97 protein-coding genes (2 of these 97 running past the window's edge) are annotated in these 115,343 nt (G+C 67.8%); 46 read left to right on the top strand and 51 right to left on the bottom strand.

The features are described 5' to 3' along the window. Both WS96_RS25555 and WS96_RS25550 read right to left on the bottom strand, forming a co-directional pair. Positions 1-141, bottom strand: the beginning of a protein-coding gene (locus WS96_RS25555; RefSeq protein WP_179949035.1) for a LysE family translocator. Its footprint begins 492 nt before the window's first position; the window shows 141 of its 633 coding nt (coding positions 1-141); its start codon is at positions 139-141; the stop codon falls past the left edge of the window. A 118-nt stretch (positions 142-259) separates the two neighbouring features. Next, positions 260-1,156: a LysR family transcriptional regulator gene (locus WS96_RS25550; RefSeq protein WP_059836326.1), complete on the bottom strand. Its 897-nt coding sequence runs from the start codon at positions 1,154-1,156 to the stop codon at positions 260-262. 620 nt (positions 1,157-1,776) lie between these two features. Here WS96_RS25550 and WS96_RS25545 point away from each other — a divergent pair. Together WS96_RS25545 and WS96_RS25540 are read left to right on the top strand one after the other, a co-directional pair. Next, positions 1,777-2,034 (top strand): hypothetical protein, encoded by a 258-nt coding sequence (locus WS96_RS25545; RefSeq protein WP_059836324.1) that lies wholly within the window; start codon positions 1,777-1,779, stop codon positions 2,032-2,034. A gap of 282 nt (positions 2,035-2,316) precedes the next feature. Beyond that, on the top strand, positions 2,317-2,616 hold the full coding sequence (locus tag WS96_RS25540; protein ID WP_059822320.1) for a DUF4148 domain-containing protein: 300 nt from the start codon (positions 2,317-2,319) through the stop codon (positions 2,614-2,616). A gap of 87 nt (positions 2,617-2,703) precedes the next feature. On the opposite strand, the gene WS96_RS25535 is transcribed toward WS96_RS25540, so the two are convergent. The 3 genes from WS96_RS25535 to WS96_RS25525 all read right to left on the bottom strand — a co-directional run bounded on the left by WS96_RS25535 (position 2,704) and on the right by WS96_RS25525 (position 6,500). Next, complete coding sequence (locus WS96_RS25535; RefSeq protein ID WP_059836323.1) at positions 2,704-4,476, bottom strand: GGDEF domain-containing protein; 1,773 nt, start codon at positions 4,474-4,476, stop codon at positions 2,704-2,706. After that, positions 4,473-5,603, bottom strand: a complete 1,131-nt coding sequence (locus WS96_RS25530) for an ABC transporter substrate-binding protein (RefSeq protein ID WP_034204740.1) — start codon at positions 5,601-5,603, stop codon at positions 4,473-4,475. The genes WS96_RS25535 and WS96_RS25530 overlap by 4 nt, the downstream gene beginning before the upstream one ends. A gap of 174 nt (positions 5,604-5,777) precedes the next feature. Continuing rightward, on the bottom strand, positions 5,778-6,500 hold the full coding sequence (locus tag WS96_RS25525) for a FadR/GntR family transcriptional regulator (RefSeq protein ID WP_059784995.1): 723 nt from the start codon (positions 6,498-6,500) through the stop codon (positions 5,778-5,780). Positions 6,501-6,767: 267 nt separating this feature from the next. Between WS96_RS25525 and uxuA the strand changes: the two genes are divergently transcribed. The 3 genes from uxuA to WS96_RS25510 all read left to right on the top strand — a co-directional run bounded on the left by uxuA (position 6,768) and on the right by WS96_RS25510 (position 9,908). After that, positions 6,768-7,829, top strand: coding sequence for a mannonate dehydratase (gene uxuA, locus WS96_RS25520; RefSeq protein WP_179949982.1), 1,062 nt, complete (start codon positions 6,768-6,770; stop codon positions 7,827-7,829). A gap of 72 nt (positions 7,830-7,901) precedes the next feature. Next, positions 7,902-9,212, top strand: coding sequence for an MFS transporter (locus WS96_RS25515; RefSeq protein WP_059836321.1), 1,311 nt, complete (start codon positions 7,902-7,904; stop codon positions 9,210-9,212). 306 nt (positions 9,213-9,518) lie between these two features. Then, entirely contained in the window at positions 9,519-9,908 is a 390-nt protein-coding gene (locus WS96_RS25510; protein WP_059836319.1) for a hypothetical protein, read from the top strand. A gap of 243 nt (positions 9,909-10,151) precedes the next feature. Here the strand turns inward: WS96_RS25510 and WS96_RS25505 are convergent, their stop codons facing one another. From WS96_RS25505 to WS96_RS25490, 4 genes are all read right to left on the bottom strand, one after another. Further along, a complete protein-coding gene (locus WS96_RS25505) occupies positions 10,152-11,432 on the bottom strand; it encodes a virulence factor family protein (RefSeq protein ID WP_059836317.1) in 1,281 nt (426 codons plus the stop codon). Continuing rightward, the gene (gene mprF / locus WS96_RS25500) at positions 11,429-14,023 is read right to left on the bottom strand and encodes a bifunctional lysylphosphatidylglycerol flippase/synthetase MprF (RefSeq protein WP_034204736.1); all 2,595 of its coding nucleotides are present in this window, start codon (positions 14,021-14,023) and stop codon (positions 11,429-11,431) included. The genes WS96_RS25505 and mprF overlap by 4 nt, the downstream gene beginning before the upstream one ends. Before the next feature lie 414 nt (positions 14,024-14,437). Further along, the gene (locus WS96_RS25495; protein WP_059836315.1) at positions 14,438-14,872 is read right to left on the bottom strand and encodes a hypothetical protein; all 435 of its coding nucleotides are present in this window, start codon (positions 14,870-14,872) and stop codon (positions 14,438-14,440) included. Between the two features lie 81 nt (positions 14,873-14,953). After that, positions 14,954-15,868 carry a LysR family transcriptional regulator gene (locus tag WS96_RS25490; RefSeq protein WP_059836313.1) on the bottom strand — a complete coding sequence of 305 codons (915 nt, stop codon included), beginning with the start codon at positions 15,866-15,868 and terminating at the stop codon, positions 14,954-14,956. 107 nt (positions 15,869-15,975) lie between these two features. On the opposite strand from WS96_RS25490, the gene WS96_RS25485 reads away from it, so the two are divergent. Together WS96_RS25485 and WS96_RS25480 are read left to right on the top strand one after the other, a co-directional pair. Next, complete coding sequence (locus WS96_RS25485; protein ID WP_059836311.1) at positions 15,976-16,416, top strand: GlcG/HbpS family heme-binding protein; 441 nt, start codon at positions 15,976-15,978, stop codon at positions 16,414-16,416. Between the two features lie 4 nt (positions 16,417-16,420). Next, positions 16,421-17,197, top strand: a complete 777-nt coding sequence (locus WS96_RS25480) for an SDR family oxidoreductase (protein WP_059836309.1) — start codon at positions 16,421-16,423, stop codon at positions 17,195-17,197. A 178-nt stretch (positions 17,198-17,375) separates the two neighbouring features. Here the strand turns inward: WS96_RS25480 and WS96_RS25475 are convergent, their stop codons facing one another. From WS96_RS25475 to WS96_RS25460, 4 genes are read right to left on the bottom strand one after another with little or no spacing between them, the layout of a single operon-like run. Further along, positions 17,376-21,563 carry a bifunctional nitrate reductase/sulfite reductase flavoprotein subunit alpha gene (locus tag WS96_RS25475; protein ID WP_059836307.1) on the bottom strand — a complete coding sequence of 1,396 codons (4,188 nt, stop codon included), beginning with the start codon at positions 21,561-21,563 and terminating at the stop codon, positions 17,376-17,378. 16 nt (positions 21,564-21,579) lie between these two features. Then, positions 21,580-21,924 (bottom strand): nitrite reductase small subunit NirD, encoded by a 345-nt coding sequence (nirD, locus tag WS96_RS25470; RefSeq protein WP_059836305.1) that lies wholly within the window; start codon positions 21,922-21,924, stop codon positions 21,580-21,582. Positions 21,925-21,962: 38 nt separating this feature from the next. Next, positions 21,963-24,521, bottom strand: a complete 2,559-nt coding sequence (gene nirB / locus WS96_RS25465) for a nitrite reductase large subunit NirB (RefSeq protein ID WP_059836303.1) — start codon at positions 24,519-24,521, stop codon at positions 21,963-21,965. 21 nt (positions 24,522-24,542) lie between these two features. Then, complete coding sequence (locus tag WS96_RS25460) at positions 24,543-25,868, bottom strand: MFS transporter (RefSeq protein ID WP_059836301.1); 1,326 nt, start codon at positions 25,866-25,868, stop codon at positions 24,543-24,545. 661 nt (positions 25,869-26,529) lie between these two features. On the opposite strand from WS96_RS25460, the gene cobA reads away from it, so the two are divergent. The 6 genes from cobA to WS96_RS25430 all read left to right on the top strand — a co-directional run bounded on the left by cobA (position 26,530) and on the right by WS96_RS25430 (position 31,626). After that, complete coding sequence (cobA, locus tag WS96_RS25455) at positions 26,530-27,291, top strand: uroporphyrinogen-III C-methyltransferase (RefSeq protein WP_059836299.1); 762 nt, start codon at positions 26,530-26,532, stop codon at positions 27,289-27,291. Positions 27,292-27,411: 120 nt separating this feature from the next. Continuing rightward, a complete protein-coding gene (locus WS96_RS25450; RefSeq protein ID WP_034204726.1) occupies positions 27,412-28,008 on the top strand; it encodes an ANTAR domain-containing response regulator in 597 nt (198 codons plus the stop codon). Between the two features lie 5 nt (positions 28,009-28,013). After that, positions 28,014-29,066: a CmpA/NrtA family ABC transporter substrate-binding protein gene (locus tag WS96_RS25445; protein ID WP_059836297.1), complete on the top strand. Its 1,053-nt coding sequence runs from the start codon at positions 28,014-28,016 to the stop codon at positions 29,064-29,066. A gap of 121 nt (positions 29,067-29,187) precedes the next feature. Then, the gene (locus WS96_RS25440) at positions 29,188-29,787 is read left to right on the top strand and encodes a uracil-DNA glycosylase family protein (protein WP_059783362.1); all 600 of its coding nucleotides are present in this window, start codon (positions 29,188-29,190) and stop codon (positions 29,785-29,787) included. An 80-nt stretch (positions 29,788-29,867) separates the two neighbouring features. After that, positions 29,868-30,809 (top strand): helix-turn-helix transcriptional regulator, encoded by a 942-nt coding sequence (locus tag WS96_RS25435; RefSeq protein WP_059789561.1) that lies wholly within the window; start codon positions 29,868-29,870, stop codon positions 30,807-30,809. Between the two features lie 118 nt (positions 30,810-30,927). Further along, positions 30,928-31,626, top strand: a complete 699-nt coding sequence (locus WS96_RS25430; RefSeq protein ID WP_034204722.1) for a fumarylacetoacetate hydrolase family protein — start codon at positions 30,928-30,930, stop codon at positions 31,624-31,626. 55 nt (positions 31,627-31,681) lie between these two features. Here the strand turns inward: WS96_RS25430 and WS96_RS25425 are convergent, their stop codons facing one another. From WS96_RS25425 to pdxR, 7 genes are all read right to left on the bottom strand, one after another. Then, positions 31,682-32,221, bottom strand: a complete 540-nt coding sequence (locus tag WS96_RS25425; RefSeq protein WP_059836505.1) for a DUF4303 domain-containing protein — start codon at positions 32,219-32,221, stop codon at positions 31,682-31,684. A gap of 126 nt (positions 32,222-32,347) precedes the next feature. After that, positions 32,348-33,559: an MFS transporter gene (locus WS96_RS25420; protein ID WP_059836295.1), complete on the bottom strand. Its 1,212-nt coding sequence runs from the start codon at positions 33,557-33,559 to the stop codon at positions 32,348-32,350. 228 nt (positions 33,560-33,787) lie between these two features. Continuing rightward, a complete protein-coding gene (locus tag WS96_RS25415) occupies positions 33,788-35,374 on the bottom strand; it encodes a trypsin-like peptidase domain-containing protein (RefSeq protein WP_059836293.1) in 1,587 nt (528 codons plus the stop codon). A 310-nt stretch (positions 35,375-35,684) separates the two neighbouring features. Next, complete coding sequence (locus tag WS96_RS25410) at positions 35,685-36,590, bottom strand: hypothetical protein (protein ID WP_059836291.1); 906 nt, start codon at positions 36,588-36,590, stop codon at positions 35,685-35,687. Positions 36,591-36,640: 50 nt separating this feature from the next. Further along, a complete protein-coding gene (locus WS96_RS25405) occupies positions 36,641-37,480 on the bottom strand; it encodes a CPBP family intramembrane glutamic endopeptidase (RefSeq protein WP_059836289.1) in 840 nt (279 codons plus the stop codon). Between the two features lie 366 nt (positions 37,481-37,846). After that, complete coding sequence (locus WS96_RS25400) at positions 37,847-38,254, bottom strand: hypothetical protein (protein WP_257128060.1); 408 nt, start codon at positions 38,252-38,254, stop codon at positions 37,847-37,849. 39 nt (positions 38,255-38,293) lie between these two features. Continuing rightward, the gene (gene pdxR, locus WS96_RS25395; RefSeq protein ID WP_059836287.1) at positions 38,294-39,772 is read right to left on the bottom strand and encodes a MocR-like pyridoxine biosynthesis transcription factor PdxR; all 1,479 of its coding nucleotides are present in this window, start codon (positions 39,770-39,772) and stop codon (positions 38,294-38,296) included. 174 nt (positions 39,773-39,946) lie between these two features. Here pdxR and WS96_RS25390 point away from each other — a divergent pair, with 174 nt between their 5' ends. Beyond that, positions 39,947-41,149, top strand: a complete 1,203-nt coding sequence (locus WS96_RS25390) for a GNAT family N-acetyltransferase (RefSeq protein ID WP_059836285.1) — start codon at positions 39,947-39,949, stop codon at positions 41,147-41,149. Positions 41,150-41,172: 23 nt separating this feature from the next. Here the strand turns inward: WS96_RS25390 and WS96_RS25385 are convergent, their stop codons facing one another. Both WS96_RS25385 and WS96_RS25380 read right to left on the bottom strand, forming a co-directional pair. Beyond that, positions 41,173-41,661, bottom strand: coding sequence for a DUF3331 domain-containing protein (locus WS96_RS25385; RefSeq protein ID WP_059836283.1), 489 nt, complete (start codon positions 41,659-41,661; stop codon positions 41,173-41,175). Between the two features lie 44 nt (positions 41,662-41,705). Then, entirely contained in the window at positions 41,706-42,917 is a 1,212-nt protein-coding gene (locus WS96_RS25380; protein WP_059836502.1) for an MFS transporter, read from the bottom strand. Between the two features lie 207 nt (positions 42,918-43,124). Here WS96_RS25380 and WS96_RS25375 point away from each other — a divergent pair, with 207 nt between their 5' ends. The 4 genes from WS96_RS25375 to WS96_RS25360 all read left to right on the top strand — a co-directional run bounded on the left by WS96_RS25375 (position 43,125) and on the right by WS96_RS25360 (position 47,191). Next, positions 43,125-43,865 carry a GNAT family N-acetyltransferase gene (locus WS96_RS25375; protein WP_059836500.1) on the top strand — a complete coding sequence of 247 codons (741 nt, stop codon included), beginning with the start codon at positions 43,125-43,127 and terminating at the stop codon, positions 43,863-43,865. Positions 43,866-44,222: 357 nt separating this feature from the next. Then, positions 44,223-45,287 (top strand): 2,3-butanediol dehydrogenase, encoded by a 1,065-nt coding sequence (locus WS96_RS25370; protein WP_059836282.1) that lies wholly within the window; start codon positions 44,223-44,225, stop codon positions 45,285-45,287. A gap of 295 nt (positions 45,288-45,582) precedes the next feature. Next, complete coding sequence (locus WS96_RS25365) at positions 45,583-46,239, top strand: VC0807 family protein (RefSeq protein WP_059784977.1); 657 nt, start codon at positions 45,583-45,585, stop codon at positions 46,237-46,239. Between the two features lie 85 nt (positions 46,240-46,324). Next, complete coding sequence (locus tag WS96_RS25360) at positions 46,325-47,191, top strand: CPBP family intramembrane glutamic endopeptidase (RefSeq protein ID WP_059836498.1); 867 nt, start codon at positions 46,325-46,327, stop codon at positions 47,189-47,191. Between the two features lie 25 nt (positions 47,192-47,216). Here WS96_RS25360 and WS96_RS25355 read toward each other — a convergent pair whose 3' ends face one another. The 5 genes from WS96_RS25355 to WS96_RS25335 all read right to left on the bottom strand — a co-directional run bounded on the left by WS96_RS25355 (position 47,217) and on the right by WS96_RS25335 (position 52,935). Next, positions 47,217-48,197, bottom strand: a complete 981-nt coding sequence (locus WS96_RS25355; protein ID WP_059836279.1) for an aldo/keto reductase — start codon at positions 48,195-48,197, stop codon at positions 47,217-47,219. Positions 48,198-48,350: 153 nt separating this feature from the next. Then, positions 48,351-49,022 carry a MarC family protein gene (locus WS96_RS25350; protein ID WP_059836277.1) on the bottom strand — a complete coding sequence of 224 codons (672 nt, stop codon included), beginning with the start codon at positions 49,020-49,022 and terminating at the stop codon, positions 48,351-48,353. 137 nt (positions 49,023-49,159) lie between these two features. Beyond that, positions 49,160-49,960 carry an enoyl-CoA hydratase-related protein gene (locus WS96_RS25345; RefSeq protein ID WP_059836275.1) on the bottom strand — a complete coding sequence of 267 codons (801 nt, stop codon included), beginning with the start codon at positions 49,958-49,960 and terminating at the stop codon, positions 49,160-49,162. A 40-nt stretch (positions 49,961-50,000) separates the two neighbouring features. Then, the gene (paaK, locus tag WS96_RS25340; protein ID WP_059836273.1) at positions 50,001-51,323 is read right to left on the bottom strand and encodes a phenylacetate--CoA ligase PaaK; all 1,323 of its coding nucleotides are present in this window, start codon (positions 51,321-51,323) and stop codon (positions 50,001-50,003) included. 55 nt (positions 51,324-51,378) lie between these two features. Beyond that, positions 51,379-52,935, bottom strand: coding sequence for a 3-hydroxyacyl-CoA dehydrogenase (locus WS96_RS25335; protein WP_059836271.1), 1,557 nt, complete (start codon positions 52,933-52,935; stop codon positions 51,379-51,381). 541 nt (positions 52,936-53,476) lie between these two features. Here WS96_RS25335 and WS96_RS25330 point away from each other — a divergent pair. Continuing rightward, entirely contained in the window at positions 53,477-54,565 is a 1,089-nt protein-coding gene (locus tag WS96_RS25330) for a calcium:proton antiporter (protein WP_034204707.1), read from the top strand. 196 nt (positions 54,566-54,761) lie between these two features. Here the strand turns inward: WS96_RS25330 and WS96_RS25325 are convergent, their stop codons facing one another. After that, complete coding sequence (locus WS96_RS25325) at positions 54,762-55,670, bottom strand: LysR substrate-binding domain-containing protein (protein ID WP_059836269.1); 909 nt, start codon at positions 55,668-55,670, stop codon at positions 54,762-54,764. A 113-nt stretch (positions 55,671-55,783) separates the two neighbouring features. On the opposite strand from WS96_RS25325, the gene WS96_RS25320 reads away from it, so the two are divergent. After that, positions 55,784-56,722, top strand: a complete 939-nt coding sequence (locus WS96_RS25320; protein WP_059836267.1) for a 2-hydroxyacid dehydrogenase — start codon at positions 55,784-55,786, stop codon at positions 56,720-56,722. A gap of 64 nt (positions 56,723-56,786) precedes the next feature. Beyond that, positions 56,787-58,151, top strand: a complete 1,365-nt coding sequence (locus WS96_RS25315; RefSeq protein ID WP_059836265.1) for an MFS transporter — start codon at positions 56,787-56,789, stop codon at positions 58,149-58,151. Between the two features lie 25 nt (positions 58,152-58,176). Here the strand turns inward: WS96_RS25315 and WS96_RS25310 are convergent, their stop codons facing one another. Continuing rightward, positions 58,177-59,145 carry a LysR family transcriptional regulator gene (locus WS96_RS25310; protein ID WP_034204704.1) on the bottom strand — a complete coding sequence of 323 codons (969 nt, stop codon included), beginning with the start codon at positions 59,143-59,145 and terminating at the stop codon, positions 58,177-58,179. A gap of 360 nt (positions 59,146-59,505) precedes the next feature. On the opposite strand from WS96_RS25310, the gene WS96_RS25305 reads away from it, so the two are divergent. The 4 genes from WS96_RS25305 (at position 59,506) to WS96_RS25290 (ending at position 63,840) form a co-directional block, all read left to right on the top strand. After that, complete coding sequence (locus WS96_RS25305; RefSeq protein WP_059836263.1) at positions 59,506-60,678, top strand: HPP family protein; 1,173 nt, start codon at positions 59,506-59,508, stop codon at positions 60,676-60,678. A gap of 123 nt (positions 60,679-60,801) precedes the next feature. Next, positions 60,802-61,215, top strand: coding sequence for a MarR family winged helix-turn-helix transcriptional regulator (locus WS96_RS25300; protein ID WP_059836261.1), 414 nt, complete (start codon positions 60,802-60,804; stop codon positions 61,213-61,215). Between the two features lie 20 nt (positions 61,216-61,235). After that, on the top strand, positions 61,236-63,023 hold the full coding sequence (locus tag WS96_RS25295) for a chloride channel protein (protein ID WP_059836259.1): 1,788 nt from the start codon (positions 61,236-61,238) through the stop codon (positions 63,021-63,023). A gap of 484 nt (positions 63,024-63,507) precedes the next feature. Then, positions 63,508-63,840: a hypothetical protein gene (locus tag WS96_RS25290; protein WP_052100110.1), complete on the top strand. Its 333-nt coding sequence runs from the start codon at positions 63,508-63,510 to the stop codon at positions 63,838-63,840. Positions 63,841-63,938: 98 nt separating this feature from the next. Here the strand turns inward: WS96_RS25290 and ppnP are convergent, their stop codons facing one another. Together ppnP and WS96_RS25280 are read right to left on the bottom strand one after the other, a co-directional pair. After that, positions 63,939-64,259 (bottom strand): pyrimidine/purine nucleoside phosphorylase, encoded by a 321-nt coding sequence (gene ppnP / locus WS96_RS25285; protein ID WP_006478890.1) that lies wholly within the window; start codon positions 64,257-64,259, stop codon positions 63,939-63,941. A 186-nt stretch (positions 64,260-64,445) separates the two neighbouring features. Further along, a complete protein-coding gene (locus tag WS96_RS25280) occupies positions 64,446-65,348 on the bottom strand; it encodes a LysR substrate-binding domain-containing protein (RefSeq protein WP_059783326.1) in 903 nt (300 codons plus the stop codon). 182 nt (positions 65,349-65,530) lie between these two features. Here WS96_RS25280 and WS96_RS25275 point away from each other — a divergent pair, with 182 nt between their 5' ends. The 3 genes from WS96_RS25275 (at position 65,531) to WS96_RS25265 (ending at position 68,862) form a co-directional block, all read left to right on the top strand. Beyond that, positions 65,531-66,715, top strand: coding sequence for a M20 aminoacylase family protein (locus tag WS96_RS25275; protein WP_059836258.1), 1,185 nt, complete (start codon positions 65,531-65,533; stop codon positions 66,713-66,715). 44 nt (positions 66,716-66,759) lie between these two features. Then, on the top strand, positions 66,760-68,079 hold the full coding sequence (locus WS96_RS25270; protein ID WP_059836256.1) for an MFS transporter: 1,320 nt from the start codon (positions 66,760-66,762) through the stop codon (positions 68,077-68,079). 240 nt (positions 68,080-68,319) lie between these two features. After that, on the top strand, positions 68,320-68,862 hold the full coding sequence (locus WS96_RS25265; protein ID WP_059836254.1) for a cysteine hydrolase family protein: 543 nt from the start codon (positions 68,320-68,322) through the stop codon (positions 68,860-68,862). A 207-nt stretch (positions 68,863-69,069) separates the two neighbouring features. Here WS96_RS25265 and WS96_RS33885 read toward each other — a convergent pair whose 3' ends face one another. Beyond that, positions 69,070-69,420: a hypothetical protein gene (locus WS96_RS33885; RefSeq protein ID WP_156443696.1), complete on the bottom strand. Its 351-nt coding sequence runs from the start codon at positions 69,418-69,420 to the stop codon at positions 69,070-69,072. Here WS96_RS33885 and WS96_RS33880 point away from each other — a divergent pair. Beyond that, the gene (locus WS96_RS33880) at positions 69,419-69,565 is read left to right on the top strand and encodes a hypothetical protein (RefSeq protein WP_156443695.1); all 147 of its coding nucleotides are present in this window, start codon (positions 69,419-69,421) and stop codon (positions 69,563-69,565) included. The two genes, WS96_RS33885 and WS96_RS33880, sit on opposite strands and share 2 nt — an antisense overlap. A gap of 2 nt (positions 69,566-69,567) precedes the next feature. Here WS96_RS33880 and WS96_RS25260 read toward each other — a convergent pair whose 3' ends face one another. The 9 genes from WS96_RS25260 to WS96_RS25225 all read right to left on the bottom strand — a co-directional run bounded on the left by WS96_RS25260 (position 69,568) and on the right by WS96_RS25225 (position 81,885). Beyond that, positions 69,568-69,819 carry a PAAR domain-containing protein gene (locus WS96_RS25260; protein ID WP_059836252.1) on the bottom strand — a complete coding sequence of 84 codons (252 nt, stop codon included), beginning with the start codon at positions 69,817-69,819 and terminating at the stop codon, positions 69,568-69,570. Between the two features lie 2 nt (positions 69,820-69,821). Further along, on the bottom strand, positions 69,822-70,673 hold the full coding sequence (locus WS96_RS33875; RefSeq protein WP_156443694.1) for a lysozyme inhibitor LprI family protein: 852 nt from the start codon (positions 70,671-70,673) through the stop codon (positions 69,822-69,824). 25 nt (positions 70,674-70,698) lie between these two features. After that, a complete protein-coding gene (locus WS96_RS25255; protein WP_059836251.1) occupies positions 70,699-73,572 on the bottom strand; it encodes a glycoside hydrolase family protein in 2,874 nt (957 codons plus the stop codon). Between the two features lie 61 nt (positions 73,573-73,633). Beyond that, entirely contained in the window at positions 73,634-76,138 is a 2,505-nt protein-coding gene (locus tag WS96_RS25250) for a type VI secretion system Vgr family protein (protein ID WP_059836249.1), read from the bottom strand. A gap of 577 nt (positions 76,139-76,715) precedes the next feature. Beyond that, positions 76,716-77,822 (bottom strand): porin, encoded by a 1,107-nt coding sequence (locus tag WS96_RS25245; RefSeq protein ID WP_034204697.1) that lies wholly within the window; start codon positions 77,820-77,822, stop codon positions 76,716-76,718. A 63-nt stretch (positions 77,823-77,885) separates the two neighbouring features. Further along, entirely contained in the window at positions 77,886-78,305 is a 420-nt protein-coding gene (locus WS96_RS25240; RefSeq protein WP_059783321.1) for a DoxX family protein, read from the bottom strand. A 174-nt stretch (positions 78,306-78,479) separates the two neighbouring features. Continuing rightward, positions 78,480-79,757, bottom strand: a complete 1,278-nt coding sequence (locus tag WS96_RS25235) for a cytochrome c (protein ID WP_059836247.1) — start codon at positions 79,755-79,757, stop codon at positions 78,480-78,482. A gap of 2 nt (positions 79,758-79,759) precedes the next feature. Beyond that, on the bottom strand, positions 79,760-81,379 hold the full coding sequence (locus tag WS96_RS25230) for a GMC family oxidoreductase (RefSeq protein ID WP_034204694.1): 1,620 nt from the start codon (positions 81,377-81,379) through the stop codon (positions 79,760-79,762). Continuing rightward, on the bottom strand, positions 81,379-81,885 hold the full coding sequence (locus tag WS96_RS25225; protein WP_034204693.1) for a sugar dehydrogenase complex small subunit: 507 nt from the start codon (positions 81,883-81,885) through the stop codon (positions 81,379-81,381). The genes WS96_RS25230 and WS96_RS25225 overlap by 1 nt, the downstream gene beginning before the upstream one ends. 304 nt (positions 81,886-82,189) lie before the next feature. On the opposite strand from WS96_RS25225, the gene WS96_RS25220 reads away from it, so the two are divergent. From WS96_RS25220 to WS96_RS25210, 3 genes are all read left to right on the top strand, one after another. Continuing rightward, on the top strand, positions 82,190-88,234 hold the full coding sequence (locus WS96_RS25220) for an alpha-2-macroglobulin family protein (RefSeq protein WP_059836246.1): 6,045 nt from the start codon (positions 82,190-82,192) through the stop codon (positions 88,232-88,234). A gap of 10 nt (positions 88,235-88,244) precedes the next feature. Next, a complete protein-coding gene (gene pbpC, locus WS96_RS25215) occupies positions 88,245-90,500 on the top strand; it encodes a penicillin-binding protein 1C (RefSeq protein WP_059836243.1) in 2,256 nt (751 codons plus the stop codon). Between the two features lie 122 nt (positions 90,501-90,622). Beyond that, positions 90,623-91,312, top strand: coding sequence for a hypothetical protein (locus WS96_RS25210; protein WP_059836241.1), 690 nt, complete (start codon positions 90,623-90,625; stop codon positions 91,310-91,312). Positions 91,313-91,356: 44 nt separating this feature from the next. Here the strand turns inward: WS96_RS25210 and WS96_RS25205 are convergent, their stop codons facing one another. Together WS96_RS25205 and WS96_RS25200 are read right to left on the bottom strand one after the other, a co-directional pair. Further along, complete coding sequence (locus tag WS96_RS25205) at positions 91,357-91,878, bottom strand: GNAT family N-acetyltransferase (RefSeq protein WP_059836239.1); 522 nt, start codon at positions 91,876-91,878, stop codon at positions 91,357-91,359. Between the two features lie 21 nt (positions 91,879-91,899). Then, on the bottom strand, positions 91,900-93,147 hold the full coding sequence (locus WS96_RS25200) for a multidrug effflux MFS transporter (protein WP_034204688.1): 1,248 nt from the start codon (positions 93,145-93,147) through the stop codon (positions 91,900-91,902). Between the two features lie 296 nt (positions 93,148-93,443). Here WS96_RS25200 and WS96_RS25195 point away from each other — a divergent pair, with 296 nt between their 5' ends. The 3 genes from WS96_RS25195 to WS96_RS25185 all read left to right on the top strand — a co-directional run bounded on the left by WS96_RS25195 (position 93,444) and on the right by WS96_RS25185 (position 95,927). Continuing rightward, positions 93,444-93,977, top strand: a complete 534-nt coding sequence (locus tag WS96_RS25195; protein WP_059836238.1) for a hypothetical protein — start codon at positions 93,444-93,446, stop codon at positions 93,975-93,977. 329 nt (positions 93,978-94,306) lie between these two features. Beyond that, positions 94,307-95,167, top strand: a complete 861-nt coding sequence (locus WS96_RS25190; RefSeq protein WP_059836236.1) for an urea carboxylase-associated family protein — start codon at positions 94,307-94,309, stop codon at positions 95,165-95,167. Between the two features lie 85 nt (positions 95,168-95,252). Then, positions 95,253-95,927: a GntR family transcriptional regulator gene (locus WS96_RS25185; RefSeq protein WP_059836234.1), complete on the top strand. Its 675-nt coding sequence runs from the start codon at positions 95,253-95,255 to the stop codon at positions 95,925-95,927. Between the two features lie 78 nt (positions 95,928-96,005). Here WS96_RS25185 and WS96_RS25180 read toward each other — a convergent pair whose 3' ends face one another. From WS96_RS25180 to WS96_RS25165, 4 genes are all read right to left on the bottom strand, one after another. After that, positions 96,006-96,404: an ectoine synthase gene (locus WS96_RS25180; protein WP_059836233.1), complete on the bottom strand. Its 399-nt coding sequence runs from the start codon at positions 96,402-96,404 to the stop codon at positions 96,006-96,008. Positions 96,405-96,465: 61 nt separating this feature from the next. After that, positions 96,466-97,806 (bottom strand): amidase family protein, encoded by a 1,341-nt coding sequence (locus WS96_RS25175; RefSeq protein WP_059836497.1) that lies wholly within the window; start codon positions 97,804-97,806, stop codon positions 96,466-96,468. A gap of 23 nt (positions 97,807-97,829) precedes the next feature. Beyond that, the gene (locus WS96_RS25170) at positions 97,830-99,341 is read right to left on the bottom strand and encodes an amino acid ABC transporter permease/ATP-binding protein (RefSeq protein WP_059836231.1); all 1,512 of its coding nucleotides are present in this window, start codon (positions 99,339-99,341) and stop codon (positions 97,830-97,832) included. A gap of 77 nt (positions 99,342-99,418) precedes the next feature. Beyond that, on the bottom strand, positions 99,419-100,261 hold the full coding sequence (locus WS96_RS25165) for an ABC transporter substrate-binding protein (RefSeq protein WP_059836229.1): 843 nt from the start codon (positions 100,259-100,261) through the stop codon (positions 99,419-99,421). Between WS96_RS25165 and WS96_RS33870 the strand changes: the two genes are divergently transcribed. Further along, positions 100,260-100,397 (top strand): hypothetical protein, encoded by a 138-nt coding sequence (locus WS96_RS33870; RefSeq protein WP_156443693.1) that lies wholly within the window; start codon positions 100,260-100,262, stop codon positions 100,395-100,397. The genes WS96_RS25165 and WS96_RS33870 overlap by 2 nt on opposite strands. A 308-nt stretch (positions 100,398-100,705) precedes the next feature. On the opposite strand, the gene WS96_RS25160 is transcribed toward WS96_RS33870, so the two are convergent. Beyond that, positions 100,706-101,602, bottom strand: a complete 897-nt coding sequence (locus tag WS96_RS25160; protein ID WP_059836227.1) for a glutamate/aspartate ABC transporter substrate-binding protein — start codon at positions 101,600-101,602, stop codon at positions 100,706-100,708. 421 nt (positions 101,603-102,023) lie between these two features. Between WS96_RS25160 and WS96_RS25155 the strand changes: the two genes are divergently transcribed. The 3 genes from WS96_RS25155 (at position 102,024) to mgtA (ending at position 107,184) form a co-directional block, all read left to right on the top strand. After that, the gene (locus tag WS96_RS25155) at positions 102,024-103,682 is read left to right on the top strand and encodes a S8 family peptidase (protein ID WP_059836225.1); all 1,659 of its coding nucleotides are present in this window, start codon (positions 102,024-102,026) and stop codon (positions 103,680-103,682) included. A 521-nt stretch (positions 103,683-104,203) separates the two neighbouring features. Continuing rightward, on the top strand, positions 104,204-104,371 hold the full coding sequence (locus tag WS96_RS34140; protein WP_179949033.1) for a hypothetical protein: 168 nt from the start codon (positions 104,204-104,206) through the stop codon (positions 104,369-104,371). 47 nt (positions 104,372-104,418) lie between these two features. Continuing rightward, positions 104,419-107,184, top strand: a complete 2,766-nt coding sequence (gene mgtA / locus WS96_RS25150) for a magnesium-translocating P-type ATPase (protein WP_082720365.1) — start codon at positions 104,419-104,421, stop codon at positions 107,182-107,184. Positions 107,185-107,293: 109 nt separating this feature from the next. Here mgtA and WS96_RS25145 read toward each other — a convergent pair whose 3' ends face one another. Together WS96_RS25145 and WS96_RS25140 are read right to left on the bottom strand one after the other, a co-directional pair. Further along, positions 107,294-107,578, bottom strand: a complete 285-nt coding sequence (locus tag WS96_RS25145) for a transcriptional regulator (protein WP_082720364.1) — start codon at positions 107,576-107,578, stop codon at positions 107,294-107,296. 72 nt (positions 107,579-107,650) lie between these two features. Continuing rightward, positions 107,651-108,526: a LysR family transcriptional regulator gene (locus WS96_RS25140; protein WP_034204685.1), complete on the bottom strand. Its 876-nt coding sequence runs from the start codon at positions 108,524-108,526 to the stop codon at positions 107,651-107,653. Positions 108,527-108,577: 51 nt separating this feature from the next. Here WS96_RS25140 and WS96_RS25135 point away from each other — a divergent pair, with 51 nt between their 5' ends. The 7 genes from WS96_RS25135 to WS96_RS25105 all read left to right on the top strand — a co-directional run bounded on the left by WS96_RS25135 (position 108,578) and on the right by WS96_RS25105 (position 114,736). After that, on the top strand, positions 108,578-108,856 hold the full coding sequence (locus WS96_RS25135) for a hypothetical protein (RefSeq protein WP_059836222.1): 279 nt from the start codon (positions 108,578-108,580) through the stop codon (positions 108,854-108,856). 196 nt (positions 108,857-109,052) lie between these two features. After that, the gene (locus WS96_RS25130) at positions 109,053-110,135 is read left to right on the top strand and encodes a serine hydrolase (RefSeq protein WP_059836220.1); all 1,083 of its coding nucleotides are present in this window, start codon (positions 109,053-109,055) and stop codon (positions 110,133-110,135) included. Positions 110,136-110,179: 44 nt separating this feature from the next. Continuing rightward, positions 110,180-110,413, top strand: coding sequence for a DUF7661 family protein (locus WS96_RS25125; RefSeq protein ID WP_059836218.1), 234 nt, complete (start codon positions 110,180-110,182; stop codon positions 110,411-110,413). 95 nt (positions 110,414-110,508) lie between these two features. Further along, complete coding sequence (locus WS96_RS25120; protein ID WP_059836216.1) at positions 110,509-110,964, top strand: MarR family winged helix-turn-helix transcriptional regulator; 456 nt, start codon at positions 110,509-110,511, stop codon at positions 110,962-110,964. 65 nt (positions 110,965-111,029) lie between these two features. Next, positions 111,030-111,593 (top strand): isochorismatase family cysteine hydrolase, encoded by a 564-nt coding sequence (locus WS96_RS25115; protein ID WP_059836214.1) that lies wholly within the window; start codon positions 111,030-111,032, stop codon positions 111,591-111,593. Next, on the top strand, positions 111,590-113,047 hold the full coding sequence (locus WS96_RS25110; RefSeq protein ID WP_059783289.1) for a DHA2 family efflux MFS transporter permease subunit: 1,458 nt from the start codon (positions 111,590-111,592) through the stop codon (positions 113,045-113,047). Before WS96_RS25115 ends, WS96_RS25110 begins: the two co-directional genes overlap by 4 nt. 447 nt (positions 113,048-113,494) lie before the next feature. After that, complete coding sequence (locus WS96_RS25105; RefSeq protein WP_059836212.1) at positions 113,495-114,736, top strand: mechanosensitive ion channel family protein; 1,242 nt, start codon at positions 113,495-113,497, stop codon at positions 114,734-114,736. A gap of 58 nt (positions 114,737-114,794) precedes the next feature. On the opposite strand, the gene WS96_RS25100 is transcribed toward WS96_RS25105, so the two are convergent. Then, a protein-coding gene (locus WS96_RS25100; RefSeq protein ID WP_059789594.1) for an aminotransferase-like domain-containing protein crosses the window boundary here: on the bottom strand, positions 114,795-115,343 show its end. The gene runs 873 nt beyond the window's last position; the window shows 549 of its 1,422 coding nt (coding positions 874-1,422); the start codon falls outside the window, past its right edge; the stop codon is at positions 114,795-114,797.

The raw sequence follows: 115,343 nt of genomic DNA, 5'->3' as shown, positions 1-115,343 counted from the left end.
GACGCCGCCGAGCGACACCAGCCCGGCACGGCGGCCCTGGCAGATCGAGCGCGACACCAGATAGATCATGTTCGGTCCGGGCGTCAGCACCATGCCGAGCGACACGAGTCCGAACGCAACGAGGGTGGGCAAGGCCGGCACGGCACACTCCTTCATGGCAACGACAACGAGGTTCGAGCAATATATTGCATCCCGGCATTCGTCGGCATGAATAAACTGCAAGCGGCCCATGAGCGCCGTTCATCGTGCGCGCCGGTCGCTATCTGCCCTTTTTCGCGCGGGTCCGAACCGCCTTTTCCGCCTTCGCACATTGCGCGTCGACAAGCCGCACGAACGCGTCGGTAACCGCGTTGCCGGCGGTATTCCACGCCAATCGCACGGAGCGATGCAGCCGCGGAGACAGTGCCAGCACGCGGCCGCCGAACGGCGTGTACGTGAGCGTGATGCGCGGCACGATCGATACGCCCATGCCGGCTTCCGCCATCGACAGGATCGTGCGCATCTCGACCACGTTGAATGCGGCCCGAAGCGGTACGCCGCCGCGCGCGAAGTAATCCGCGATCACCGGCCCGCATCCCGCCTTCGAGAAAATGAATGGCGCCGCGGCCAACTGCCTGGCCGACACGCTCTTGCGGCCAACGAACCTGTCGTCGGCCGCTACCGCGACGAAATCCTCGTCGAGCAGCGGCAGGTTGTGCGCGAACGTCTTCGTGCCGGCGACCACGCCGACGTCGGCCGTCCCGTCGTCGATCCACCCTTCGACTTCGCTGTCCGTCCCTTCGAGCAGCACCGCCGAGACGCCCGGGTGCATCTCCTTCAACGCCTCGAGCGCGGGAACGACGAACGCCAGCGACACGCTCGGCAGCGACGCGACCACCAGCTTCCCTTCGAGTTTGCCGCGCGACAGGCTGAACTGCTGGCGCAGCATCTGTGCTTCCCGCACCACGCTCTGGACATACGGCCACAGGCGTTCGCCGGCCGCCGTCAGGACGACCGGCTGCCGGTCGCGCCACAGCAGCTTGACCTGCGTGATGTCCTCCAGCTCCGTCAGCGCGTGGCTGATCGCGGATTGACTGCGGCTGAGCCGGTCTGCCGCGGCCGTCAGCGAACCGAGTTCGACCACGGCGGCCAGCGCCTGCAACTGGGCGAGCGTCATCGGGTTTCCTTGTTCGGGGGTTGTATGTCGTACATGAAGCGACCGATCGACTTGAATTATATTGAACCGATGCGACGGTCACGCAGCCGACACGCGTACCTCGCCACGCACGCGGCGGATGCCCCGTGCGCCGCTCGGGTACGACGGATGATCGAACCGCCGGCATGCTGCATGCGACCGATCGCGCATGCGTTCTGAAAGCTGCAACGCGTAGTATTCGCAGACCCGGCGTATCGCCCCCCACCGACGGCACGGACGATACGGGACCGGTTTTGCTTCACGTACGCCGATGTCGACGTCGGCGTTGCCATGTCTACAAAGGCACGAAATGGAAACTTATGTGTTGCTGGGCTGCGGATTGGGCGTGGGCCTGTTGATCGCGATCTGGGGTATCTGGTCGCTCCGATGACGCGCGCCGGCTCCGCCCGCGCGCAAGGAATCCGTATGGAGAGGGACGGAAAACCTTAGTTGTCCGTAAACCATTCCGGCCCACTTGATTCGTAGTCCGATTCAGTCTGCCGGCGCCTGTGCTCCGAGCCGCCGGTGCCTCTGCCGCCCGGCGCACGATACGTTCGGCGCCCAGCCCTGCTCCATTCCCGAAGACGGGTTAGACTAGCCGAATGGAACAATGCCGTTATTGTCAGAGAATCCGGGATGAATGGGATTGCCATGGCGACGAATGCCGTCGGGCGATCGCCAAGGCGCTGCGCCGGCAGCGCGCGGGCCTGCCGATGGTCCCCGATCGCATCCGCAACGAGCTGCCGTCCGGCGCGCCGACCCAGCAGGTGATCGCCGTCCTGTCGCGCCAGCGCCTGCGCGCGCGCCGCGGCAACGAGGAACGCCGCGAGCGCAAGGAAATCGACGACGACGGGGCCTGAGCACCCCTGACGCGATCCCGCCGCGAGACATTCGCCGGCCCTGCGCAGCCGGGTGCGTGCCCGTGCGCCCGTGCACGACATCCCGCCCCTTTCCCGCCATTGCCTCCCATCCCCGCAATACAGCATGGGGACGGTACATGTTTGCCTCGAAATTATTACTCCCAGCGCAACGATCTTTCACTCAAACTCACGTTTACCCTAGGTGAGCCGGCGCCTACGATGTAATCAACCGCTGACGACATGGTGTCGAACGCGGAAAGCCAATAAACATCGGAGGTCATCATGAAATCGCTCGTTTCCGCAGTCGCCGCCGCCGTCGCGCTGTCCGCCTCGTTCGGCGCATTCGCGCAAAGCACCGTGACCCGCGCCCAGGTGCGCAACGAACTGGTCCAGCTCGAAAACGCCGGTTACAAGCCCAGCCAGTCGAGCCCGTACTACCCGGCCGACATCCAGGCCGCGCAGGCCCGCGTGCACGGCACCGACAACAGCGGCTTCGGTTCGCAACCGGCCGCGGCCGTCGAGAGCGGCGCACCGGCCGTCCGGGCACAGAACCCGCGCGACTCGGTCTACTTCGGCCACTAAGCGTGCCGCTGCGCGCCCCGCGCGTGCAGTCCGCATCGAAGACGAGCCCGTCCAGCGACGGGCTCGTCTTGCGTTCCGACGCGCCGTTCAGCGGCTGCCGCCCGACGCGACGCGGCCACTCTCGTCGGGCACGCCGCCGCGGACCAGATCCTGATAGCGCACGCACACGCACTGCGCGGACGCCTTCGCCGCGTACATCGCCGCGTCGGCCTTGACGAGCAACTCCTCGGCCGACGCGCCATCCGCGGGAAACTCGCTGACGCCGATGCTCGCGCCGACGGCCATGCGTCCTTCGTCGAACTCCAGCTCCTCGGCCATCACGATCTGGATGCGCGTCGCGACATCGCCGATCACCGCCGGCGAACGCACGTCCGAAATCAGCACGATGAATTCGTCACCGCCGAGCCGGGCCACCATGTCGCCGCCGCGCAGCACGTGGCTCAACCGCTTCGCGACCGTGACGAGCGTGCGGTCGCCGGCCGAGTGCCCGTGCTGGTCGTTGATCTGCTTGAAGCGGTCGAGATCGACGAACATCACCGCCAGCCCCTCGCCCACCGCGGCCGCATGCCGGATCGCGGCATCGAGATGCTCCATGAACAGCAGGCGATTCGGCAGGCCGGTCAGCGGGTCGTGACCGGCGAGGTGCGTCAGCTCCAGTTGCTTCGCGCGCAACATCGCCATCTGCGTGCGAATCTCGACGCGCATGCTGTCGAAACAGCGCGCGAGCACGCCGATCTCGTCGGCCCGCGCAACGGGCAGCCGTTCGGCCGCCGGATCGTCGAACACGTGCGTCGCGGCGCGCGCGAGCGTCTGCAGCGGCCGCGTGATCGCACGCGCGAACAGGATCGCGAGGATCACCGCCAGCACGCTCGATACGAGCACCATCCGGACGATCCGTCCGCCCAGCATGCCGGCCGGCGCGAGCACGTCCGCCAGCGGGCGGGCCATCCCGAGCACGACGAAGCGGTTGCCCTCGTCGTGCCCGAACGGCGTGCGCACGAACGCGAACATCTGTCCCGGCGCCTCGTCGGGCTGAGCGAGCCCATTGAGCGTCACGCTCGTGCGCTCGCTGTCGAACAGCGCGCGCGTGCCGGCGAAGCGGTCCTGCATCAGCACACGCCGGCCGCGATCGAAGCCGAACGTCTGCTGCGGATCGGGATGCACGAGAAAATCGCCCCATTCGTTCGCGAGATAGACCCCATAGTCGTCCGGCAGATCGCGTTCGAGGCGATCGAACACCCGAGAAAGCTCGACGTCGACGACGAGTGCCCCGACCGTCCGACCCGATGCGTCGGTCACCGGCGTCCCCACGCGCAGGATCGGCAGGCCTTCGGCCGCATGCGATCCCGTCTCGTGATTGATCGCGATCGGCGACAGGTAGATATGGCCCGGCGCCGTCGCGAGCGTATCGAATACATAGGAGAACTGCCCTTTCTCCTGAAACACGCTTTCGGGTAGCACGACGATGCCGCGCGCATCGCGATCGAGGCGAATGCGCTCGATCCCGAAATGCCCGCTCGCGATCAGGCGGATCTGCAGGTATTCCGCGTGATTTCTCATGAAGCTGTAATACACCTGCTCGAGCCGCGTGCGCCGCGCGGCGTCGGGATGGTCGTCGCCCGCGACGAACGCGGACGACGGCAACTGCGCGAGCACGAGCGCATCGTCGGCAACGTCGGCGAGCGCGGTCGCGAAGCGCTGCCCGAGCAGTTGCGTCGACATCAGCAGGCTGTGCTGCGCCTCCTGCACGAGCATCGCACGGTTGGCGCGATACGCGTAGTAGCCGGTCGTGCCGGACGCGATCACGCCGATGCACGCGAACAGCACCGACAGCTTCGACGTGAGCCCGAGCCGGATCATTTTCCGAACCGCTCCGGCCGATCGCCCGACACGATGCGGCTCCACAGCGACTCGCGGCGCGCGATGTCCTCCACGGGCTGAAGCCACACGAGATGCTGATGCCCGGTATCCAGGCCGTGCGGCGGCTCGAGCGTGTTCGCGAGCCCCTGACGCTCGGTCAGCAGCGCGCCGATCGCCGGTTCGAGCATGTAGTTGATCCACGCGAATGCAAGCTCGGGACGGAGCGCGCCGCGCGTGACGGCCCAGCAATCGAGCCACGCGAGTGCGCCTTCGTCCGGGATCACGTAGCCGACGTCCGCGCCGGCGCGACGCAACTGCTCGACCTGCTGCGTGCCGTAGTTGCCGAACATCAGCGCCGCGCGATGCTGGACGAATAGCGCGGTCGCTTCTTCGGGAAGCGTGTAGTACGTCAGCAGGTTGCGGCGCAGGTCGATCAGCTTGCGGGCCACGACGAGCGTCTGGGCGGGCGACAGGTGGAACGGATCGGGATAGCCGAGCGCCAGCGCCGTGAACGAAAAATTGTGCTGCGCGCTGTTGAAGTCGAGCACCTTGCCGCGATAGCGCGGATTCCACAACTCGCGCATCGAGTGCGGCGCGGCCGGCACCTGCTTGCGGTCGTAGATCAGCCCCATCGACGAATACGTGAACGGGATCGCGTAGGATGCGCCGTCCTGCACGAGCCCGCCAATCGTCGCGAGCTGCTGGAAATTCGGCAATTGCCGCCGCCGGTTCGGGATCCGCGACAGGTCGATCGGCGCGAGCAGATGTTCGTGCGCATAGCGCTGGATCTCGGCCGTGTTCGCGGCGAGCACGTCGTACGGCGGCGGCGAAGCGCCGTGCATCCGCGTCCACAGCGCTTCGTCGGAATCGACCTGCGTCACCTCGACCCGCACGTGAAACTGCGCCTCGAAAGCGCTGACGATATCGCTGTCCGCGTAACCGGGCCAGGCCAGCACGCGCAGCACGTTGTCGTTGACGGTTTCGGGAGAGGCGGCGAAGGCTGGCAGAGCGCGTGCGAGCAAGCCCAGCGTGAATACGACGAGCAGCGTACGCACGGCGCCGCGGGCGCGTGTGCGTACGCCGATTCCCCTGATCAATCGCCCCCCGCGTGGATCGCCCGGCTGCATTCGACTGTCCTTTTTCGAGTCGATGCGATATCCCGCAACGAGACCATAAAACGCATGGTCACGCAATCGGAACAAGCCGCACATCGCGCATTTTCCTCGGGCATCACGGTGGAATGCGACCCAATTACGTCGGCCGGGTCGGGCCGCGAATACGCGAATACGCGACAACGACCGTCAGCGCCAGGCCTGCGTGAATTCGGCGATCACGCGCGACAGGTGGGCGCGCATCGCGTCGCGCGCCCCGTCCGCGTCGCGCGCCATGATCGCCGCGAAGATTCGCTGGTGATCTTCCTGCGACGCCTCGCGCAGCGCGGTCGAGTGAAAGTGCTCCTCGATCTTGTCCCACAGCGGATCGCTGCGCGCGCAGTCCCACATCGCCGTGACCATGTGCAGCAGCACCGTATTGCCGGTGGATTCCGCGATTCGCAGGTGAAACTGGCGATCGGCCGCGTCGTAGGCGGCCTTGTCGCTCATCTGCTCGCGCATCGTCGTCAACGAGAAAAACAGGCGGTCGAGATCGGCATCCTTGCGTTCGGTCGCCGCGAGCGCCGCGACTTCCGCCTCGATCAGCCCGCGCGCGCGCAGCGTCTCGATCGGCCCCGGCCCGCGCGGCACGTCGAACGTCACCGGCCGCGCGGCATCGGCCGCCGACACGTAGATGCCCGAGCCGATCCGCACCTCGACGATCCCCTGCACTTCGAGCGCGATGATCGCCTCGCGCACCTGCGTGCGGCTCACGCCGAATTGGTCGGCCAGGCTGCGCTCCGACGGCAGTCGTGCGCCGGCCTCGAACGCGCCGGCGGCCACCATCGCGTGAATCTGCCGCGCAAGGCCGATATAGGAGCGGTCCGCGGCATCGGTGTCGCGGCTGGCTGACAGGGTGGAAAGATCGGTCATCGAAAGGCTCGCAACGGGCTGGCCGGCACCGCTGCGGCGCCGGATCGCCAAAATGGTACACCAATTTGGTTCGAAGCCGGTTCGGCCCGTCGGCCAGATCGACCAGTCGTGTCCCTGAACGTCACGGCGACCGTCATCCGGCCGGACAACTGGTAAACCACTATCCCGCACAACTGGCATACCAATCATAATCCGCACACCGACGCCGGGCCGGCACGCCGCCGCCCCGTCGTCCACCGCATGAACCGCCAGCCAGGAGCCGCTCCAGTGAAGATGTCTTTCCGTTGGTACGGCGAGTCCGATCCGGTCTCGCTGCAATACATCCGCCAGATCCCCGGCGTCACGCATATCGTGTCCGCGATCTACGACGAACCGGTGGGCGAGGTCTGGCCCGTGCACAAGATCGACGCGCTGAAGGCGACGATCGAGCGCGCCGGCCTGCAGTTCGACGTCGTCGAATCGGTGCCCGTGCACGAGGACATCAAGCTCGGCAAGCCGACCCGCGACCGCCTGATCGACCACTACCGGCAGACCATCCGCCATCTCGGCGCGGCCGGCATCCGCGTCGTCTGCTACAACTTCATGCCCGTGTTCGACTGGACGCGCACCGAGCTGTCGAAGACGCTCGACGACGGATCGACCTGCCTCGCGTTCAGCACCGACGCGGTCGACCGGATCGATCCGAACGACGGCATCGCGCTGCCCGGCTGGGATTCGAGCTACCGGCCCGAACAGTTGCAGGCGCTGCTCGCCGAGTACCGCGACGTCGACGAGAACGCGCTGTGGGCCAATCTCGAGTACTTCCTGAAGGCGATCGTTCCGGTCGCCGAGGAAGCCGGCGTGAAGATGGCGATCCATCCCGACGATCCGCCGCGCCCGATCTTCGGGCTGCCGCGCATCGTGAAGAACCGCGACGATCTCGCGCGGATCGTGCGCATCGTCGACTCGCCCGCGAACGGGCTGACGCTGTGCTCGGGCTCGCTCGGCGCGGGCCCCGAGAACGATGTCGAAGCGCTCGTGCGCGAATTCGGCGCGATGGGCCGGATCCACTTCGCGCACATCCGCAACGTGAAGGTCGACACGAACGGCGATTTCGAGGAAACCGCGCACCTGTCGAGCTGCGGCTCGCTCGACATCGCCGCGATCGTGAAGGCGTATCACGACACCGGCTTCACCGGCTACGTGCGCCCCGACCACGGCCGCATGATCTGGGGCGAGACCGGCAAGCCCGGCTATGGCCTCTACGATCGCGCGCTCGGCGCGGTCTACCTGAACGGCCTGTGGGAAGCATTGGCGAAGTTCGACCGCGCGCCGCACGCGTCGCGGTAATTCGCCCTTCGAGGCGGCCGGCGCAGCGGATCGCCGGTCGCCCGCCACGATATTCCGCACGGAGACACCTGCATGCCACGCATCCGATGGGCCATGATCCTGATGTGCTTCCTGGCCAACGTCATCAACTTCATCGACCGCGCGAACCTCGCGATCGCCGCGCCCAGCATCCGCGCCGACCTCGGCCTCGACGCGGTCGGCATGGGGCTCGTGCTGAGCGCGTTCTTCTGGACCTATGCGTTCCTGCAATTGCCGGCCGGCTGGTTCATCGACAAGGTCGGCGTGCGCGTGAGCCTCGCGCTGGCCGTCGGCTGGTGGTCGGTGTTCACGGTCGCGACGGGCGCCGCGCGCGGCCTCGCGCAGCTCGTCGGCGTGCGGCTGATGCTCGGCGTCGGCGAAGCGGCCGCGATCCCATCGTTCGCGAAGGTCGCGTTCAACTGGTTTCCGCGCAGCGAGCGCGGTCTGGCCAGCAGCATCTTCGACAGCGGCTCGCGCGTCGGCTCCGCGCTGTCGCTGCCGCTCGTCGCGTGGCTGATCTCGATCGTCGGCTGGCGCGGGTCGTTCGTGATCACGGGCGGGATCGGCATCGCGTGGGCGCTGGCATGGTGGTTCGTCTATCGCGACCCGGAACGCTATCGCGCGATCGCACCGGACGCCGTCGATGCGCTGCTCGCGCAACGCGGCGCCCCGACGGTTGCGGCCGCAACCGACGGCCCGAAGGTGTCATGGCTCGACCTGTTCCGCTACCGCACCGTGTGGGGCATGATGATCGGCCTGTTCTGCCTGAACTTCGCGATCTACTTCTTCATCACGTGGTTCCCGAGCTACCTGTTGCAGTCGCGCGGCTTCTCGCTCGCGTCGCTCGGCACGTGGGGCATGCTGCCCGCGCTGCTCGCGATTCCCGGCGGCTGGCTCGGCGGCTACGTGTCGGACAGCCTGTTCCGCCGCGGCTGGAGCGCCACCGCCGCGCGCAAGACCTGCCTCGTGCTCGGCATGCTGCTGTCGTCGTCGATCGCGCTGTCCGCGTTCGTCGAAAACGTGTGGGCCTGCCTCGCCCTGTTCGCGCTCGCGTATGCCAGCCTGTCGTTCGCCGGCGCCAACGTGTGGACGCTCGTCGGCGAAGTCGCGCCGACGCCTGCGCACGTCGCATCGCTCGGCGGCATCCAGAACTTCGCGGGCAATCTCGCCGGGATCTTCATCACGACCTTCACCGGCGTGATGCTGTCGATCACGAAAGGCTCGTTCGTCGTGCCGCTCGCGGTGGCCGGTGCGCTGTGCGTGGTCGGCGCGCTGTCGTACCTGTTCGTCGTCGGCAAGGTCGAGCCGTTGCCGCCGCTGCGGCGCGGCGGCAGCGAGAGAAATGTCGAGCCGAACGCGGCCTGACGCAGCGGGACGGCGCGGCCGAAACACCCACGCTTTCCCTTTCGGTCGCGCGTCGGACAATGAGCCGCGCTCGCCGTTTTCGGCCTCGCACGGCTTCGAGCGCGGCGTGCGCGTAAACCTCGGCCAGCCGTGGAGTCGCGACATCGAACGCGCGATCCGCGTGCTCGGCGGACCGGTCGCGCCACCGTCGGTCCGCAAGGCCGGACGAATCGCACGACGCGCGCGCTGCGCTGGCTGCGTCACGGCCATGCAGCCGATCGGCGCACGGGTTACATTGCAACTCCTGCCGCCCTTTCGCGATTGCCCATGAGCCCACTGCCTTACCTCGATCACGACGCGCTGCTGACACTGGCGGCCGAAGCGGCGCACGTCACGCAGCCGTGCACGTGCACGAAGACCTCGCTCGCCGGCTGGACGACCCTGCCGCTGTCGCTGCCGGACACGCAACTGATCGAAGTGGCGACGCTCGCGCCGCCGGGCGACGCGGAGCCGACCTACGCGGAACATCATCCGGCCGGCACGCGCTATGCATCGGACGACGCGCCGATCGCGCCGCGTCATTTCCCGTACAACCGCTGCACCGTCAGCCGCTGCCGCGCGTGCGGCCGCCTGTTCCTGCGCTACCAGGAAGGCGGCGGCTACTTCGTCGACCAGCGCATCCGCGCGCTCGATCCGGCGCTCGTCGTCGACGCGTGACCGCGGGACGTACGGGGTTTTCGAGCGCGCGGCCCGTGCGCGGCGAGGCCACCGATCTCGCGACCGCACGCCGGCAGCTCGACCTATTTCCGGGCTTGCGTCAGCACGATACGAGAACGGTCATGCCGCCGCAGGACGCGGCAGCACAGGCCGCAAAATGAAACGGGCGGCTCGCTGGCCGCCCGTACGATGAACCGGAAGCAAACCGGCCGACGCCCGCCGTCACGCGGGCGCCGCCGGCGTTCAGTGCGCCGCTGCCGGCTTGCCGAACGCGCCGAGGATCTTCTTCTCGAGCGCGATGTAATCGCGGCCGAAGTGGTGATCGCCCTGCGTCTTGATCACGTCGGCGCCCGTGTTCGCGAGTGCGGGGCACATCGTGTCCGTCTCTTCCGCGCCATAGAAGCACTGCACGAGTTGCGGCGGCACCTTCGCGATTTCCGGCGCGACCTTCAGCGCCTTGTCGCTCGCGGGCATGCCGAGCCACCCCGTCACGCGGATCTGGAAATCGGCCGACGGCGCGAAGCCGAGCAGCGACATCACCGCGACCTTGTCGCGCAGGTCCGCCGGCAGCCGGTTGTACGCGAACGGCATCACGTCGGCGCCGAACGAATAGCCGACCAGCGCCACGCGGCTCGCATGCCAGCGCGCCATGTAGGTGCGCATCACGCGGGCAAGATCGCGACTCACCTGTGCGGGCGGCTTCTCGCTCCAGAAATAGCGCAGGCTGTCGATGCCGACCACCGACACGCCGTCGCGCTGCAGCGCCTCGGCGATCGTCTTGTCGAGATCGCGCCAGCCGCCGTCGCCCGAGATCACGATCGCGAGCCGGTCGCTGCCGCCCTTGGCCGGCAGCTCGACGAGCGGCAGATCCGACACGTCGAGCTCGTCGCTGCTGCTGGTGTCGCGCAAGTGCGACGTGACGAGCGACACGAGCTTGGTCGAGTCGCCCGCGGCGGCCGTTTCGACGAAACCCGGCATCGCGCGGCGCACGATCGTCGGATCGGGCGGACACGGCTTGAAGCGCGGATCGAGCTTCGCGGCCGGCCCGACCGCGACGACGCCGGCGATCGTATTCTCCGGCGCCATCGACAGAATCTGCTTGGCGATCGCGCCGCCCTGGCCCACGCCCGCGACGATCGGCGTGAAATAGCGCGACGATTGCGCGAGACGTTCGAGCTGATGGCTGACCGCCTCGGCGTCGCCGTCGAGGTGATGGCAGACCTCCTGCTTCGCGGCGAGATTCGCCGCGTAACGCCCCGAATCGACGCCGACCGTCATCGCACCGGCTTGCGCGAGCGCGTCGGCCGCCTGCTGATCGGCGGCCTGCCAGCCGGCCCCACGCGAGAACAGCACGACGAACCCGCGCAGCGGCCCGCTCGGCCTGGTCACGGTCACGGGCCCGTAGCGGCCGCCGGACACGGTTTCGGCTTTCGCGGCGGCCGGCTGCGCGGCGCACGCGGCGCCGGCCAGCATCATTCCCGCGCAGGCGGCTGCCGCCCGCGCGATTACCTTCTTCAACATCATGAACGCCGACCTCCAGCCAGCAATGACAGATCCGCAAGCGTGACGAACACGCCGACCGAGCCCGAGGCCGCGAGATAACGCGGCTCCCAGTGCGGTTCGAACTTGCTCTTGAAAGCGCGCAAGCCGCGGAAGTTGTAGAAGCGGCCGCCGAAGCGCCAGACCATCAGGCCGAGCCGGTGGAACGGCGACGGCATCTTCGCCGCCCCCATCCCCGAGAACGGCGCGATGCCCAGGCTCAGCTTGCGGAACCCCGCTTCCTTCAGATGCAGCGCGAGCTGCGTAAACAGATACTCCATCGCGTACGGCGACGCGTCCGGCAGATGGCGCATCACGCCGACCGTCGCCTCGGTGTTGAGATCGGTCGTCATGAACGTGACGAACGCGATCGGCTTGTCGGCCTGCCGCACCAGCATCACCGACTGCGTCGCGAGATAGCCGTCGTGGAACGCCGCCACCGAGAAACTCTTCTCGCGCGCATCGCGACTGTCGAGCCAGCCGTCGGAGATGTCGCGCAGCGCCGGCAGCGCGGCCGGCACGTCGCCCGGCGCGATCACCTCGACCGTCAGCGCGTCCTTGTCGCCCCGGCGCAGCGCGTAGCGCAGGTGCGATCGGTTCGATCCTTTCAGATCGAACTGATCGAGCGCGATGTGCGCTTCCTCGCCCAGCTTCATCAGCGTGAGCCCTGCGTCGAGATACAGCGGCAACGCGTTCGCGCGCACCTGGTAGAACGCCGCGCGGCCGCTGTGCGCGTGCGCGAGCGCGATGAACTTGCTGATCAGCGCCGGCCACTCTTCACGCGGCCCGACCGGATCGTGCAGCGCGGCCCACGTGCGGCCGTTCTTCGCGTACATCAGGAACGCGCGGCGCGACTCGGAGAACAGGAACGACTTGTCGCCCATCAGCGCGAGACCCGCATCGCTGCACTCCTGCGCGCGGATGATCTGCTCCGCGTCGACCAGGTCCTGCTCCGCGGGCTTCACGAAACGTCCGGGCGCCGGGCGCAGCAATTGCCACAGCGCGAACAGCGCGACGAACACGCCGGCCGCGAGCGTCGCGCGCAGCGCCCGCGGCGCGCGCGCATCGAACGAGAAATGCGACCACAACTCGCGCGTGTACGGCACGTCGCGGAACGCGAAGAACAGCACCCACACGGCCAGCATCAGCACCATCGCCACCGACACGAACCAGCTGACGGTGAAGCGCTCGGCGAGCAGCGAAGAATGACGGTTGAACCGGCGCCGGCTGACGAGCAGCAGCACGAGCAGCGTGCCGAGCACGCCGGCCTCGACGAACGCGAGGCCCTTGGCCAGCGACAGCGCGAGGCTCGCGAGCGTCAACGCGAAGGTCATCCACCAGGCGCCGTCGAGCCGGCGCAGCAGCCCGCGCGCGACGAACAGCAGCGCGACGCCGAGCACGCTGCAGATCACCTGCGAGCCTTCGAGCACCCACAGCGGCACGATGTGGCGCAGGATCGCGATTCGATGCCAGAACGCGGGCGTCGCGCTCGAGATCACCAGCATCCCGCCGACCGCGAACGTCACGAGGCTCAGGAACACCGGCGCCAGTTGCGACACGCGCACGGCCTGCCGCGTCACGAGCCGGCGCCGCAGCGCGCGGCCCTCGAAACCGGCGAGCAGGCCCGCCGACAGCACGAGCGGCACGCCGAAATAGATCGCGCGATACGCGATCAGCGCGGCGACCATCGCGTGCGCGGGCACTTCGCGACCGAGCGTGAAGACCATCGCCGCTTCGAACACGCCGATCCCGCCCGGCGTATGGCCGATCATCCCGAGCAGCAACGCGGCCGCGTAAACGGTGATGAAGGTCGGGAAGCCGACCGGTGCAGCCGGCAGCAACACCCACAGCGTCAGGCCCGCGGCAACGACGTCGAGCACCGCATAGACGACCTGCGCGACGAGATCGCGCCGCGCCGGCACGTCGAACGACAGCCATTTGAAGCGCGTGACGACCGGGCGCGCGGTGTTGCCGCACAGCACGACCAGCGCGGCGAGCACGACCAGCAGGGCAGCGCCCGTCCACGTGAGCACGCCGGGCGCGACGTGCAGCATCGCGGCGAGCGCCTCCGGCACGCAGACCATGCCGACCGCCGTCATCAGCACCATCGCGAGCGCCAGCGTGCCGCTCGTGAATACCGTCATCCGGCCGATCTGGGCGGGCGTGACACCCGACACGCCGTACACGCGCGCGCGCACCGCGCCGCCCGTCAGCGCGCCGAAGCCGGTCGCGTTGCCGAGCGCGGAACCGGCAATCGCGCCGATCCACAGCGCGACGCGCGGCACCCTGGCCGCGACATAGCGCAGGCCGACCGCATCGCGGGCGACGAGCGCGAGATAGCTGAGGGCCGTCGCGGCCAGCGACGCGCCCCACTCGCGGACGGACATGTGACGCAACTGGCGGATCACCGACCGGTAGTCGACGGATTCCGACAGGTGCTGGAAAACCACGATCAGCAGCAGGCCGATGCCGAGCGCGAGCAGCGGCGACAGCACGCGCTCGTTGCGGATCAGCGCCCGGGCACGGGCGATCACCGCCGCGGCGCGACCGGGCGAACCAGAGTGGCGGGAAGACATAACGTGTTCAGTGGTGGTGCATAGCGTGTCGCGGCGCGGGTTGGCCGGGCGGCGACGTATCTGTTGTTCTGCGTGGGCGGCCGGCCGAATACGGCCTCGTGGCGCTTGGATCAGAACTTACGAGTATACGGAATTAATATTACAGAATCTTTCACGTCGACTTTGTGCGGATTTGTGGTGTCTCGCACAGCAAGACGCACCGAGAAACAGGGCATCCGACGAACGCAAGGTGCGCATCATACCGGGAACCGGGGCGGTTTTTTCATCGGACGAATGACTTCTCGTCCATTTGGGAGGAATCTGCCCGACCGACTCCGGCCGGCGAGGACGAAAGCGTCGCGCCGCGACGCTTCAGCGGAATGGGGGCAGATTGATTCGGACGTGCGCATCCGCGCGGAAACGTCCTGGCCTCCGTTACTTCGCCCGCTCATGCTCTCCCAAGCCGATCGCCTTGTAGTCGTAAGTCGGATAGAACTCCGTCCGGTACACGCCCCAGGCCGTATCCTCGAGCACGCGATTGACCTCGCGCAGCCGCGACGCCGGCAGCCGCAGCACGACGATCTGCCCGATCCCCATCGTCACGGTCCAGCTCACCACCTCGACGCCCGGCGGCGGAAATGCCTTGTAGAAGCCCTGCTTCGCGAGCTGCGCATTCAGCTCCGCGAGCGGGCGCGATTCGTCGTGCTTCAGAAAGACGGTCAGCAGGACCGCGTTGTCGGGCGTCGCGACCGCCGAACCGGCCGGCACCGTCGACGTCTGGCCGATGGCTGGTGCACCGGAAAGCGCGGCGACCGCCAACGCGGCGGCAATCACGAGCGTCCGAATCGGAACATGCGGGAATACGGTCATTGCGCGACTCCATGGCTTCGTGGCTGGAGCCGCCATCATGCACCGCCGGATCGATCGCTGCAGCGAGCCGCGCCGATGCGATTACGCCGCGTCGCCGGCCGCGCGTTCGCGCAGCACGTCGATGAACGCCCGCAGCTTGGCCGGCACGTGCTTGCGATTCACGTAATACAGCCACATCGGCGGCAACGTGCGGCATGCGCCGGGCAGCACCTCGACGAGCGTGCCGTCGTGCAGGTCCTGCTCGATCCGCTCGCGCATGAACGCGAACGCAATGCCGACGCCCGCGCGCGCCGCATCGATCACCGCATCGTCGTCGTTCGTCACGAACACGCCGTCCGGATCGAGATCGACGTCGCGTTGCCCGTCGCGCAGCAGCCATTTATGCAAACGGCCGCTTTCCGAGAAACGGAAACGAACGCACGCATGACGCTCGAGCTGCGCGATCGACGCCGGCGCACCGTAGCGCGCCAGATAAGCGGGCGACGCGACCAGCGCACACGTCAGCGCAGGCGCGATCCGCACGCCGATCATGCCCGGCTGCAGCCGGTCGGCGAGGCGGATCCCCGCGTCGAAGCCGTCCTTTGCGATGTCGACGAGTTCGTTCTCGTAGCGAATTTCGAGCCGGACTTTCGGGTAGCGTTCGCGGAACGTGGCGAGCACGGGCGCGATCACGCGCAAGCGCGCGAGCGGCAGCGCGGTCACGCGCAACAGCCCGTTCGGCTCGCTGCGCGCGTCCTTCAGTTCGTCGCGAGCCTGCATGACCTGCCGGTACGCAGGCTCGGTCTGCTGCCGGTAGCGCTGACCGGCTTCCGTGAGGCTCACGCCGCGCGTGCTCCGGTTGAACAGCTTCACGTTCAGCTCGCCCTCGAGCTGCCCGATCGCGAGGCTGACGGCAGCCGGCGTCAGGCCCAGCGCGGCGGCGGCGCGCGTGAAGTTGCCGGCCGTCGCGACGGTCATGAACACGTGCAGCCCGGCCATTGGATCGCGTCGGCTCATCGTCTGTCCATCATTAGAAAAACTTGAAACTGCTTCGAGCGGAATACGGATTCTCCCATATACCGTCGCTGCCTACACTGGCGCTGTCGTCCCCATCGGAGCCTCGCATGACCCCGCCCACCGCCGCCCTGCCCCTCGCCGCCGCCCGCCGCACGATCGACGCTGCGCTCGCCCATGCCGCGTCGCTGCAGGTGGCCGGCGTCGCGATCGCCGTCGTCGACGCCGGCGCCAACCTGCTCGCATTCGCGCGCACCGACGACTGTTTTCTCGGCGCGATCGACCTCGCGCAGCGCAAGGCGCTGACGGCGATCCGCTTTCGCGCGCCGACCGCGTCGCTGGGCGCGATGTCCGGCGTGGACGGGTCGTTGCGCGGCATCGAGCACAGTCACGGCGGGCTCGTCACGTTCGGCGGCGGGGAGCCGCTCATCGACGGCGACTGGCGCTGCGTCGGCGCAGTCGGCGTGTCGGGCGGCAGCGTCGAACAAGATGAAGCGATCGCGCGAGCCTGCAGCGATCATTTCCTGGCATCACTCACCCTCAAGGAGTAAGCACATGGCACGCAAACGCATCCTCATCACCGGCGCGGGGTCGGGCTTCGGCCTCGAAGTCGCGCTACGGCTCGCCGAGCGCGGCCACGACGTGACGGCCGGCGTCCGCGCCGCCGCCGAGATCGACGTCGTGACGAGCGCCGCCGCGCAACGCGGCGCCGCGCTGCGCGTCGTCAAGCTCGACGTCACGTCCGCATACGACCGCTCCCGCGCGGCCGATCTCGACATCGACGTGCTCGTCAACAACGCGGGCGTCGGCGAAGCCGGCGCGCTCGTCGACCTGCCGATCGAGATCGTGCGCGAACTGTTCGACGTCAACGTGCTCGGGCCGCTCGAGCTCACGCAACAGGTCGCGCGCGGGATGCTCGCGCGCCGGCACGGCAAGATCGTGTTCGTGTCGTCGATTGCCGGGTTGATCACCGGTCCGTTCACGGGTGCGTACTGTGCGTCGAAACATGCGGTCGAATCGATCGCCGAGGCGATGCACGCCGAACTGGCGCCGCACGGCATCCGCGTCGCGGTCGTGAACCCGGGCCCGTACCGCACGGGTTTCAACGACCGGATGATGGAAACGACGCGGCGCTGGCACGATCCGGCCGTGCATACCGTGACGCCGGAAAAGCTGACCTTCCCGCTCGAACAGCACGACCCGGAGGAAATGATCGCGAAGATGGTCGACGTGATCGACAGTGACGGCGGCGCGTTCCGCAACCTGCTGCCGGCCTCGTCGAAAGCGTTCGTGCGCGCCGAGCAGGCGCATGCGTGGGATCGCCAGCAGTAATGCAAAACGGCGGCGGCAGGCGGTTCACGCAGAGGCGCCCCGCCAGCCGCCAGCCACGCGACGCTACGCGCAGCGTTCGCCATCGACGGCCGGCGACGGTCCGGGCCGCCGGCGGCCGGCCAGTCGCCGCGCGGAGCTCGCGTGCAGGCGCGGCGGCATCAAGTCGCCCTGCCCGCGTTCAATACACGTCCCGCATATAGCGCCGCGCCTTCGAAAGCCGCGCGACGTAGTCGTTCGCGGCTTCGTCCGACATGCCGCCGTGCTCGGCGACGACCGCCTTCAGCGCGGTATCGACGTCCTTGGCCATCCGCGCGGCGTCGCCGCACACGTAGAAGTGCGCGCCTTCCTCCAGCCAGGCGAACAGCTCGGCGCCGTGCTCGCGCATCCGGTCCTGCACGTAGATCTTGTCGGCCTGGTCGCGCGAGAACGCGAGATCGAGCCGCGTGAGGAACCCGCTGTCGTGCATCGCGCCCAGCTCGTCGCCGTAGTAGAAGTCGGTCTGCGCGTGCTGCTCGCCGAAGAACAGCCAGTTGCGCCCGCGCGCGCCGCGCGCCCGCCGCTCGTGCAGGAAGCCGCGGAACGGCGCGACGCCGGTGCCCGGGCCGACCATCACGATCGGCACGTCGCCGTTCACCGGCGGCCGGAAATGCGCGGACTTCTGCACGAACACGGGCACGCGGCCGTCGTCCGCGCGATCGGCGAGGAACGTCGACGCGACGCCTTTGCGCGCGCGCCGGCCGTTGTGATAGCGCACGGCCGACACGGTCAGGTGAATCTCGCCCTCGTGCGCGCTCGGGCTCGACGCGATCGAATAGAGGCGCGGCTGCATGCGCTTGAGCATGCCGACCAGCTCCGCCGCCGACAGCTCGACCGGGTATTCGTGCAGCACGTCCGCCAGTTGCTGCCCCCACAGCCATTGCTTGAGGTCGGCCTTGCGATCGTCGCCGAGCAGCGACTTCAGCGCGCCGTTCGCGCTGTGCGACGCGATGAAGGCCAGCGTGTCCGGATGCGGGCGCGTGATGTCGAAGTGGCGCGCGAGCGCATCGCCGAGCCGGATATCGCCGATGCCCGCCACCGACACGGGCGCGTCGGCCTTCAGCGCGGTGACGGACAGCAATTCCTCGACCAGTTCCGGACAGTTGGTGGGCCATACGCCGAGCGCGTCGCCGGTTTCGTATTCGAGGTTCGCGCCCTGGGTCGACAGCGACACGTAGCGCGTGTCCTTCGCGGCGCCCGGCCGGTTCAGCCGCAGGTTCGCGACGAGCTTCGACGGCGCCGGATGCGCCTTCGTCGGCAGCAGCCCCGACGGGCTCATCGCGCCGGACGGCACCGCGTGCAACGCGGCATCTGCCTCCTTGATCCGCGCGACGACGCGCTCGAGCCACCGGTCGGCATCGTGCTGGAATTCGACGTCGCAATCGACGCGCGCACACAGGCGCGCCGCGCCGAGCTCCGCGAGCCGCGCGTCGAGCCGACGGCCGTGGCCGCAGAACTGGTCGTAGTTGCGGTCGCCGAACGCGAGCACCGCGAAATGCACGCCGTCGAGGCGCGCGGCGCTGCCGGCCTGCAGCGCGTCCCAGAACTCGCTGCCGTTGTCGGGCGCATCGCCGTCGCCGAACGTGCTGGTCATCAGCAGCACGTATTGCGCGCCGGCCAGCGACGTGACCGGATAGTCGGACATGCACGCAGTGCGGATCTCGAAGCCCGCGTTCATCAGCTTCGTCGCGTAATCCTCGGTCAACGATTCGATGTTGCCGGTCTGCGATGCCCACAGCAGCACGACCTTCGGGCGCGGGCGCACGATGCGCACGCCGCCGGACGCGGCGGCGTCGGCCGGCAGCGCGGGCGCCGCCGCGCTCTGCGCACCGGCAGGCAGCGAGCGGCTGAACAGGCCCGCGAGCATGCCGTCGAGCCAGAATCGCACGGGCGGCGTCAACGGCGCGCCGGCCGGCAGCACCGGCACGCCGCCCTCGCGGCGGCCGGCGCTCGCCTTCAACCCGCTGACGAGGCCGGCCACGTACAGGCGCTCCGCGTCGGTCAGCGGCGGCGGCGCGAGATCGGCGACGCCGAGCGCGGCCGCGAAAGTGTCGATGTCTGCCATGTCGGATTCCTGTGAAGCCGCGGCCTGCGCCATCGCCGGCGCGGGCCGCGCGTCGTCGGCGCATGTATCGGGTTGCGCGGTGTCGTCGGCGGCGGACGCGAACGCGTCGGCCTCGACGCGCCGCAGCGCGACCGCGCAGTATTTCAGTTCGGGCTGCTGCGATTCCGGGTCGATCGCGTCGTTCGTCACCGCGTTGATGCACAGGTCGTCGCCGTATACGTCGTTCCAGTGCATCGGCGCGAAGCAGTTGCCGCGCCGCACGCGCTCGGTCACGACGGCCGGCAGCACCGCGCGGCCCCGCGCCGAACGGATCTCGACGCTGTCCTTCGCGGCGATGCCGAGCGCGCCGGCATCGTCCGGGTGCAGTTCGACGAACGGACGCGGGTTGAGCTTGTTCAGCATCGCGACCTTGCCCGTCTTCGTCATCGTGTGCCACTGATGCTGCAGCCGCCCGGTGTTCAGCACGATCGGAAACGTGTCGTCGGGCAGCTCGGCCGGATCGACGTGCGGCCGCGCGAAGAAACGCGCCTTGCCCGACGGCGTCGGGAACGCGATGCGCGGGGCGTCGCTGCCGTCGGCCGCCGTGCGCAGCGGCTGGCTCACGCCGTCGTTCAGGTAGCGGATCGGATGCCGCTCGCGCGCGGCGCCCGGTGCGACGGGCCACTGCACGGGCCCGTCGCGCAGCGCCGCGTGGCTCGCGCCGCGCAGGTCGTAGCCGGTCGCCGGATTCGAGAAACGGACGATCTCGTCGAACACGTCGGCCGCCGACGCATAGTTGAACGCATCGCCGAAACCCATCTCGCGTGCGACTTCCGCGACGATGCGCCAGTCGGGCAGCGCGTCGCCGGGCGGCGCGACCGCCGCGCGCATCAGCGTCATGTTGCGCTCGGAGTTGATCATCACGCCGTCGCCTTCGGCCCACAGCGCGCCGGGCAGCAGGATGTCCGCGTAGCGGTTGGTCTCGGTGTCGAGGAACGCATCCTGCGCGATCACGAGCTCCGCCGCCTGCAGCCCGGCGATCACGTTGCGCCGGTTCGGCACGGTCGCGACCGGGTTCGTGCAGACGATCCAGCATGCCTTGACGTCGCCGGCCGCCATCCGCGCGAACAGGTCGACCGTGCCCTTGCCCGTGTCCTTGCGCAGCGTGCCGGCCGGCACGCGCCACAGGTTCTCGACGAAGCGGCGATCGTCGTCGGATGCCACCGAGCGCTGGCCGGGCAACCCCGGCCCCATGTAGCCCATCTCGCGCCCGCCCATCGCGTTCGGCTGGCCGGTGAGCGAGAACGGCCCGCTGCCCGGGCGGCAGATCTTGCCGGTCGCGAGATGCAGGTTGCAGATCGCATTGGTGTTCCACACGCCGTGCGTGCTCTGGTTGAGCCCCATCGTCCAGCAGCTCGTCCATTCCTGCGCGTCGCCGATCCATTGCGCGGCCGTGCGAATGTCGGCTTCGGCCAGCCCCGTGATCTCGGCGACGCGCTCGGGCGGGTAGTCGGCGAGGAACGCGGGCATCGCGTCCCAGCCTTCGGTGCAGGCAGCGATGAACGCGGCGTCGGTGCGGCCGTTCGCATGCAGCAGATGCAGGAGCCCGTTGGTCAGCGCGAGATCGGTGCCCGGCCGGATCTGCAGGAACAGGTCGGCCTTGTCGGCGGTCGCGGTGCGGCGCGGGTCGACCACGATCAGCTTCGCGCCGGCCTTCACGCGATCCATCATTCGCAGGAACAGGATCGGGTGACAGTCGGCCATGTTCGCGCCGATCACGAAGAACAGGTTCGCGCGGTCGAAATCCTGGTACGACCCGGGCGGGCCGTCCGCGCCGAGCGACTGCTTGTAGCCGGTGCTCGCGCTCGCCATGCACAGGCGCGAGTTCGACTCGATGTTGTTGGTGCCGACGAAGCCCTTCGCGAGCTTGTTCACGAGGTATTGCGCCTCGATCGACATCTGCCCCGACACGTAGAACGACAGCGCGTCGGGCCCGTGCGTATCGAGCACCGCGCGCAGCCGCCGTGCAGTCTCGGCGATCGCGTCGCGCACCGGCAGCGGCACGAGGTCGTCCTCGCGCGCGCGCCGCACGAACGCGCGGTCGAGCCGCCCCGAGCGACGCAGCGCGACGTGCGCCGACGAACCCTTCGTGCACAGCCGCCCGAAGTTGGTGGGATGGTCGGCGTCGCCGGACACCTTGACGACTTCGCCCTCCTCGACGTGCAGCACCATCCCGCAGCCGACGCCGCAGTACGGGCACACGCTCTTGACGGGGGTGGCGGTCATGCGTGCTCCGGGGCGCTCAGGCCGCGATCCACACGAAGCCGTCCTCGACCCGCGACGGATACGCGTTCACCGACCGCTCGGGCGCTTCCAGGCATTCGCCGGTACGCAGGTCGAAGTGCTGCTTGTACAGCGGCGACGCGACCACGATGCGCTCGCCGAGACTGCCGATCAGCCCGCGCGACATCACGGCGGCCTGCGACACCGGATCGACGTTGTCGATCGCGAACACGCCGCCGTCGGGATGCGCGACGTGAAACACCGCGACCTGCTCGCCGTTGACGAGCGCGCACACGCCGGTGTTCGGCACGATGTCGTCGAGCGGGCACACGCGGGTCCAGGACAGCGGAAGACGATCGTTCATGATGGGCTCCTTGAAAAAGACGCTGGTGTCGGCGAGGGTCAAACGGTGGCAGGTTCGGCGACGACGGGGATCGACACGGGCTTGCCGCCCGCGCGTTCGCCGGGCGTCGCGGGCCGGATCTGGCCGCGCGTCTCGACGAATTCGATGGTCGTGTCCGGCGCGTCGCTATTCACGAAGTGGCGGAAGCGCTTGCGCGTTTCCGGATCGGTGACGGCCCGCTTCCACTCGCACTCGTAGGTGTCGATCACGTGCTGCATGTCGGCTTCGAGTTCGGCCGCGATCGAGAGCGTGTCGTGCACGACGACGTCGATCAGGTAGTCGAGGCCGCCTTCGAGGTTGTCGCGCCACACGCTGGTGCGTTGCAGGCGGTCGGCCGTGCGCACGTAGAACATCAGGAAGCGGTCGATGTAGCGGATCAGCGTGTCACGATCGAGATCGGCCGCGAGCAGTTCCGCGTGGCGCGGCTTCATCCCGCCGTTGCCGCACACGTACAGGTTCCAGCCCTTCTCGGTCGCGATGACGCCGACGTCCTTGCCCTGCGCTTCCGCGCACTCGCGCGTGCAGCCGGACACGCCGAACTTGATCTTGTGCGGCGCGCGCAGCCCCTTGTAGCGATTCTCCAGATCGATCGCGAGGCCGACCGAATCGTCGACGCCGTAGCGGCACCACGTCGAGCCGACGCACGATTTCACGGTACGCAGCGCCTTGCCGTACGCGTGCCCCGATTCGAAGCCGGCCGCGATCAGTTCCTCCCAGATCGACGGCAGCTGCTCGACGCGCGCACCGAACAGGTCGACGCGCTGGCCGCCGGTGATCTTCGTGTAGAGGCCGTATTTCTTCGCGACCTGGCCGACCGCGATCAGCCCTTCGGGCGTGACTTCGCCGCCCGGCATCCGCGGCACGACCGAATAGGTGCCGTCGCGCTGGATGTTCGCGAGGTAGTAGTCGTTCGAATCCTGCAGCCCGGCATGCTCCTTCTTCAGCACGAACTCGTTGAAGCACGATGCGAGGATCCCGGCGACGGCCGGCTTGCACACGTCGCAGCCGAGCCCGCGGCCGTGCTTGCGCAGCAGTTCGTCGAACGTCGTGATGCGCTCGACGCGGATCAGGTGGAACAGTTCCTGGCGCGAATGCGCGAAGTGCTCGCACAGATGGTTGTTGACCGCGAGGCCCTGCTTCTTCATCTCGGCCTTCATGATCTGCGTGACGAGCGGCACGCAGCCGCCGCACGACGTGCCGGCGCCCGTGCACGCCTTCAGCGCGCCGAGGCTCGTCGCGCCGTCGGCCACGGCCGCGCAGATCTGCGACTTCGACACGTTGTTGCACGAGCAGATCTGCGCGGCCGCGGGCAGCGCGTCGACGCCGACCGCCGGCTTCGCCGCGCCGTCCGACGACGGCAGGATCAGGAATTCCGGAGACTCGGGCAACTCGATGCGGTTCAGCATCATCTGCAGCAGCGTGCCGTACTCGGCTGCATCGCCGACCATCACCGCGCCGTGCAGGAACTTGCCGCAGTCGGACACCACGAGCTTCTTGTAGACCTGGCGGCGCTCGTCCGCATACTGGTAGGTGCGGCTGCCGGCCGTCGTGCCGTGCGCGTCGCCGATGCTCGCGACGTCGACGCCCATCAGCTTCAGCTTGGTGCTCATGTCGGCGCCCGCGAACGCGGCGGCCGCGCCGCCGAGCTGTTTCGCGACCACGCGCGCCATGTCGTAGCCGGGTGCGACGAGGCCGTACACCGTGCCGTTCCAGGCCGCGCATTCGCCGATCGCGTAGATGTCGGCATCGCTCGTGCGGCACGCGTCGTCGATCGCGACGCCGCCGCGCGGGCCGATATCGAGCCCGCACGCGCGGGCCAGTTCGTCGCGCGCGCGGATGCCGGCCGAGAACACGATCATGTCGGTGTCGAGATGCGTGCCGTCGGCGAACGCCATCCGGTGCGCGCCTTCGTCCCCGTCGACGATTTCGAGCGTGTTCTTGCCGGTATGCACGGTCACGCCGAGCGCCTCGATCTTCGCGCGCAGCATCCGGCCGCCGCCGTCGTCGACCTGCACGGCCATCAGGCGCGGCGCGAATTCGACCACGTGCGTGTCGAGCCCCATGTCGCGCAGCGCCTTCGCGCATTCGAGGCCGAGCAGCCCGCCACCGATCACGACGCCGCGCTTCGCGTGCGCGCCGCACGCCTGCATCGCTTCGAGATCCTCGATCGTCCGGTACACGAAGCAGCCCGCGCGATCGCGGCCCGGCACCGGCGGCACGAACGGACGCGAGCCCGTGGCGAGCACCAGTTTGTCGTACGCGAGCGTGTCGCCCGATACGAGCGTGACCGTATGCGCGGCACGGTCGATCGACGCGACTTGCGCGTTCACGCGCAGGTCGAACTGCGGATGGCGCTCGAAGAAGCCGGGTTCGACGAGCGACAGGTCGTCCGCCGACTTGCCCGCGAAGAATTCCGACAGGTGCACGCGATCGTAGGCCGGGCGCGGTTCCTCGCCGAGCACGGTGACCTGCAGCGTGCCTGCCGTGCCGGCTTGCGCCGCGATGCATTCGAGGAGCTTGTGGCCGACCATGCCGTGGCCGATGACGATGAGTTTCATGATGACGGTTCCTTCGGTCGATCAGTTCGCGGCGCTCGCGGCGGCCAGCGCGCGATCGCGCAGCTCGGCTTCGCGCGCCTTGTGTTCGTCGCTGAAGCGCACGGCCATCGCGCACAACGCGGTCGCGGTGACCGCGAGGCCGAGCAGGCTCAGCGTGTGCTGCACGTCGCCGACGCCCTTCAGCAGGAAAGCCGCGGCGACCGCGCCGACGTTGCCGCCCGCGCCGACGATCCCCGCGACGCCGCCGAGCGCCTTGCGGTCGATGAACGGCACGAGCGCGTAGGTCGCGCCGCACGCCATGTGCGTGAAGAGGCCGAAGGTCAGCATCGCGACGAGGGCGATGCCGATGCCTTGCGCATGCGAGAACCAGATCAGCCCGAGCCCTTCGCCGACGATCAGCGCGCACAGCAGCATCGCGCGCACGTCGAGGCTGCGGCGCGCGGCGATCTTGTCGGACAGCCAGCCGCCGAGCGCGCGCGCGAACAGCGCGAGCAGACCGAACAGGCCGACCGCGAAACCGGCATCCTTCAGCGACAGCTTGAAGTGATCGACGTAGTACAGCGCGGCGATGTTGTGGATGAACACCTCGACGCCGAAGCAGGCGCCGTACGTGACGAACAGCATCCACACGCGGTAGTTGCCGCAGGCGGCGAAGAAGCTCGCCCAGCCGCCCTTCTTGCCGCTGTCGACCGTCACGCCCTGCTTGCGCAGCGCGACGAAATCGCCTTGCGGGCAGTCCTGCGTGAAGCGCCAGTACGCCCACGCCATCGCGAGCATCGCCACGCCCGGCACGATCAGCGCGATGCGCCACGACGCGCCCTCGCCGAAGCCGAGCATCAGGCCGGCGGCGACGAGCAGCGGCATCAGCGCCTGCGTCGCGCCCGCGCCGGCATTGCCCCAGCCGGCCGTCGTCGCGTTCGCGGTGCCGACCACGTTCGGCGCGAACATCACCGACGTGTGGTACTGCGTGATCACGAAGCCCGCGCCGATCGCGCCGATGCCGAGCCGGCAGATCAGGAACCACAGGTAATCGTGCGTGAACGACACGGCGAACACGGGGATCGCGCCGAGCAGCAGCAGCCCGGCATACACGCGGCGCGGCCCGAAGCGGTCGCACATCGGGCCGACCAGCAACCGCACCGCGATCGTCGCGGCCACCGCGGCGATGTTGATGTTCGCGACTTGCGCCGCCGTGAGATGGAATTCGCGTGCGATCAGCGGCATCAGCGGCGCGCACGCGAACCATGCGAAGAAGCATACGAAGAACGCCATCCACGTCAGATGGAACGCGCGCATCGGCGCGGTGCGGAGGCTGAAGAGATCGATACGGGTAGCTTTGTCGGTCATGTCATCCGCCAAACGAAAAACGGCGTCCTGCGCACCCGGTCTCGTCGAGAGACCCGATGCGTAGGACGCCGTTGCCCATGAAGCCCGTTGCCGGGCGCTTCTGTTGATCGGTACTGCGGGCGAATCGTCGTTGATCCGCTCGAACCAGCTTATGCAAACGCCGTGCCATATCGGCCCGAATCGCGCGGGCAGCCCCGCCGCGCAAGGCGCGCCGGCCAACATGCGCGACGCTCCGGCACGCGGCGCGCGATGCGTCGCGATGCAGCGAGGCACAGATGTGGTGCGCTGCAGCACTGTCGCCGTGCGACATTGCGGTGCGCGCCGATGGGGCGCGATGCATGCCGATGCGGCATCGCGACGGCCGACGCGCGGCAAGCGCATGCATGCGCGCGGGCATCGCGCGGTGCGTCGCGGCACACGATGCCCGCGCAACGGACGGGTTGGCCCGGATATTGCTGAACCCTGTGCATCACACCGGCAACGGCGCCGGTGGGCAGTCCCCGCAAAACCCCGCTCGCGCTTCACGCGAGCCTCCAGGACAACGGCGTCCCTCCGTGCTCGGCCACGGCCGGATGCCGGTGCGTTTCGACCGCCCGCCGCCGCCGCGCAGCAACGCACTATCAGACCGCCGCATGGATGCGATGCGGCACAGGAACACGACATGACGACAGGCAAAGTCACGCTGCTGGGCGCCGGCCCCGGCGATCCCGATCTCCTCACGCTGAAGGCGGTGAAGGCGCTGGCCGCCGCCGACGTGCTGCTGCTCGACGATCTCGTCGCGCCCGGCATCGTCGAACTCGCGCCGCAGGCGCGCGTGATCCGCGTCGGCAAGCGCGGCGGCTGCCGCTCCACGCCGCAGGCGTTCATCGAGAAGCTGATGCGCCGCCACGCGCTGCGCGGCGCACACGTGGTGCGCGTGAAAGGCGGCGACGCGCTGCTGTTCGGGCGCGCCGGCGAAGAACTCGCGACGCTGCGCGCGGCCGCGATTCCCGTGGAGATCGTCAACGGCATCTCGTCGGGATTCGCCGCCGCCGCGAGCCTCGGCATCTCGCTCACGCACCGCGAGCACTGCCAGGGCGTCACGTTCGTCACCGCGCACCGCCAGGACCACGGCGAACCCGACTGGGCACGGCTCGCGGCGACCGGCACCACGCTCGCGATCTACATGGGGATGAGCCGCGTCGACCGCATCGCGGCGGGCCTGCTCGCCGCGCTCCCGGCATCGACGCCGGCGGCGGCCGTGCAATGGGCCGGCACGCCGGACGAGCGCCGCTGGACCGGCACGCTCGGCACGCTCGCGGGCGGCATCGAAGCCGCGCGGCTCGGCAGCCCGGCCGTGATCCTCGTCGGCGGCGCGATCGGCGCAGCGGCCGCCCAGGGCGCGGACGCGGCAACCGGCGCGGCGCTTGCGCGGGCCGCCTGACGTGCGCGGCATCGCGCGGCTTCGGCCGCTCCCCGTTTCCTTCGCCGCCGGCCGCGCGTGCGGCCCGAATCCCTCGTTCGCCCCTTGCACCGACGCGTCACTGCCCCTGTTGCCCGCCTCATGAGTTCGTCTGCCCTGCCCGCCCGCCTGCGCGTGCTGCTCGTCACCGATACCGACAAGCCGATCGGCGAACTCGGCGACGCGCTCGCGCGCCTCGGCTACGAGATGCTGAACGACGTCGCGACGCCCGCGCGCCTGCCGGCGGCCGTCGAGGAGCAACGCCCCGACGTCGTGATCATCGATACCGATTCGCCGTCGCGCGACACGCTCGAGCAACTCGCGGTCATGCATGCGACCGCGCCGCGCCCCGTGCTGATGTTCAGTCACGACGCCGATCAGGAACTGATCCGCACGGCGGTCGGCGCGGGCGTCAGTGCGTATCTCGTCGAAGGATTGTCCGCCGAGCGTCTCGCGCCGATTCTCGAAGTCGCGCTCGCGCGCTTCTCGCACGACGATGCGCTGCGCCGCCGGCTGGCCGACGTCGAGCGCGAACTCGCGGAGCGCAAGCTGATCGATCGCGCCAAACGCGTGCTGATGGACCGGCGCAAGCTGTCCGAACACGACGCGTATGCGGCGCTGCGCAAGCGCGCGATGGATCAGGGCCTGCGCATCGTCGACGTCGCGCGACAACTGCTCGACGCGTCACCCCAGTCATGAGTGCAATGAATACATCTCCTCCCGCCGCGCCGGAACGCGCGCATCTTCGCCTCGGGTTCGTCGCGCTCAGCGACGCGGCCCCGCTGATCGTCGCGCAGCGCCTGAACCTCGGCGCGCGCCACGGCCTCACGCTCGAACCGAGCCGCCAGCCGTCGTGGGCGGCCGTGCGCGACAAGCTGCTCAGCGGCGAGCTCGACGCCGCGCATGCGCTGTACGGGCTCGTCTGCGGGCTGCAGCTCGGCATCGGCGGCCCGCAGGCCGACATGGCCGCGCTGATGGTGCTGAACCGCAACGGCCAGGCGATCACGTTGTCGCGCGGCCTCGCCGACGCGTACCGCCAGACCGGCAGCGTGCGCGCCGCCTTCGCGACGCTCGGCCGCAAGCCGCTGCTCGCGCAGACCTTCCCGACCGGCACGCACGCGATGTGGCTGAACGCGTGGCTCGCGTCGCACGGCGTCGATCCGCTGCGCGACGTGCGCAGCGTCGTGATTCCGCCGCCCGAGATGGTCGCCGCGCTCGCGGGCGGCGAGCTCGACGGCTTCTGCGCGGGCGAGCCGTGGCATGCGGTCGCCGAAGCATGCGGCGCAGGCCGGACCGTCGCCGTCACGAGCGAGATCTGGCCCGATCATCCGGAGAAGGTGCTCGCGACCCGGCGCGATTTCGTCGCGCTGTATCCGGCCACCGCCCGCGCGCTGATCCGCACGCTCGTCGATGCATGCGCATGGCTCGACAGCGCCGCGCACCGCCGCGAGGCGGCCGACTGGCTCGCGTCGCCCGACGCGCTCGGCGTGCCGGCCCGGCTGATCGCGCCGCGCCTGCTCGGCGACTACGGCGCGGGGCCGTTCGCCACGCCGCCGCTGCCGATCCGCTTCCACGACGGTGGCGCGGTGAACCGGCCCGATCCGCGCGAGGGCCGGTGGTTCCTGTCGCAATACCGGCGCTGGGGCATGCTCGACGGCGCGCACGACGACGCCGGCATCGCCGCGGCGATCGCGCAGACCGCGTTGTATGATGCTGCGGTCGCCGAAGGCGGCGCGGCGGGCCTGTCGCAGGCGTGACGCGCGCCGCGCGGTGCAGCCGGCGTGCGCTGCCGGGCCAGGGCGCCCGGCCGCTGCCCGCGCGTGCCGCCCGTGCCGCCCGTACGACAGCGCCTCGCCACGCCGTCCCCGCTCCGAACCGATGCCGAAACGAACGCGCGCGCCGCTCGACGTGCTGCTCACCGAAATCCGCGCGTGCCGTGCGTGCGAAAACGACCTGCCGCTCGGCCCGCGCCCGGTCGTGCGCGCCCATCGCGACGCGCGCATCCTGATCGTCGGCCAGGCGCCGGGCGCACGCGTGCATGCGAGCGGCATCCCGTGGGACGACGCGAGCGGCAAGCGGCTGCGCGACTGGCTCGGCGTCGAGCCCGACGCGTTCTACGACGAGACGCGCTTCGCGATCGTGCCGATGGGCTTCTGCTACCCGGGCCGCGGCGCGAGCGGCGACAACCCGCCGCGCCCCGAATGCGCGCAATTGTGGATCGACCGGCTGGTGGCCGAACTGCCGTCGATCCGGCTCACGCTGCTGATCGGCCAGTACGCGCAGCGGCATTTCCTGCGCGGCACGCGCAAGGCGACGCTGACCGACACCGTCCACGCGTGGCGCGACTACGGCCCCGCGATCCTGCCGCTGCCGCATCCGTCGCCGCGCAACCAGGCATGGTTCAAGCACCATCCGTGGTTCGACGCCGAGGTCGTGCCCGAGCTGCGGCGCCGGATCGCACCGCTCGTGGCGGGCTGACCGCGCAAGCGCCCGTCCCCGTCGCGCCCGGTTCGCTGTACCATCGCGGCTCAACCGCGTCACGAACAGCAGAATCCTTCATGCCCTCCACCGCCCCGCCGCGCCTGTACGGGATGCCCGAACGCAGCGACCGGCTCGATTTCTACATCCGCGACCAGGCGTCGCGCCAGGCGATCACCGAGCCGCACCGGCACGCGTATTTCCAGATCCAGTTCAACCTCGGCGGCGACACCGAGCAGCGCATCGGCGGCGTCACGCGGCCGTTTCCGCGCGGCGCGCTCGCGTTCGTGTTGCCGCACCGCGAGCACCTGATTCCGCATCCGGAAGGCGCGCACTTCATCGTGATCAACTTCAGCCAGGCGTTCCTGCGCGCCGATCTCGACGTCGATCCGCTCGATCTCGAGGACGTGCCCGCGCACCGCTTCCCCGAGCTGACGCCGTTCCGCTTCCAGGAGCACCTCGATTTCATCCTGACCGGCGACACGTACGACGAAGCGCGCCGCCTCGCGCTGTGCATGCTCGACGCCGATCGCGTGCGCACCTTCGGCTCGACCACGTTGCTGCGCGGCTACCTGCTGCAACTGATCGGGCTCGTCTGCACGCAGTACGCGGGCGCGCTCGACAAACTCGCGCAGCGCGGCGCCCAGCGCGCCGGCCGGCGCGACGCGCTGGCCCGCGTGCTGCGCCACGTGCGTGCGAACCTGACTCGCGAGGACCTGACGCTCGCCGCGACCGCCGAAGCCGCGTTCCTCTCGCCGAACTACCTCGCGCACCTGGTCCGCAAGGAAACCGGCAGTACCTTCACCGATCTCGTGACCGAGCGCCGCATCGCGCTGGCGCAGTCGCTGCTCGCCCATACCAGCCGGCGCATCGCGGACATCGCGCGCTCGGTCGGCTTCCGCGACGAAGGGTATTTCGCGCGGCGCTTCCGCGCGCGGGTCGGCGTCTCGCCGAAGGCCTATCGCGACGCGAACGCCGCGTTGCCCGACGGCGACGATGCGCCGGGCGCCGCCGACGCGTAGTTTTGTCCCGGTAAAACGCAGTTGCGTCGCATCCGGGCGCACGCGCGTCGGTTATCGTTGCACGCATGCCGGCGCGGTGCGCCGGCCATCCGTCTTCCTACCCAACGAGGGCCATCCGATGTCCGCCTATGTCATCGACGCCGCCGAGCGTCCTTCCGTCGAAGTCGACCAGTCGTCCGCGCGCTTTCCGGTACGCCGCGTATTCTGCGTCGGCCGCAACTACGCCGATCACGCCCGCGAAATGGGCGCCGACCCCGACCGCGAGCCGCCGTTCTTCTTCACGAAGCCGGCCGACGCGATCGTCCCGGCGAGCGGCACGGTCGCCTATCCGCCGCTGACGAACGATCTCCATCACGAAATCGAGCTGGTCGTCGCGATCGGCAAGGACGGCCGCTCGATCGACCCGGCCGACGCACTCTCGCACGTGTGGGGCTACGGCGTCGGCGTCGATCTCACGCGCCGCGACCTGCAAGCCGAAGCGAAGAAGCTGAGCCGCCCGTGGGACTGGGCGAAGGGTTTCGACGCATCGGGCCCCGTGACCGCGCTGCGCGCGGCGACGGCCACCGGCCATCCGGCCGCCGGCCGCATCTGGCTCGCGGTCAACGGCGACACGCGCCAGCAAGGCGACCTCGCCGACATGATCTGGGCCGTGCCCGACGTCATCGCGTACGTGTCGCGCTCGGTCGAACTGAAGGCCGGCGACCTGATCTTCACCGGCACGCCGGCAGGCGTCGGCGCGCTGCAGCCGGGCGACCGCGTGACGGGCGGCGTCGACGGCATCGCGACGTTCGAATTCGTGGTCGGCGCGAAGCCTTGACGGCGTTTGCGGGGCGGCTGCCTGCCCGGGCCGCCCCGCGATACCCCGATGCCGGTCAGTCGTAGCGGCGCAGGAAAGCGTCGGCGACGGCCGGCGGATTCAGCGCTTTCGCCGACGCGTTTTCCAGCGCCTCGGCTGCGTCGTCGTCGTCGATCGACACGAACAGCGTGACGGCCGCCCGGTCGTCGCCCGTGCCGAATACGCCGTCGCGATCGAGCAGGCGCAATGCCTCGATCATGTCGGCGTGCAGTTGCCGCGAAAATTCGGCGAATCGCGACCGGACGAACTGCGGGCTCAGCACTTCGTCGGCCAGCCTGCCGCAGATCGCGTTGAACGGCGACGCCTCGGCCGACGCGTACGCCCATTCGGAAACACCCCACACGAACCGCGGATCGTCGTCCGCCACCGCCTGCTGTGCGCAGATCCGGTGCAGCCCTTCGACCGAATTGGCTGCCGGCGCGACCGTCATCGCGCCGCTGTCGGTGTACAACGCAAACGCGTAGAAATGCTCGTCCGGGTGCAACGCCCGCAGCGCCCTGAAGGTCGCCCTCGCGGCATCGGCAATGTCCCGCTGGAAATCAGAAAAGTCGCTCATCGCATCCTCGTCCAGTCGCCCTTCGTGCTCGTCGGGACACGCGGCGCGCGGATCGTGCATCGTCTCCCGGCATGCGGCGGATTGTCCGTCATTCGGCCGCGCGCCGGTACCGGGGCGCACCCGCGCTCACCGCCCGGCGTCCTGCCCGTCGAACGCCCGCACGCACACGGCGGCCGCCAGCGCGACCGCCGCCGACAGCAGCATCGTCGCGAGCGGCAGGTAGCCCGCGTTGGCGGAGGTCAGCAGCGCGCCCGTCAGCGACGACAGCGCGGCGCCGCCGCCGATCGTCATCGCGCCCGCCAGCCCCGACGCGCTGCCCGCCAGTTCCGGCCGCACCGACACCGCGCCCGCATGGGCGGCGGGATTGCTCAGTCCATTGCCGATGCCGACCAGCACGCACGGCCCGAACCACGCGAGCGCGTGCGTCGCGCCGCCGAACACGAGCACGAGGCCGATCAGCGGGCCCGCACACGCCACGACCCGCCCGCACAGGATCGTCGCGGCCGGCGCATGGCGCCGCGCGACCCGCGCGGCCACGAAGCTGCCGCACACGAACCCGGCTGTGATCGTCCCCATGTAGAAGCCGATCTCCGCCGGCGCGATGCCGAACCGCGTTTTCGCGGCGAGCGGCGCGCCGGCCAGAAACGCATGGAACGCACCCGTCGAAAACGCCATGCACAGCGCATAGGCCCAGAAACGGCGCGCACGCAGCAGCGCCGGATACGCGCGAAACTGCTGCCCGAAGCTCGACGACCGGTGCATATGGGTTTCGACGAGATCGAGCGCGCACCAGCCGAACAGCGCGATGCCGACTGCGGCCAGCAACCAGAAGCTCGCGCGCCAGCCGACCGTCTGGTCGAGCGCGCCGCCGAGCGTCGGGCCGAGCATCGGCGCGAACGCGGCGGCCATCGCCGCATAGCCGATCCGGCTCGCCGCGCGCGCGCCGCCGCCGGCGTCGCGGATCGCCGCCATCGACACCGGATAAACCGACGTGATCGCCGCCTGCATCAGCCGGCAGCCGAGAAACACGCGGATATCGGTCGCCATCGCGCAACCGAGCGAACCGAGCGCGAATATCGCGACGCTCGTCAGCACGACCGGGCGCCGCCCGAACCGGTCGGACAGCGGCCCCGTCACGCATTCGAGCGACGCGGCCACCGCCGCATACCCGCCGAGCGACAGCGCGACGACCGCATAGTCGGTATGCAGGTCGCGCACGATCGCCGGCAGCGACGGCAGGAACAGGCTCAGCGGCAGCACCGACAACGCGCACAGCAGGATCAACGTCGCATGCCGCGGCGACGCCGGGTCGGAAGCGGTCGACAGGTTCGAGGCCAAGCGGATGCCCTCCCGCGCACGGGCCGCATGGCCGCGCGCAACACAAAAAAAAGCCCCCGAACGAGTCGGGGGCGCATGGATGCCGGCGCGGTGCCGCTACCGGACCTTGCGCCTGTGGACGACTACGATGAAGCATGCCGTTTTCATGCCGAATGGCTCCTGAATGCGTGGCGGACCGCCAGCGATACCGGACGATGTTAGGCGGGCGACCGCGCCCGCGTCAACGCCCTAACGCGTGCGCACCGACACGAACTTCCTCGCGTTGTTGCGCTGGATCAGCACGGCGATCACGCTGCCGCCACTCGCTTCGAGCGTCTGCACGTCGTCCGGCGTCTCGAGCAGCGTGTCGTTGAGCTCCAGCACGACGTCGCCCGGCTGGATGCCTGCGCGCGCGGCCGGGCCATGCACCGCGTCCACCATCATCCCGACCGCGAGCCCCGTCGAGTGGCGCTCGTCGTCGCTCAACGCGTGCATCGTCAGGCCGAGACGATCGCCGTGTTCGCCGCTGTCGCCAGCGCCGCCGGTACCCGGCCCCGGTCGCGCGGCGGCCTTCGGTGCGACCATGCCGACCGTCGCCGCCGTGCCGGCGCCCACGTCGTCGGCGCCGGCGATCGTCAGCGTCATCGGCGCACGGTTGCGGATCACGCGCAGCGGCGCCTTCCCGCCGGGCGGCAGCGCGGCGGCCAGATCGTTCAGTTCGGCCGAGCGACCGATGGCCGTGTCGCCCATCTTCACGATCACGTCGCCGGGCTTCAGGCCGGCCGCGGCGGCCGGCGAGCCGGGCTCGACGCCGTTGACGAGCGCGCCCGCCGGACGCGGCAGCCCGAACGCCGCCGCCAGACCGACGCCCACGTCCTGCACGTCGATGCCTAACGCATTGGCGGACGGTGCGCCCGGCGCCGGCGCCTGAGGCTGCTGTGCCTGCATCTGCGCCTGCCGTTGCGCGCGCAACTGGGCGCGCACCTTCGCCGCGAATGCGATCGGGATGGCGAAGGTCGTGCTCGCGTAGCGGTCGGCGCCGGTATAGACCTGCACTGCGATACCGATCACGTCGCCCGCGCGATTGAACACGGGGCCGCCCGAGTTGTCGGGGTTCGGCGCGATGTCGGTCTCGAAGAACGGAAATGCGCTGCCGTCCGGCAGCCGGCGCGACGTCGCGCTGACGATGCCGGCCGTGACCGTGTTGCCCGACCCGTCCGGCGCGCCGATCGTCATCACCGGTTCGCCCGCGCGGACTTTCGACGAATCGCCGAGGCGCACGAACGGCAGCTTCCGCGCGTCGACGCGCAGCACGGCCACATCGCTTTGCGGATCGACGGCCAGCACCGTCGCCTTGAATTCGCGGCGGTCGACGAGCCGCACGGTCACGTCGGTCGCCTCGTCGACCACATGGGCGGACGTGACGATCAGGCCGTCGGCGCTGACGATGAAGCCCGAGCCGCTGCCGGACACCGTACGCGGCGCGGTATCGGGCGCCGGCGCCTGCGGCCCCTGCGCGGGCGTTGGTGCGCCATGGCGGAAGAACGCGGCGAGCGGATCGTCGGGATCGAGGATGGCGAAGGCCGGGCCGCCGGTCTGCGGATCGGGTGTGGCGGCCAGGATGGTCACGACCGCCGGGCCGTAGCGCTCGACGATCGCCGGGAAGTCGACCGGCATCGCATAGGACGCGGCGGGCGGCCGTGCCTTCATCGCCGGCGGTGCGGCGGGTGGCGCGAGGGTGCCGGCGATGGCGGCGGGCGGCGGCAGGATTCCGGCAAACACACCCCCGATCAACGCGGTGCGAAGCACGGCGCGAGCAAGCGTCTGGCAAACCACGGTGCACCTCCCCCGGGCAGTCGCGACGCCCCCTGCGCGAGACGCGCAGGCGCCCGACAAACACCGGCACACCCAACCATTTATAGCCTACGCGCCGGGTGGAACATACGAATCGAAACCCGTATGCCGGTATGTGCCAGAGCGGCGGAACCGCGACGGCGGTCGTTTCGAACAAAGCGCGCGGTTCGTCAATCCGAACATCCACCACGGCGGGACATGCCACCTGGTGCGCATCACGGACAGGTGGCCCGCACACCGCAAACGGTCCGTCATCGGCCCCCGTCCATCGACGAGCCGGCACTGGCTCCGGTCAGTGGCACGACAACACCGCCACGCCGCCGACGCCTTGCGTGCCCGGCAACGCAACCGTGTAACCGACGGCCACCAGCGGCTGAGCCGCGTCGTGTCCGACCACGATCGATTGAATCGTCGCGGGCCCGGTGGTCTTCAGCACGCCGTTCAACGGCACCTGCGTATACGTCAGCCCGTATTGCGCGCTGTCCAGCTTGATCGACAGGTTCAGTGTGGTCAGCATGCGCGTGACCGGATCCAGCGTCGCCGAACTCGACACGAGCGCACCGCTCGTGTCGCCGTTGTTGCTCGCCACCGTATCGGCCATCACCTGGGTACACGAAAGCGGGCCGCCCGTGGTGGGCAACGACAGCGGCGTGCCGACCGCGTAGTGCACGCCTTGCGTATCGGTATACGTATTGCCGTCGGTGTCCATCGCGCGATTCCACCGGCCGATCGCCACGTCGGTGCCGACGCCCTGGATGTCGGTCACGGCCCCATGGTCGAGCCCGAGGCAGTCGGTCGCCGCCGACGACGACGCAAGCGTCGTAAACGCACCGCTTCCCTGCTGAACCAGGCTCGTCGCCGGCACATTGGCCGCCGTCATGTTGCGGTTCTTCGCGTAATCGCTCGGCAAATTCGGCACGACGAGCACCGCCAGTTGGCCGTTGCTCGCCGCGACCGGCGACGCAGCCCCCGAATAGCTGAAGTTGCCGTTCGGTCGGCAAGCCGTCTGGACCGCAGGCTGGGTCGACGCGCCCGGCGCTGGCGCGGCGGGCGACGTGACCGCCGGCGTGCCCGTCGTATCGTTGTTCGATGCGCCGCTTCCGGTATTGGCGGCGCCACCGTCATCGCCGCCGCCACATGCCGTCAACATCAGTACCGTACTCGCCAGACCCACCAGACAGACTTGCTTGCCCCGCATGCTTCACCTCGTTTTCTCGTTGTAGAAACCCGTCGCCGCGTGCTCTCGTTTCACGCGTTGTCGTTTGCCGTATTCGCCGGCACCCTTCGTTGCGCATCCACCGACTTCACCAGCCACCCTGCACCGACGCCGCCCAGCACGAGCGCGCCGAACCACCAGGAAGTCGGCCAGATTTCCAGCAGGCTCTCCCCGGTGAGGACGAACGGCGATTTCAGCGCGACGATCACCACGGCCGTGTTGTAGCAGGCATGAATCAATATCCCCGGCAGCAGCGATCGGGTGGCCGCATACAGCTTGCCGATCAGCAAACCGAGTCCGAATGCGAGCGCGAACTGATACACGTTCAAATGCGCAAGACCGAATACCGCAGCCGAATGCGCGATAGCCGTTCCCTCCGGATACTGTCGCAAGAAGCTGCGCAGCATCACGCCGCGAAACAGCATCTCTTCGAGTAGCGGCGCAATCGCGCAGGTCAATACGATCAGACCGAGGCCGCCATTCACATAAACCTCGCGGGCGTCGTCCCGGGTTCCGGTCCACGGGAAAAACTGCCCGACGCCGACTTCGAGCACGCTCATCGTCACGAGCAATGCCGGTGTCATCAGCACGATGGGCACGAGAAATCGCCCGATCGTCGTTCGCCAGGAATCGACGCTGTCGTGCAGCAAGCTACGGTAGGTCAATTTGCCGTGATGAAGCAGCACCGTAAATACGAGGCCATTCGCGAGCACCCGCCCGATGCTGGCGATTGCCATCGTCTGCAGCCCGGCGCTGCGGCCGGCCGACCAGATGATCGAGTTCATCAAATACTCGACCATGTTCAGCACGACGACGATAAAAAACGCTTCCAGCAAATTCGGGAAGCAATAGGCGCTCGAATCGGATTTCATCTGGATTGGTACGATTTCGCAGGCGGCATACGCGGTAATCGCGCCCGGATGCCTGCAGCCGATCTCGTCCGATCGGCATTGTTATTTATTGGAGCACACGACGAACGTGACTCGTTGCAAACTGCCCGGCCTTTATCCGCGCACATCCAGTCGTCGCGGAAAAGTAACCGTTCGTTACGGAGAGGGATCGTCGCTCATGGCACGGGTCGTGGCAAGCGCCGTTGACCATTCTTTACGATCGAAAAGACAAAATGCACGAATCGGACTGTGCGAACAGCCATCGTTAATATCGAAATATCGGCCGGATTTTTAAAATATTGAGTGGTTTGCAGCCGGCCCGCCCTTTCACGGTTTTTAAAGCACCGGTTACTTGACGCACCAGTAACGCGCGGCGAATTCCTTGTCGATCGTCACGGACACCATCCCGTAAGCGCCGCGCGGCGGCTTGCCGTCCGTGCAGGCGGCGCTGTCCGATACCGAGTACACGATATTGCCGCGCTTGAACGACCAGTCGGTACTCACGCACGGATCCGTTCCGCCCGTGGCTTCCGTGCCGCCGAGCACTTCGACGTCCGGCTTCCCATCGACCGGGTGCGGCTTGTTCCATGCGCGGTAGCGCAATGCGCCGCGATCCGCCACGCGGTCGATCACGATGTGATGCTTGTCGGTATCGCAAACGAAGCCGTCGCGTGTCGGTCGAGCGTGGGCGGCCGCCGCCGCCAGCGACGCGCAGGCAACGGCAACGAACAGGAACGACGGACGGCACGCAATCATGATCGGGCGGAGGGAAGTCGGAATCGCGCGACTATACCGTCACGCGTCCCCCGCAGCCACCTGCTCCGCGATCGTCGACACCATCCGCAACATCGGCTCGAACGCATCGGCCGACGTATTGCCGAAACCGAGCACGAGCCCGTTGCGGGCCCGCGCCGCATCGATCGCGAAACCCGACAGCGGAAACGGGCCGATGCCATGCGCGCGCGCCGCCTCGACGATCGCGCGATCGCGATAACGCGCCGGCAGCCGCAGCGCGAGATGCAGCCCGCACGGACCGCCCTCGACCTGGTGCGGCACGCTCAGGCTGCTGTCGAGCGCGGCGAGCAGCAAACGCCGCCGGTCGCGATACAACCTGCGCATCCGCCCGAGATGCCGGCCGTACTCGCCCGTCTCGATGAAATCGGCCAGCGCGAGCTGCACATGACGCGTCCCGCCGCGCAGCATCTCCGGCAACGCCGGCCGCACGGCGGCCAGCAATGCGTCGGGCAGCACGAGAAAACCGATCCGCAACGCCGGAAACATCGTCTTGCTGAACGAGCCGAGATAGACGACCGGCGAATCGGGCGCGAGCCCGTGCATCGCGCCGATCGGCTCGCCGGTGTGACGGAATTCGCTGTCGTAGTCGTCCTCGATGATCCACGCGCGATGGCGGCGCGCCGCATCGATCAGCGCGAGCCGACGCGAGATCGACAGCACGGCGCCGGTCGGGAACTGGTTCGACGGCGTCGTGTAGACGAGGCGCGGCGGCCGCTCGCGCCAGTCGTCCGGTTCCGCGCGCAGCCCTTCCGCGTCGACCGGCATCGGCACGACGTCGAGGTCGGCCGCCTGCATCGCGGTGCGCGCGCCGCGATAGCCGGGCTCCTCGACCCACACCGTATCGCCCGGATTCGTCAGCAACTGCGCGCACAGCGCGATCGCCCCCTGCGCGCCCTCCGTGATCACGATCTGCTCGGGATCGCAGCGTACGCCGCGCGTGACGGCCAGATGGCGCGCGATCGATTCGCGCAACGCGGGCTCGCCGAGCGGATCGCCGTACGCCAGCAGGTCGCGGCCGGCGCGGCGTAACGCGCGATCGATCGCGTGCCGCCACGCGTCCACCGGGAAATGCGACAGCGCCGGCACGCCCGGCCGGAAGCCCTCCGATTCGCCGGCGCCGACGAGGCTCGCGCGAATCCGGCCGAGCCGCTGCGCGACGGTCGGCGGCGCGGCACGCCGGCGCGGCGGCGCCGGCCGCGACAGCCCGACGACCCGCGTGCCGCGACGGTCCGACTGCAGGAAGCCTTCCGCGACGAGCTGCTCGTACACGGCGGCCGTCGTATTGCGCGACACGCCGAGCGTTTCGGCCAGCGCGCGCGTGCCGGGCAGCCGCGTGCCGGCCGGCATCGCGCCGCCGAGAATCGCGTCGCGCACGCGACGCAGCAACTGGCGCTGCAGCGAAGGTGCGCCGGGCGTGCGGGCCAGCGGCGCATCGAGCGGCAGCAACGGCGCGCCGCCGGAAGGAAAGGCAGTCGTCATCGGGACATCGCAGCGTGAAAAGGTCGAACGTACGGTGAGCGGCGCACGGCTGACGGCCACCGATCGTGGCACCATAAATTTGCCGTTCGCTGGCGCTTCTCATGGTACCTCGCCGGGACTACGATCGTCTGCATGCCGGCATGTCGCCGGCCGCCAACCGAAGCGAGATCGACCTTGCCCACGCTCACCAACGCTTTCCAGCAGCCCATCGGCCACCCCGTTCCCGACTGGTCCGCGCGTCCGCGCCCCGAGCGCATCGCGCTCGAAGGCCGCTACTGCCGGCTCGAACCGCTCGACGCCGAGCGCCACGCGGCCGACCTGTACGCCGCCTACGCCCAGGCGCCCGACGGCAGCGACTGGACCTATCTGGCGCACGGCCCGTACGCCGACGAGTCCAGCTACCGCGATTACGCGCGTGGCGCGCAGGCGAGCACCGATCCGCTGCACTATACGGTGATCGACCGCGCCACGGGCCGCGCGGTCGGCACGCTCGCGCTGATGCGCATCGATCCGGCCAACGGCGTGATCGAGGTCGGTTCCGTCACGTTCTCGCCGCTGCTCAAGCGCACACCGGTGTCGACCGAAGCGCAGTTCCTGCTGATGAAGTATGCATTCGACACGCTCGGCTACCGGCGCTACGAATGGAAGTGCGACGACCTGAACGCGCCGTCGCGCAAGGCGGCCGCGCGGCTCGGATTCCGCTACGAAGGCACGTTCCGGCAGGCGATCGTCTACCGCGGCCGCAATCGCGACACCGCGTGGTTCTCGATCATCGACGGCGAATGGCCGGATGTCCGCGCCGCGTTCGACGCATGGCTCGCACCGGAAAACTTCGGCGCGCAAGGCGAACAGCGCCAGTCGCTCGCCGCGATCCGCCACGCGCAGGCCCGCGCGCGCGACGCCGCCGGCCGCGCGAACGACGCCACGCGCGTCGCGGTGCGCCCGCTCGTCGCCGCCGACGAAGCCGCGTGGCGTCCGCTGTGGCAGGGTTACCAGCAGTTCTACGACACCGCGCTGAGCGATGCGGTGTTCGCGACGACGTGGGCGCGCCTGATGGATCCGGCCGAGCCGATGTTCGTGCTCGGTGCGTTCGACGCGTCGGGGGCGCTGGTCGGGATCGTGCACGCGATCTACCACCGCTCGTGCTGGACCGAAGGGCCGTACTGCTACCTGCAGGACCTGTACACGGCGCCCGACGCGCGCGGGCAAGGCGCGGGCGGCGCACTGATCGAGGCCGTGTACGAACGCGCCCGCGAAGCCGGCGCGAGCCGCGTGTACTGGCTCACGCACGAAACCAACACGACCGCACGCGCGCTGTACGACAAGCTCGCGAACAACGCCGGTTTCATCCAGTACCGGCACGATCTGAAGAAGTAACGTCGCCCCCGGACGGCCGACGTTCAGCCATGCACATCGGCCGGATCGCGGGCGTCACCGTCCTCGGGCACGTCGTCGTGCGCTGCACCGGCCATGCCCGGCACCGCAGCCGGGCAGATCATCTCGTCGCCATTGGCCGGCACGGGCCGCCGTACCGGCCGGAACACCGGTTCGCCGGGCGCGATCGGCTGCCCCGAGAGCGCGCAGCGACCGGGCTGCAACGCGACGCGCAAGCGCCAGCGTTGTTCGCCGTAATGACACCGGCCGCTCTCGACCCATCGCACCAGCAGCCCGTCGTGCCCCGCCTCCAGCACCGTGACGAACAGTTGCGGGCGCAACGGCGACGCCGCGGCCGTCGCGTGCGCCGGAATCGGCGCACGCCCGATCGTCACGAGCGAATGCGCGAGCACGCCGCCGCGCGACGGCATCGGATCGTCTTCGCCGAGCGCGGACGCGGACACGTCGCACGACAGGTCTTCTTCGCAGGTCGGGCTTTCCATGATGTCGAGCATGCTTGACGGATTTCCGTGCAGGTTGAAAGACGCCGGCGCCGCACTCAGCGCCGGCCCATCGGTTCGCGCAGCAGGCACAGGCCGATCGCCGCGCCGACGACGGCGGCCGCGAGCATCAGCCCGACGCCGCCCGACCAGCCGAATGCCCCGACGATCGCGCCGATCGTCAGCGGCCCGATCACCTGGCCGAGATAGTTGCCCTGCACAACCCAGCCGATGCTGAGCGGCGCCAGCGACGGCGACGGCGCGGAACCCGGCGCGCACGCGAGAATCGTCGCGGGCAGCATCCCGGCCATCGCCGAGAACGCGAACCCGAGCGCGACCGCGAGCGGTGCGGGCGTCGCCGCGCTGAAGAGGCCCGCCCCGGCCGCGCCGATCGCGACCGACGTCGCGGCCATCACGAGCCCCGGTCGCGCCCCGCGCGACAGCAACCAGCCGGCCGTCAGGTTGCCGATCACGCATGCAGCGACGATCGCCGCACCGATCAGCCCGGCCGCGCCGACGGCAACGCCGAGACGCTGCATCAGGAACACCGGCAGGAACGTCATCGCCGCGAAGAACTGCACGTTGTAGGTCGCGAAACCGAGTGCGAGGAGCGTGGTCGAGCGCGCCGCGAGCACGGTGCGCAGCGCGGGCCCGATGGGTGCCGCCGCGGCCTGCCGCGACGGTGCGTCGGCCGACGTCGTGACCGGCACCGCGGCGGCGGCGACGAGCGTCAGCGCCGCCGCCGCGAGCCAGCCGTTGCGCCAGCCGCCGAGCAGCGGCCCGGCCAGCATCGACAGCGCCATGCCGGCCGGCATGAAGGTGCTCCACAGGCCGAACGCGAGATTGCGCCGCTCGGGCGGCGTCACGCGGTTCAGCACGGCCGGCGCGGCAACCACCACGATCACGAACCCGAGCCCTTCCGCGAAGCGCGTGGCCAGCAGCAGCGCGAAGCTGCCCGCCCATGCGCCGACGATGCTCGACAGGCCGAGGATGACGAGGCCCGTCACCAGCAGTCGCCGGTCGCCCCAGCGCCGCACCAGCAGCCCGGCGGCGATCCCGCCGAACACGCCGACGAACGGAAACACCGACATGATCCCGCTCAGCGACGCGAGCGAGCCGCCGAACTCGTGCTGCAGCGACGGCAATGCGATCGTCGCCTTGCCGACGTGCAGCGCCGACACGATGCTCGCCAGCACGACGTTCGCGACGGCGGCCCGGTAGCTGCGCGACGGCAGCGTGGCGGCCTCGGCCGCGACAGGCGATTCGGTCATCGTCACCTCCGTTGAGGCGGCCGCGTGCGACGGGATGTCTCGCACGGCCGCAATCGGACCGGCGCCCATGATACAAATTGAAGTTAACTTCAAGTAAAGGGGTAACGTGCGCAACGATTCGTTTCGGTGAGGGCGACAATGGCTGGCACGGCAAGCGACGGCATCCTCGGCTAAGCTGTCGGCTTCGCTCCGACAATGCCCGTCCGCATGCCGACCGCCTACCCTGCACCGGCCACGCTGTTCCCGCTCGACGAAGCCTGGTCCGCCTTCCCCCGTCGCAAGGCCGCCGTGCGCACGTTCATCGCCGGGTACTGCGCCGCGCGCGACCGGCGCGATGCGCCGCTGCACGACGGCCCGGACGGCCACGTCGTGCAGTTCGACGACGCGATGGGCCGGCCTTTCGAGCATTTCATGATCGAGGGGGCGCCCGGGTCCGGCGCCGGCCCGTTCGTCGTCGGTGCGTGGATCACGCGCTATGGCGCCGCGCCGCTGCCGTCCGCGCTGCACGGCAGGACGCGCCGGCTGACCGACGAGCACTTCATGGCCGCCGATATCGCCGGGCTGTCGGGCGACGACGCGCTCGCGCAAGCGCTCGCCTGCGACACGCCGGACGCGATCGACGCGTTCAACGCCAGCGGCGCCTTCCCGCCGTTCCACCCGAATCCGGCCGCGTTCCTGTTCGCGCACCGGCTCGACGGGCAGATCTCGGCCACCGCGCGCTACGGCTTCGCGTCGCCGCGCGATATCGTCGTCGATCGCGTCGCGACGGCGGACGCATACCGCCGCCGTGGCCTCGCGACGCAACTGCTCGCCGCGATCGCCGCCCACGCACGGCGCCGGGGCGCGCACCGCGTATGGCTCATATCGACCGAAGCCGGCCAGCCGCTGTACCGCGCCGCCGGATTCACGCCGCTCGCAACCGTCGCCGTGGACGAAGTCGTCGCCTGACCGCGAATCGAACCGCATCGTCCATCGCCGTTCGCCACCATTCGTCTCGCGCTTCGTCTCATCGCGCTGAGACGAACGTCCCGGCGTCTCAGCGGACCCGATGTTGCGCGATCGCAGCAAATTCGACGCACCGCTCCTTCCGAATCCCGGCCGGTCGGCGCCGAGCGACATGGTGCAACGCATCCGGCGTCCTCTTTCGACCGCCCCGTGCCGCCGCGATTCATGCTGGCCCCGTTCCTGCATACCGGTCGATCGCGCAATCGCGCGACGGGCACACCGGCAGCGTTGCCGCGCGCCCGACGACAACCCGACGGAGACAGCAACGTGAATACACCGGCACCGATCACTTCCCCCAGCATGAAGGCCGCCGTCTGGCATGGCCGCCACGACATCCGCGTCGAAGCGGTTCCCGTTCCGGAGCGCCCGCCCGCAGGCTGGGTCACGATCCGCGTGCACTGGTGCGGCATCTGCGGCTCCGATCTGCACGAATACGTCGCCGGGCCGGTGTTCATCCCGGTCGACGCGCCGCATCCGCTGACCGGCCTGAAGGGCCAATGCATCCTCGGTCACGAGTTCAGCGGCGAGATCGCCGAACTCGGCGCGGGTGTGTCGGGCTTCGCGGTCGGCGACCGCGTGACGGCAGACGCGTGCCAGCATTGCGGCACCTGCTGGTATTGCCGGCACGGGCTGTACAACATCTGCGAGAACCTCGCGTTCACCGGGCTGATGAACAACGGCGCGTTCGCCGAATACGTGAACGTGCCGGCCGAACTGCTGTACAAGCTGCCCGACGATTTCCCGACCGAGGCCGGCGCGCTGATCGAACCGCTCGCGGTCGGGCTGCATGCGGTGAAGAAGGCCGGCAACATCGTCGGGCAGACCGTCGTCGTGGTCGGCGCGGGCACGATCGGCCTGTGCACGATCATGTGCGCGAAGGCCGCGGGCGCCGGGCGCGTGATCGCGCTGGAGATGTCGGCCGCGCGCAAGCAGAAGGCGCTGGAGGTCGGCGCGAGCGTCGTCGTCGATCCGAAGACGTCCGACGCGATCGCCGAAGTCAGGGCGCTGACGGGCGGCTACGGCGCCGACGTGTCGTTCGAGTGCATCGGGCACACGGCCACCGCGAAGCTCGCGATCGACGTGATCCGCAAGGCCGGCAAGTCGGTGATGGTCGGCATCTTCGAGGAACCGGCGCCGTTCAACTTCTTCGACATCGTGTCGACCGAGAAGGAAGTGATCGGCTCGCTCGCGTACAACGGCGAATTCGCGGACGTGATCCGCTTCATCGCGGACGGCCGCATCGACGTGCAGCCGCTCATCACCGGGCGCATCGCGCTCGGCGACATCGTCGCGCACGGCTTCGAGGAACTGGTCAACCACAAGGACCGCAACGTGAAGATCATCGTCCGGCCGGCCGTCTCCTGACCGCACGCGCGGCCGCGGCATCGAGGGCGGCCGCGCCGCGCAGGCTGCCCGGCCGCCCCGCCGCCGAGCGTCGCACGTGCGGGGGCGGCGCGCCTGCGCGGCGGCGCCCTTCCCGCTACCGTCATCGCCCGAAGCAGCCGCCATGTACCGCTCCATCCGGATGCGGGATGCCGCAACATTCGCCATCCCTAACCCGGCGCGATTCTTCGATATACTGGGCCGAACCCTTTTCGGGGCAACCGGGGGCAACCACGCGTTTCGCGCGTTCGCCCCGACCTGCGTGGAATGGCGCACCGTGAAACCGCGAGCCGGCCTGATTCTCGAACTCTTCGTCAACCTCGTGCTGCCCTGGGTGGCCTATCGGGTCGCGCATCCGTATTTCGGCGAAACCGGCGCGCTGTACGCGTCGGCGGTGCCGCCGATCGTCTGGTCGATCGTCGAATTCATCCGCTCGCGCCGCGTCGACGCGGTGGCGGCCATCGTGCTGCTCGGCATCACGCTGTCGATCGTCGGGATGGCGTTCGGCGGCAGTCCGCGCACGTTGCTGATGCGCGAATCGATCGGTTCGGGCACGATCGGCGTCGTGTTCCTGCTGTCGCTGTTCCGTGAACGCCCGCTGATCTTCTATCTGGCCCGCGCGACCGTGGCCCGCGAGATGGACGGCGGCGCCGCGCACTTCGAAGCCGTCTGGGACGCGCAGCCGGGCCTGCGGCAGATGCTGCGGCTGATGACGTTCGTGTGGGGCGCCATCATGACGCTCGAGATGCTGCTGCGCTGGTGGATGGTCGTCAGCTGGCCGGTCGAGCGCGTGCTGGTCGTGTCGCCGGTCATGGGCTACACGGTGTTCGGCTGCCTGCTGCTGTGGACGTTCTGGTACCGGCGGCGGATGCGCGTGCGCAACAGCGTCGACATCCCGGGCCGCGGCGGCATCACCGAAACCGCCGGCCGCTGACGCACGGCTGCCCGGCCGGGCGGCGGCGTGTCACCGCACCTGCTGTATGATGCGCGGCGTCTCGTCCGCCCATCCGCTTCCCGTCATGTCCCTTTCGCTCCTTCCGTGTGCCACGATCTGGCTCGCCCTGTTCGCGGCCGCCGCATTCGCGTGGCATCGCCCGCTGCACGGCCTGAGCATCGGCCTCGCCGCGCTGGGCTATGCGGGCGCCCTGGCGTTCGGCCAGCTCGCGCCGATCGCGCTGGCGCCGTTCGCGCTGCTGATCGCGGCCGGCTGGGGCGTGTTGCCCGAGCGCCCGCTCGCGGTGCGCATCGCCGCGCACCTCGTCTTTGCCGCGCTCGCGATCGCGCTGAGCCTGCACCTGCTGCCCGGCTTCCACAACCCGCGCGTGATCGGCCCGACCCGCTTCACGCCGGACGCCGTGCCGTTCACGATGTACCTGAATTTCGACAAGCCGCTCGTCGGCTTGTGGCTGGTGTGGGCGCTGCCGTGGGTGGCTCCCGACGTCGCGCCGTTGCGCGCGCTGCGCACCGGCGTGGTGGCGGCCGTCGCCACGGCTGCCGCGTGCCTGGCCGGCGCGCTCGCGTTCGGAATGGTCGGCTGGGCGCCCAAGTGGCCGCCGTCCGGCTGGCTGTGGCTCGTGAACAACCTGTTGCTGGTGACGCTCGCCGAGGAAGCGCTGTTCCGCGGCTACGTGCAAGGCGGCCTGACCCGCGTGTTCAACACCTGCTCGTGGGGCCCGTGGGTTGCGCTCGCGGCCGGCGCGGTGCTGTTCGGCGCCGCGCACGCGGCCGCCGGCTGGCAGTGGATCGTGCTCGGCACGGTGGCCGGCGTCGGCTACGGGCTCGCGTGGCAGCGCGGCGGCCTGCTCGCCGCCGCGCTCGCGCATGCGGGGCTGAACGTCGTCCACTTCGGCCTGTTCACCTACCCGATGCTGGCCGCCGCGCGCTGATCGCGGCGCCCGCGAGCGACGCTGCTCAGTTGAACCCGGCCACCGCGTGCGGCACGTACGGGCGTTCGAGCGCGGCGATCTCGTCCGCGGTCAGCTTCAGCGCGAGCGCGCCGAGCGCATCGTCCAGTTGCTGCGGCTTCGAGATGCCGACGATCGGCGCGGTCACGCCGCGCTTGTGCGCCACCCACGCCAGCGCGACCTGCGCCCGCGGCACGTTGCGCGCGGCGGCGATCGCCGCGACGGCCTCGACGACCGCCTTGTCGGCGTCGACCGTCGCGTCGTACAGCCGCTGGCCGACGTCGTCCTTCTGCTGCCGTTCCGACGTTTCGTCCCAGTTGCGCGTCAGGCGCCCGCGTGCGAGCGGGCTCCACGGAATCACCGCGATGCCTTCGTCCTCGCACAGCGGCAGCATTTCGCGCTCTTCCTCCCGATACAGCAGGTTCAGGTGGTTCTGCATGCTGACGAAGCGGGTCCAGCCGTTCTGCTTCGACGTATGCAGCGCCTTCGCGAACTGCCACGCGAACATCGACGACGCGCCGATATAGCGCGCCTTGCCGGCCTTCACGATATCGTGCAGCGCCTCGAGCGTCTCCTCGATCGGCGTACCGTAGTCCCAGCGGTGAATCTGGTAGAGATCGACGTAGTCGGTGCCGAGCCGCTTCAGGCTCTGGTCGATGTCGGTCATGATCGCCTTGCGCGACAGGCCGGCGCCGTTCGGCCCCGGCCGCATCCGGTAGAACACCTTCGTCGCGATCACGACCTCGTCGCGCTTCGCGAAATCGCGCAGCGCGCGGCCGACGATCTCCTCGGACGTTCCGTCCGAATACATGTTCGCGGTGTCGAAGAAGTTGATGCCGGCCTCGACCGCCCGCTGGATGATCGGGCGGCTTTCCGCTTCCGGCAGCGTCCACGGATGCGTGCCGCGCAACGGCTCGCCGAATGTCATGCAACCCAGCACCAGCTTCGACACGTCCAGCCCGGTCGATCCGAATTTCACGTATTCCATTGCACGCCTCTCCATTCGAGTCGGGTTTGCGGCCGGATGCGCGCCGCGCATCCGCCAGACGTCGCATGGTATCCCGCATGCCGCGAACGCGTACGACCGCGCGCCGCATGCAGGCTGCGTGAAAGGACGAAAAGGGACGAACCGGAAGGCCGGTTACTTGACCTGGTCGGCGATCGGCTGCAGGAACGCGGAGAAGCCGGTCAGCATGATCTGCACGCCGATGCACAGCAGCAGGAACGCCGACACGCGCTTCGCGACCTTGGTCCCTTCGCTGCCGAGGTAGCGCGCGAGCAGCGCGGAGCGGCTGTAGACCTGCCAGATCACGAGCGCGACGAGCACCGACACGGCGATCGACACGATGCTCGACAGCATGAATTCCGACAGCTTGTGCGTGCGGTTCGCGTTCAGCGCGATCGCGGTCGCGATCGAGCCGGGGCCGACCGTCAGCGGCACCGTCAACGGGAAGAACGCGCGCGTCATGATCGCGTTCGCGTCGATCGGCTTGACCGGCGTGTCGCCGCCGCCCGGGCCGTCCGGTTCGTTCAGCATCTGCCAGCCGGCCACCGCAACCGCGAAGCCGCCGCCGATCCGCAGCGCTTCCATCGAGATCCCGAAGAAATGCAGCACCGGCGTGCCGGCGAAGAACGCCACCATCAGCACGACGAACGCGTTGAACGCGACCTTCCTCGCAAGCAGATCCCGTTCGTGCGCGGTGAGCGCCTCGGTTCGTTCGAGAAACAGGAACGCGATACCGATCGGATTGATGATGCCGATCAGGCCGGTAAAGCCGAACAGGATCTCGGAGACGAGGCGATTGACGATCATCGTGCGAAGCAGCGGTCGGGACGGGGCCGGCAGCGCGCCGGGGGTCACGCATTGTAGTGCAAGCGCCCGCGTCCGAGACGCAAAATGCGGGCGGCCTGGTTTTGCCGTCGATCGCCGTGAACGTGCGTCGCGCAGCCTTATTCGGCGCCCGCCTCCCAGACCGGCGGCCGTTTCGCGAAGAAAGCCGCGAAGCCTTCCTTCGCTTCCGGCGTCGCACGCACGCGGGAGATCGTCTGCGCGGTGAACGCCGCGCGTTCGTCCGACGGCGGGTACTCGCCGATCGCATCGAAAAAGCGCTTGATCTCCGTCAGCGCGTGCGGGCCGTTGCGGCCGAGCTCCGCGAGCGTCCGCTCGAGCGTGTCGTCGAGCGCATCGAGCGGCACGGCCTGATGAATCAGGCCGATCGCGACGGCGTCGGCAGCCGCGAGCTGCGTCGCGGTCAGCGCGAGACGGCGCGCCTGGCGCTGGCCGACCGCCTCGACCAGATACGGGCCGATCACGGCCGGCAGGATCCCGAAGCGCGCCTCGCTGACCGAGAACCGCGCGTGATCGCTCGCGATCACGATGTCGCATGCCGCGCACAAGCCCACGCCGCCGCCGAACGCGTGCCCCTGCACGCGCGCGACCGTCGGTTTCGGGCACTGCCGGATCGCACGCATCATCGCGGCGAACCGCTCGGCGTCGCGCAGGTTCGCTGCCGCATCGTTCGCGCTCGCGCGCTGCATCCACTGCAGGTCGGCGCCCGCACAAAATGCGCGACCGTCCGAACGCAGCACGATCGCGCGCACGTCGTCGCGCCGGCCGAGCGTCGTGAACGCGTCGGTGAGCTCCGCGATCATCGTCTCGTCGAACGCGTTCAGCACGTCGCCGCGCCGCAGCGCAACGGTCGCGATGCCGCGCGCATCGACCGTGACGGCCAGGGTCTTCAATTCATCCATCGAACAGGTTTCCTCGGGTAGCACGACACACACATCGAAATCAGGCGGCCTGGCGGCGATCGATCACGCGGCGTGCCTTGCCGGTCGCGGTCGCGGGGATGCCGCCAGCCGCCAGCACCGTCACGCCGGACGACACGCCGACCATCGTCTTGATCCGGTGCTGCAGTTCGCGCGCGAGCGCCGTGCGCTCGCCGTCGGTAACGGACGCCGCCGCTTCGGAGCGCAACTCGACCGCGAGGTCGAGCCGGTCCATGTGACCGTCGCGCGACAGCGTGATCTGAAACTGGCCCGACAACTGCGGCAGCGCGACGACGATCTCCTCGATCTGGCTCGGGAACACGTTCACGCCGCGCACGATCAGCATGTCGTCGGAGCGGCCCGTGATCTTCGCCAGGCGCCGCATCGCGCGCGCGGTCGGCGGCAGCAGCGCGGTGAGGTCGCGCGTGCGGTAGCGAATCACCGGCATCGCCTCCTTCGTCAGCGACGTGAACACGAGCTCGCCCTCGCTGCCGTCGGGCAGCACTTCGCCGGTGACGGGATCGATGATCTCCGGGTAGAAATGATCTTCCCAGATCACCGGGCCGTCCTTCGTCTCCACGCATTCGCACGCGACACCCGGCCCCATCACTTCCGACAGCCCGTAGATGTCGAGCGCGTCGATGCCCACGCGCGTTTCCACTTCGTCGCGCAGCGCCTGCGTCCACGGCTCGGCGCCGAAGATGCCGATCTTCAGCGACGATTCGGCCGGGTCCATCCCCTGCCGCACCATCTCGTCGATCAGGTTCAGCATGTACGACGGCGTGACGAGGATGATCTTCGGCTCGAAATCGCGAATCAACTGCACCTGCTTCTCGGTCTGCCCGCCGGACATCGGCACGACCATGCAGCCGAGCCGCTCCGCGCCGTAATGAATCCCGAGACCGCCCGTGAAGAGGCCATAGCCGAACGCGTTGTGCAGCGTATCGCCCGGCCGGCCGCCGGCCGCGCGGATCGAGCGCGCGGTCACGTTCGCCCATGTGTCGATGTCGCGCGCCGTGTAGCCGACCACCGTCGGCTTGCCGGTCGTGCCGCTCGACGCATGCACGCGCACGACCTGCTCGCGCGGCACCGCGAAGAGGCCGAACGGATAGTTGTCGCGCAGGTCGCTCTTGGTCGAAAACGGGAATTTCGCGAGATCGGCGAGCGACTTCAGGTCGTCCGGATGCACGCCCGCCGCATCGAACGTGCGCCGATAGTGCGGGACGTTGTCGTACGCGTGGCGCAGCGACCATTTGAGGCGTTCGAGCTGCAGCGCCTGCAGTTCGTCGCGGCTGGCGGTCTCGATCGGCTCGAGGGCGGCGGCGGGATGCGTCGGGTGAGTCATCGGGATGCTCCTCCAATGGAGTGATGTCGTTGTCGTGTTCGAGGTAACGAGGCGGTCACGACCGGAACGTGCGACCGGCCGCGTGCAGCGCGGCGAGGCGCGGCGACACGCGATAGCGGTCCTCGCCGTAGCTCGCCGCCAGGTTCGACAGCACGCGATGCACGCGGCCGATGCCGATCGCATCGGCCCACGCGAGCGGGCCGCACGGATAGTTCACGCCCTTCTCCATCGCGAGATCGAGATCGGCCGGCGAGCAGACGCCCTGGTTCACCGTGTCGGCCGCTTCGTTCGCGAGCATCGCGACGGTGCGCATCGCGACCATCCCCGGCACGTCCGCGACGCCGACGACGCGAAAACCCGCCTGCTGGAACAGGCCGACCGCGTCCGCATACGCCGCGTCGCTGCACTGGAGCGCGCGCGTCAGCGCGACGAGGCCGGCCTGCGCGTAATCGCGCGCGAGATCGACGAGCACGAGATCCGCCACGCCCGTTTGCGCGGCGCGCGCGGTGGCCGTCCGGCCGTCGGTCAGCGCGATCGATGCGCGGCCGGCCACGGCGAGCAGATCGTCGGCATGCGCGTCGTTGCGCCGCGCGTTCCCGATGCGGTCGACGAAGCGCGCATGCAGCGCGGCGGCCGGGCCGTCCTGTGCAAACAGCGCGACCTCGGCCGGCGCGGTGCGCGCAGGCTCGAGATCGGGAGCGGCCGGCGTCGCGCCGTCCGCATACGAATAGAAACCGCGCCCGGACTTGCGCCCGAGGAAGCCCGCATTCACCAGTTCCTGCTGGATCAGCGACGGCGTGTAGCGCGGGTCGTTGAAGTACGCGCGGAACACCGACTCGGTCACCGCGAAATTCACGTCGTGGCCGATCAGGTCCATCAGCTCGAACGGCCCCATCCGGAAGCCGCCGGCTTCGCGCATCACCGCGTCGATCGAAGCCGGCGTGCCACCCTGCTCGTTCAGCACGCGCAGCGCCTCCGCGTAATACGGCCGGGCGACGCGGTTCACGATGAAGCCCGGCGTCGATTTCGCCATCACCGGTTGCTTGCCCCACGCGGCGGCGGTCGCATGAAGCATCCGGGCGACCTCGGGCGCGGTCGCGAGCCCGCTGACCACCTCGACGAGCGCCATCAGCGGCGCCGGGTTGAAGAAATGCAGGCCGGCGACGCGCTGCGGCACGCGCAGCCCGGCCGCGATCGACGTGATCGAGATCGACGACGTGTTGGTCGCCAGCACGCATGCGTCGTCGACATGGCGTTCGAGAGTCGCGAAGATCTCGCGCTTCACGTCGAGCCGTTCGGCCGCCGCCTCGACGATCAGCGCGGCGCCCGCGAAATCGGCCAGCGCGCGCACCGCGCGGATCCGGTTGCCGGCCGCCTCGGCCTGCGCCGGTTCGAGCCGGCCCTTCTCCGCCAGCCGCGCGAACTGCGCGCGGATGCCGGCCAGTGCCTTGTCGCAGGCCGCCTCGCTCAGGTCGTACAGCAGCACCGCATGGCCGGCCGCCGCCGCGACCTGCGCAATGCCCGCGCCCATCGCGCCGGCGCCGATCACGCCGACGACGGCCGACGGCGCGAGCGCGCCCGAGTTCACCGAATGTGCAGAGGAAACAGCCATCGCTTGCGATCCGTCATGAAGTGGAAGTGCGAGCGATTATAAACCGACCGGTCGGTAGATTTATGTCAGGGCGAGCCCGAATGTGTCTTGCAAAAAACCGTTACGAAACCTGCAACGACAGAAAATCGGAAGATCGGGGCACTTTTTGTTTACCGAAAGGTCAACGTAAAGGTTCGAATATGAGATAGTGACCCCCGAACGCCTGATAAAATTCGACAAATTGCCGGATTCCAGGGGGAATGCGTGTCGCGCCGTCACCGCCGTCCATCGCCCCTTTTCGGGGTCGAATCGGGCTTCCGGCCCGCGTGTCGCCTCAGGTGCTCGTCTTGCCGTCCGCGGACAGCCGCTTCGAACCGTTTCATCCCGCGACGGGCTTCGGCCCGCCCGCGCCCCTCGCCGCCTCGCGGCAGCGAACCCAGGGCAGCGCCGTTGCGTGCCGCCCCCCTTCGGTTTCATCGTCTTCGTTCGGCGGATAGTACGGCCGGGCTTCGTCAACCCGTGACGGCGCGTCGCGCGCCGCCACTCGCATAAGGAAACCCTCATGCCGCTCTCGTCCAACCAGCTCCCGCGCTGGACCCTCTGGGCCCCGCTTGCCGCCTGGCTGGTACTCGCGCTGTCGCGCGTCGTGCCGGTCGAAGGTCTCGTCATCGCGGTGTTCGCCGCCGCGCTCGCCGGCGCCGTGTTCGCCGCCGTCCACCATGCGGAAGTCGTCGCGCACCGCGTCGGCGAACCGTTCGGCACGCTCGTGCTCGCGGTCGCAGTGACCGTCATCGAGGTCGCGCTGATCGTGTCGGTGATGCTCGGCGCGGGCCCCGAAAAATCGGGCCTCGCCCGCGACACCGTGTTCGCCGCCGTGATGATCATCTGTAACGGCATCGTCGGCATCTGCCTGCTGGTCGGCGCATGGAAGCACGGCGAACAGGACTTCCAGGGGCGCGGCGCGAGCAAGGCGCTCGCGGTGCTCGCGTCGCTGTCGGTGCTGTCGCTCGTGATGCCGAACTACCTGAACGCCGCGCCCGGCCCGTTCTTCTCGAAATCGCAGCTCGCGTTCGCCGGCGTCGCGTCGCTGGTGCTGTACGGCGCATTCGTGTTCGTGCAGACCGTGCGTCACCGCGACTACTTCCTCGCCGCGCACGACAGCGCGGACGAAGCGGTGCACGCGGCGGCGCCGAGCAACCGCACCGCGATCATCAGCATGGTGCTGCTGTTCGCGAGCCTCGTCGCGGTCGTGCTGCTCGCGAAGCTGCTGTCGCCGGCCGTCGAGCATGCGGTGCTGAAACTCGGCGCGCCCGAAGCCGCGGTCGGTATCGTGATCGCCGCGCTCGTGCTGCTGCCGGAAGGGCTCGCGGCCGTCACCGCCGCGCGGGCGAACCGCCTGCAGACCAGCATGAACCTCGCGCTCGGTTCGGCGCTCGCGAGCATCGGGCTCACGATCCCGACCGTCGCGGCCGTGTTCATCTGGGTCGGCCAGCCGCTCACGCTCGGGATCGGCGCGATGGAAACGGTCCTGCTGGCGCTTACGCTGCTGGTCAGCACGCTCACGCTGAGCCAGGGGCGCACGACGGTGCTGCACGGCGTCGTGCACGTCGCGCTGTTCGCCGCGTACCTGTTCCTGTCGATCACCCACTGACGTCCCGATGCGCGCGCGCCGGCGGATGCTCGCCGCACGGCCGCGCGCAGGTCTTCCAGCCCCTTTCCTTTCCTTTCCTTTCCTTTCCTTTCCTTTCCTTTCGCTCCGCGCCGCCATTGCCGGGCTGCAATCGCACAATGCGTCCGGTTCGACGGCGCGTTACCTGCGGCGGGCACCCGCTCGCGAGCACGCGCAGCTAAACGCCCGCGTCGTCCGTACTCTGGGTCAGAAACCGCTCGACCATCGCGTTGAACACCGGCAGCGCCGGATTGTCGTTGTCCGCGCGCCATGCGAGATACAACTCGGCCGCCACGTTGACGCCCGCCAGCGGCCGGAACACCACGCCGTCCACATGAAGCTCGCGCGCCGACGCGGGCACCAGCGCCGCGCCGAGCCCCGCGCGCACGAGGCCGAGGATCGTATGCGTCTGGCCGACGTAATGCAGATAGTTCGGCAGCCGCCCGGCGCCCGCGAACATCCCCGAAATCATGTCGTGGAAATACTTGCCCTCGTTCGGCGAATACGCGATGAACGGCTGCCGGTCGAGCTCGTCCGGGCCGATCTGCTCGTAGCCCGCGAGCGGCGCGCCTTCCGCGACCGCGACGAGCATCGGTTCGCGCTGCACGAGCCGGTATTCGAGCGGCTGGCGCGCGGCGCGCTGGCGCACGAAGCCCGCGTCGAGCATCCGCGACGCGAGCGCGTCGATCTGCACGGTCGACACCATCTCGCGCAGCTCGACGTCGACGTCCGGCAACGCATGCGCCGCGTGCGCGAGCAGCACCGGGATCATCCGGTACGCGCTGACGGCCGTGAAACCGAGCGTGATGCGCCCGGCCCCGCCATGCGCGACGCGCTGCGCGGCCTGCTCGGCCCGTGCGGAAAATTCGAGGATGTGCCGCGCGTCGCGCAGGAAGCGTTCGCCGGCCGCGGTCAGGCTGACCTGCCGGCTGCTGCGCTCGAGCAGCGCGATGCCGAGCGCGTGCTCGAGCAACTGGATTTGCCGGCTGAGCGGCGGCTGAGTCATGAAGAGCCGCCGGGCCGCACGGCCGAAATGCAACTCTTCGGCCACCGCGACGAAACAGCGAAGCTGATGGAGTTCAATCATTCAAATCTTGAATCAATCGATAGTCTTTTGATGTTAGACCGATATCGATTCGATTTCTATACTCGGTTCCACCTGATGCGCAGCCCGCGCTGCGCACGACGACCGAGACCTTCATGCCCATCGACATCCTGCTGACCCAGCCGCTGCCCGACACCATCGACGCCGAACTGTCCGCGCGTTACATCGTGCACCGGCTGTATGCGGCCGAGCGGCCGGACGCGCTGCTCGATCGCGTGGCGCCGCGCATTCGCGGCGTCGTGACCGGCGGCGCGAACGGCCTGTCCGCCGCGCTGATGGACCGGCTCGGCGCGCTCGAGATCGTCGCGATCAACGGCATCGGCACCGACGCGGTCGATCTCGAGCGCGCCCGGGCACGCGGCATCCACGTGACGACGACCCCCGACGTGCTCACCGACGACGTCGCCGACATGGCGCTGGGGCTGATCCTGACGACCCTGCGCGACCTCGGCGCGGGCGAGCGCATCGTGCGCGCCGGCCGCTGGGGCAAAACGGCCCAGCCGCTCGCGACGCAGGTCACCGGCAAGCGTCTCGGCCTCGTCGGGCTCGGCCGCGTCGGACGCGCGATCGCGCTGCGCGCGCAGGCGTTCCGGATGCCCGTCAGTTACTTCGGCCCACGCGAACATCGCGACAGCGGCTACCGCTTCGTGCCCGACCTCGCCGCGCTCGCGCGCGACAGCGACGTGCTCGTGATCGCGGCCTCGGCCGATCACGGCAACGTGCTGGTGACGGCCGACGTGCTCGCTGCGCTCGGTCCCAAAGGATTCCTGATCAATGTCGCGCGCGGCAAGCTGGTCGACGAAGCCGCACTCGTGCGCGCACTGGCCGACGGCACGATCGCCGGCGCCGGTCTCGACGTGTTCGCGAACGAACCGCACGTGCCGGCCGCGCTGCTCGAACTCGACCGCGTCGTCGTGCAGCCGCACCGCGCGAGCGCCACGCACGAAACGCGCGAGGCAATGGGCCGCATCGTGCTCGCCAACCTCGCCGCGTGCTTCGCGGGCCAGCGCCCGCCGACCAGCGTCACGCGCTGAGCGCGGCACCGCCCTCCCGTTACAACACCGGATGCCTCCGCACGACGGAGGCCAGGAGACACGCATGTCCAATCGATCCAGCGGCGCTGCCGTCGCCGCCTCGCCCGCCGCCGCGCGCACGATCGGCCGGGTCCGTTATGCGGTCCTCGCGCTGATTTTCGCGGTCACCGTCGTCAACTATGCGGATCGCGCGACGATGTCGATCGCCGGCACCGGCGTCGCGCACGACCTCGGGCTCACGCCCGTGCAGCTCGGCGTCGTCTTTTCGGCGTTCGCGTGGGCCTATGCGATCGGTCAGATCCCGGGCGGCTGGCTGCTCGACCGCTTCGGCGCGCGACGCGTGTACGGCCTGAGCCTGTTGCTGTGGTCGGTATTCACGATGCTGCAGGGCACGGTCGGCGAGTTCGCCGTGCAAGGCGCGGCCGCGACGCTCGCGCTGTTCGCGATGCGCTTCATGCTCGGCCTCGTCGAATCGCCTGCGTTTCCGGCCAATTCGCGGATCGTCGCATGCTGGTTCCCGACCGCCGAACGCGGCACCGCGTCGGCGCTGTTCAATTCCGCGCAATACATGGCCGTCGTGCTGTTCACGCCGGCGATGGCGTGGCTCACGCATGCGCTCGGCTGGGAGCACGTATTCCTGTGGATGGGGCTGCTCGGCATCGCGCTCGCCGTGCTGTGGTTCGCGTGGTATCGCGAGCCGCACGGCCACCCGCGCATGACCGACGCGGAGCGCGACCACCTGCGCGCCCACGGCGCGCTCGTCGATCTCGAGGCGAATCGCGTGCGCGAGCGGCCGCGCACGTCGTGGCGCGACGTGTCGCAGCTGTTCCGCCACCGGAACCTGTGGGCGATCTACATCGGTCAGTACTGCATCACGGCCCTCACCTACTTCTTCATCACGTGGTTCCCGATCTACCTGATCAAGGGGCGCGGGATGACGATCATGGAAGCCGGCTGGGTCGCCGCGCTGCCGGCGATCTGCGGCTTCACGGGCGGCGTGCTCGGCGGCGTGCTGTCGGACTGGCTGATCCGGCGCGGCATGCATCCGTCGAGGGCGCGCAAGACGCCGTTCGTCGCGGGGATGGCGATGGCGACGCTGCTCGTGCTCGCGAACGGCGCATCGTCGAACGCGGTCGTGATCGCGCTGATGACGATCGCGTTCTTCGGCAAGGGGCTCGCGGCGGTCGGCTGGGCGGTGCTCGCCGACACGGCGCCGGAAGGCATGGTCGGGTTGAGCGGCGGCGTCTTCAACGGTCTCGGCAACATCGCCGGCATCGTCACGCCGCTCGTGATCGGCTACTTCGTCGCCAGCACCGGCTCGTTCGCCGGCGCGTTATGGTTCGTCGCCGCGCACGGGCTGATCGGCATTGCGGCGTATGTCTGGCTCGCGGGCCGCTTCGAGCGGATCCGCATCGCGCCGGCCGCATGAGCGGCGCGGCGGCACGCACGCGCCGTCACGCAGGCTGGCGGCCGCCCGGCACATGCTCCGTCGTGAGCCGGTCGAGCTCGCGCAGATCGTTCTCCAGCGCCGGCGTGAGCGTCGTGCGCAAGTGATCGAGGAAGGTGCGGATCTTCGCATCGAGATAGCGGCGCGTCGCGTAGACGGCATAGACGCTCACCGTCTGCAGCCGGTACTCGGGCAGCACGCGGATCAGGCGCCCTTCGCGGATATCGTCGAGCACCGTATACAGCGCCACGCACGCGATCCCGCGCCCCGCGCGCACCGCGACGCACAGCGCGTCCGGCACGTTGACCTGGAACGGCGCCGGCTGCAGCGCGTAGACGGTTTCCTCGCCGTCGCTGCGCTCGAGCCGCCATTCGCCGGCCGGCGACGCGGGCGTGTCGAGACGCAGGCACACGTGGTTCGGCAGATCGTCGGGCGTGTGCGGCGTGCCGTGTCGCGCCAGGTATTCGCGCGATGCGACGAGCACGCTGCAGCTCGTGCCGCAGGTCTGCGCGACATAGCCCGAATCGGGCAACTGCGACGCCGTCACGATCGACACGTCGTAGCCCTCTTCGACCAGATTCGGCATCCGCTGCGCCAGCGTCAGCTCGACCGACACGTCGGGGTTGTCCGCCTGGTAGCGCACGATCGACGACACGACATGGCTCTGCCCGAGCCCCGTCATCGCATGAATGCGCATCTTGCCGCTCGGCCGCAACAGCGCGTTGCGCGCCTCCGCGTTCGCGTAGTCGAGTTCCGCGAGGATCGATTTCGCGCGCTCGAAATAGCGCTCGCCGCTTTCGGTCAGGCCGAGGTGGCGGGTCGTGCGATGCAGCAGGCGCGTCTGTACGTGGGCCTCGAGGTTCGAGACGGCGCGCGACACCTGTGCGGTGGTCGCGTCGATTTCCTTCGCGACCGCGGTAAAGCTGCCGGCTTCGACAACGCGCACGAACAGGCGCATGTTTTCGAGCATGTCCATTGAATTGGCTTGGGGAAAGTCAGTGGGGAGGCGTCGGCGGCGCTCGCGTCAGAGGGGTAACGGAACGCGGCCGCGAACCGCGCCGAATCGATCGCCGTGCCGGGGAAAAGGCGGGAGAGCGGGCATCGCGGACGGGGTTCTGGCATGACGGGGGAATTGATTGCGCCGAATTGTACGCCGCTGCAGACAAATTTGCGCGGTTACGCGTGCGGAAGCTTCCACCCGTTGAAAGGTCTTTGCAAGACTCGTGCATCGCGCGCGTGCAACGTCTTGATGCGGCGCGACAACATGTATCACAACGCGATATAATTTCGCGCTCGTCGCCCCGCCCCGCGTCGTCATCTCTACCGCTTACCGTCCATGTCGTCAGGCTCCTCCCCGTCGCGCCGCACGTTGCGGCAATGGCTGCACAGCTTCATTCCCCATCCGATGACGCTCGGCTGGCGCGAGCGCCTGCGCTCGTGCACCGGCGCGCTCGTGGGCATTGCGACGGTCGGCGTCACGATGCGGCTGCTGCCCGGCGTGCCGGGCCTCGTGCCGCTGCTCGTCGCGCCGATGGGAGCCTCGGCCGTGCTGCTGTTCGCGGTGCCGGCGAGCCCGCTCGCGCAGCCGTGGTCGATCATCGGCGGCAATCTCGTCGCGGCGACGGTCGGCGTCGCGTGCGCGCAATGGATCGCCGATCCGATCACGGCCGCCGCGGTCGCGATCGCCTGCGCGATCGGCGGCATGTTCGCGCTGCGCTGCGTGCATCCGCCGTCGGGCGCCGTCGCGCTCACGGCCGTGGTCGGCGGCCCGGCGATCCATTCGCTCGGCTTCGGCTTCGTCCTGCAGCCGATCGCGCTGCAATCGGCGATCCTGCTGTCGGCCGCGCTCGTCTATCACGCGCTGACCGGGCACCGCTATCCGCACGGCGGCGTGCGCCCCGAAGCGAAACAGCAGGCCGGCGCCGCACCGGCGCGCGGCGGCTTCACGCGCGGCGACCTCGACGCGGTGCTGAAACGCCGCAGCGAATGGCTCGACGTCGATCCGGACGATCTCGAAGCGCTGCTGCGCGAAACCGAAATGCAGGCCTATGCGCGCACGTTCGGCCAGCTGAAGTGCGCGGACCTGATGACGAAGAATGCGATCGAGGTCGCGCCGTCGACGTCGATCGCGGCCGCACTGACGCTGCTCGACCGACACCGCGTGAAGGCGCTGCCCGTGGTCGACGGTGAAGGCCGCCTGACCGGCATCGTCACGCGCGCCGACCTCACGCGCCAGTGGCGCCGTCCGACCCCGCTGTGGCAGCGCCTGTCCGCGCGGCTGCCGCAATCGTTCGGCGGCCGGCCCGCGAGCGTCGCGTCCGTGATGACGCGCGACGTCGCATCGGTGCCGGAAACGATGCCGATCACGGCGCTCGTGCCGCTGTTCACGCATTCGGGCCACCACCATATTCCGGTCGTCGATGCGTCGCGCCGGCTCGTCGGCATCATCACGCAGACCGATCTCGTCACGGGCCTTTATCGGCAGACCCGGATGCTCGAGGCCGCGTAGCGCGCATCCCGCGCCGTCACCGCCTGCGAAACGCAGAATGCAATCATTCAGCGGTATTTCGGCCATTTATATCATTTTGTGATACATTTACCGCCACCGTAACCGACTGCCCGACCGACCTCGATGAACGATACCCGACGCGCGCTCGCGAAAAGCGATTTCCAGCAACTGTCCGAGTTCCGCTACCAGATGCGCCGCTTCGAGCGCTTCTCCGAGCGCGCCGCGCAAAGCGAAGGCGTGACGCCGCTGCAATACCTGCTGCTGCTGCACATCAAGGGCTATCCGCATCGCGAATGGGCGACCATCGGCGAGCTCGCGGAACGCCTGCAGGCGCAGCACCACGGCGTCGTGGCGCTGGTGACGCGCTGCGAAGCGCTCGGGCTCGTGAAGCGCAAGCCGAGCGAGGCCGACCGTCGCCAGGTTGAAGTCCACCTCGAACAGGCCGGCGAAACGCTGCTTGCCCGTCTCGCGGCCATGCACCGCGCCGAGCTGAAGTCGCTCAAAGGCACGTTCCAGGTTCCCCAGATCGATTATTGACCCTTGTCCTCGCCACGCCGATGAACGCACCACACAAACGCGATTTCTCGATCAACGAACGCCTGCCCAGGATCGCGTTGCTCGCCGCCGGGATCGGTCTGCTCAGCACGCTTGCCGCGTTCGTGCTGTTGAGCCTGATCCACCTGTTCACGAACCTGTTCTTCTTCCAGCAGTTCTCGTTCGCCGACCATTCGCCCGCGAACAACACGCTCGGCGCATGGGTGATCGCCGTGCCGGTGATCGGCGGGCTGATCGTCGGCCTGATGGCGCGTTTCGGTTCGGAAAAGATCCGCGGCCACGGCATTCCCGAAGCGATCGAGGCGATCCTGTTCGGCAAGAGCCGCATGTCGCCGAAGGTCGCGATCCTCAAGCCGCTGTCGTCCGGCGTCGTGATCGGCAGCGGCGGGCCGTTCGGCGCCGAAGGCCCGATCATCATGACGGGCGGCGCGCTCGGCTCGCTGATCGCGCAATGCGTGCACGTGACCGCCGCCGAGCGCAAGACGCTGCTCGTCGCCGGTGCGGCCGCCGGCATGACGGCCGTGTTCGGCACGCCGGTGGCCGCCGTGCTGCTCGCGGTCGAACTGCTGCTGTTCGAATGGCGTCCGCGCAGTTTCCTGCCGGTCGCACTCGCGTGCGCGGTGGCAGGCTTCGCACGCGCGGTGTTCTTCGGCGTCGATCCGCTGTTTCCGGTGACGACCGCCGCGCCGACGCCCGTCGCGCTGCTGTCTTGCATCGTCGCGGGCCTGCTGTCGGGCATGCTCGCGTGCGGGCTGTCGGTGGCGCTCTACCGCGTCGAGGACACCTTCGCGAAGCTGCCCGTGCACTGGATGTGGTGGCCTGCGCTCGGCGCGATCGTGATCGGCGTCGGCGGCTGGCTCGAGCCGCGCGCGCTCGGCGTCGGCTACGACGTGATCGGCGACCTGCTGCACCAGCACATCGCGCTGAAGGTTGCGCTCGCGCTACTGATCGTGAAAGCCGTGATGTGGGTGATCGCGCTCGGCTCGGGCACCTCGGGCGGTGTGCTCGCCCCATTGCTGATGCTCGGCGCCGGCCTCGGCACCGTGCTGTCGCCGGTACTGCCGGGCGGCGATCCGGTGCTGTGGCCGCTCGTGTGCATGGCCGCGACGCTCGGCGCTACGCTGGGCGCCCCGCTCACCGCGATCGTGTTCGCCTTCGGCCTCACGCACGACGCCAACGCGCTGCTGCCGCTGCTCGCCGCGACGCTCGTCGCGCACGGCTTCGCGACCATCGTGATGAAGCGCTCGATCATGACGGAAAAGATCGCACGCCGCGGCTACCACATCTATCGCGAATACGGCGTCGATCCGCTCGAGCGACACGACGTCGGCGAAGTGATGACGTCGGCCGATCGGCTCGTCACGATCGACGGCTCGGCGACGCTCGATACCGTCGACACGCAATACTTCGGCGCGAAGCAGACGCACCGCGCGTATCCGGTCGTGCAGAACGGCCGCCTGCTCGGCCTCGTCGATCGCGCGACGCTCGACGCACAGCGTGCACGGGCCGACGCCGACGCGCCGATCTCGGCCGCGTTCGCCGACCGCGTACCGGCCGTCGCGCTGGCGCACGAAACGTGCCGCGTCGTCGCGTCGCGCCTCGCGATGCTCGGCCTCGAGCGCCTGCCGGTGGTCGCCGACGAGCAATCGCTGCGCATCACGGGCATCGTGTCGCGCAGCGACCTGATCAAGCCGGCACGCCAGCACTTCGACGACGAACACAAGCGCGAGCGCCTCCGCCCGGTCGTCCCGCCCAACCTGCGCGACGTCCGCTCGCGCAAGCCTGGCTGACACGACCCGCGTGCGCGGCGCCCCGCCGCGCACCGCCTCCCCGCCGCACGTCGTTGCACGATGCCGCGCGCCCGTCGCGCGCCGCGTCGCGGCGCGGCCCGCTTCTCCGTTTAAAGTTGGTTAACAATTCGGCAAGCGAAAGTTTGTCATCATGGTGCTCATGCGACGGGGCCATTCATCAGCCATTCCACTTCGTCATCCGATAAAGAGTCGCGGCACGGCATGCACGCACATGCCGTCCGCCGCGGCCGTCACCTCACCACACCACGACCGGGCAGCGCAACGACCGCGCCACGCATGACGTCGAGCCGCACGCGACGCATGCCGCGCCGCAGCAACATGCGCAGCATCCGAGCCGCCGTTTGGCAAGCGCGTTAACAACTTGTTTCGGAATGCCCGGAACCGAGCCTGCCAGATGCGATCTCACTAGCACGCAGCATTGCTGCGCATCCCACTCAATCAATCACGACTCGAGGGAGATAACGTGAACGCGAAATACTTACCGCTCATCGCATTGACCGTGGCAATTTCTGCTCATGCCGCCGAACCTGCCGTGCAGAACGTGGGACAAAGCCAGAAGGCGGCTCCCGACGTCTCGGCGTGCATCGCCAAGACCTGGGCCGACAAGTCGCAACAACAGGTGATCTCGCAGAACGTGCTGGCCAACGGCCTGGCGACCGACGTGTACGCACCGGGCCAGCAGCCGCCGAACGGCGCCGCCGCGATGGTTCGTCCGTCGTGGCAGCCGGGTGCGAAGACGTGGGTCGGCGTGCGCGGCGACGCAGCATCCGCCGGCGACATCAACGCCTGCCTGTAACGATGTAACGAGAACAGGCGCTCCGGATGGCTTTGCGCCATCCGCTTGCGACGAGCCCCGCTTCGGCGGGGCTTTTTCTTTGCTGCGCGAAAAGCGTCTTACAGGTAGCTGCAGACGTAATCGAGCGTCTCGAGCACTTCGATGTCGAAGCGGCTCTTGCCCGGCACGGAGAACGATTCGCCGGCGCCGTAGGTCTGCCATTCGCTGCTGCCGTCGAGCTTCACGCGGCACTTGCCGGCCTGCACTTCCATCAATTCGGGCGCATCCGTGCCGAAGTTGAGCGCGCACGGCAGGATCACGCCGAGCGTCTTGCGCGTGCCGTCCGGGAAGAGCACGGTATGCGACACGCACTTGCCGTCGAAATAGACGTTCGCGCGCTTGACGACCGATACGTTGTCGAATTGGGTTGCACTGGTCATGTGATGCCTCTGATTGCTGGATGCCGGATGGCGATGGACTGGGAGGCCGGCCGTAGCGGCGGACCGTAGCGGCAAGCCGGCCGCTATGATACCGGCTCGCGCGACGTGCGCCGAAATGACATGCGGCCGGCACATGCCGGCCCCACGATCGTCAGGATCACTACGTGATCTGCGCGAGGCGCCGGCTCACCGCAGCCCCTTGCGTCGCGCGGAATCGCGCAGGCAATCGAGCAGCATCGCCGCGGCCGGCGTCAGCGGGCTGTCGCGGCGCGTGACGACCTGCACCGATACGCCCGGCAAGCGCTCGCGAATCGGCAGCACCGCGAGCTGGTCGCGCGCCCATTCGCCTTGCAACAATTGCTCCGGCATCGACGCGATCAGGTCGCACCCGGTCATCAGGCTGTGCGCAAGACCGAAGCTTGGGCATTCGACGACGCGCGTCGGCACCGGCAACCCGTACGCGACGAACGAGTTGAACAGCACCTGCGTCGAGCTTTCCGGCGACGGATTCATCAGCCAGTCGGCTTCGACGAGATCGGCGAGCGACGTGGCCGACGCAAGCGGATGCCCTTTGCGCGCGACGATCAGCGAACGGCTCGCATAGAGTTCCGCGTGATCGAACTCGGCCGCCAGCAGTTCGGGGACGACGACGGCCACCGCGAAATCGAGCGAACCGTCGTGCAGGCGCGGCAGTGCGACGCCGGGAAATCCTTCGACCAGATTGACGCGCGCCACCGGAAAGCGGCGCCGGAACGCCCGAAACGCGTCGGGCAGGATCGTCACCGCCGCCGCCGGCGTGATCGCCGCCGCAACGGAACCCGTCATCGCGCCCTGTGCCTGCTCGATGTCGTCGCGGGCGCGCTGCATTTCGGCGACGATCAGCCGCGCGCGCACCTGCAACTGCTGGCCGAACGCGGTGAGCTGCACGCCGCGCGCGGTGCGCACGACGAGCGATACGCCGAGCGCGATCTCCAGTTCCTTGACAGCCTTCGTGAGCGCAGCCGGCGACACGTTCAGGCGCCGCGCGGCCGCGCGAATGCTGCCTTCTTCCGCGGCGGTGACGAACGCTTTCAGCTGATGGTATTTCATGGCGGCAATGCGTGATCCGTGGAAACCCCGTGCGGCCGGCCGCGCCATGGCTCAGGGTATTCCCGAGCGGCAACCGACGGTGTGCACCAAAGCAATTTAGCAGCTTCTGGTACCCAAAAGAAATTTATATGCTTGGTCGTCATATGCGCGTCAAACGCCCCACCGGCCCCACAGGAGACTCCATGCTGCAAGCCGTGAACCCCGTCATTCCAGGCATCGCCGCGATCGCCCCCGAGCTCGTCGAGGTGCGCCGTCGCATCCATGCCCACCCCGAACTCGCATTCGAAGAGACGCTCACGAGCGATCTCGTCGCCGAGCTGCTCACCGGCTGGGGCTACGAAGTGCATCGCGGAATCGGCAAGACGGGCGTGGTCGGCGTGCTGCGCGAAGGGCAAGGCACGCGCACGGTCGGGCTGCGCGCCGACATGGACGCGCTGCCGCTCTCGGAAACCACGGGCCTGCCCTACGCGAGCCGTCATGCGAACAAGATGCATGCATGCGGGCACGACGGCCACACCGCGATGCTGCTGTGCGCGGCGCGCCACCTCGCGGCAACGCGCCAATTCTCCGGCACGCTGAACCTGATCTTCCAGCCCGCCGAGGAAAACTTCGGCGGCGCGAAGGCGATGATGGACGACGGCCTGTTCGACCGCTTCCCGTGCGACGCGATCTTCGCGATCCACAACATGCCGGGCCGCGCGGCCGGCGACATGGCGTTCCGCACCGGCGCCGCGATGGCGTCCGCCGACCGCGTGACGATCACGCTGCGCGGCGTCGGCGGCCACGGCGCGATGCCGCATTTCGCGCGCGACCCGATGTCGGCCGCGGGCAGCATCATGGTCGCGCTGCAGACGATCGTCGCACGCGAGGTCGACGCGCAGCATGCGGCCGTGATCACCGTCGGCAGCGTGCAAGCCGGCGAGACGTTCAACATCATTCCCGAAACCGTCGTGATGAAGCTGTCGGTGCGCGCGCTGAGCGCCGACGTGCGCGCCCTGCTCGCGCGCCGCATCGAAGCGCTCGTGAAGGGCCAGGCGGAAAGCTTCGGTGTCACCGCGGAAGTCGACTACGACTATGGCTACCCGGTGCTCGTCAATCACGCGGAACCGACCGCGTTCGCGGCCGACATCGCATGCCGGATGCTCGGCGCGGAGCGCGTCGAAACCGACACCGCGCCGCTGATGGGCAGCGAGGATTTCGCATTCATGCTCGAAGCGCGCCCCGGCTGCTACGCGTTCATCGGCAACGGAATCGGCAGCAAGGGCGGCTGCATGGTGCACAACCCCGGCTACGACTTCAACGACGACATCCTCGCGATCGGCGCGAGCTACTGGGTTCGCGTCGCCGAAGCCTGGCTCGCGGCCTGACGGCCCTTCATCACGCAGTTCCGCGCTCAAAGCAAGGGAACCTCATGGAAACGTCCGCCCTTCCGTTCGCCGGCACGCCGGCCGATGCTCGCGCCGCCGCGAAGAAACGCCGGCTGATCGCGGCCGCCGCCGTCGGCAACGCGCTCGAGTTCTACGACTTCACGGTCTACAGCTTCTTCGCGATCCTGATCGGCAAGCTGTTCTTTCCCGTGCATTCGTCGTTCGGACAACTGATGCTTGCCGTCGCGAGCTTCGGCGTCGGCTTCGTCACGCGTCCGCTCGGCGGGCTCGTGATCGGCATGTATGCGGACCGCGCCGGCCGCAAGAAGGCGATGATCCTCACGCTGCTGCTGATGGCGCTCGGCACCGCGACGATCGCGGTCGCGCCGGCCTTCGCGCAGATCGGCATCGCCGCGCCGCTGCTGCTCGTGCTCGCACGGCTGCTGCAGGGGTTCGCGTCGGGCGGCGAAGTCGGCGCATCGACAACGCTGCTGCTTGAACAGGCGCCGCAGCATCGTCGCGGTTTCTATGCGTCGTTCCAGTTCTCGAGCCAGGGGCTCGCCGCGCTCGCGGGCGCACTCACCGGCGTCGCGCTGACGTCGACGCTGAGCGCCGCGCAACTCGAAAGCTGGGGCTGGCGCGTGCCGTTCATCATCGGCACGCTGTTCGTGCCGCTCGGCTACTGGCTGCGCCGCACCGTCGAGGAAGTGCCTGCTGCCGCGCCGGCCGCCGCACACGACGAGCCGGTCGCATCGCTGCCGCTCGCCGACGTGCTGCGCCATCACGCCAAGGCCGTATTCGCGGGCCTCGGCGTGACGATCGGCGGCACGTCGATCCACTACATCATCGTGTTCTACATGGCGATCTATGGCGTACAGGTGCTGCACTTGCCGACCTGGTTGTCGATGACGGCCGGCTGCGTCGCCGGTGCGATCCTGATGCTCGTGACGCCGATCGGCGGCCTTCTGTCGGACGTGTATGGGCGCAACCGGATTGTCTGGTGGACACGCATCGTGCTGATGGCCGCGATCTACCCGGCGTTCATCGCACTGAATCGCTGGCCGGGCGCCGCGTCGCTGCTGTCGATCATCGCCGCGCTGTCGATCGTGCATGCGATCAACATCGGTGCGACCGGCGCGATGCTCGGCGAGTTGTTTCCGCGGGCCGTGCGTGCGACGGGCGGTGCGCTGGTGTATAGCGTCGGGGTCGCGATCTTCGGCGGCTTCGCGCAGTTCTTCGTCACGTGGCTGATCGCGGCGACCGGAAATCCGAATGCGCCGGCTTGGTATGCGATCGGGTGTGGCGCGATGACGTTGCTTGCGATTCGTTGCATGGACGAGAAGGCGGGGAAGGCGCTGGATTGAGCGGCGGACGGTGCGCGACACGTCAAGCGTGATTGACGTCACGCGCGCGCATCGGGCATCATCGATGCCATGCACCACGCTACGATCACCCTTTCGACGACCACGCGCACGACCGCCTTCGGCGGGCCCGTGCGGCGAGTGCGCGCAAGATCGTAGCGTCACCGCTTCCCACAGGCCCCGCCGGTTCCGGACGGGGTCTCGTCGTTTCTCCGTCTGCATCGGTCAAACAGGAGAAACGCAATGTCCGAAGCCCCTTCCCCGAAACGCGCGCTGCTCGTCATCGACATGCAGGTCGGGTTGTTTCATGGCCCCGATCGCCCGCATGACGGCGAACGCGTGCTGGCCAATGTCAACCGGCTGATTCGCCGCGCGCATGACAGCGGTGCTCCTGTGTTCGCCGTGCGTCACACCGGTCCGGCCGGCTCGCCAATTGCGCCCGATGCGCCGCTGGCCGCGCTGCTGCCGGAACTTGCGGTCGATACCGCTCGCGACATCGTGTTCGAGAAGACGCGGCCGAGTTGCTTCGCGGGCACGCGACTCGCGGAGTGGCTGCATGCTGCAAGGATCGGCGAGATCGTGATCGCGGGGATGAAGACGCAGTACTGTGTTGATACGGCGTGCCGCGCGGCCGGGGATCTCGGGTTTCGAGCGGTGCTCGTTACGGATGCGCACACTTGTATGGATACGCTCGCGCTGCCGGCCGAGCGGATCGTCGCGCATCATAATGCGACGCTTGCGGGCCCGTTTGCGACGCTGACGACGACCGAGGCGTGCAAGTTCTGATGCGCGGCGCCGATCGGATCGCGATGCGCGAAAGCGCGCGTTGAGATAGCGTCAGCGCCGAGCTTGCACATCATCGCGTACCGGCATCTATTCGGTCGATGCAGTTCGCGATCCGTTAGCCGGCGCGCTATCCCGCCGCCGATCGCGTGGGGCGTCGGAGCCGGCGAACGGTTCTGGATCACGTGCCACGATCCCACGCGCAATCCATCATCTCGGACGTGAACGTCGCTTGTTCTGGTCCGCGCGGACGGGACGGCCGCCGCGAAGATGCCGTTGCAATTGAGCGCCGACCTGACGTGTACGAACCGCAATTGGCGCGTGATCGCGCTGACGACCGCAAATCTGACGCAGTTGATGCGGGACGGGGGGCCGGAGTTTTTGACGCTGACGCACCAGCTTGCCCCCAACGATCGACGCGCCGAACACGTCGGGGCGATTTCGTTCGCCAAGCGAAACAATGTCGAACGATTGCTGGCCGCCAAGCCGCACTCGACACTGATGAGAGGGTTTGAAATCGTGATGGCGGCCGACGAAAGCGGCATTCGTCGAAAACAGCATGGGCGCGCTGATCCTGCTGCTCGACCTGTACCTGTCGCGCCACGCCCCGGCCAACAGTTTTACGCAGCTCGTGGTGGTGTCGAAGAACGACGGCTCTCTGATCGTACGCTGCCCGATGCGACCGGGCCTCGTGCCGCTTCTGTAGCGTTACACGAGACTCGAAATCAGGTGACAGCCGCACGTTGCACGGTGGCCGTGCCGTGCAACGGGGATGCCGTTGTCCTTCATCGATTCGTCGCCTTCCTCGATGACGTTCGGCGAAACCTCCGGATGCTGCGGACACGATACGCGGTCGCCCATGCGCGCCACGTAGCGGCCGTCGAATTTCATCGACGACGAGCCAGTTTCGACTTTGCCGCCGTGATCAGTGGCATCACCTACGCGAATTAGATTCATCATTTTCAGTCTCCGCTAGAACCCGCTGTAGCTAACGCATCGAGTCGCCTTCGCATTGTCTTAAGGATGCACTGAGCATTCGCGCCACATGCATTACGATCTTTGAGCCAGCGGCGCTGACTTTGAGCAAGGGGAGCAGTTTGCGAGCCAGAAGCTCTTGCTTGCGCCATCGTGCGAGTAAAAGACTCTGCGATACTTTGATCAAAAGCCGATAGCTGATAAGAGCTGCAAATAGCATGCTCGGTCGCAGTTGACGCTTTCCCACAAGGGAAGGAGGCTTTAATTGGCGCGTTGAGTGGAATCTTCGTAAGCACGAGAATGGTTTCGTCACGCCAACGCATGTACATCTTCTGATCATCGGCAAGGGCGATCCAAGCTCCGGCGATATTCATGTTGCCGGTCGCACCACCCGACCGGCCGAGGTCACCTTGCCATAAACCTTTCGCACAGATGAGATTGAACGATCGGATGTGCCTTCCTTTAGCACTATCCAGCTTGTAGTCACGAACTGGATCGACATCCCCAGACGCCGGGTATTCGTACCCTCCCAAACTTCTAAGCATTAGATCACGCAGAGATGCATTGATGTCCTGCGCGACAGGATTCGCACAATGATCTGCAAATTCATAGACGTCATCCAATACATCATCATGCGTGAAATCGAATATCCGTCCGTTCAAACGGGAATCATTCCACGTGTATTCGGTGGTACGGCCCGATTCCGTATTGAGGTGAACCTCCTTAACCTGCCACTTACCAACAATGTCATCCGGAAGGGGGGCGCCAAATGTATTGCACGCGGCAAAGATAAGAGCAAAGGTGACAATGACATGGCGTATTTTCGGAATTTTTCTCATGGTGACACTCTCTCCAATGATTCTATTATTTTTTAGACTGTATAGACCGCCCCTGAAACTCATAGCGCCCAATGGTGTAAAGCGTTACTTCGTCCTTACGTCGCTTCACTAGGCCATCAAAAATTTCACCGCCAGAGTACACGTATTTGCCGATTTGTGTCATCGCTTCTGAAGTTTGACCACGATTGATCATGTCGGTTACCTTAGACCAACCTCCGCCGGGATTATATGCGTAGCTTACGAGTGCATCGAATTCGGTTTGCGTTAATTTCACTGTCACTGCCTTATTAACCATTCGAACATATGCAGGAACAGTCTTATGAAGGAGTTCAACTTGTTTATCATCGCTTAGGTTGACGACATTCAGATTTTTCTTGCAGAAATCTCGCGCGGCCTGACCTTCAAGACCCGCACCACCTGAGATCGCGGTCGCTGTTGCATCATCCAGCCCAATTGCTTTCATGTCCGCAACGACGCTTTCGGCTGTCCTCGCCTTCATGTCATAACCGGCACCCAAGGTTACGCCACTTGCACCGCCCGGCCAGTGCAATTTATTGGTCGTGCCTTCAAGATGTTCTTGCATAAAGATAAAATAGATGCCGTCATCCGAAATCGTCGTTGCAGGTTCGCCGCTTGTCATAAAATTGCCGATCAACCCGATCGGATGGAGGTGCCACGGCGAAAGGTCCGACGGGAAGCCATCGACACCCTTGATTTGCTCCCACCACTGAAGCTTCGCGAGTCGATCAAGCTCCGTCTTCCACATCTCGGTCTGCTTCTGCATGAGCGGGCTGAGTTCTTCCCACTTGCCCAGACCGCCCCCCCATTCGGTTTCATTGCGCACCACAAGATGCGACACCGCTTCGGCCATCCACCGCGTTTCCAGTGCGTGCTTCAGTTCCTTCGCCGTCACCTTCCCGTCGTGGTCCGTATCGATCGCCTTTTCGAGCTTAGTGATGAGTTCGCCAGCGTTGACCTTCGCCGATTCCCCCATAAACTCGGTCCCTTCCTCGTCCGCCATATATTGCTCGGTCGTATGGATATGGCGTTTGAACATGTCGGCAGGGCTGACACTGCCGTTGTCGATCAATTCGAAACCCGGCCACTCCCAAGGACTACGCCACTGTACGTGCGGGTGATCGGTGTCGCACACCCAGCCAGTGAGAGCGGAGCCGTCCTTCGAACCAATCGTGACGTTCCACCAATGATGGCCCTTGTCATCGACCGCGATATTACCCTCATCGAGCTTGTCAAGTTCGGGACGACGCAACACGTCCCGGAAGTCCGCTCCCGGCCCGTTCGCCTTGGAAACGTCCAGGGGAAAGTTCTGCCATCCCGCAACATTCGCCGTGCTGATCGTGTTCGCAAGAGTACTTTCAACCCACATCGGTTTCCCAACGTCTGCGAAGTTTTGCTTGGCCTTCTGCTTGCCTTTCGCGGGTACAGTCGTCACGCTCTTCGGCTGAACCTTGATCCAGCGCGAACCCTTTGCATCGCCTATCGGCACGAGCTTCAACCCGGATTGGGTCAGCTTCTGATCCGGCGCGGGCACTTCGCTTACCAGCTTGGCCCCCGGCTCGATTTCCAGAAGCGGTTTGTTTTTATCGTTCAGTTCTTTCGCACGCGCACGGCTCTGATCAATGAAATCTTTCAGGTCCGGCCCCGCGAACACTTCGAGATGCAACATCGGGTAGTTCGGCTTCGGCGGTATCGGACTGGCCTTCATGGGCCATTGATACTGACCGACATGCGCGACGACTTCGCCTGCCTTGACGCGCTGCGGCTCCTTCAGGATCACGACCGTATCAAGCGGTTTCGGATCGACAACGGCGTCCAGTTCTCCTTTGAACACGTAGCTCCACTGTGCTTGAGGGGAGACCGGCTTACCCACTTCGGCAGACAAAACCGTGCCCGATTTTATGGCCTTGATCTTGATCCAGTCCGGGTGTGCAGGGTCGCCTTCGCCCGCAATGATTTCCGCCCCGGTCGGCAACACGCCGATAATCTTGCTCTTTCCGTTCGGCAACTCTCGAATGTGCAAGCCTGTTTCCGGCGCCGGAGGGGTGACATCTTGATCGCTATCTGCGGGCGGCGGTTCGTTCCGGTTCGTGTTGTTGATAGGCAGATCGTCGGCCCCATCGGTCCGTGTCGCGGGCGGCTGCGCAGGCGCTTTCGGCTTCGGAACGGCTTGCTTGTCCTTCGCCTTGTCGCCCACCCGATAGTACCGGTCGCCCTCCCAATACGACATCGGTGACGGAAGTGGCTGATCCGGATGCCGGTCCGTTTTTGCTTGCCCCATCCCCTTTTGATAGGTTTCCCAATCCATCGTGTGCATGTACAGGCTGAAGAACACGAGGGATTTGTCTTTGCTATTGGACGACGGATTGTCGGCTGGTACCGGTACCGGAGGCGTGGCGTTAGTCGATGCAGGCGCGGGAGCCGATGCGGGGGCCGATGCCGGAGCCGGTTTCGCGGGTTCCTTCGGGGCAGGTTTCGGCGGTAATTTCAGTTCATGCCGGACCAGTACAAAGCCCGTCGAGAAGTGCGCCAGACTGTTGTCCGGGTACTGCGTTTCCTCGTATTTCGTGTTCAGCCGGTACGCCACGATTTTGCCGTCCGCAATCGCACGCACGCCGCTGTCCTGCTTCAGCATTTCCGCGCTACCGTCGGCGAAGTGCACGCCACCGTGCCACATGCCGCTGACGCCGAGCGGATAAAAGCCGTTTTCACACTTCGCCAGCGCCCTGAAATAGGTCATCGGGTCAGCCGCGTCGTCCTTGCCTACCGGCGTAAAGGGGTAGGCCCAGCTCAGCGACGTATCCGCCGGTTCGGCAGGGTTGGGGGCCGAATTTGGAGCGGCCGGCGGATGGTGCTTTTTTTTAGGCGTTGTCTTGCTCATGATTCCCGACTCGGATTCGGTTTTCAGGATTTTTTGTAGTGGAACGATGCCGCCGCACGGCTTAACCGGAGAACACTGTGAAACGCCCGCCGTCGGCCGATACCGGCGACGAATGCAGCGGGTTTTTCAGCGTGCCGCTTGCGGCTCCCGCTTTCTCCCAATTCGCGCACTTTTCTACAATCTGGCCCGACGTTGCGTTCTCGATCATGTTCGCCGTCAGCTTGATATACGTGCCGTTTGCACCGATCCAGATTTCATCGGCCGACAGATACATCTTCTTGCCCGCCGTAATCTTCACATCTTGCGAAGCAGCCAAACTCATCGAATCGTTCTGGGCCTGAAGATCTATCGGGCCGCTCGCCGCGTAGATCTTGACTCCGAGTTTTTCCGCAAACAGGCTGATTTGCTCCAACACACTGGCGAGCAACGCCCGTCCGGCTGCGAGGTTGATGTCCTCTCCGGCGACCACATTCGTTTGCTTGTTTGCCGTGATATGCACCGACCCTTGCGTCGATGCGGCAATGCCTTCCGGACTCGACAGCAGCATGATCGGCTTCGCGAAGCCGTTCGCGTTGCCCGTGCCGCCGCCTGCCGTGCGGCCGCCCTTGGTCGTGCCGGCCACCGGGTGCTGCGTTGCGTCCGTGAAAGTTTTCAGTGCATCGTGGCCGTCTTGCTGACTCTGCGCCCGATTCGTCTGGCTCGCCTTCGACGTCGTCGCCAGCATCGCTTCGGCGCGGGTAAGCTGTTCGGACGCTGCCGTCACACTCAGCGGTTGGGTCGCCGCGGGTTGCGTCGACACATACAGGCCCTGTTCGGCGCGCACCGCACCGTAGCCCAATGACTTGAGGTCAAAGCCCTGCCCGATGAACGCACCACGCGTGTTGCTCGAGTGCTGGATCAGATAGCCCAGATGCAGATGCGAGCTATAACTCGTCGAGTACAAGTGCACGCGGTTCTGCCCGCTGGCGTCGTCCATCATCAGCTGGTTATAACCTTCACCGCCATATTCGCGCGACAGCAAGCCGGAGGTCAGCCCGTGCGTGTGCCATTCCGGCATGCTTTCGCCGCCGTGCATTCTCGACAGGATCACGGGGCGATCGCAATCACCGTTGATGAAGCCGATCAAAACTTCGTCGTTCTTGCGCAGCGGAAACATGCCGCCGCGCTTGTGCCCCGCGTCGGGCATCGCCGCGCGTATCCACGCCGATACGTTCTGGTCGCCGTCATTGAGTCGGTTGGACGTCAGCCGAACCTTCGCCCGCAACATCGCATCCGTATAGATTTCTTCATTGTCCGGCCCACCGACGATGCCCGTCTGAAGCTGCATGACGGGCTTCTTGTGTTCGAACGGACTGCGAAACGCGACGCGACGCCGTTGCGCTTCGATTTCGACGTGGAAGAATCCGACACCGCCGTCGTCATGGCGTACTGCCGAGCCTGCACCGTTCGCACGCGCTTGCTCGACCTCTGCGCGCACGCTCTTGCGAAAACGCCTCAGGTTCTCAAGACCCGGCACGTTATTCTGGATGAGCCAGTTCACGGAAAGAATCGCCATCTCGCGATCCTGTTCCGGCTGCGCATCGTGCACAGGGTGCCCGGTCAGCAGGCCATAGCGACCAGGCCATGCGCAACGCAGTGCGCCCACACCGTAGAAGCGTTGCGCCCGTGAGCGCCATTCTTCGGTGACAATGTTTGCCTGAGCCTCGCCCATGTCGCGATCGGACCACGTATGCGACCCCGTGTATTCGTACTGCTCGCCCAAGCCCGGTACATCGTCAAGATCGAACGCGGGCATCGTGACGTGTTTCGAAAGGTCCGGACGTTTGTAATCGAACGTGCCCGTGTCGAGTTCGGCCGACTGGATTTCTTGCGAGTCGATCCACTCACTCAGGCCGTCGAATTCCTCGTCTTGTACCGAGCGGCTAAACGAAATGGTCTTGTGCTCCAATTCGGGAATCGAGAAAAGATCGTCCATGATGACGACCTTGTGCGACTTGCCGTCCTGCGCGATATCGAAACGCGGAAAAAGGCCGAGTTCTTCAAAGGTACGGTGGACGTAATTCCAGTCGGATTCCCATTGCATTCGCTGAGAATACGAGCGCAACGATTGACGCAGTTGCCAAGTAAAGTTACCAGCCGCCTGCGGATACTTCCCAAGCACATCGGACACGGTTTGTTGCGCAGGCGTCTCGATCCAGTCGCGCCGGTCACTGCCGAGGCGCAGCAGTGCGAGGAACGAATTGAAACGGAGCTGGTAGTAGGTGTTGGCTCCGTCCCCGCCCAAGCGGCTGAACGCAGTCACATAACCGTGAATCGGCATTTCGCTGCCGTCCGTTTGCCGGATCCACAGCGTCACGGATTGCCGGATCAGCGCCTTCGCCGGAATCGTTTCGAGCCGCGTCGACGTTGCGTCGATCGTGAATTCGAAGTCTCGGCCAAGACATGCGCGCCCCCGGACATAAAGCGGGACCAACCAGTCTTCGCCAAGCGAGGTATCGAGGCGGACAATTCGTCCGTGTTGCACGTATTGCGTGCGCAGTGCCTTGTTCAGGAGATTGGAAACCATCAGGCTACCCCGTACCGTGTTGTAACAAAACGGCCGCCGGGCAGCGCGGGCGGCAGAGTGGTATCTCGTCGAAAGAGGAAAAGACCCAGAACCTTCCAGCCGATGCTGGGACCTTCGGCATAGACACGATTCAAGCCGCACACCGGACCGAGCTGGAATTCATCATGTTAAATCCAACCCGGATGCAACTTACGTCACGCTTTCGAGCACAACGAGATCGTCAGGTAGCACAGGCACGCTGCCCGTGGGGCTGTAGCCCGGGCCGGAGCCAGATAGCGATAAATCGAATAACCGTCGTTTACCTTGAAGCTTTCAGCCCATAAACGTCAAAAACCGTGAAGCCATCGAGCGCAGACGCCCCGCAACGCAATGCTCATGCAAGCCATGCGCTCTCTGCCAGCTAATCGATAGTCGAGCAACGTGCAGCAGCTACATCGGAAATGCCGCGGCCGACACGATGCCTCCGATTCCACCCACCGACATCAATATGCTTGCCACAACGCTTCGCAAGCGCTGTAAACGCAAAAGGCTCGGGTTCGATCACCCGAGCCTCTTTCACCTACGCAAACCGCCCCTCTCAGAACGTATGCATCATCCCCACATACGCACCCGTCTGCGACTCGCCCGTCATCGGGCTCGTCCCCGACGTTGCGTCACGCGGCGTCGCGAGCAGCGAGAAGTTCGAATTCCCGCCGTTGCGCACATACGCGACCGTGCCGTACAGGAACGTGCGTTTCGACAGGTTGTACGTGGTGCCGAGCACGTACATCATCGCGTGCCCCGACGGGTCGTGCGACGCATCGCCGCCGCCGTCACCCACCTTCACGTAATACCCGCCGCCCGTCACGGCCCACTGCGGCGTCGCCGAATAGGTCGCGCCGAGCCAGTAGTGATCGGCACGATCCGCAACACCGGCCGGGCTGTCCGGCGCCTGGTAGTGCGTATACGCCCCCTGGATCTTGAACTTCGACACCTTCACGTTCGCGCCGACGAAGTACTCACGCGACGCGGTGAAGATATTGCTGAACTTGCCGTTGTTGTCGCGCAGTTCGTCGTAGATGCCGCGCACATCGAGCACCGGCGAGTGGTACGAGATCATGATCCCGTCCGAGCGGCCGAAATCGTCGGCCGCGCCGTAGTTGAAGCCGCGTGACTGGTTGCCGAACGCGTATTGCGCCTGCACGTCGAAGCCGCCGATCACCGGGCTGTGATATTCGATGTTGTTGCTGGTCTGCTGCCAGTTGCGGCCACGCACGAGCGACGCCGACGAAAACGCCTGCTGGACGAACGGATCGAATTCCCACACGCCGTCGCTGTCGATGAACAGGTTGCGGCCGGCCTGCAACTGGCCCCACGTGTTGCTCTTCAACCCGACGTACGCGCGCCGCGACCACATGCGTCCGCCGCCCGTCTGGCCGTTCATCACCTGGAACGCGGTTTCCAGGTTGAACACCGTCGACAGCCCGCCGCCGAGATCCTCGACGCCCTTCAACCCGAACATGCTGGTGCCCCAGTCGCCGCTTTCCGCGCTCCAGCGCGTCCCGCTGCCGCCGTTCGGCTTCGCGATGTGGTTCAGGTATTCGACGCCGCCGTCGATCCGGCCGTACAGCGTGACGCTCGTCTGTGCAAACGCGGCCGCCGGCGTGGCGGCCGCAATCAGCCATGCGAAGTATTTGAGTCGCAAAATGATGCCCCCTCGAAGTCTCGACCGTCCGACGCGCGCCCCATGCACGCGCCTCGGGTCTGCTTATCCGCGATCGAGCGAAAAACGTCCGGGGCCGGCCGCGCAGAGCGCGAGCAAGCCGCCCGAGATCGCGATGTTCTTGTAGAAATGAATCATGTTGTTGATCTGCTCGCCGCCCGTCATCGTCCAGTAGTGGTGACCGATAACGGCGGTGCCGATCGTATACAGCGCAAGCAACAGGGCGAGCGGCCGCGTCTGGAAGCCGACGAGGATCGCAATCCCGACGAACAGCTCCATCACGACGGAGATCGCCGCCGAGATGATCGGCGCCGGCGCGCCCTCGCTACCCATGAACGCGATCGTACCGGAGAAGTCGATAATCTTCTTCCAGCCGAACATCACGAACAGGATCACGATCAGGATTCGGGCAAGCAGCAGCAGCACATCGCGCTGGGACGCGAGAAACGGTTGATTCGGTGTCATGGTGTGATCAACGAAAACGATGCGCGCTATCGCACGCACCGGATTGCCTGTGAACCGGGTCGGACGGCCATCCGCGCCGCTCGCCCCGCTCTGCAACAACCGGCATCGGGGCCCGCCCGATGTGCTGTGCTCCTCCTCTTTTACGTTGTCGCCCTGCTTCGTCGCCGTGCCGCGTCAGCGCAGCTTCGCGACGTCCTGCTCGGTCACCTTCGCGGCCGGATTGCCGAACTGCCCGGTCAGGTAGTTCGTCAGCGCGGCGATCTGCGCATCCGACAACTCGTGGCGGAACGCCGGCATCCCGACGTCCTCGCTGCCGGCCTTGCGCTGCACGCCGTTCAGGATCACCTGCACGAGATTGGTCGGATTCGACGCACCGACCGTCGAGTTGTGGAACAGCGGCGGGTAGTAACCGTCCGGCGAGCCCTTGCCCTGCATCTGGTGACAGGTCGCGCAGTTGCCGAGATACAGCCGTGCCGGATCGATGCCCGACGACGCGAGTGCGACGCCGCGCAGCTTCAGGCCGTCCTCGGCCGGCTTGCCCCACGACGAGCGCGACTGCTTCGCGTCGCCGCTGGCCACGGCCGGCACCGTGCGGATGTACGTCGAGATCGCGCCGATGTCGGCTTCGGTCATCTTCGAGAAGCTGTGCTCGATCGCCTCGGCCATCGGGCCGGCCGCCTGCGCGAGGCCCGGCACGCTGCCGGTGCGCAGGTACTGGACGAGTTGCTGCTGCGTCCAGCCGCCGATCCCCGCGTTCGGGTCGGACGTGATGTTGTAGCCGTCCCAACCCGCGAGCACCGAGCCCGACAGGAAGCTGCCGCCCGTTTCGTCGAGCGACTTCTCCTGCATCGCGATGCCGCGCGGCGTGTGGCACGTGCTGCAGTGCGCAAGGCCCTGCACGAGATACGCGCCGCGGTTCCACTCGGCGCTCTGCGCCGGCTTCGGCTGGTAGACGCCGTCCTTCAGGAACAGCCAGTTCCAGATCTTCAGCGGCCAGCGCATGCTCAGCAGCGCGGGGATCTCGTTCTTCGGCGGCGCCTGCTTGACCGGTTCCACGCCGTGCATGAAGTACGCGTACAGCGCCTGCACGTCGTCGTCGTTGATCTTCGCGTACGACACGTACGGCATCGCCGGGTACAGGTTGTCGCCGTTCTTCGACACGCCGTGACGCACCGCACGCTCGAAGTCGTCGAACGTCCAGGTGCCGATGCCCGTATCGGGATCGGGCGTGATGTTGCTCGTATAGATCTTGCCGAGCATCGGCACCGGCATGCCGAGGCCGCCCGCGAACGGCTTGCCGCCCTTCGCGGTGTGGCACGCCATGCAGTCGCCCGCGACCGCGAGATATTCGCCGCGCTTGACCTGCGCCGGATCGGCCGAATCGGCCGCGCGTGCGAGGCCGGGCAGCGCGAGGCAGCCGGCGAGGAGGAAGGTGAGAGTAGATTTCCGCACGGTCAGACTTCCTTCTTCAGCGTGTCCGACATCCGCAGCGCGAGCGCCGCGATCGTCAGCGTCACGTTCACCGTACCGACGGTCGGCATCGTCGAGCTGCTCGAAATGAACAGGTTCGGATGGTCGAACGTGCGGCAGTCCTTGTCGACGACCGAGTCGCGTGCATCCGCGCCCATGATCGTCGCGCCCGTGATGTGGTTGTTCGGCGCGAACTCGTCGTTGAACACGACGTCGGTGCCGCCGAGCACTTTCGCGGCCGTCGCGTAGACCTCGCGCGTGTGCACGGCGCCGCGTTTCACGTAATCGTCGATCGCATACGTGATCTCGGGGCGCGGGATGCCGATCGCGTCGGTGGCCGTCTTGCTCGGCACGATGCGGTTCTCGGGTTGCGGCAGGATTTCGTGGAAGCAGTCGAACTGCACGTAGCGTGCGGAACGGTCGCGGATCTGCGCGTCGAGCTCCTCGTGCTTCATCAGCTTGCCGGCCTTGAAGATCTTCTGCGTCTCCTGGTTGATGCGCGACATGTTCGACAGGTGGATCTTCTTCGCGGCTTCGGTCGCGCGGAACGGGCCGTCGCGGAAACCGATCAGCGACGTCATCTCCTGCGGGCCGCGGCCCGGCCACAGCTTCTCGCTCGCGTAGAACGACACGCCGGTGCCCGGGTGGTCCATCAGGTTGCGCCCGACCATGTCCGAGCTGTTCGCGACGCCGTTCGGGAAATCGCGGTTCGCGGACATCAGCAGGATCTTCGGCGTCTCGATGCCGTTCGCGGCGAGCACGAAGTACTTGCCCTCGACGCGATGGTCGGCGCCCGTCTTGTCCTTGTAGATCGCGGCGACGATGCGCTTGTCCGGCCCGGTCTCGAGCTTGTAGACCACCGCGCTGTCGATCAGCTTCGCGCCGGCCTGCTCGGCCTTCTCGACGTGGACGATGCCGTTGTACATCGCGCCGATCGGGCAGATCGGCATGCAATTGTTGTTCCCGCAACAGGTCGGCCGGCCGTCGTACGGGCGGCTGTTGCGCGCGACGGGCTCGGTCACCACGTGGAACTTCGGGTCATAGCCGTTCAGCGCGCTCTTGATGGTCTGCTCGTTGAACGACAACGGCAGCGGCGGCATCGGATACGCCTGCTTGCGCGGCGAGTACAGATCTTCCTCGGGGCCCGGGCCCCACACGCCGAGTTCTTCCTCGGCACGCTGGTAGTAATGCTCGAGGTCGTCGTACTGGATCGGCCAGTCGCGACCGACGCCGTACACGGTCTTCATCTTGAAGTCGTTCGGGATGAAGCGCCACGCCGACGCGGCCCAGTGCCACGTCGTGCCGCCCACCGCGCGGATGTACTGCGAGTTGAACTTGTGCTCGCCCTTCAGGATCAGGTAGTCGTTCGGCGGGCCGTATTCCGGATGCGGGGCCCACGGGCTCGACGGGTACGGCGCCATGAAATCGGTCTTGTCGGGCTGGTTGCGAAAGCGCTCGACGATTTCCCAGCGCGGCATGCGCGGGCCGGCTTCCAGCAGGATCACAGACTTGCCCGCCATCGCGAGCTGGTGTGCAACGATCGCGCCGGCGACACCCGATCCGACGACGACGACGTCGGCTTTTTGCGTATCGGTATCGGCCATCAGGCTTGCCTCTCGATCGGTTTTTCGGCCCAGAAGCCGGGTTTGTTGGGGCAATACGAAGGGATCACGAGCGTATCGGACACCACGCTGAACATTAATGCTTCTTCGTAGGTAATCACGACGTTGTCGACGATGCCGAGATACCACGCGCCGAGAATCGTCAGTGCGAGCGATTCCTGGTCGGGATTCAGCGAGCCGGATGCGAGCGCGCCGGCGAGCTGCGGCAGGCTGTCGGCCGTCTTGAACGAGCCCTTCTGCAAGGCCTGCAGATAGCGCTGGCCGGTGACGCGGCTCAGCCCTTTCTTGCCGGTCAATGCTTCGGAAAGCGTCATGAACGTATCAAGCGGCGCGGTGCCGGGATCGTCGGCCAGGGCCCGCAACGCCAGCGAGCCCGTGAGGCCCGCCGCCGTCAGCGCCAGTGCGCCCTGCAGCCATTGACGCCGCGTGATGCCGGTTGCGGCTGCGTCGTTGTCACGACGCGATTGGGGGGTGTTGTCGTTGTGCATGTTTCCTTCTCTCGAACACCGGATTCGGGAAAACCACGCTTGATATTTCTCAAACATTGGCGCGGACCTGCAATGTACGCGCACACGCCGGATCAAACAATCTTTTTATAGTCCATTTAATGTTCCGCAATCCGTGACAATCGACATTTCGCTGCATTTTTGTGTCGTCGACGCGACAAATCTGCGGCACGCACCGCCGTGTCGCGCGCCGGCGACACACTGCACGCCGTGCTGCGCGCGCATGACGGTCGGTTAGAATCCCGTGCAATCAAACAGAAAGCTTCCCTCCGAGGGCAATCGAGCGATGAAGCAGCGCGACAAGCACAACAAACAAAAGCATCGAACCAACCACCCGACCCGGCTGCTCTGGCGCATCGGCGCCGTCGCGGCGCTCGGCGGCGCCGCGGCGCTGTCGCTGCATGCGGGCGCGGCGCGCACGGTGAGCGTGTCGCCGCAAGGCACCGTCACCGAAGTCCGGCAGAGCGTCGTCAAGTTCGACGAACCGATGGTCGCCTTCGGCTCGGCCTCCGCGCCGAATCCGGCGCGCATGAGCTGCAACGATTCGGCGGCCGCACGCGGCCAGGGCCACTGGCTCGACGACAAGACCTGGGTTTACGATTTCGAAAGCGACCTGCCGCCCGGCGTACGCTGCTCGGTCGCGCTCAACGACACGCTGCGTTCGGTCGCGGGCAATGCGGTCAGCGGCCCGCGTCGCTTCACGTTCCAGACGGGCGGCCCGTTTCCGGTGTCGGTGCGCCCCGGCTCCCGCGAGATCGAGGAGCGGCAGGTCTTCGTGATGAAGCTGAACGGCCCGGCCGAGCCGCGCTCGGCGCTCGCGAACATCTGGTGCGAAGCGGCCGGCATCGGCAACCGCATTCCCGTCGCGGCGGCCGACGACGATACGCGCAACGCCCTGCTCGATCATTTCGGGTTGAAGAAGGAGGCGGCGCGCGTGCTGACGCTGTCGTGCTCGCAGGCGCTGCCGGCGAGCGCGAAGGTGCAGTTGGTGTACGGCAAGGGCGTCGCGAGCCCGAGCGGCATCGCGAACGAAACCGAACGGCGTTTCGATTTCACCGTGCGCGCACCGTTCGCCGCGAGCTTCTCGTGCGAACGCGAGAACGCGAAGGCGCCCTGCACGCCGCTGCGCCCGCTCACGCTGTCGTTCAACGCGCCTATCTCGCGCAAGCAGGCCGACGCGATCAAGCTGCGCGGCCCCGACGGTTCGCTGTCACCGACCTTCGCGGCCGACGATCGCAGCGAGGAAGTGACGACCGTCACGTTCAACCCGCCGCTGCCCGCGCAGGCCGCGCTGACCGTCGAGCTGCCGTCGGGCCTGCACGACGTGACCGACCGGCCGCTGTCCAACGCCGACCTGTTCCCCCTCGCGACGCGCACCGCGCCGATGCCGCCGCTCGCGAAATTCTCGTCGGGCACGTTCGGGATCGTCGAGCGCTTTGCCGAACCCGGTACGCCCGCGCTCGTGCCCGTCACGCTGCGCAACGTCGAGGCCGACCTGCATATCGCCGGCCTCAATGCGGGCGGCGCGCAATTCGCGAACCTGAAGGTCGAGAACGACACCGCGATTCGCCAATGGATGCGCACCGTCGATCGCTTCGACAACTGGTCGATGACGGCCGGCTCGATCGACGATCAGTTGCCCGGCCTGCTCGCACGCAAGGGCCAACACCCCGTCTACGTGCCGCTCGCGGCCGGCGAGAAACAGCCCGCGCCGCGAGACCGCCGCATCGACGTGCGCTCGCTGTCGCTGCTGACGGGCGAGCCCGGCGCGCAGGTGCTGACGCTGCCGAAGGCCGACCCGAAGACGCTGCGCCCGTTCGAAGTGGTCGGCGTGCCGATCGACAAGCCCGGCTTCTACGTGCTCGAACTCGCGTCGCCCGCGCTCGGCCGCTCGCTGCTCGCGAAGCCGTCGAGCATGTACGTGCGCACCACCGTGCTCGTCACGAACCTCGGCGTGCACCTGAAACAGGGCCGCGAGAACAACCTCGTGTGGGTCACGACGCTCGACAAGGGCAAGCCGGTGCCGAATGCGCAGATCCGCGTGTCGGACTGCAACGGCGACGAAATCGCGGCCGGCAAGACCGACGCGCAGGGCCTGCTGAAGATCGACGGGCCGTTCGAGCCGAGGCGCGCGTGCAGCTCGTCGGAGCAACGCTTCGACGACTATTTCGTGTCGGCGCGCGTCGACGATCCGAAGACGGGCCCCGACATGGCGTTCGTCAGCTCGGGCTGGAACCGCGGGATCGAATCGTGGCGCTTCAACGTGCCGACCGATACCGACAGCGCACCGACCGTGCGCGCGCATACGGTGTTCGACCGCACGCTGCTGCGCGCCGGCGAAACCGTGTCGATGAAGCATTTCATCCGCACCGAGACGCTGCAGAGCCTCGCGTTCCCGTCGCAATACCCGACGCGCATGACGATCCGCCATCTCGGCACGGGCCAGACGTACAAGCTGCCGCTCACGTGGGCGGCCGACCACAGCGCGGACTCGCAGTTCACGCTGCCGGCCGCCGCGAAGCTCGGCGAGTACAGCGTCGAACTCGAAGGCGGCCCGGAAGACGCGCCGACCGCCACCTATTACAGCGGCAGCTTCCGCGTCGAGGCGTTCCGCCTGCCGGTGCTGAAAGGCTCGATCGGCGCGCGCGACGCGCAGAAGAGCCCGCTCGTCGCCGTGAAGGAAGCGCCGCTCGCGGTGCAGATCGACTACGTGTCGGGCGGCGGCGCATCGAACCTGCCCGTGCAGGTGTCGGCGCTGATGAAATGGGCGTCGCCGCCGTTCGCGGACCGTTTCGAGGATTTCAGCTTCACGCCGTATCGCCCCGACACGAGCGACGGCAATGCCGACGACGATTCGCAGGACGACGACCACGCGTTGTCGTCGAACAACGATCCCGACGCGACGAAGCTGATCGCCGACAAGCTGCCGCTGACGCTCGATCGCAACGGCGCGGGCGCGGTCACGCTCAAGGGCCTGCCCGACGTCGACGCGCCGAAGCGCATCGCGCTGGAGGCGACCTTCGCCGATCCGAACGGCGAAGTGCAGACGATTCGCGGCGACACGATCCTGTGGCCGGCCGCGGTGGCGGCCGGCATCAAGGCCGGCCGCTGGGTGTCGGTCGGGCAGCGCGTGCCGGTGCAGGCACTGGCGGTCGACCTGCAGGGCAAGCCGCGCGCGTCGGTGCCGATCGAGATCAAGGGCGTCGCGCGCATCACGACGTCGTCGCGCAAGCGGATGGTCGGCGGGTTCTATGCGTACGACAACAAGAGCGACACGCGCGACCTCGGCGTGCTGTGCTCGGGCAAGACCGACGACAAGGGCCGCATGGCCTGCGACGCGACGCTCGAGCAGGCCGGCAACGTGCAGTTGATCGCGGTCGCGAAGGACGGCGACGGCCGTACGTCGAATGCGTCGACGTCGGTATGGGTCACGCGCGAGGACGAACTCTGGTTCGGCGGCGACAACACCGACCGGATCGACGTGATCCCCGAGAAGACCTCGTACGAACCGGGCGAAACGGCCCGCTTCCAGGTGCGCATGCCGTTCCGCTACGCGACCGCGCTCGTCGCGGTCGAGCGCGGCGGCGTGATGGAAACGCACATCGTCGAGCTGAACGGCAAGAATCCGACCGTCGACCTGAAGGTCGGCGAATCGTGGGGGCCGAACGTCTACGTGTCGGTGCTCGCGCTGCGCGGCCGGATTCGCGAGGTGCCGTGGTACTCGTTCTTCACGTGGGGCTGGAAGGCGCCCGTCGAATGGGCGCGCGCGTTCTGGCGCGAAGGCCGCCACTACGAGGCGCCGACCGCGTTCGTCGACCTGTCGAAGCCCGCGTTCCGCTACGGCCTCGGCGAGATCAAGGTCGGCACCGGCGTTCACCGTCTCGGCGTGACCGTGACGACCGACGCGACGCGCTACACGGTCCGCAGCAAGGCGCAGGCGCACGTGAAGGTCACGCTGCCGAACGGCCAGCCGGCACCGGCCGGCACGCAGATCGCGATCGCGGCCGTCGACGAAGCGTTGCTCGAACTGATGCCGAACGACAGCTGGGACCTGCTCGACGCGATGCTGCGCCGGCGTGCGTACGGCGTCGAGACGGCCACCGCGCAGATGGAAATCGTCGGCCGCCGCCACTTCGGCCGCAAGGCCGTGCCGGCCGGCGGCGGCGGCGGCAGCGCGCCGACCCGCGAGCTGTTCGATACCCTGCTGCTGTGGAACCCGCGCGTGACGCTCGACGCGAACGGCAGCGCGACCGTCGAGGTGCCGCTGAACGATGCGCTCACGCGCTTCCGGATCGTCGCGATCGCGGCGGTCGGCCCCGACCGTTTCGGCACGGGCAGCACGTCGATCCGCAGCACGCAGGATCTGCAACTGATCTCCGGCCTGCCGCCGCTCGTGCGCGAAGGCGACGCGTTCCGCGCGCAGGTCACGCTGCGCAACACGACCGACCGCGCGATGCAGGTCGTCGTGACGCCGCGCGTGACGGGCCTCGACGTCGCCCCGCAAACCGTATCGCTGGCGGCGAATGCGGCGACCGACGTCGCGTGGACGATCACCGTGCCCGAGCAGGCGCTCGATGCGGCCGGTGCGCTGAACTGGCGCATCGAGGCGGCCGAACAAGGCGGCAAGCGCGCGTCCGACGCGCTGGCCGTCGCGCAGAAGGTCGTGCCCGCGCTGCCGGTAACGGTGCAGCAGGCGACGCTCGCGCAGGTCGACGGCACGTTGACGGTGCCCGTGTCGGCCCCGGCCGGCGCGGTAAGCAACGCACAGGGCGCACCGCGCGGCGGCATCGCCGTGTCGCTGCAGTCGAAGCTCGCCGACGGCCTGCCCGGCGTGCGGCGCTGGTTCGAGCGCTATCCGTACCGCTGCCTCGAACAGCAGACGTCGCGTGCGATCGGGCTGCGCGACCCCTCGCAATGGCAGGCGCTGATCGCGCGCCTGCCCGTCTACCTCGACGGCGACGGCCTGGCCAGCTACTTCCCGCCGTCGTCGGACGATTCGCATCACGGCAGCCCGACGCTGTCGTCGTACCTGCTCGTGGTGTCCGACGAAGCCAGCCGCCTCGATCCGCGCTTCGCGCTGCCGGAAGACCTGCGCACGCAGCTCGAAGCCGGGCTCGCGCGCTTCGTCGACGGCCGCCTCGAGCGCAACGCGTGGGCGCCGCGCCAGGATCGCGACCTGCGCAAGCTCGCCGCGATCGAGGCGCTGTCGCGCTACGGCGCCGCGCAGGGTCGCATGCTCGGTTCGATCGAGATCGCGCCGAACCAGTGGCCGACGTCGGCGGTGATCGACTATCACGCGATCCTGACGCGCGTGAAGGACATCCCGCAACGCGACGAGAAACGCGCGCAGGTCGAGCAGATCCTGCGGGCGCGCCTCACGTATCAAGGCACGCAGCTCGTGTTCTCGACCGCGCGCGACGACGACCTGTGGTGGCTGATGACCAGCAACGAGACCAACGCCGCGCGTCTCGCGCTGGAATTCGCCGGCGACCCGGCGTGGAAGGACGAGATGCCGCGCGTGACGGCCGGGCTGCTCGCGCTGCAACGCCAGGGCGCATGGCAGACGACGACGTCGAACGCGCTCGGCCTGCTCGCGGTCGAGCGCTTCTCGCGAACCTACGAGAGCACGCCGGTCGCCGGCGCGACGAAGGTTGCGCTCGGCGGCGACGCGCGCTCGATCTCGTGGTCTCAGGCGGCATCGGCCGCGCCCGCCGACACGCCCGCGTCGGCCACGCCCGCGACCCGCGCGGCCGCCGCACGCAGCGTGCTGCTGCCGTGGCCGCGTGCGTCGCAGGGGCCGGCCACGCTGTCGGTCACGCAGGACGGCACCGGCCGCCCGTGGGCGACCGTCGAAAGCCTCGCGGCCGTGCCGCTGCGCTCGCCGTTCGCGGCCGGCTATCGGATCACGAAGACCGTCACGCCCGTATCGCCCGCCGTCAACGGCGTGCTGACGCGCGGCGACGTCGTACGCGTGCATCTCGACATCGATGCACAGAGCGACATGACGTGGGTCGTCGTCAACGATCCGATCCCGGCCGGTGCGACGATCCTCGGGTCGGGCCTCGGCCGCGATTCCGAAGCCGCGACGCAGGGCGAGAAAACGCCGGACGGCGCGTGGCCGACGTTCGTCGAGCGCGACTTCGACGGCTACCGCGCGTACTACGACTATTTGCCGAAGGGCAAATTCTCGGTCGAGTACACGGTGCGGCTGAACAACGTCGGCACGTTCGGACTGCCGCCGACGCGCGTCGAGGCCCTGTATGCACCGTCCGTGTACGGCCTGTGGCCGAACCCGCCGATGACCGTGAAGCCGGCCGACGCGGGCAAGTGACGAGACCGCGATGATGGATCCGGCTTTGTCGCGGCCGGCGCGCTTCGCCGGCCGCATATTCGTCGCCGTCGTGCTGGCCGCGCCGCTCGTCGCGCATGCGCTGCCCGGCTACGACGACGTGCGCCGCAACTGGCGCAGTTCCGACTGGGTGCTGCTCGCCCGCGACGGCACGCCGCTGCAGCGCACGCGCGTCGACCTCGCCGAACGGCGCGGCGACTGGGTGTCGCTCGCCGACGTGTCGCCCGCGTTCCGCGAGGCGATCGTCGTGTCCGAGGACAAGCGCTTCTACGAACACAGCGGCGTCGACTGGCGCGGCATTGCCGGCGCCGCGTGGGGCAATCTGTGGAACGAGCGCACGCGCGGCGCGTCGACCGTCACGATGCAGCTCGCGGGCTTGCTCGGCGATTCGCCGCGCCGCTCGGGCCAGCGCTCGCTGCCGCAGAAAGCCACGCAGGCCGTCAACGCACTGTGGCTCGAACGCAGCTGGCGCAAGGACCAGATCCTCGAGGCCTATCTGAACCTGGTGCCGTTCCGCGGCGAGACGATCGGGCTCGGCGCGCTGTCGCAGGTGCTGTTCGGCAAGGCGCCTTCCGGCCTCGACGCGCGCGAAGCCGCGATCGCCGCGGCACTGGTGCGCGCGCCCAACGCGGCGCCCGCGAAAGTCGCCGAGCGCGCGTGCCGGATCCTGCGCGACATGCATGCCGGGCAGGCATGCGCGTCGCTCGACGGTTACGTGCAGCTCGTCACCGCGCGCCCGGCCAACGCCGTGCGTAACGACGTCGCGGCGGACGGCGCCGCCCTCGCCCCGCACTTCGCGCGACGCATCGCGGCGGAGGTCAAACCCGCAGCCGGCGCGCAGGTCCGCACGACGCTCGACGCGCCGCTGCAGCGCTTCGCGCGCGACACGCTGATGCGCGCGCTGACCGAACTCAATGCGCCCGCGCACCGGCGCAACGTGCAGGACGGCGCGGTGGTCGTGATCGACAACGCGACCGGCGAGATCCGCGCGTGGGTCGGCTCATCCGGGGCGCTGTCGAGCGCGCGCGACGTCGATGCCGTGGTCGCGCCGCGCCAGGCCGGCTCGACGCTCAAGCCGTTCCTCTATGCGCAGGCGCTCGACGAGAAACGGCTGACGGCCGCGTCGCTGCTCGACGATGCGCCGATCAATCTCGCCGCCGGCGGCGGCCTGTACATTCCGCAGAACTACGACAAGGATTTCAAGGGCTGGGTGAGCGTGCGCAGCGCACTCGGCGGCTCGTTGAACGTACCGGCTGTGCGCACGCTGGTGCTCGTCACGCCGCACCGCTTCGCGCGCACGCTGACCGCGCTCGGCCTGCCGCTCGCGCAGGAAGGCGATTACTACGGCTTCAGCCTCGCGCTCGGCAGCGCGGACGTCACGCTGCTGTCGCTGACCAATGCATACCGCGCGCTCGCGAACGGCGGCGTCGCGCGCAAGGTCGTCGACCTGCCGGCCACGGCGCCGACGTCGACCTCCGGTACATCGGCGTCCGCGCGGGCGGACGCCGGCACGCGCGTGTTCAGCGAAGCCGCCAGCTTCGTCGTCACCGACATCCTGTCCGACAACAACGCGCGCGTGCGCACCTTCGGCTTCGACAACCCGCTCGCGACGCGCTTTTTCTCGGCGGTCAAGACCGGCACGAGCAAGGACATGCGCGACAACTGGACCATCGGTTTCACGTCGCGCTATACGGTCGGCGTGTGGGTCGGCAATGCGGACGGCTCGCCGATGTGGGACGTGTCGGGCGTCACGGGCGCGTCGCCCGTGTGGTCGGCCGTCGTCGGCTATCTGCACCGCGACCTGCCGAGCCGTGCGCCGCGCGCGCCGGCCGGCGTCGAGACCCGCCGCATCGCGTTCGAGCGCGACATCGAGCCGGCTCGCAACGAGTGGTTCGTCGCGGGCACGGCGGTCGACACGATCCGGCTCGCGGCGCCCGTCGCACCGGGCAAGGACGGTGCGCGTGCGCCGCTGACGATCGGCGCGCCGACCGACGGCACGATCTTCGCGATCGACCCGGACATTCCGCCGAAGAACCAGCGGATCTGGTTCGAGCGCTCGGCCGGGCGCGCGACGAAATTCGCGTGGCGGCTCGACGACAAGGTGATCGGGCATGCCGACCGCGTCGCATGGCTGCCGTGGCCGGGCCGGCACCGGCTGGAACTCGTCGATGCGCGCGGCAACGTCGCGGATGCGATCGGCTTCGAGGTGCGCGGCGCGTTCGCGAAGCCGGCCGCGCGCAAGCCCTGAGCCGGCGCGCCGGCGTGACCGGCCGGCCGTGTTCGCTTTCCCCGGATCAGGACATAGAATGACAACAGCGCCGCATTCCCCACGCGCACCGGTTGCCTCATTCTCTCGGATTGCCCGCGACCATGAACATTCGCCTTATGCGCTTCACCCGCCCCGCGCTGGGCGCGTTGTGCGTTGCAACGCTTGCCGCGCTCCAGGCCTGCAACGGCGATGCCTGCTTCGGCGTCGACGTGTGCTTCAACGACAACACGCAAACCGTCTCGCTGTCGGGCACGGCCGCGACGGGCGACGCGCTCGCGAGTGCGCAAGTAACGGTCAATTGCGCGGCGGGCTCGGCCACGACGCTGACGGACGGCGGCGGCAACTACCGTGTGACGCTCAACGCGGCGCTGCCATGCGTGATCACCGTGGCGTCGGGCGGCGCGAGCCTGCATTCGCTCGCCTACGCGGGCGGCACCTTCAATACGACGCCCGAGACCGAGCTGATGCTCGTTTATCTCGCGGCGCAACTCGGGACGAACACGGCCGGGCTGATCGGCAATTTCCAGGGCACCCTGCGCTACCAGCGGGCGATGAACAGCCCGGACACCGTGCAGTCCGCGCAATCGGCCGTGGTGACGAACCTGCAGCAGCGCTATGCGGTCACGCTCACCGCGCCGGCGTTCCTGACTACTTCGTTCGTGGTCGGGCAACCGGGCGTCGACAGCGATCTCGTCGCGCTGGCCAAGGCGGGGGCGATCGACCCGAACGGGCTGCCGGATCCGATTGCCGTGTCGCTGTTGCAGCAGGCCGGGGCCGCACATCCGCTGTAAGCGACGCGGGATGCGACGCGACGTGATGTGACGGAAATCGGCCGTCAGGCGCCGGCTTCGCGCGCGTCGTCCGCCAGCAGTGCCCAGCGCTCGTGGTCGCGCCATTCGCCGCCGATGCGCAGATAGCGCGGCGAAAACCCCTCTTGCCTGAACCCGAGCCGTCGCACCAGCGCGATCGATGCATGATTGCCGGGCTGGATGTTCGCTTCGAGACGGTGCAGCCCGAGTTCGCCGAACGCGACGCCGATCGTCGCGCGCAACGCTTCCGTCATCAGCCCCTTGCGGCTGGCCTCCGCCATGCCGTAGTACGCCAGATAAGCGCTCTGAAACACACCGCCGACGATCTCGTTGAGGTTCACCACGCCGACCACCGCGCCCGACGCCCGTTCGCGCGCGACGAATCCGACGTTCGGCCCGGTCAGGCAGCGGGCGAACCATTGATCGAACCCGGCCTGGTCGACGAACGAATCGACCCACGGCAGATGATGACGCCGGCTCGCACGGTTGGCGGCGATCAGATCGGCGGCGTCGGAACGGGCGACGCGATTCAGCAGGATCCGGTTCATGAGTCGGTCGCCGGCCGGCGCTTACGCCGCCCCTTCGCTTGCGCACACCACCGGCGCCGCCTGCTGCTGCGACAGATACCTCAGCAGCTTCGTCACCATCCACACCACGACGAACGACAGCGCGACGAAGAACACCGCCAGCGGCGTCAGCACGTGAATCGACACGAAGCCGGCCAGGCCCATCATCGCGGACGACACGAGCAGCAGCGCACAGCCGAGAATCGCGCTCGTCAGGCCGGCGATATGCGGAAACAACGAATTGCCCTTGGCCATCAGCGTCGGATACATCGCGCCCGCGCAGAAGCCCATCACGAGCACCGGCGTCGCGAGCGTCCACACGCGCAGGCCGACGGTCAGCGCCAGCACGAGCATCGCGACCGACGCGCCCGCCATCACGCGCGCACCGATACGCAGCCGTTGCTCGGCGCTCGGCAGCCCGCGCCCGTGAATCCGGTTCGACAGGCCGCCAAGGAAATACATGAGGCCGATGCCGAGCGCGAGATAACCGAAGAAGGTCGGCGGCTTGTGCAGCGTGGTCTGCACCATGAACGGCCCGACGATGTTGAACACCAGCAGGATGCTGTAGCACAGCCCCTGTGCGAGGAAACAGCTCTGGAACACCGGGCTCGCCAGCACCTTGCCCGTGTTCGCCATCAGCGTGCGCGGCTCGAGATGCACCGGCTTCGGCAAGGTTTCGCGGTAGCGCCACAGCAGCGCCCACATCGCCAGCGAGTAGACCAGCAGGAACACGAGGCACGCGCGCCAGCCGAACCATTCCTGCAGGTGCGCGCCGATCACCGGCGCGATGATCGGCGCGAGCCCCCACGCGATCGACATGTACGTGAACGCGTGCATCAACGCCTGGCCGGAGAACGAATCGGTGATGATCGCCTTCGCCAGCAGGTTGGTGGTCGCGATCCCGAAGCCCTGCAGGCAGCGCGCCAGCACGAACGTCTCGAGGTTCGGCGCGCCGAGCGACAGCAGGCAGCCGATCGTGTAGATCACGAGCCCGAACGCGAGCACGCGCTTGCGGCCGTAGGCGTCGGCGATCGGCCCGAAGATCAGCTGCCCGAGCGCGTAGGCCGCCATGTAACCGGACACGCTCGACTGGATCGCCTGCGGCGTGGTCGCGAACGAACGGGCCATGTCGGGCAGCGCGGGCACGTAGATGTCGATGGCGAGCTGCCCCGCGGACGCGAACAGACAGATCAGAAACAGCAGAAAGCGCGGCGAATTCGACTCGCGCGCGGGAGTGGACGTGGCGTTCATGACGACTGGGAAGGAGGACAGGCAGCCGTGCCGCATCGTCGATGTTCGAGTGACGAACACGCGTGTGGTCGCGACGAATTCCGTATTGTGCCTGTTGTTGCACCGCGCGACAGGATTCCCCTGGCGCGGGCGCGGTTGAATACCGGTTGCGGCTCGTCCCGGAGGGCGCCGGTCGGTCCGGCCGGTCGCGATTTTAATGTTGATTTAAGCCGCCGGCCGCATTGTCTCGGATGGCTCACTCCGTGAGCCGCACGTCATTGTTGATTCGATCAGTCTCGTTTGATGGAGATACGAAGATGCGATTCCGTTCGTATATGGCGGCGGGCGCGCTGGCGCTGGCGCCCATGTTTGCCCTGGCCGGGCAGGCCGGCGCGGCGGCCGCCGCCCAACCGATGTTCGTCAACGTCGACGGGCAGACCGTGCCCGTGAAAGCCGAAACGCGCGTCGTCCAGACGGCCGTCGGCCCGATGAAGGTCAGCACGTGGAGCTGGCACAGCCCGCAAGGCGGCGCGAGCTTCGAGATGCAGACGTCGTCGTCGGGCGGCATGCCGCCGGCGGCCGCGTTGCGGCAGCTGCAGGCCGCGCAGTACCGGATGCAGGCGGCCCAGGCGCAGATGGTCGCGATGCAGCAGCAAATGATGGCGCTCCAGCACATCGCGCTCGCCAACGCGTTCGCGATGCCGATGCCGCAAACGGTCGGCTTCGCGATGCCGCTGTGGGCGATGCCGGAACCGGTCGTCGTCCTCGTGCCGGCGCAGCCTTCGACACGCTCGATCGCGCCGGCCGCACCGGCACAGCCGGCCGTACGCGGGGCTGAAATCAAGGCCTGACGCGCGCTTGCGCCGCGCAAGCGACCGACCGCCAAACCAAGACCGCCGGCCCCTGCCGGCGGTTTTTTTAATTGGCGATCGCGCGGATATCCCACGCGGACGGGCCGCGATCACCGCCGTGCCGCCACACCGTTGCGCGCGCACGCAGCATCGCCCCGCCCTCGGTACTTTCCACCCATTGACACACCTCCCCGCCTTCCCCCTATACTCCCCGAAGCGTCGATAAATTGTTGAACAATCCAGTATTGGAATTGACGCCTGACCGGCCAGCACAAAGGATTCCGGCCGGATCGCCGCATCTGCCAACTTTCCCCCGAGAGCACCGCGTCATGTCGAACTATCCCGCCGCTTACCAGGTCACCAAGGGCTCCGTCCTGAACGTCGACCGGACCTTCTATTCCGAGATCGCCCGGCGTCAGGACGCGCGCGAGCGCATCGCGTCGCACATCGTGCCGATCCGCAGCGGCTTCGCGTGGACGGTGCCGGCCGGCCACGTGTTCCGGATCGTCACGCTGGAAGGCCCGCAAGTCGCCGACTTCAACATGTGGAACCTGCACAATCCGCGCGAACGCATGTGGGCGTCGCGCACGCGCCAGTTGCAGGCCGCGCACGTGACGACGTTCGACCGGCTCTGGTCGACGCTGCCGTACCTGCGCCCGATGGCGACGATCACCGACGACACGCTCGCCGGCTACGGTGTCGACGGCGACGGCGGCCGCGTGCACGACCTGCTCGGCACGCGCTGCGACCCTTACGTGAACAAGCTGCTGACCGGCGAGGACTTTCATTTCCACTGCCACTCGAACCTCGTGCGCGCGGTCGCGCCGTACGGGCTGACGGAGTTCGACGTGCACGACGTGCTCAACGTGTTCCAGTGCACGGGGCTGAACGACGACGACAAGTACTTCATGAAGGCGTGCCCCGCGAAGCCGGGCGACTATCTCGAGTTCTTCGCGGAGATCGATGTGCTGTGCGCGATGTCCACCTGTCCGGGCGGCGACCTGTCGGTGCCGATGTGGGGGCCCGGCGCGCGCGATCCGATCGACGTGTGCCGGCCGCTCGGTGTCGAGGTGTACCGGCTCGACCCGAGCCTGCTCGAAGGCTGGTCGTCGCCGTCCGTCGCGCCGTACCGCGGCCAGCACGGGATGCAGCCGCCGCATGCCGACTGGCAGCACGACAAGACGGCGTGACCGGGCCCGAAGCCCGTAGAATGGCGAAACACCGCCGGCCTGCCACGCCGGCGGCGCACGATCAGGAGAGGAGCGAGCGAACGGAATGGCAAGTGAAAAAGCGCGAGGACAGTCGGTCGCCGACCGGATCAGCCATCAGTTGCGCGAACACATCATCAGCGGCAAGCTGCCGCCCGGCACCGCGCTGATCGAGATGGACCTCGCGGCCGAATACGACACGTCGCGCAACTCGCTTCGCGAAGTTCTGCACCAGCTCGGCCGTGAAGGGCTCGTCACGTTCGTGCGGCACAAGGGCGTCGTCGTGCGCACGCTCAATCGTCAGGACGTGCGCGACCTCTACGTTGCACGCCGCACGCTTGAACTGCATGCGCTGAACACGGCCGAACTCGCGCAGCCGGCGCTGCTCGAGAAGATGCAGGCGGCGATTCGCGCGGCCGAGCGCGAACTCGACAAGGAAAACTGGCAGGCCGTCGGTACGCACAGCCTGCGGTTTCACCAGCACATCGTCGCGCTGCAGAAATCGGCGCTGCTCGACGAATTCTTCCGGACCATCTCGGCGCAGTTGCGCCTCGTCTTCGCCGCCGATCCCGACGAGAAGCGCGTGCAGACGCCCGACTGGATCCAGCGCGAATACCAGATCTACGACCTGCTCACGCAGAACCGCCGCAGCGAGGCCGTCACCGCGCTCGCGCGCTATCTCGACGACTCCGAGCGGATGCTCGTCGACGCGATCAAGCGCAGCCATCGCGACGCAGCCTGACGCGTGACGCCGGATACCGCACCGCCGCTGCATGCCGCACGACACGGCATGCAGCGGTCGGAGCGGCCGCGCGCATCGTCACGCGTGCTCTCCCGCCGGCAGTGCGTAACTGCCGTCTTCCCGATGCGTCTCGCGCCCCGTGAGCGGCGGATTGAACACGCACACCAGATGCAGGTCGCCGCGCGTCGCGCGCAGGATATGCGGATCGTTCAGGTTCAGTGCGTAGATCGTGCCGGGCGTGATCCGGTGCACGTCGCCGGTCGCCGTATCGACGACCTCCCCTTCGCCGGCCACGCAATAGTTGGTTTCGAAGTGGTTCTTGTAATGCAGATGCAGTTCCGCGCCTTCGTGCACACGCGTCTCGTGCACGGAATAGCCGACGCCGTCCTGCTTGACGATCATGCGCTTGCTGTCCCAGCCCGGACCGCGGGCGTGGCGTTCGGTATTGGCGATATCGGCCGATCTGATGACGATCATGAGTACCTCTGAATAGTGACGATGACGAATGGCAAGGCAAGCCCTGCCGGCGGAAAGCGGGTCATGCGGAATCGGTCAGCGCATGTTCGACCATGGCCGCGACGTCGAGCAGTCGCGCGTCCGCGCCTCGGCGGCCGGTGATCAGCAAACCAACCGGCTGCCGGTACCGCAGGTTGCCGGGCACGCTGATGCTCGGCAGGTCGAGCCGGTTCGCGAATTCGGTCAGCCGGAACGCGCGCGCGTTCAGTGCGTGGTACGCGGTTTCGTCGGCGAGATCGGCCATGCGCGGCGGCAGCATCGGCACCGTCGGCGTCAGCACCGCATCCGCGTCGCCGAGTTCGGCTTCGTAGATGTCGGCCAGCGCAGCCAGGCGCAGCCGTGCCGCCGCATAGTCGTGCGCGCGCACCTGTTCGCCCGCCGCGATGCGCGGCCCGACGAGCGGATCGTAACGGTCGGCCGCCGTCGCCAGCCGCTCACGATGCAGCATGAACGCTTCCGCCGCGATGATGCCGCCCGCGCGCGCGACCGCGCCGGCCTCCGCCACGCAATCGAGCCGCCGGCGCCGGATCCGCGCGCCTTGCGCGGCGAGTCGGGACAACCACGCATCGAAGGCGCGCGCCACGACCGGGTCGAGGTCGTCGGTGGCGAACGGCTCGGGCACGATGAAATGCAGGCCGCGGACGCGCGCCGGCTCGTGCCGCGGCGCGTCGCGACCGTGCAGCGCGGCATCCGCCCGCCGGCACAGGCCGACCGTCGCGGCCACGAGGCCCGGTACGTCGAAGCTGGTCGACAGAAACTGCATGCCGTCGGTCGCGTAGCGCCCGCGCGACGGCTTGAAGCCAGTCACACCGCAGAATGCCGCCGGAATGCGCGCGGAACCGCTCGTATCGGAACCCAGCGACAGCTCGGCCGCGCCGAGCGCCACCGAAACCGCCGCGCCCGAACTCGAGCCGCCGGCGACCTGCTCGCGCAATGGATCCAGCGGTGTCGTCGGCGTCCCGTACGTACGATTCACGCCGAGCGCGCCGTACGCGAACTCGGTCATCGCGGTCTGCGCGATCAGCACCGCACCGGCGCGGCGCAGCGCCGACACCAGCACCGCGTCGGTTCGAGCCGCGGGCGCATCGGCCAGCACGCGCGAACCGGCATGCGTGACCCAGCCTTCGCAATCGAAGCAGGCCTTCACCGTCAGCACGGCGCCGGCCAAGGGCGCCGTGTTCGCGCCGCCGCGCGGCGATCCATCCCGTGCGCGTGCTTCCGCGGCCGCCGCTTCGTCGCGACGCGCGAGCCATGCGATTCCGATGTCGCCGGGATGCGCATCGGCACGCTCGAGACATGCGCGTAACCGGTCGGCGTTCGACGGTTCGCTCGTGTCGCCGTGTCGGAAATTCGTCGGGTCCATGCGCGCTCCCACCGTATCGTTCGTCATGCGAAGTGAACGTGCTTCAGGAAGTCCTTCACGCGCGCGTCCGCGCTGCCGCGAATCCGGTCCGGCGGCACGTCGTAGAGGATGCGTCCGCTCTCCATGAATACGATCCGGTCGGACACCTTGAACGCGAAATTCATCTCATGGGTCACGATGATCATCGTCATCCCGTCCTTCGCCAGGGTTTCGACGACCTTCAGCACGTCGCCGACGAGTTCCGGATCGAGCGCCGAGGTCGGCTCGTCGAACAGCATGATCGACGGCCGCGTCGCGAGCGCGCGTGCAATAGCGACGCGCTGCTGCTGGCCGCCCGACAGCTGATGCGGATACTTGTTCGCATGCTCGAGCATTCCGACCTTCGACAGCAGCGACAGTGCCTGCAGCCGGATCGCCGCCGTGTCGGCCTGCCGGTGATAGCACGGCGCCATCATCACGTTCTGCAGCGCGGTGCGATGCGGGAACAGGTTGAAGCTCTGGAACACCATGCCGATATCGAGGATGCGCTCGTGTGACACGCGCGGCGGATGCGAGTCGGACGCGCGAATGAACGATTCTCCGTACAGGTCGATCTCGCCCGCGTTCACCGGCGCGAGCCCGTTGATGGCGCGGATCAACGAAGTCTTGCCGGAACCGGACGGGCCGATGATCGACACCACCTGCCCCGGCACGATGTCGAGATGAATGTCCTTCAGCACCTCGTGACGGCCGTAGCGTTGCTGCACGCCTTTCACGCGCAACGCGAACTCGGCGCTCGCGCGCGGCCGCGGCGCGACGGCGGGCGCCGACAGCGGTAGTTCGAGGCTCGCCTGCGCGGCCTGCGCGGCCTGCGCGGGCGTACGGCGGCTGACGTCAAGGTGCTGCTCGAGATAGCCGAGCAGTCGGCTGAACACCGTGACGATCAGCACGTAATAGAATGCGACCGCCAGCATCGTTTCGAACACGAGAAAGTTCTGCGTGTACAGCCGCTGCCCGACGAGCAGGATCTCGGCCAGCGAAATCACCGACACCAGCGACGTCAGCTTCACGATCGTGATGAACTCGTTCGCGAGCGCCGGCAGCGCGATGCGGATCGCCTGCGGCATCACGATCAGCCGCTGGATGCCGGTGAACCGGATGCCGAGCGCGCGGCCGGCTTCGAGCTGCCCGCGCGGCACCGACAGGATCCCACCGCGATGGATCTCCGCGAAATAGGCGGTTTCGCTCAGCACCATCGCGATCAGGCCCGCCGTGAACGGATCGGACAGCACCGCGCTGGTGGCGGGAAAAACCTGCGGCAGGTTGTAGATGAAGACCAGCAGCACAAGCAGCGGCAGGCTGCGGAAAAACCAGATGTACACGGCCGCCGCCCGCTTCAGCAACGGCTGGTGCGACTGCCGCGCGAGCGCCACCGGAAAGCCGAGCAACACACCGAGCAGCCATGCCGCGACGCTGAGCTCGACGACCACGACGCACGCGCGCCAGAAATCCCTGTCCCACAACAGCTGAAACGCATAGTGCCAATCGAACTGCATCGAAGACTCCTCGACCCCGCAGGGTGATGCGGCCGCCCGGCGCGGCACGCGATGGTCAGGTCTTGCCGGCCGCGCGCTTATTTCGCAGTGCCGAGCGCGTGGGCGACGTCGGCGGGCGTCGGCTCCTGCAACCCGTATTGCTTCACGAGGCGGCCGTATTCACCGCTGCGCCGCGCATCGTTCAACGCCCCCTCGAGCGCGCCCTGCAGGCCGCTGTCACCTTTCGTCACGCCCAGGCCGATCACGATCGGATACAGCAAGGTCGTCGAACCGATCTCGATACGTCCGTTCGTCTGCTTCGGAATCCCCTGCGCGACGGCCGCGTCCTCGATCTGCACGTCGACCGCCTTCGACATCAGCGCGGACGTCGCTTCCGGCGACGTGGGGAATTCGAGGATCGCGATCTCGCCGCGTCCGGCCGCCTTGCATGTGTCCTGCGACACCGCGCGCAGCTTCGGCGTCCACGATGCGCCCTTGATCGAGCCGACCCGCTTGCCGCACAGATCCTGCGGCGTCTTCGGCAGGAACGCGCTGCCCTTCGCGACGAGCAGCGACGCGCCGGTCTTCAGGTACGGCACGAAATCGACCTGCTTCACGCGATCGGGCGTCACGTAGAGCGCGGACGCGACGACGTCGAAGCGCCGCGCCTTCATCCCGAGGATCAGGTCGGGGAAGCGCGTGTCGAGGAACACGGGCTCGAGCTTCAGGTGGCGAGCGAGCATCCGCGAGAACTCGGCATCGAAGCCGGCGGGCTTGCCGGCGTCCAGATACGCGTATGGCGGATACGTGAGATCCGAGCCCACCAGCAGCGTGCCGGGCCGAACCGTCTGCAGCGGCGCCGCGTGCGCGAGCGAGCACGCGAAGACCAGCGGCACGAGCGCGCCGCGGAGGAAATGGCGAAGCGGTAAACGAGCGGACATGGCGAAGCTCCCGGGTTATTCGGCTCTCGCGCTGAAACAGCGCAACGCGTCCCACGCGCCGCGCTGTGCGGCTTTCCGGGATTTTCCGCCGAAAATTGTTGAACAATTTCGGCCGATTCTGACCAGTTCAAATTGAAATCTGAATCCGGGTTTACGCGGCAAGCAGCGTCCCCGGATACGAACGGGGCGCGCATGCGCAAGCCGCCGTTCGGCGCGCGGGACGCGTCAGAAAAAAGGGGAAAGGACGGGCGGAAACGGCGCGCCGGATGGCGCCCGTCAAAGGTGCGGCGCCGCGCGAGCGCGACGCGTCAGGCGGGGATCAGGGAATGGATTTCAGCATCCGGCGCGAACGGCACGGAGCAGGTTCTCGGCCGCCCCGAAACCGGCCGAAACCCCCGCGACAATCGGGCCGTGCAGGCCCGTACGAGATCGCGATCGCAACGCTCAGTACTGCGCCTGGTCCGTCGGATTCCTGAACAGCTGCTTCATCTCCGCCGACAGCGGATAGTTGAGACTCACGCCCTTCGGCGGAATCGGTTGCGTGAACCACTGGTCGTACAGCTTCTCGGCCGCGCCCGAGGTCTGCATCTTCGCGATCACGCCGTCGACGACGCGCTTGAACGCCGGATCGTCCCTGCGCATCATGCACGCGTAGTTTTCGTGAACGAGCGGCGTGCCGGTGACCGTGTACGCCCCCGGGTTGCGGTCCTTCGCGATCTCGCCGTACAACAGCGGCTCGTCCATCACGAACGCCACCGCCCGCCCGGTCGTGACGTTCATGAACGCTTCGGCGTGATCCTTCGCGCTGATGATCGTCATGTTCATCGCCTTCTCTTCGTTGAGCTTGCGCAACAGGCGCTCGTCCGACGTGCCGGCGGTCGTCGCGACCGTCTTGCCGGCCAGGTCCGCAAAATCCTTCACGCCCGAATCCTTGCGCGTGCTGAAACGGATGCCGTACAAAAAGATGCTGTTCGAGAACGCGGCCTGCTTTTGACGTTCGAGCGTGTTCGTCGTCGAGCCGCATTCGAAGTCGATCGTCCCGTTCTGCAGCAGCGGAATCCGGTTTTGCGACGTGATCGGGATTTCCTTCACCGCGAGGTTCGGCAGGTTCAGGTCCGTCTTCAACTGATCGATGATGCGCGACGCGATGTCGCGCGAGTAGCCGATGTTCTTCTGCTGGTTGTCCGAATACGAAAACGGCACCGACGACTCGCGAATGCCGAGCGACACGACACCCGTGTCCTTGATTTTCTTCAGCGTACCGGTAAGGGCCTGCGCGTGCGCGGCGCCGGCCAGCGCACAGGCCAGCGCGACGGCGAGCCAACGTAAACGGCGATCCATGCGTGTCTCCTGACGAAACGTTGAGCGAATCGCGATCCTACGCCCGACAATATTCGCGTCACATCGGGGGAACCGTAAAACACCCTTCCGCCGCGGCCCGATCCTCAACGAGGTTTTCCGTGCAGCGCAAACCGCCCGGCGCCGCTCGTCTCGCCCGACCGACCCGGGCGCGCGCGGCCGCGCCATCCCCGCCGGCCGTTCCAAACGTGCGTTCGTGCTGCAACGCAGCAACGTAATCGTTTGCGGCGCCCGTCGTTTTTCTCGCGAAACGCACTCAAGAAGCCGCCGCGCACGCCGTTACCCAGTGCATGGCGCGTCGCAGCAACCCGCTGCAACCGTCAGACAAAAACGACAAGGTCCGGCTCGCCCGGACCGGCGCCACCGCCGGCACGACGGTTATCTACGAGGATCGAGTTTCAACATGAGAGCCAAACGTTTCCATTTCGCGCTGGCGCGCCCCGCACATGCGCGCATGCTCGCCGGCATGCTGTCTGCCGCCGCCCTGCTGCCCCTCGCCGGCTGCGGCGGTGGCGGCGGCGACGGCAGCAACCCGTCTTCTTCCAACGCGGCGCCTGCACCGGCCCCGGCACCGACGCCCGCTCCCGCGCCCGCCCCGACCACCCCGCCCGCGTCGTCCGGCAGCAATGCGTGCACGTCGCAGCAGGCCGCCGTGCAGATGGCTGCGCAGGCCACACCGGTCGAGCCGCCGGTCGATCACCTGATCGTCAAGCTGAAGACGCTGACGGCCACGCGTGCGATGGCGGCCGTCGACAACGGCTCGCGACTCGACGCGGTGATCCAGCGCGCGATGACGCGCTGGACGGCACCGGTAACCGGCAGCGCACGCGCGTACGCGAGCACGGTCCCGCAAACGCTGGTGAACGTGCAGGTCGAGCGGACGATCTCGAACGGCGCGGCCGTGCTGTCGCTCGGCCAGCGCATGGCCGCCGCCGATGCCGCCGCACTCGCGCAGGCGTTCGCGGCCGACAGCGACGTCGACTACGCGGAACCGGATCACCCGATGCAGATCCGCGACACGCCGAGCGATCCGCTCTACAACCAGCAGTGGTACCTGTCCGACCCGACCGCCGGCATCGACATGCCGCCCGCGTGGAACGTGACCAAGGGTTCGCCGACCGTCGTCACGGCCGTGCTCGACACCGGCTACCGGCCGCATGGCGACCTCGTCGGCAACCTGATACAGCAAGGCTACAGCTTCATCAGCAACGTCAACACCAGCAACAACGGCTCGACGCGCGGCCCGGACGCAACCGATCCGGGCGACTGGGTCACGCAGCAGGAACTCGACGACGCCAACGGCCCGTACTATCACTGCGCGAGCCAGCCGAGCAACAGCAGTTGGCACGGCACGCGCGTGATGGGCGTGATCGGTGCGACCGCCAACAACGCCACCGGCATCGCCGGCGTATCGTGGCTCAGCCGGATCCTGCCGGTGCGCGTGCTCGGCAAGTGCGGCGGCGTGACGAGCGACATCGCCGACGGCATGCGCTGGGCAGCCGGCATTCCCGTCAACGGCGTGCCCAACAATCCGAATCCCGCGAAGATCATCAACCTGAGCCTCGGCGGGGTCGGCGCATGCAGCACGACGTTCCAGCAGGCGATCGACGACGTGACCGCGAAGGGCGTGACCGTGGTCGTCGCGGCCGGCAACGACGGCCTGTCGACCGGGCTCGACCAGCCCGCGAACTGCCGCGGCGTGATCACCGTCGGCGCGACCGATGCGACGGGCCGCCGCGCATCGTTCAGCAACTTCGGCGCCGATGTCGCGCTGAGCGCACCGGGCGTCAACATCCTGTCGACGTCGAACACCGGCACGACAACGCCGGGCGCCGACACCTATGGCCTCGCGAACGGCACCAGCCTCGCGACACCGCAGGTGACGGGGGCCGCCGCACTGATGCTGTCGGTGAACGGCAATCTCACGCCCGCGCAGATCCTGCAGAAGCTGCAAGGCGGCACGCGCGCGGCGAAGCTGGCGGCCGGTACGTCGTGCACGGCAATGCCGGCAGGCTCGGGCATCCTCGATGCAGGCGCCGCCGTCGCGACTGCGAACCAGTAATCCGCACCGCGTTCGATGCGGCCGCGCGCATGCCGACATGGCACGCGCGCGGCCGTTTCGTGACGGGCTGTCGCGCATGCCCGCGAACGTGCATCGGCACGATCGAGTATCCCGAAAAAACGCCTGAAAAAAGGGCCGACAAAAGGGTTGACGCTTCGCACGGCGAGCCATTACCATCGCTCCCGTCTAATTACATGGAGTGTTCTGTGAACACCGATGCGAGTTGTAGTTGGTGTCCGACCAACTTGACTGCTGCCTGAGGAAAACGCGCAGAGCCTCGTCTTCTGCCGCATCCCGGGAAGCAGGATGCGGCGCCCTTCCGGCCTGATTACCGGCCAGATCCCCCGCCGAATTTTCGATGTTGTCGAATGCACGCGACGCGCCGTCGCGCGTGTGCGTTCGTGTTGCGCGCGGCATCGGCCGCGTGCGCTCTCCGTTCGCGTGCCGTCCGGCCGCGCGCCTCGTTGCGCGCGCCGCTGCCGATCGCCCGTGCCGACTATCCGCAACCGACAGGAGTGCAGATGAACTCAGACGACAGTAGTCGATTACCGCTCGCCGGTGCGACGCTGCGCATCGACACGCCGTCCGCATCATGCGCGCCGGCGAGCGTTCCCGCCTTTACCGATCTTACCGATCCACAGCCGATCGCGCCTGACGCGACGCGGCGGGGAGCGCTCGTGCGTCGATAACGTCACGGTCGCTCCCCGCCCGCCGCCTCGTGCGCAAGGAGCGATTCATGACGACACGACACGACACCTCGCCCAAGAAACAGCGCGGCTTCATCAAGGCCGGCACCGGCCAGCAGCACGACCCGCGCATCATGCGCGCCGCGCAGGAAGCGGCCCGCCCGCTCGAAGCCACGCTGAAGTCGCTGCACACCAGCACGCGCGGCCTCACCTACGACCAGGCCGCCGATCGCCTGCAGCGTTACGGCCCGAACGAAATCGCGCACGACAAGCCGCCGCACTGGACCCGCCAGTTGCTGCTCTCGTTCCATAACCCGTTCGTCTACGTGCTGCTGGTGCTGGCCGCCATCAGCTTCTGCACCGACGTCTACTTCGCGGCACCCGACGATCGCGATTACGTCGGCATGACGATCCTGCTGACGATGGTCACGATCAGCGCACTGCTGCGCTTCGTGCAGGAGTTTCGCTCGCTGCGCGCGGCCGAGAAGCTCAAGGCGATGGTCCGCACGACGGCGACCGTGCAGCGCGCGGTGACCGACACGGCGGAGCCGGCGCGCCGCGAGGTGCCGATGCGCGAGGTCGTCGTCGGCGACATCGTGCATCTCTCGGCCGGCGACATGATCCCCGCCGACGTGCGCCTGCTCGCGTCGCGCGACCTGTTCATCAGCCAGGCCGTGCTGACCGGCGAGGCGCTGCCCGTCGAGAAGTACGACACGCTCGGCGCGGTGGCCGGCAAATCCGCGAGCACGCATGCGCCCGCCGCGGCCAACGACGCACCGGCGTCGCTGCTCGACATCGAGAACGTCTGCTTCATGGGCACCAACGTCGTCAGCGGCACGGCGACGGCCGTCGTCGTTGCGACCGGCGAAGACACGTACTTCGGCTCGCTCGCGCGCAACGTCGTGAGCCACAAGCGCGTCGAGACGAGTTTCGACCGCGGCGTCGCGAGCGTCAGCTGGCTGCTGATCAAGTTCATGTTCGTGATGGTGCCGATCGTGTTCATGATCAACGGCCTGACCAAGGGCGACTGGCTGAGCGCACTCACGTTTGCCCTCGCGGTGGCCGTCGGCCTGACGCCGGAGATGCTGCCGATGATCGTCAGCGCGAACCTCGCGCGCGGCGCGGTCGCGATGGCGCGCCGCAAGGTCGTCGTCAAGCGGCTGAACTCGGTGCAGAACTTCGGCGCGATGGACGTGCTGTGCACCGACAAGACCGGCACGCTCACGCAGGACAAGATCATCCTCGAACACCACCTCGATCTGTCCGGCCACAAGAACGAGGACATCCTGCGGCTCGGCTGGCTGAACAGCTTCCACCAGAGCGGCCAGAAAAACCTGATCGACATCGCGGTCGTCGCGCGCGCCGACGAGATCGGCGAACGCGTGAAACCGCAGGGCTACAAGAAGATCGACGAACTGCCGTTCGACTTCGTGCGGCGCCGCCTGTCGGTCGTCGTCGAGGACACGCACGGCACGCACCTGCTGATCTGCAAGGGGGCGGTCGAGGAAATGCTGGCGGTTTCCACGCACGTGCAGGACGAAGACGGCGTGCGCCCGCTCGACTTCGTCGCCCGCAAGCGGCTGCTCGAACAAGCCACCGCGTACAACGAGGACGGCTTCCGCGTGCTCGTGGTCGCCACGCGCACGATCCCGCGCGGCGACGAACGCGCGCAGTACCGCACCGCCGACGAACGCGATCTCGTCGTGCGCGGCTTCCTGACCTTCCTCGATCCGCCGAAGGAATCGGCCGCGCCGGCGCTCGCCGCGCTGCGCGAGAACGGCGTCGCGGTGAAGGTGCTGACGGGCGACAACCCGACCGTCACGATGAAGGTGTGCCGCCAGGTCGGCCTCGAACCCGGCAAGCCGATGCTCGGCACGGAGATCGAAGCGCTCGACGATGCCACGCTCGCGCAGGTCGTCGAACGCACGACCGTGTTCGCGAAGCTCACGCCGCTGCAGAAGGCGCGCATCGTCAAGGCGCTGCAGGCGAACGGCCACACGGTCGGCTTCCTCGGCGACGGCATCAACGACGCGCCCGCGCTGCGCGACGCCGACGTCGGCATCTCCGTCGACAGCGGCGCCGACATCGCGAAGGAAACCGCCGACATCATCCTGCTCGAAAAGAGCCTGATGGTGCTCGAGGAAGGCGTGATCAAGGGCCGCGAGACGTTCGGCAACATCCTGAAGTACCTGAACATGACCGCCAGCTCGAACTTCGGCAACGTGTTCTCGGTGCTCGTCGCCAGCGCGTTTCTGCCGTGGGAGCCGATGCTCGCGACGCAGCTGCTCGTGCTGAACCTGATCTACGACACGTCGCAAATGCTGCTGCCGTGGGACAAGATGGACCCCGAGTTCCTGAAGAAGCCGCGCAAGTGGGAAGCCGGCAACATCGGCCGCTTCATGCTGTGGGTCGGGCCCACGTCGTCGGTATTCGACATCACGACGTACATCCTGATGTGGACCGTGTTCGGTGCGGGCGCGCTGTATCACCTGAACGGCGGTTCGAGCGGCCAGATCGTGATGAATTCGGGCTGGTTCATCGAGAGCCTCGTGTCGCAGACGCTCGTCGTGCACCTGCTGCGCACGCAGAAGATCCCGTTCCTGCAAAGCACGGCGTCGCTGCCGGTGCTGCTGTCGACCTTCACCGCGATCGCGATCGGCTGCTGGCTGCCGTTCTCGCCGTTCGCGCCAGCGCTCGGCTTCATGCACCTGCCGGGCACCTACTGGCTGTGGCTCGGCGCGACGATGGTCGGCTACATCGTGCTCGCGCAGATCGTCAAGACGATCTACGTGCGCCGCTACAAGCAATGGTTCTGACGTCGCGCGGATGACGACGCGCCGGCCCGTGCGCCACCCGCGCGGGCCGAACGACCCGGTCTGCCGTCGTTCGGTGACGAACGGGCCGCATCCGCGGCCCGTTTTTCGTTCATTCGGCGTCGTTCGCGCCGAACAGCTGCGCACACACCGCGCGCCCTTCGTCGGTCAGCGCGGCGGTGCCGGTACCGTCCTCGTTCAGCGTCGTCGCGCTCAGGCCCGCGGCGTCGAGCTGCGTGAGCACGCGTCGCAGCGTGCTCATCGGCAGCTGCGTCCGCTTCGCGATCTTCGGCAGCGACCACGTCTTGCCGGCCGGATCGCTCGCGGCTTCGTGCAGCGTCGCGAGCGTGGCAACGAGTGCGGGATCGAGCGGGGAGGCGTCGGTTTCTGAAGTCATCGGTTCGGGTTCGTCGGCCGGCGTCGGCGCCGGCATGCATTGAGAAAACGATCGCGGACACTATACGCCGCGTCACGCCCCCTTGAGGGCCGCGCGCATGAACGACACGAAACGCGCGGTGACGGGATCGTCGCGATCGGACCGCCACGCGAGCCCCACGCGCCACTTCGCGTCCCGGCCGTCGAGCGGCAGCACCGTCGCGTCGCGCAGCAGGTACCGCGCGCTCGACGGGATGAACGCGACGCCGACGCCGGCCGCGACCGACGTCAGCACCGACTGTACGTCCTCCGCCTGCTGCATCACCTGCGGCACGAAGCGGCGCGCGACGCACCACCGGTCGATCTGTGCGGCCAGCCCCGGGCCGCGCGCACGCTGCAGCGCGATGAAGCCGATCTCGTTGAGCACGTCGAGATTGGCCGGCACGCGCTTGAAGCCGAGATGCGGCGGCGCCGCGAGCGCGAGCGCCTCGTCGATCACCTTGAACGACGACAAGCCTTCGTCGGCAGGCACACGCAGGAAGCCCGCGTCGAGCTTGCCGGCACGCAGCCGGCGTGTCTGTTCGGACGACGACAGATCGCTCAGCGTCACCGCGATACCCGGATTGCAACGACGGAATTCGGCGATCAGCTTCGGCACGAGCGTGAGCACGGACAGGCAGATGCCGAGCCGCAAGTGCCCGCGCTGCCCGCTCGTCGCTTCCCGCGCACGCGCCAGGATTTCGTCGGCATCGCGCACGAGCGCCTGCGCGTCGGGCAGGAAGCGTTCGCCGAACGGCGTCAGTTCCGCGCCATGCCGGCCGCGCTCGAACAGCTTGCCGCCGAGGCTCGCCTCGAGCGCGCCGATCTGCTTGCTGAGCGCAGGCTGGCTCATGTGCAGCGCATCGGCCGCGCGGCTGAAATGGCACAGCTCGGTGACCGTCAGGAACGTGCGCAACAGTTTGAGTTCCATTCTTCAACGGAATCGTAACGATCGAAATATTCATTTTACCGATCGAATGCAATGGCGTTCAATACGGACATGCCCTTCCCGGAATTCACGTCCATGTCCCTCGATCCAGCGGCCGCCTGCGTGGCCGAACCCTCATCCGATGTCGCGGATACGACCGCATGCGCCGTCGCCGCCGATGCGCGCGCACCGAAGCGTCGTGCCAAATGCACGGACGGGCGCAGCCGCCGCTTCCGCTTCGGCGACGCGCTGGACGACGCGCCGCCACGCGCGGCGACGGGTTCGATCGCGATCAGTTTTGCGGTCGTGTCGCGAAGGAACTGGCCGCGCTGAACCGCACACCCGCCCGCCTTTCATCCCACGCGCACCGCTGTCCGGCAGCGCGAAAACGACGGAAATCCTCTCGTATCACGCGTCATTGCGCGTCATCCGATCGTCATCGCGCAGCGATCGACCGTATAATTTCCCGCACCGCTGACCGCCCACGCATTCCGCGCAGCCGCATCGCGCGTGAAAAGGAGACTTTCGCTTGACCGGCCTCATCGCGCGCCTGCCTCGCGCCCGGACCACCCTGATCCTCGCCCTGTCGTTCCTGCTGCTCGCATTCGCCACGAATGCGTCCGCGCAACGCGTGCAGCCGCATCGCACCGTACACGCCCAACCGCATGCCCACACGAAGGCCGTCAAGAAGAAGCCTCATCGCAAGAAAAAGGCCGTCAAGCATCGCCGCCCGCGCGTGACGCATCAGGCGGTCAAACGCCACGCGGCGCCCGCGCCGCAGCAGCGACGCGCGAAACGCACGACGGCCGTGCGGCCGCACCCGCCCGCGAAACCGAAGCTGCTCGCCAGTTGCGGCTACACGCCGCGCGCGGTCCGGTCGCTGCATTCGCGCGCGGCCTACGTGCTCGACGTCGATTCCGGCACCCCGCTGCTGGCTCGCAATGCACGCACCGTACGGCCGATCGCATCGATCTCGAAACTGATGACGGCCGTCGTCGCGCGCGACGCCGATCGTCCGCTGAACGGCGTGCTGCGCGTGACCGCGCGCGATCGCGACACGATCAAGTTCACCGGTTCGCGCCTGCAGGTCGGCTCGGAACTGTCGCGCCGCGAGATGTTCCATATCGCGCTGATGTCGTCGGAGAACCGCGCGGCCGCCGCGCTGAGCCGCGACTATCCGGGCGGGCGCACCGCGTTCGTCAACGCGATGAACCGCGAAGCGCGCCGGCTCGGCATGCGGCACACGCACTTCCGCGAGCCGACCGGCCTGTCGCCGCACAACGTGTCGACGGCGGAAGACCTCGCGCGGCTCGTCGGCGCGGCCGCGCAGGATCCGCTGATCCGCTATTTCTCGACCGATCTGTCGACCACCGTGCGCCCCGGCAACGGCGAACTCGTGTACGTCAACTCCGACCCGCTCGTGCGCTACCGCCGCCTGCCGATCCGGCTGCAGAAAACCGGCTTCATCAACGAATCGGGGCACGGCGTCGTGATGCGCATGCGCGTGAAAGGCCGCCGCGAAACGGTCGTGCTGCTCGGCGCACCGACGCGTGCCGGCGTATCGAGCGACGCCATCCGGATCCATCGCTGGCTGTCCTGCTCGATCCGGTAACCGCATCCGGGCAGCCGGCGCGTTCACGCAACGGGAGCGACGTCATGCAGCACGAATACCGCTTCAACGCGTTCGGCCGGCTGCTCGCCGTCGTGCGCACGAACGGCCGCTGGGCCGTGTTCGACCTCGGCGCCGATGGCAAGCGGCGCCCGGCCGATCTGCAGATCCCGTCGACGCTCGCCGCCCACGAACTCGGCCAGTACCTCGGCGATCTGCTGCACGAAAACGCGACCCCGCGATACAGCGAAGTCGTACCGATCGCGCATCGACGCACGTAGTCGCGTAGTCGCGTAGTCACGTAGTCGCACCGGAAGGCGCCGCCATCCGGCGATCAATTCGACAGTTAAACTTGCAAGTTTAACTGTCGTGTTCTATGCTTCGCCGCATGAACCCGCCACGCAAACCCGGCGTTTCCGCCGAAACCGTCGCCGCCGACCTGACCCTCGCGGTCGGCCAGCTCATCCGCCGGCTGCGCGCCGAGATCGATTCCGAAGGGCTCGGCATGTCCCAGACGAGCGCGCTCGCACGGCTCGAACGGCACGGGCCGATGACGACCGCCGATCTCGCGCGCGCCGAGGCGATGAAGCCTCAGTCGATGAAGGCGATCCTCGCGAGCCTCGAGGAAGACGCGCTCGTCGAGCGCGAACCGCATCCGACCGACGGCCGCCAGATCCTGTTCAAACTCACCGCCGCCGGCCTCGACGCGCGACGCAAGCGCAGCGCCGCGAAACACCGGTGGCTCGGCGCCGCGATCGAGAAGCTCGATCCGCAAGACATCGACACGCTTGCCGCGGCCATCCCGCTGATTCGCCGCATCGGCGACCAATGAACCGGCCCGTGCGCCACGCGGCATCCGCGCACGGTTTTCCTCGCCCTCTCCTCCGGAGTCCCATCATGAGCGCAACCCGTCTCGACACGAACACGGCGCTGGTCGTCATCGACCTGCAGAAAGGCATCGTCGGCCTCCCCACCGCACATCCGGTCGCACCGGTGATCGCCCGCACCCGCGAACTGCTCGACGCATTCCGCAGCCGCGGCCTGCCGGTCGTGCTGGTCAACGTCGCGGGCGGCGCACCGGGCCGCACCGAGCAACCGCCGCGCACGGCGCAGTTCCCCGCCGACTGGACCGAACTCGTGCCCGAACTGAACCGCCAGCCGAACGACCACATCGTGACGAAGCAGACCTGGGGCGCCTTCACCGGCACCGGTCTCGACGCGCATCTGAAGGCGGCCGGCGTCACGCAGATCGTGCTGACCGGCGTCGCGACGAGCATCGGCGTCGAATCGACCGCGCGGCAGGCGCACGAACTCGGCTACAACGTGACGCTCGCCGTCGACGCGATGACCGACCTCAACGCGGACGCACACGTCAACAGCGTCGAGCGGCTGTTCCCGCGCCTCGGCGAAACGGGCACGACGCGCGACATCGTCGCGTTGCTCGACCGGCGCGGCGCGTGAGCGACGAGCGCATCCGGCCGGCGCCGGGCCACGCGCCCGGCCGGCTCGATCCGTCGATCTGGAAAGTCAGCGCGGTGGCGACGCTCGGCTCGCTGCTGTCGCAGCTCGATGCGACGATCGTCAACGTGTCGCTGTCGAGCCTCGCGACCGACCTGCATGCCAGCCTGTCGACGATCCAGTGGGTGACGAGCGGCTACCTGCTCGCGCTGACGCTGGTGCTGCCGCTGAACGGCTGGCTCGTCGACCGCATCGGCGCGAAGGCGCTGTACCTGTGGTGCTTCTCGGCGTTCACGCTCACGTCGGCGCTGTGCGGGCTCGCGTGGTCCGCGCCGTCGCTGATCGCGTTCCGCGTGTTGCAAGGCGTCAGCGGCGGCTTGCTCGCGCCGATGGCGCAGATGATGATCGCGCGCGTCGCCGGCCAGCAGATGGCGCGCGTGATCGGCTACGCGGCGGTGCCGGTGCTGCTCGCGCCGATCCTCGGCCCGGTCGTGGCCGGCGCGATCCTGCAGCACACGTCGTGGCGCTGGCTGTTTCTGGTGAACCTGCCCGTCGGCGCGCTCGCGCTCGCACTGGCCGCGCGGTTCCTGCCCGGCGACCGGGACGATGCGCCGCGGCGCGAACTCGACTGGATCGGCCTCGCGTTGCTGTCGCCGGCCCTCGTGCTGTTCCTGTACGGCGTCGAGCGGATCGGCTCGACGCCCGGCATCGTGGCGGTCGCGAGCTCGGCGCTGCTGCTCGGCGCGTTCCTGCGCTTCGAGCGCCGCCAGGGCGAGCGTGCGCTGATCGATCTCGCGCTGTTTCGCTCGCGCGTGTTCGGCGCGGCCGCCGGCACGCAGTTTCTGTCGAACGGCGCGCTGTATGCAGGCCAGATGCTGATTCCCGTGTTCCTGATCCAGGCGTGCGGGCGCTCGCCCGGCGAAATGGGCTGGCTGCTCGCGCCGCTCGGGCTCGGCATGCTCGTCACCTATCCGTCGATGGGCGCGCTGACGAGCCGGTTCGGCGTACGCCGGCTGGCCGCCGCCGGCGCCCTGCTCGCGCTCGTCGCCACACTGCCGTTCGTGTTCCTCGCGCTGACCGGCTACGATCCGCTCGTGCTCGTGCCGGCGCTGTTTCTGCGCGGCATGGGCCAGAGCGCGATCGGCGCGCCGTCGATCTCCGCCGCGTATGCGTCGGTCGAGCGCCGCAACCTGCCGATGGCGACCACGTCGCTCAACATCGTGCAACGGCTCGGCGGCCCGACGTTCACGACGCTATGCACGCTGTTTCTCGCGTGGCGGCTGCAGGCCGAATCGACGTCGGCGGGCGGCACGCAGGCCGTCGCGTACGCGTGGGCGTTCGGCCTGCTGTGCGCGCTGCATGCGGCGAGCTTCGCGACGACGCTGCGGCTGCCGTTGCGCTCGGCTGGCGCAGGCGGCGACGGACGAGCCCGCCACACACCGGCCGGTTCGCGCTGAAGACGGACCGCGCCGCGTGCGCGGCCTCCCGCTACGGCAACCACATCGGCACGATCGACGCCACGAGCAACAAGCCGAGCCCCGCATTCAGGCAGCGCCGCGGCCGCTCCGTGCGCAACATGCATGTGAAACGGCAGTCCGGCGAAACACCACGGCGACAACGACGCCATCGCAACCACGCCGAATGCAAAACCGAGCAGCACGTCGAGCCGCGCCGTTCCTGCCGCGAGCGCCGGCTTGCGGTGACGCGGATTCGCCATCCGCCTTCACCTCGATACAGAGGACACCTGCACGAAGGCGAGCCGATTCGGGAGCCGATCGACCGGCCCTCACCGCACGCATCCGGAACCCGATGGCACAATCACGGTCCCTTTCATGCGCCCTTCACCGGGCGCGCGCCGCCTCGCGGCGCCGATTCAACGCACAAGAAAGCCTCCGTCTGCACCTATGATCCTGAACGAATCCTGGTTCACGCCGCTCGTCGGCATCGTCGTCCTGCTCGCCGCCGCCGGCGCGATCACCGCTGTCGTCCACTTCCTGCTGTTTCGCGTGGTCGCGCGTCTCGCGCGGTTGTCCGCCACCCGCGTCGACGACGCGCTGTTCGAATTCGGCGCGTTCAAATGGCTGAACCGCATCGTCCCGTTCGTCGTGATCAAGCTCGGACTCGGCGCGGTGCCCGGCATGCCCGGCCTGGTCGCGCAGGTCGCCGACAAGGTGCTGTTCGCGCTGATCGTGTTCCTCGTGACGATGACCATCAGCGCGACGCTGTCCGCGCTCGAGCATACGCACCGCACCTCGCAGCGCGACCAGCCGCGCCTGTCGCTGAAAGGCGCGATGCAGCTCGTCAAGCTGGTGATGTTCATCACGGCCGCGCTCGTCGTGATCGGCGACGCGACCGGCAAGCAGATCGGCCTGCTGCTGTCCGGCATCGGCGCGATGTCCGCGGTGCTGATGCTGATCTTCAAGGACACGCTGCTCGGCCTCGTCGCCGGCGTGCAGCTGTCGTCGAACGACATGCTGCGGATCGGCGACTGGATCACGATGCCGTCGGCCGGGGCGGACGGCACGGTCATCGACATCACGCTGAACACCGTCAAGGTCGCGAACTTCGATCACACGATCATCACGGTGCCGACGTGGAAGCTGATCACCGAGAGCTACCAGAACTGGCGCGGGATGACCGAAGCGGGCGGCCGCCGCATCAAGCGCGCGCTGTTCGTCGATGCGACGAGCGTGCGCTTTCTCACGAACGACGAGATCGAACGGCTCGAGCGCCTGACGCTGCTGAAGGACTATCTCGAGGACAAGGTCGACGCGATCGAGCAATGGAACGGCACGCTCGGCGCGGCCGGCGACTGCCCGGCGAACCGCCGCCAGTTGACGAATCTCGGCACGTTCCGCGCGTACGTCGCGAACTACCTGAAGGGCCATCCGCGCATTCGCCGCGACATGACGAACATGGCGCGACAACTGCCGCTCACGGCCGAGGGCATTCCGCTCGAACTGTACTGCTTCACCGATACGACGACGTGGGTCGACTACGAAACCATCCAGGCCGACCTGTTCGACCACCTGATCGCGGTGCTGCCCGAATTCGGGCTGCGCGTGTACCAGCATCCGTCGGGCTTCGACATGCGGCAGATGGTCGACGCCGCGCAAGCGGGCGTGCACGCGCCGCGCGCGGCTTGATACCGGCCACGACGGCCGGCCGCCAGCGGCCGCCTGCCCCGCCGTCGGGCGGCGGCGCTCACCGCGCCGCGCACTCCGACGCGAGCCGCCCCAGCACCTTCAACGCGTCCTCGATCTGCCGCGACCACGGATAGCTGTAGTTGAGCCGGATGAAATGCCGATAGTCGGTGCCGGCCGAGAACATGTGCCCGGGCCCGACCGTGATCCGCTGCGCGAGCGCCAGCGTATACAGCTTCATCGCGTCGACCTGCGGCGGCAGTTCGACCCACAGCACATACCCGCCCTGCGGCTGCGACAGCCGCGTGCCTTCGGGGAAGAAACGCCGCACCATCGCACTCATCAGGCTCGCCTGCTGCGCATACTGCTTGCGCATGCGCCGCAGGTGAAAATCGTAGCCGTCGTATTTCAGGTATTCGGCGATCGCGAGTTGCTCGATCGCGGGCGTCGCGAGCGTGTTCAGGAATTTCAGCTTCTCGACCTGGTCGCGATAACGGCCCGGCATCGCCCAGCCGATCCGGTAGCGCGGCGACAGACTCTTCGTGAACGACGCGCAATGCAGCACCAGCCCGTCGCGATCGAACGACTTCAGCGCGCTCGGCGCCGTGTC

It is taken from the genome of Burkholderia sp. MSMB1835 (genome assembly GCF_001526365.1).
GTDB lineage: Bacteria > Pseudomonadota > Gammaproteobacteria > Burkholderiales > Burkholderiaceae > Burkholderia.
This window is presented reverse-complemented; position numbering and strand designations above follow the sequence as displayed.

Coding starts and splice junctions, on each gene's coding strand:
- WS96_RS25550 (WP_059836326.1), bottom strand. CDS start 1,156: ATGACGCTCGCCCAGTTGCAGGCGCTGGCCGCCGTGGTCGAACTCGGT.
- WS96_RS25545 (WP_059836324.1), top strand. CDS start 1,777: ATGGAACAATGCCGTTATTGTCAGAGAATCCGGGATGAATGGGATTGC.
- WS96_RS25540 (WP_059822320.1), top strand. CDS start 2,317: ATGAAATCGCTCGTTTCCGCAGTCGCCGCCGCCGTCGCGCTGTCCGCC.
- WS96_RS25535 (WP_059836323.1), bottom strand. CDS start 4,476: ATGATCCGGCTCGGGCTCACGTCGAAGCTGTCGGTGCTGTTCGCGTGC.
- WS96_RS25530 (WP_034204740.1), bottom strand. CDS start 5,603: ATGCAGCCGGGCGATCCACGCGGGGGGCGATTGATCAGGGGAATCGGC.
- WS96_RS25525 (WP_059784995.1), bottom strand. CDS start 6,500: ATGACCGATCTTTCCACCCTGTCAGCCAGCCGCGACACCGATGCCGCG.
- WS96_RS25515 (WP_059836321.1), top strand. CDS start 7,902: ATGCCACGCATCCGATGGGCCATGATCCTGATGTGCTTCCTGGCCAAC.
- WS96_RS25510 (WP_059836319.1), top strand. CDS start 9,519: ATGAGCCCACTGCCTTACCTCGATCACGACGCGCTGCTGACACTGGCG.
- WS96_RS25505 (WP_059836317.1), bottom strand. CDS start 11,432: ATGATGTTGAAGAAGGTAATCGCGCGGGCGGCAGCCGCCTGCGCGGGA.
- mprF (WP_034204736.1), bottom strand. CDS start 14,023: ATGTCTTCCCGCCACTCTGGTTCGCCCGGTCGCGCCGCGGCGGTGATC.
- WS96_RS25495 (WP_059836315.1), bottom strand. CDS start 14,872: ATGACCGTATTCCCGCATGTTCCGATTCGGACGCTCGTGATTGCCGCC.
- WS96_RS25490 (WP_059836313.1), bottom strand. CDS start 15,868: ATGAGCCGACGCGATCCAATGGCCGGGCTGCACGTGTTCATGACCGTC.
- WS96_RS25485 (WP_059836311.1), top strand. CDS start 15,976: ATGACCCCGCCCACCGCCGCCCTGCCCCTCGCCGCCGCCCGCCGCACG.
- WS96_RS25480 (WP_059836309.1), top strand. CDS start 16,421: ATGGCACGCAAACGCATCCTCATCACCGGCGCGGGGTCGGGCTTCGGC.
- WS96_RS25475 (WP_059836307.1), bottom strand. CDS start 21,563: ATGACCGCCACCCCCGTCAAGAGCGTGTGCCCGTACTGCGGCGTCGGC.
- nirD (WP_059836305.1), bottom strand. CDS start 21,924: ATGAACGATCGTCTTCCGCTGTCCTGGACCCGCGTGTGCCCGCTCGAC.
- nirB (WP_059836303.1), bottom strand. CDS start 24,521: ATGAAACTCATCGTCATCGGCCACGGCATGGTCGGCCACAAGCTCCTC.
- WS96_RS25460 (WP_059836301.1), bottom strand. CDS start 25,868: ATGACCGACAAAGCTACCCGTATCGATCTCTTCAGCCTCCGCACCGCG.
- cobA (WP_059836299.1), top strand. CDS start 26,530: ATGACGACAGGCAAAGTCACGCTGCTGGGCGCCGGCCCCGGCGATCCC.
- WS96_RS25450 (WP_034204726.1), top strand. CDS start 27,412: ATGAGTTCGTCTGCCCTGCCCGCCCGCCTGCGCGTGCTGCTCGTCACC.
- WS96_RS25445 (WP_059836297.1), top strand. CDS start 28,014: ATGAATACATCTCCTCCCGCCGCGCCGGAACGCGCGCATCTTCGCCTC.
- WS96_RS25440 (WP_059783362.1), top strand. CDS start 29,188: ATGCCGAAACGAACGCGCGCGCCGCTCGACGTGCTGCTCACCGAAATC.
- WS96_RS25435 (WP_059789561.1), top strand. CDS start 29,868: ATGCCCTCCACCGCCCCGCCGCGCCTGTACGGGATGCCCGAACGCAGC.
- WS96_RS25430 (WP_034204722.1), top strand. CDS start 30,928: ATGTCCGCCTATGTCATCGACGCCGCCGAGCGTCCTTCCGTCGAAGTC.
- WS96_RS25425 (WP_059836505.1), bottom strand. CDS start 32,221: ATGAGCGACTTTTCTGATTTCCAGCGGGACATTGCCGATGCCGCGAGG.
- WS96_RS25410 (WP_059836291.1), bottom strand. CDS start 36,590: ATGCGGGGCAAGCAAGTCTGTCTGGTGGGTCTGGCGAGTACGGTACTG.
- WS96_RS25405 (WP_059836289.1), bottom strand. CDS start 37,480: ATGAAATCCGATTCGAGCGCCTATTGCTTCCCGAATTTGCTGGAAGCG.
- WS96_RS25400 (WP_257128060.1), bottom strand. CDS start 38,254: ATGATTGCGTGCCGTCCGTCGTTCCTGTTCGTTGCCGTTGCCTGCGCG.
- pdxR (WP_059836287.1), bottom strand. CDS start 39,772: ATGACGACTGCCTTTCCTTCCGGCGGCGCGCCGTTGCTGCCGCTCGAT.
- WS96_RS25385 (WP_059836283.1), bottom strand. CDS start 41,661: ATGCTCGACATCATGGAAAGCCCGACCTGCGAAGAAGACCTGTCGTGC.
- WS96_RS25380 (WP_059836502.1), bottom strand. CDS start 42,917: ATGACCGAATCGCCTGTCGCGGCCGAGGCCGCCACGCTGCCGTCGCGC.
- WS96_RS25375 (WP_059836500.1), top strand. CDS start 43,125: ATGCCGACCGCCTACCCTGCACCGGCCACGCTGTTCCCGCTCGACGAA.
- WS96_RS25370 (WP_059836282.1), top strand. CDS start 44,223: ATGAAGGCCGCCGTCTGGCATGGCCGCCACGACATCCGCGTCGAAGCG.
- WS96_RS25360 (WP_059836498.1), top strand. CDS start 46,325: ATGTCCCTTTCGCTCCTTCCGTGTGCCACGATCTGGCTCGCCCTGTTC.
- WS96_RS25355 (WP_059836279.1), bottom strand. CDS start 48,197: ATGGAATACGTGAAATTCGGATCGACCGGGCTGGACGTGTCGAAGCTG.
- WS96_RS25350 (WP_059836277.1), bottom strand. CDS start 49,022: ATGATCGTCAATCGCCTCGTCTCCGAGATCCTGTTCGGCTTTACCGGC.
- WS96_RS25345 (WP_059836275.1), bottom strand. CDS start 49,960: ATGGATGAATTGAAGACCCTGGCCGTCACGGTCGATGCGCGCGGCATC.
- paaK (WP_059836273.1), bottom strand. CDS start 51,323: ATGACTCACCCGACGCATCCCGCCGCCGCCCTCGAGCCGATCGAGACC.
- WS96_RS25335 (WP_059836271.1), bottom strand. CDS start 52,935: ATGGCTGTTTCCTCTGCACATTCGGTGAACTCGGGCGCGCTCGCGCCG.
- WS96_RS25330 (WP_034204707.1), top strand. CDS start 53,477: ATGCCGCTCTCGTCCAACCAGCTCCCGCGCTGGACCCTCTGGGCCCCG.
- WS96_RS25325 (WP_059836269.1), bottom strand. CDS start 55,670: ATGATTGAACTCCATCAGCTTCGCTGTTTCGTCGCGGTGGCCGAAGAG.
- WS96_RS25320 (WP_059836267.1), top strand. CDS start 55,784: ATGCCCATCGACATCCTGCTGACCCAGCCGCTGCCCGACACCATCGAC.
- WS96_RS25315 (WP_059836265.1), top strand. CDS start 56,787: ATGTCCAATCGATCCAGCGGCGCTGCCGTCGCCGCCTCGCCCGCCGCC.
- WS96_RS25310 (WP_034204704.1), bottom strand. CDS start 59,145: ATGGACATGCTCGAAAACATGCGCCTGTTCGTGCGCGTTGTCGAAGCC.
- WS96_RS25305 (WP_059836263.1), top strand. CDS start 59,506: ATGTCGTCAGGCTCCTCCCCGTCGCGCCGCACGTTGCGGCAATGGCTG.
- WS96_RS25300 (WP_059836261.1), top strand. CDS start 60,802: ATGAACGATACCCGACGCGCGCTCGCGAAAAGCGATTTCCAGCAACTG.
- WS96_RS25295 (WP_059836259.1), top strand. CDS start 61,236: ATGAACGCACCACACAAACGCGATTTCTCGATCAACGAACGCCTGCCC.
- ppnP (WP_006478890.1), bottom strand. CDS start 64,259: ATGACCAGTGCAACCCAATTCGACAACGTATCGGTCGTCAAGCGCGCG.
- WS96_RS25280 (WP_059783326.1), bottom strand. CDS start 65,348: ATGAAATACCATCAGCTGAAAGCGTTCGTCACCGCCGCGGAAGAAGGC.
- WS96_RS25275 (WP_059836258.1), top strand. CDS start 65,531: ATGCTGCAAGCCGTGAACCCCGTCATTCCAGGCATCGCCGCGATCGCC.
- WS96_RS25270 (WP_059836256.1), top strand. CDS start 66,760: ATGGAAACGTCCGCCCTTCCGTTCGCCGGCACGCCGGCCGATGCTCGC.
- WS96_RS25265 (WP_059836254.1), top strand. CDS start 68,320: ATGTCCGAAGCCCCTTCCCCGAAACGCGCGCTGCTCGTCATCGACATG.
- WS96_RS33880 (WP_156443695.1), top strand. CDS start 69,419: ATGGGCGCGCTGATCCTGCTGCTCGACCTGTACCTGTCGCGCCACGCC.
- WS96_RS33885 (WP_156443696.1), bottom strand. CDS start 69,420: ATGCTGTTTTCGACGAATGCCGCTTTCGTCGGCCGCCATCACGATTTC.
- WS96_RS25260 (WP_059836252.1), bottom strand. CDS start 69,819: ATGATGAATCTAATTCGCGTAGGTGATGCCACTGATCACGGCGGCAAA.
- WS96_RS33875 (WP_156443694.1), bottom strand. CDS start 70,673: ATGAGAAAAATTCCGAAAATACGCCATGTCATTGTCACCTTTGCTCTT.
- WS96_RS25255 (WP_059836251.1), bottom strand. CDS start 73,572: ATGAGCAAGACAACGCCTAAAAAAAAGCACCATCCGCCGGCCGCTCCA.
- WS96_RS25250 (WP_059836249.1), bottom strand. CDS start 76,138: ATGGTTTCCAATCTCCTGAACAAGGCACTGCGCACGCAATACGTGCAA.
- WS96_RS25240 (WP_059783321.1), bottom strand. CDS start 78,305: ATGACACCGAATCAACCGTTTCTCGCGTCCCAGCGCGATGTGCTGCTG.
- WS96_RS25230 (WP_034204694.1), bottom strand. CDS start 81,379: ATGGCCGATACCGATACGCAAAAAGCCGACGTCGTCGTCGTCGGATCG.
- WS96_RS25225 (WP_034204693.1), bottom strand. CDS start 81,885: ATGCACAACGACAACACCCCCCAATCGCGTCGTGACAACGACGCAGCC.
- WS96_RS25220 (WP_059836246.1), top strand. CDS start 82,190: ATGAAGCAGCGCGACAAGCACAACAAACAAAAGCATCGAACCAACCAC.
- pbpC (WP_059836243.1), top strand. CDS start 88,245: ATGATGGATCCGGCTTTGTCGCGGCCGGCGCGCTTCGCCGGCCGCATA.
- WS96_RS25210 (WP_059836241.1), top strand. CDS start 90,623: ATGAACATTCGCCTTATGCGCTTCACCCGCCCCGCGCTGGGCGCGTTG.
- WS96_RS25205 (WP_059836239.1), bottom strand. CDS start 91,878: ATGAACCGGATCCTGCTGAATCGCGTCGCCCGTTCCGACGCCGCCGAT.
- WS96_RS25200 (WP_034204688.1), bottom strand. CDS start 93,147: ATGAACGCCACGTCCACTCCCGCGCGCGAGTCGAATTCGCCGCGCTTT.
- WS96_RS25195 (WP_059836238.1), top strand. CDS start 93,444: ATGCGATTCCGTTCGTATATGGCGGCGGGCGCGCTGGCGCTGGCGCCC.
- WS96_RS25190 (WP_059836236.1), top strand. CDS start 94,307: ATGTCGAACTATCCCGCCGCTTACCAGGTCACCAAGGGCTCCGTCCTG.
- WS96_RS25185 (WP_059836234.1), top strand. CDS start 95,253: ATGGCAAGTGAAAAAGCGCGAGGACAGTCGGTCGCCGACCGGATCAGC.
- WS96_RS25180 (WP_059836233.1), bottom strand. CDS start 96,404: ATGATCGTCATCAGATCGGCCGATATCGCCAATACCGAACGCCACGCC.
- WS96_RS25175 (WP_059836497.1), bottom strand. CDS start 97,806: ATGGACCCGACGAATTTCCGACACGGCGACACGAGCGAACCGTCGAAC.
- WS96_RS25170 (WP_059836231.1), bottom strand. CDS start 99,341: ATGCAGTTCGATTGGCACTATGCGTTTCAGCTGTTGTGGGACAGGGAT.
- WS96_RS33870 (WP_156443693.1), top strand. CDS start 100,260: ATGGCGAAGCTCCCGGGTTATTCGGCTCTCGCGCTGAAACAGCGCAAC.
- WS96_RS25165 (WP_059836229.1), bottom strand. CDS start 100,261: ATGTCCGCTCGTTTACCGCTTCGCCATTTCCTCCGCGGCGCGCTCGTG.
- WS96_RS25160 (WP_059836227.1), bottom strand. CDS start 101,602: ATGGATCGCCGTTTACGTTGGCTCGCCGTCGCGCTGGCCTGTGCGCTG.
- WS96_RS25155 (WP_059836225.1), top strand. CDS start 102,024: ATGAGAGCCAAACGTTTCCATTTCGCGCTGGCGCGCCCCGCACATGCG.
- WS96_RS34140 (WP_179949033.1), top strand. CDS start 104,204: ATGAACTCAGACGACAGTAGTCGATTACCGCTCGCCGGTGCGACGCTG.
- mgtA (WP_082720365.1), top strand. CDS start 104,419: ATGACGACACGACACGACACCTCGCCCAAGAAACAGCGCGGCTTCATC.
- WS96_RS25145 (WP_082720364.1), bottom strand. CDS start 107,578: ATGACTTCAGAAACCGACGCCTCCCCGCTCGATCCCGCACTCGTTGCC.
- WS96_RS25140 (WP_034204685.1), bottom strand. CDS start 108,526: ATGGAACTCAAACTGTTGCGCACGTTCCTGACGGTCACCGAGCTGTGC.
- WS96_RS25135 (WP_059836222.1), top strand. CDS start 108,578: ATGGCGTTCAATACGGACATGCCCTTCCCGGAATTCACGTCCATGTCC.
- WS96_RS25125 (WP_059836218.1), top strand. CDS start 110,180: ATGCAGCACGAATACCGCTTCAACGCGTTCGGCCGGCTGCTCGCCGTC.
- WS96_RS25120 (WP_059836216.1), top strand. CDS start 110,509: ATGCTTCGCCGCATGAACCCGCCACGCAAACCCGGCGTTTCCGCCGAA.
- WS96_RS25115 (WP_059836214.1), top strand. CDS start 111,030: ATGAGCGCAACCCGTCTCGACACGAACACGGCGCTGGTCGTCATCGAC.
- WS96_RS25105 (WP_059836212.1), top strand. CDS start 113,495: ATGATCCTGAACGAATCCTGGTTCACGCCGCTCGTCGGCATCGTCGTC.